Source organism: Telluribacter sp., from assembly GCF_035998675.1.
Taxonomy (GTDB): Bacteria; Bacteroidota; Bacteroidia; order Cytophagales; family Spirosomataceae; genus Telluribacter.
Genome location: NZ_DASYHI010000021.1, coordinates 1 through 115343, shown reverse-complemented (window position 1 = coordinate 115343; position 115343 = coordinate 1). Strand labels below are relative to the sequence as shown.

At 49.9% G+C, this 115343-nt stretch carries 101 protein-coding genes and 1 pseudogene (1 of these 102 running past the window's edge); 45 read left to right on the top strand and 57 right to left on the bottom strand.

Annotated features, from left to right (window positions below):
- The 3 genes from VGN67_RS19315 to VGN67_RS19305 all read left to right on the top strand — a co-directional run.
- Positions 1-1129: the end of a PAS domain-containing protein gene (locus VGN67_RS19315; protein WP_327488533.1), read on the top strand. Its footprint begins 1607 nt before the window's first position; the window shows 1129 of its 2736 coding nt (coding positions 1608-2736); its start codon lies beyond the left edge, outside the window; it ends in the stop codon at positions 1127-1129.
- Positions 1130-1226: 97 nt separating this feature from the next.
- Positions 1227-2501, top strand: coding sequence for a PQQ-dependent sugar dehydrogenase (locus VGN67_RS19310; RefSeq protein ID WP_327488532.1), 1275 nt, complete (start codon positions 1227-1229; stop codon positions 2499-2501).
- A gap of 266 nt (positions 2502-2767) precedes the next feature.
- A complete protein-coding gene (locus VGN67_RS19305) occupies positions 2768-3346 on the top strand; it encodes a YdeI/OmpD-associated family protein (protein ID WP_327488531.1) in 579 nt (192 codons plus the stop codon).
- Positions 3347-3414: 68 nt separating this feature from the next.
- Here VGN67_RS19305 and VGN67_RS19300 read toward each other — a convergent pair whose 3' ends face one another.
- Positions 3415-3987 carry a pentapeptide repeat-containing protein gene (locus tag VGN67_RS19300; protein WP_327488530.1) on the bottom strand — a complete coding sequence of 191 codons (573 nt, stop codon included), beginning with the start codon at positions 3985-3987 and terminating at the stop codon, positions 3415-3417.
- A 111-nt stretch (positions 3988-4098) separates the two neighbouring features.
- Positions 4099-5316 carry a saccharopine dehydrogenase family protein gene (locus VGN67_RS19295; protein WP_327488529.1) on the bottom strand — a complete coding sequence of 406 codons (1218 nt, stop codon included), beginning with the start codon at positions 5314-5316 and terminating at the stop codon, positions 4099-4101.
- A 141-nt stretch (positions 5317-5457) separates the two neighbouring features.
- On the opposite strand from VGN67_RS19295, the gene VGN67_RS19290 reads away from it, so the two are divergent.
- Positions 5458-5964 (top strand): DUF456 domain-containing protein, encoded by a 507-nt coding sequence (locus tag VGN67_RS19290; RefSeq protein WP_327488528.1) that lies wholly within the window; start codon positions 5458-5460, stop codon positions 5962-5964.
- On the opposite strand, the gene VGN67_RS19285 is transcribed toward VGN67_RS19290, so the two are convergent.
- The 8 genes from VGN67_RS19285 to VGN67_RS19250 form a co-directional block, all read right to left on the bottom strand.
- Positions 5958-7322, bottom strand: a complete 1365-nt coding sequence (locus VGN67_RS19285) for an alkaline phosphatase family protein (RefSeq protein ID WP_327488527.1) — start codon at positions 7320-7322, stop codon at positions 5958-5960. The two genes, VGN67_RS19290 and VGN67_RS19285, sit on opposite strands and share 7 nt — an antisense overlap.
- 6 nt (positions 7323-7328) lie before the next feature.
- On the bottom strand, positions 7329-8531 hold the full coding sequence (gene eboE, locus VGN67_RS19280) for a metabolite traffic protein EboE (protein ID WP_327488526.1): 1203 nt from the start codon (positions 8529-8531) through the stop codon (positions 7329-7331).
- Positions 8528-9688, bottom strand: a complete 1161-nt coding sequence (locus VGN67_RS19275) for a 3-dehydroquinate synthase (RefSeq protein ID WP_327488525.1) — start codon at positions 9686-9688, stop codon at positions 8528-8530. Before VGN67_RS19275 ends, eboE begins: the two co-directional genes overlap by 4 nt.
- A gap of 16 nt (positions 9689-9704) precedes the next feature.
- Positions 9705-10580 carry a UbiA-like protein EboC gene (eboC, locus tag VGN67_RS19270; RefSeq protein ID WP_327488524.1) on the bottom strand — a complete coding sequence of 292 codons (876 nt, stop codon included), beginning with the start codon at positions 10578-10580 and terminating at the stop codon, positions 9705-9707.
- A 1-nt stretch (position 10581) separates the two neighbouring features.
- On the bottom strand, positions 10582-11598 hold the full coding sequence (locus VGN67_RS19265; protein WP_327488523.1) for a TatD family hydrolase: 1017 nt from the start codon (positions 11596-11598) through the stop codon (positions 10582-10584).
- Positions 11591-12463 (bottom strand): EboA domain-containing protein, encoded by an 873-nt coding sequence (locus tag VGN67_RS19260; RefSeq protein ID WP_327488522.1) that lies wholly within the window; start codon positions 12461-12463, stop codon positions 11591-11593. The genes VGN67_RS19265 and VGN67_RS19260 overlap by 8 nt, the downstream gene beginning before the upstream one ends.
- A gap of 126 nt (positions 12464-12589) precedes the next feature.
- Positions 12590-13183: an MgtC/SapB family protein gene (locus VGN67_RS19255; protein WP_327488521.1), complete on the bottom strand. Its 594-nt coding sequence runs from the start codon at positions 13181-13183 to the stop codon at positions 12590-12592.
- 143 nt (positions 13184-13326) lie between these two features.
- Complete coding sequence (locus VGN67_RS19250; protein ID WP_327488520.1) at positions 13327-14616, bottom strand: aminopeptidase P family protein; 1290 nt, start codon at positions 14614-14616, stop codon at positions 13327-13329.
- Positions 14617-14799: 183 nt separating this feature from the next.
- On the opposite strand from VGN67_RS19250, the gene VGN67_RS19245 reads away from it, so the two are divergent.
- Both VGN67_RS19245 and VGN67_RS19240 read left to right on the top strand, forming a co-directional pair.
- On the top strand, positions 14800-16326 hold the full coding sequence (locus VGN67_RS19245) for a S8 family serine peptidase (RefSeq protein ID WP_327488519.1): 1527 nt from the start codon (positions 14800-14802) through the stop codon (positions 16324-16326).
- Positions 16327-16410: 84 nt separating this feature from the next.
- Entirely contained in the window at positions 16411-17067 is a 657-nt protein-coding gene (locus VGN67_RS19240; RefSeq protein ID WP_327488518.1) for an HAD family phosphatase, read from the top strand.
- A 167-nt stretch (positions 17068-17234) separates the two neighbouring features.
- On the opposite strand, the gene VGN67_RS19235 is transcribed toward VGN67_RS19240, so the two are convergent.
- The 10 genes from VGN67_RS19235 to VGN67_RS19190 all read right to left on the bottom strand — a co-directional run bounded on the left by VGN67_RS19235 (position 17235) and on the right by VGN67_RS19190 (position 24777).
- Positions 17235-17852, bottom strand: coding sequence for a cupin domain-containing protein (locus tag VGN67_RS19235; RefSeq protein ID WP_327488517.1), 618 nt, complete (start codon positions 17850-17852; stop codon positions 17235-17237).
- Between the two features lie 172 nt (positions 17853-18024).
- Positions 18025-19269 carry a hypothetical protein gene (locus tag VGN67_RS19230; RefSeq protein ID WP_327488516.1) on the bottom strand — a complete coding sequence of 415 codons (1245 nt, stop codon included), beginning with the start codon at positions 19267-19269 and terminating at the stop codon, positions 18025-18027.
- Positions 19270-19413: 144 nt separating this feature from the next.
- Positions 19414-21252: a serine hydrolase domain-containing protein gene (locus VGN67_RS19225; protein ID WP_327488515.1), complete on the bottom strand. Its 1839-nt coding sequence runs from the start codon at positions 21250-21252 to the stop codon at positions 19414-19416.
- A 231-nt stretch (positions 21253-21483) separates the two neighbouring features.
- A complete protein-coding gene (locus tag VGN67_RS19220; RefSeq protein ID WP_327488514.1) occupies positions 21484-21783 on the bottom strand; it encodes a hypothetical protein in 300 nt (99 codons plus the stop codon).
- A 161-nt stretch (positions 21784-21944) separates the two neighbouring features.
- Complete coding sequence (locus tag VGN67_RS19215) at positions 21945-22286, bottom strand: potassium transporter KefB (protein ID WP_327488513.1); 342 nt, start codon at positions 22284-22286, stop codon at positions 21945-21947.
- A gap of 58 nt (positions 22287-22344) precedes the next feature.
- Positions 22345-22659, bottom strand: a complete 315-nt coding sequence (locus tag VGN67_RS19210) for a transcriptional regulator (protein WP_327488512.1) — start codon at positions 22657-22659, stop codon at positions 22345-22347.
- Between the two features lie 63 nt (positions 22660-22722).
- The gene (locus VGN67_RS19205) at positions 22723-23349 is read right to left on the bottom strand and encodes a hypothetical protein (RefSeq protein ID WP_327488511.1); all 627 of its coding nucleotides are present in this window, start codon (positions 23347-23349) and stop codon (positions 22723-22725) included.
- A 99-nt stretch (positions 23350-23448) separates the two neighbouring features.
- On the bottom strand, positions 23449-23886 hold the full coding sequence (locus VGN67_RS19200) for a DUF1810 domain-containing protein (RefSeq protein WP_327488510.1): 438 nt from the start codon (positions 23884-23886) through the stop codon (positions 23449-23451).
- Positions 23887-23964: 78 nt separating this feature from the next.
- Entirely contained in the window at positions 23965-24336 is a 372-nt protein-coding gene (locus VGN67_RS19195; protein WP_327488509.1) for a DUF2809 domain-containing protein, read from the bottom strand.
- An 84-nt stretch (positions 24337-24420) separates the two neighbouring features.
- Entirely contained in the window at positions 24421-24777 is a 357-nt protein-coding gene (locus tag VGN67_RS19190; RefSeq protein ID WP_327488508.1) for a DUF3471 domain-containing protein, read from the bottom strand.
- A gap of 309 nt (positions 24778-25086) precedes the next feature.
- Between VGN67_RS19190 and VGN67_RS19185 the strand changes: the two genes are divergently transcribed.
- Positions 25087-25566 (top strand): hypothetical protein, encoded by a 480-nt coding sequence (locus VGN67_RS19185; protein ID WP_327488507.1) that lies wholly within the window; start codon positions 25087-25089, stop codon positions 25564-25566.
- Between the two features lie 262 nt (positions 25567-25828).
- Here VGN67_RS19185 and VGN67_RS19180 read toward each other — a convergent pair whose 3' ends face one another.
- The 5 genes from VGN67_RS19180 to VGN67_RS19160 form a co-directional block, all read right to left on the bottom strand.
- Positions 25829-26137, bottom strand: coding sequence for a DUF3471 domain-containing protein (locus VGN67_RS19180; RefSeq protein ID WP_327488505.1), 309 nt, complete (start codon positions 26135-26137; stop codon positions 25829-25831).
- 78 nt (positions 26138-26215) lie between these two features.
- A complete protein-coding gene (locus tag VGN67_RS19175) occupies positions 26216-27868 on the bottom strand; it encodes a hypothetical protein (RefSeq protein ID WP_327488504.1) in 1653 nt (550 codons plus the stop codon).
- Positions 27865-29088 carry a hypothetical protein gene (locus VGN67_RS19170; protein WP_327488503.1) on the bottom strand — a complete coding sequence of 408 codons (1224 nt, stop codon included), beginning with the start codon at positions 29086-29088 and terminating at the stop codon, positions 27865-27867. Before VGN67_RS19170 ends, VGN67_RS19175 begins: the two co-directional genes overlap by 4 nt.
- A 147-nt stretch (positions 29089-29235) precedes the next feature.
- Positions 29236-29817, bottom strand: coding sequence for a C40 family peptidase (locus VGN67_RS19165; protein ID WP_327488502.1), 582 nt, complete (start codon positions 29815-29817; stop codon positions 29236-29238).
- A gap of 129 nt (positions 29818-29946) precedes the next feature.
- Complete coding sequence (locus VGN67_RS19160; protein ID WP_327488501.1) at positions 29947-30774, bottom strand: M48 family metallopeptidase; 828 nt, start codon at positions 30772-30774, stop codon at positions 29947-29949.
- Between the two features lie 173 nt (positions 30775-30947).
- On the opposite strand from VGN67_RS19160, the gene VGN67_RS19155 reads away from it, so the two are divergent.
- The 10 genes from VGN67_RS19155 (at position 30948) to VGN67_RS19110 (ending at position 39184) form a co-directional block, all read left to right on the top strand.
- Complete coding sequence (locus VGN67_RS19155) at positions 30948-31559, top strand: fumarylacetoacetate hydrolase family protein (RefSeq protein ID WP_327488500.1); 612 nt, start codon at positions 30948-30950, stop codon at positions 31557-31559.
- A gap of 87 nt (positions 31560-31646) precedes the next feature.
- Positions 31647-33551 carry a M23 family metallopeptidase gene (locus tag VGN67_RS19150; RefSeq protein ID WP_327488499.1) on the top strand — a complete coding sequence of 635 codons (1905 nt, stop codon included), beginning with the start codon at positions 31647-31649 and terminating at the stop codon, positions 33549-33551.
- A 2-nt stretch (positions 33552-33553) separates the two neighbouring features.
- Positions 33554-34006 carry a thioredoxin-dependent thiol peroxidase gene (bcp, locus tag VGN67_RS19145; RefSeq protein WP_327488498.1) on the top strand — a complete coding sequence of 151 codons (453 nt, stop codon included), beginning with the start codon at positions 33554-33556 and terminating at the stop codon, positions 34004-34006.
- A gap of 66 nt (positions 34007-34072) precedes the next feature.
- The gene (locus VGN67_RS19140) at positions 34073-34930 is read left to right on the top strand and encodes a transketolase (protein WP_327488497.1); all 858 of its coding nucleotides are present in this window, start codon (positions 34073-34075) and stop codon (positions 34928-34930) included.
- 61 nt (positions 34931-34991) lie between these two features.
- Positions 34992-35975, top strand: a complete 984-nt coding sequence (locus tag VGN67_RS19135; protein ID WP_327488496.1) for an AAA family ATPase — start codon at positions 34992-34994, stop codon at positions 35973-35975.
- Positions 35969-36547, top strand: coding sequence for a hypothetical protein (locus tag VGN67_RS19130; protein WP_327488495.1), 579 nt, complete (start codon positions 35969-35971; stop codon positions 36545-36547). Before VGN67_RS19135 ends, VGN67_RS19130 begins: the two co-directional genes overlap by 7 nt.
- Positions 36548-36562: 15 nt before the next feature.
- Positions 36563-37516 (top strand): transketolase family protein, encoded by a 954-nt coding sequence (locus VGN67_RS19125; RefSeq protein ID WP_327488494.1) that lies wholly within the window; start codon positions 36563-36565, stop codon positions 37514-37516.
- Positions 37517-37639: 123 nt separating this feature from the next.
- Positions 37640-38182, top strand: coding sequence for an RNA polymerase sigma factor (locus tag VGN67_RS19120; protein WP_327488493.1), 543 nt, complete (start codon positions 37640-37642; stop codon positions 38180-38182).
- 56 nt (positions 38183-38238) lie between these two features.
- Positions 38239-38682 (top strand): hypothetical protein, encoded by a 444-nt coding sequence (locus VGN67_RS19115; protein WP_327488492.1) that lies wholly within the window; start codon positions 38239-38241, stop codon positions 38680-38682.
- Positions 38683-38707: 25 nt separating this feature from the next.
- A complete protein-coding gene (locus VGN67_RS19110) occupies positions 38708-39184 on the top strand; it encodes a hypothetical protein (protein ID WP_327488491.1) in 477 nt (158 codons plus the stop codon).
- A gap of 20 nt (positions 39185-39204) precedes the next feature.
- Here VGN67_RS19110 and VGN67_RS19105 read toward each other — a convergent pair whose 3' ends face one another.
- Positions 39205-39834 carry a hypothetical protein gene (locus tag VGN67_RS19105; RefSeq protein WP_327488490.1) on the bottom strand — a complete coding sequence of 210 codons (630 nt, stop codon included), beginning with the start codon at positions 39832-39834 and terminating at the stop codon, positions 39205-39207.
- Positions 39835-40027: 193 nt separating this feature from the next.
- On the opposite strand from VGN67_RS19105, the gene VGN67_RS19100 reads away from it, so the two are divergent.
- Entirely contained in the window at positions 40028-43429 is a 3402-nt protein-coding gene (locus VGN67_RS19100; protein ID WP_327488489.1) for a methylmalonyl-CoA mutase family protein, read from the top strand.
- Between the two features lie 85 nt (positions 43430-43514).
- Here VGN67_RS19100 and VGN67_RS19095 read toward each other — a convergent pair whose 3' ends face one another.
- The 5 genes from VGN67_RS19095 to VGN67_RS19075 form a co-directional block, all read right to left on the bottom strand.
- On the bottom strand, positions 43515-45092 hold the full coding sequence (locus VGN67_RS19095; protein ID WP_327488488.1) for a SulP family inorganic anion transporter: 1578 nt from the start codon (positions 45090-45092) through the stop codon (positions 43515-43517).
- Positions 45093-45129: 37 nt separating this feature from the next.
- Entirely contained in the window at positions 45130-45777 is a 648-nt protein-coding gene (can, locus tag VGN67_RS19090) for a carbonate dehydratase (RefSeq protein ID WP_327488487.1), read from the bottom strand.
- A 207-nt stretch (positions 45778-45984) separates the two neighbouring features.
- The gene (locus VGN67_RS19085) at positions 45985-46281 is read right to left on the bottom strand and encodes a hypothetical protein (protein WP_327488486.1); all 297 of its coding nucleotides are present in this window, start codon (positions 46279-46281) and stop codon (positions 45985-45987) included.
- Positions 46282-46765: 484 nt separating this feature from the next.
- Positions 46766-47890, bottom strand: a complete 1125-nt coding sequence (hisB, locus tag VGN67_RS19080) for a bifunctional histidinol-phosphatase/imidazoleglycerol-phosphate dehydratase HisB (protein WP_327488485.1) — start codon at positions 47888-47890, stop codon at positions 46766-46768.
- A gap of 346 nt (positions 47891-48236) precedes the next feature.
- Positions 48237-48587 (bottom strand): TfoX/Sxy family protein, encoded by a 351-nt coding sequence (locus VGN67_RS19075; protein ID WP_327488484.1) that lies wholly within the window; start codon positions 48585-48587, stop codon positions 48237-48239.
- A 687-nt stretch (positions 48588-49274) separates the two neighbouring features.
- Between VGN67_RS19075 and VGN67_RS19070 the strand changes: the two genes are divergently transcribed.
- Positions 49275-50666, top strand: a complete 1392-nt coding sequence (locus VGN67_RS19070) for an SBBP repeat-containing protein (protein ID WP_327488483.1) — start codon at positions 49275-49277, stop codon at positions 50664-50666.
- 73 nt (positions 50667-50739) lie between these two features.
- Here the strand turns inward: VGN67_RS19070 and VGN67_RS19065 are convergent, their stop codons facing one another.
- The 7 genes from VGN67_RS19065 to VGN67_RS19035 all read right to left on the bottom strand — a co-directional run bounded on the left by VGN67_RS19065 (position 50740) and on the right by VGN67_RS19035 (position 60371).
- Positions 50740-51216 carry a GyrI-like domain-containing protein gene (locus tag VGN67_RS19065; protein ID WP_327488482.1) on the bottom strand — a complete coding sequence of 159 codons (477 nt, stop codon included), beginning with the start codon at positions 51214-51216 and terminating at the stop codon, positions 50740-50742.
- Between the two features lie 355 nt (positions 51217-51571).
- Entirely contained in the window at positions 51572-54967 is a 3396-nt protein-coding gene (locus tag VGN67_RS19060; RefSeq protein WP_327488481.1) for an amidohydrolase family protein, read from the bottom strand.
- A gap of 151 nt (positions 54968-55118) precedes the next feature.
- Positions 55119-55616 carry a GNAT family N-acetyltransferase gene (locus tag VGN67_RS19055; protein ID WP_327488480.1) on the bottom strand — a complete coding sequence of 166 codons (498 nt, stop codon included), beginning with the start codon at positions 55614-55616 and terminating at the stop codon, positions 55119-55121.
- A 14-nt stretch (positions 55617-55630) separates the two neighbouring features.
- Complete coding sequence (locus tag VGN67_RS19050) at positions 55631-56845, bottom strand: bifunctional alpha/beta hydrolase/OsmC family protein (protein ID WP_327488479.1); 1215 nt, start codon at positions 56843-56845, stop codon at positions 55631-55633.
- Positions 56846-57113: 268 nt separating this feature from the next.
- Positions 57114-58031, bottom strand: a complete 918-nt coding sequence (locus tag VGN67_RS19045; RefSeq protein ID WP_327488478.1) for a mechanosensitive ion channel — start codon at positions 58029-58031, stop codon at positions 57114-57116.
- Positions 58032-58166: 135 nt separating this feature from the next.
- Positions 58167-59666: an Eco57I restriction-modification methylase domain-containing protein gene (locus VGN67_RS19040; protein WP_327488477.1), complete on the bottom strand. Its 1500-nt coding sequence runs from the start codon at positions 59664-59666 to the stop codon at positions 58167-58169.
- 48 nt (positions 59667-59714) lie between these two features.
- Positions 59715-60371: a hypothetical protein gene (locus tag VGN67_RS19035; protein ID WP_327488476.1), complete on the bottom strand. Its 657-nt coding sequence runs from the start codon at positions 60369-60371 to the stop codon at positions 59715-59717.
- Between the two features lie 212 nt (positions 60372-60583).
- Between VGN67_RS19035 and VGN67_RS19030 the strand changes: the two genes are divergently transcribed.
- Positions 60584-61504, top strand: a complete 921-nt coding sequence (locus VGN67_RS19030) for a sugar phosphate isomerase/epimerase family protein (RefSeq protein WP_327488475.1) — start codon at positions 60584-60586, stop codon at positions 61502-61504.
- Positions 61505-61565: 61 nt separating this feature from the next.
- On the opposite strand, the gene VGN67_RS19025 is transcribed toward VGN67_RS19030, so the two are convergent.
- The gene (locus tag VGN67_RS19025; RefSeq protein WP_327488474.1) at positions 61566-61994 is read right to left on the bottom strand and encodes a hypothetical protein; all 429 of its coding nucleotides are present in this window, start codon (positions 61992-61994) and stop codon (positions 61566-61568) included.
- Between the two features lie 272 nt (positions 61995-62266).
- Between VGN67_RS19025 and VGN67_RS19020 the strand changes: the two genes are divergently transcribed.
- Entirely contained in the window at positions 62267-63307 is a 1041-nt protein-coding gene (locus VGN67_RS19020; RefSeq protein ID WP_327488473.1) for a glycoside hydrolase family 113, read from the top strand.
- A 6-nt stretch (positions 63308-63313) separates the two neighbouring features.
- Here VGN67_RS19020 and VGN67_RS19015 read toward each other — a convergent pair whose 3' ends face one another.
- Entirely contained in the window at positions 63314-64219 is a 906-nt protein-coding gene (locus VGN67_RS19015) for a bestrophin family protein (RefSeq protein WP_327488472.1), read from the bottom strand.
- Positions 64216-64824: a 3'-5' exonuclease gene (locus VGN67_RS19010; RefSeq protein ID WP_327488471.1), complete on the bottom strand. Its 609-nt coding sequence runs from the start codon at positions 64822-64824 to the stop codon at positions 64216-64218. The genes VGN67_RS19015 and VGN67_RS19010 overlap by 4 nt, the downstream gene beginning before the upstream one ends.
- 86 nt (positions 64825-64910) lie before the next feature.
- Here VGN67_RS19010 and nspC point away from each other — a divergent pair, with 86 nt between their 5' ends.
- The 6 genes from nspC to VGN67_RS18980 all read left to right on the top strand — a co-directional run bounded on the left by nspC (position 64911) and on the right by VGN67_RS18980 (position 74066).
- Positions 64911-66068, top strand: a complete 1158-nt coding sequence (gene nspC / locus VGN67_RS19005; RefSeq protein WP_327488470.1) for a carboxynorspermidine decarboxylase — start codon at positions 64911-64913, stop codon at positions 66066-66068.
- A gap of 123 nt (positions 66069-66191) precedes the next feature.
- Entirely contained in the window at positions 66192-67838 is a 1647-nt protein-coding gene (locus VGN67_RS19000) for a CTP synthase (protein ID WP_327488469.1), read from the top strand.
- 112 nt (positions 67839-67950) lie between these two features.
- Positions 67951-69777: a membrane protein insertase YidC gene (gene yidC / locus VGN67_RS18995; RefSeq protein WP_327488468.1), complete on the top strand. Its 1827-nt coding sequence runs from the start codon at positions 67951-67953 to the stop codon at positions 69775-69777.
- 127 nt (positions 69778-69904) lie between these two features.
- Positions 69905-71611, top strand: coding sequence for an ABC transporter substrate-binding protein (locus VGN67_RS18990; RefSeq protein WP_327488467.1), 1707 nt, complete (start codon positions 69905-69907; stop codon positions 71609-71611).
- Between the two features lie 38 nt (positions 71612-71649).
- Positions 71650-72945, top strand: a complete 1296-nt coding sequence (hemL, locus tag VGN67_RS18985) for a glutamate-1-semialdehyde 2,1-aminomutase (RefSeq protein WP_327488466.1) — start codon at positions 71650-71652, stop codon at positions 72943-72945.
- Positions 72946-73091: 146 nt separating this feature from the next.
- Positions 73092-74066: a glycosyltransferase gene (locus VGN67_RS18980; RefSeq protein ID WP_327488465.1), complete on the top strand. Its 975-nt coding sequence runs from the start codon at positions 73092-73094 to the stop codon at positions 74064-74066.
- 121 nt (positions 74067-74187) lie between these two features.
- On the opposite strand, the gene VGN67_RS18975 is transcribed toward VGN67_RS18980, so the two are convergent.
- Positions 74188-74955 carry a class I SAM-dependent methyltransferase gene (locus VGN67_RS18975; protein WP_327488464.1) on the bottom strand — a complete coding sequence of 256 codons (768 nt, stop codon included), beginning with the start codon at positions 74953-74955 and terminating at the stop codon, positions 74188-74190.
- Between the two features lie 169 nt (positions 74956-75124).
- On the opposite strand from VGN67_RS18975, the gene VGN67_RS18970 reads away from it, so the two are divergent.
- Positions 75125-75490 carry a hypothetical protein gene (locus VGN67_RS18970; protein ID WP_327488463.1) on the top strand — a complete coding sequence of 122 codons (366 nt, stop codon included), beginning with the start codon at positions 75125-75127 and terminating at the stop codon, positions 75488-75490.
- 47 nt (positions 75491-75537) lie between these two features.
- Here VGN67_RS18970 and VGN67_RS18965 read toward each other — a convergent pair whose 3' ends face one another.
- Positions 75538-75690, bottom strand: coding sequence for a hypothetical protein (locus VGN67_RS18965; protein WP_327488462.1), 153 nt, complete (start codon positions 75688-75690; stop codon positions 75538-75540).
- 247 nt (positions 75691-75937) lie between these two features.
- Between VGN67_RS18965 and hisS the strand changes: the two genes are divergently transcribed.
- The 6 genes from hisS (at position 75938) to VGN67_RS18935 (ending at position 81636) form a co-directional block, all read left to right on the top strand.
- Complete coding sequence (hisS, locus tag VGN67_RS18960; protein ID WP_327488461.1) at positions 75938-77299, top strand: histidine--tRNA ligase; 1362 nt, start codon at positions 75938-75940, stop codon at positions 77297-77299.
- Between the two features lie 26 nt (positions 77300-77325).
- On the top strand, positions 77326-78186 hold the full coding sequence (gene hisG, locus VGN67_RS18955; protein WP_327488460.1) for an ATP phosphoribosyltransferase: 861 nt from the start codon (positions 77326-77328) through the stop codon (positions 78184-78186).
- A gap of 67 nt (positions 78187-78253) precedes the next feature.
- Positions 78254-79528 (top strand): histidinol dehydrogenase, encoded by a 1275-nt coding sequence (hisD, locus tag VGN67_RS18950; RefSeq protein ID WP_327488459.1) that lies wholly within the window; start codon positions 78254-78256, stop codon positions 79526-79528.
- Positions 79529-79552: 24 nt separating this feature from the next.
- Positions 79553-80005, top strand: coding sequence for an RES family NAD+ phosphorylase (locus VGN67_RS18945; RefSeq protein WP_327488458.1), 453 nt, complete (start codon positions 79553-79555; stop codon positions 80003-80005).
- Positions 79998-81071, top strand: a complete 1074-nt coding sequence (gene hisC, locus VGN67_RS18940) for a histidinol-phosphate transaminase (protein WP_327488457.1) — start codon at positions 79998-80000, stop codon at positions 81069-81071. The genes VGN67_RS18945 and hisC overlap by 8 nt, the downstream gene beginning before the upstream one ends.
- A 49-nt stretch (positions 81072-81120) precedes the next feature.
- Positions 81121-81636, top strand: coding sequence for a hypothetical protein (locus VGN67_RS18935; RefSeq protein ID WP_327488456.1), 516 nt, complete (start codon positions 81121-81123; stop codon positions 81634-81636).
- 203 nt (positions 81637-81839) lie between these two features.
- Here the strand turns inward: VGN67_RS18935 and VGN67_RS18930 are convergent, their stop codons facing one another.
- From VGN67_RS18930 to VGN67_RS18915, 4 genes are all read right to left on the bottom strand, one after another.
- On the bottom strand, positions 81840-82193 hold the full coding sequence (locus VGN67_RS18930) for a DUF202 domain-containing protein (RefSeq protein WP_327488455.1): 354 nt from the start codon (positions 82191-82193) through the stop codon (positions 81840-81842).
- 4 nt (positions 82194-82197) lie between these two features.
- Positions 82198-84006 (bottom strand): SLC13 family permease, encoded by a 1809-nt coding sequence (locus VGN67_RS18925; RefSeq protein ID WP_327488454.1) that lies wholly within the window; start codon positions 84004-84006, stop codon positions 82198-82200.
- Between the two features lie 113 nt (positions 84007-84119).
- Complete coding sequence (locus VGN67_RS18920; RefSeq protein WP_327488453.1) at positions 84120-84647, bottom strand: DUF4385 domain-containing protein; 528 nt, start codon at positions 84645-84647, stop codon at positions 84120-84122.
- Between the two features lie 232 nt (positions 84648-84879).
- Positions 84880-86370: a serine hydrolase gene (locus VGN67_RS18915; RefSeq protein WP_327488452.1), complete on the bottom strand. Its 1491-nt coding sequence runs from the start codon at positions 86368-86370 to the stop codon at positions 84880-84882.
- Positions 86371-86667: 297 nt separating this feature from the next.
- On the opposite strand from VGN67_RS18915, the gene VGN67_RS18910 reads away from it, so the two are divergent.
- Positions 86668-87453: a hypothetical protein gene (locus VGN67_RS18910; RefSeq protein WP_327488451.1), complete on the top strand. Its 786-nt coding sequence runs from the start codon at positions 86668-86670 to the stop codon at positions 87451-87453.
- Positions 87454-87526: 73 nt separating this feature from the next.
- Here VGN67_RS18910 and VGN67_RS18905 read toward each other — a convergent pair whose 3' ends face one another.
- Positions 87527-89146: a hypothetical protein gene (locus VGN67_RS18905; RefSeq protein WP_327488450.1), complete on the bottom strand. Its 1620-nt coding sequence runs from the start codon at positions 89144-89146 to the stop codon at positions 87527-87529.
- Between the two features lie 259 nt (positions 89147-89405).
- Here VGN67_RS18905 and VGN67_RS18900 point away from each other — a divergent pair, with 259 nt between their 5' ends.
- Positions 89406-90404, top strand: a complete 999-nt coding sequence (locus VGN67_RS18900) for an endonuclease/exonuclease/phosphatase family protein (RefSeq protein ID WP_327488449.1) — start codon at positions 89406-89408, stop codon at positions 90402-90404.
- An 88-nt stretch (positions 90405-90492) separates the two neighbouring features.
- On the opposite strand, the gene VGN67_RS18895 is transcribed toward VGN67_RS18900, so the two are convergent.
- The 6 genes from VGN67_RS18895 to VGN67_RS18870 form a co-directional block, all read right to left on the bottom strand.
- Positions 90493-90798: a hypothetical protein gene (locus VGN67_RS18895; RefSeq protein WP_327488448.1), complete on the bottom strand. Its 306-nt coding sequence runs from the start codon at positions 90796-90798 to the stop codon at positions 90493-90495.
- A 265-nt stretch (positions 90799-91063) separates the two neighbouring features.
- A complete protein-coding gene (locus VGN67_RS18890) occupies positions 91064-91249 on the bottom strand; it encodes a hypothetical protein (RefSeq protein WP_327488447.1) in 186 nt (61 codons plus the stop codon).
- A gap of 92 nt (positions 91250-91341) precedes the next feature.
- Positions 91342-92082 carry a subclass B1 metallo-beta-lactamase gene (bla, locus tag VGN67_RS18885; protein ID WP_327488446.1) on the bottom strand — a complete coding sequence of 247 codons (741 nt, stop codon included), beginning with the start codon at positions 92080-92082 and terminating at the stop codon, positions 91342-91344.
- 5 nt (positions 92083-92087) lie between these two features.
- Positions 92088-92627 (bottom strand): DUF4199 domain-containing protein, encoded by a 540-nt coding sequence (locus VGN67_RS18880; RefSeq protein ID WP_327488445.1) that lies wholly within the window; start codon positions 92625-92627, stop codon positions 92088-92090.
- 107 nt (positions 92628-92734) lie between these two features.
- Positions 92735-93214, bottom strand: a complete 480-nt coding sequence (locus tag VGN67_RS18875; RefSeq protein ID WP_327488444.1) for a response regulator transcription factor — start codon at positions 93212-93214, stop codon at positions 92735-92737.
- 270 nt (positions 93215-93484) lie between these two features.
- On the bottom strand, positions 93485-93922 hold the full coding sequence (locus tag VGN67_RS18870; RefSeq protein ID WP_327488443.1) for a hypothetical protein: 438 nt from the start codon (positions 93920-93922) through the stop codon (positions 93485-93487).
- A 751-nt stretch (positions 93923-94673) separates the two neighbouring features.
- Between VGN67_RS18870 and VGN67_RS18865 the strand changes: the two genes are divergently transcribed.
- The 3 genes from VGN67_RS18865 (at position 94674) to tesB (ending at position 99227) form a co-directional block, all read left to right on the top strand.
- Positions 94674-95087 (top strand): hypothetical protein, encoded by a 414-nt coding sequence (locus VGN67_RS18865; protein WP_327488442.1) that lies wholly within the window; start codon positions 94674-94676, stop codon positions 95085-95087.
- 181 nt (positions 95088-95268) lie between these two features.
- Entirely contained in the window at positions 95269-97911 is a 2643-nt protein-coding gene (locus VGN67_RS18860) for an outer membrane beta-barrel protein (protein ID WP_327488441.1), read from the top strand.
- 461 nt (positions 97912-98372) lie between these two features.
- Positions 98373-99227, top strand: coding sequence for an acyl-CoA thioesterase II (gene tesB, locus VGN67_RS18855; protein WP_349256113.1), 855 nt, complete (start codon positions 98373-98375; stop codon positions 99225-99227).
- 259 nt (positions 99228-99486) lie between these two features.
- On the opposite strand, the gene VGN67_RS18850 is transcribed toward tesB, so the two are convergent.
- The 3 genes and pseudogenes from VGN67_RS18850 to VGN67_RS18845 form a co-directional block, all read right to left on the bottom strand.
- Entirely contained in the window at positions 99487-100521 is a 1035-nt protein-coding gene (locus tag VGN67_RS18850) for a nitronate monooxygenase (RefSeq protein ID WP_327488439.1), read from the bottom strand.
- A 382-nt stretch (positions 100522-100903) separates the two neighbouring features.
- Positions 100904-101131, bottom strand: a pseudogene (locus VGN67_RS24585) (recombinase family protein); the annotation flags it as partial.
- A gap of 91 nt (positions 101132-101222) precedes the next feature.
- Positions 101223-103817 (bottom strand): PAS domain-containing protein, encoded by a 2595-nt coding sequence (locus VGN67_RS18845; RefSeq protein ID WP_327488438.1) that lies wholly within the window; start codon positions 103815-103817, stop codon positions 101223-101225.
- A 576-nt stretch (positions 103818-104393) separates the two neighbouring features.
- Here VGN67_RS18845 and VGN67_RS18840 point away from each other — a divergent pair.
- From VGN67_RS18840 to VGN67_RS18815, 6 genes are all read left to right on the top strand, one after another.
- On the top strand, positions 104394-107759 hold the full coding sequence (locus VGN67_RS18840) for a UvrD-helicase domain-containing protein (protein WP_327488437.1): 3366 nt from the start codon (positions 104394-104396) through the stop codon (positions 107757-107759).
- Positions 107760-107895: 136 nt separating this feature from the next.
- Positions 107896-111123 (top strand): SusC/RagA family TonB-linked outer membrane protein, encoded by a 3228-nt coding sequence (locus VGN67_RS18835; protein WP_327488436.1) that lies wholly within the window; start codon positions 107896-107898, stop codon positions 111121-111123.
- Positions 111124-111250: 127 nt separating this feature from the next.
- Complete coding sequence (locus tag VGN67_RS18830; RefSeq protein WP_327488435.1) at positions 111251-112699, top strand: SusD/RagB family nutrient-binding outer membrane lipoprotein; 1449 nt, start codon at positions 111251-111253, stop codon at positions 112697-112699.
- A gap of 10 nt (positions 112700-112709) precedes the next feature.
- The gene (locus VGN67_RS18825; RefSeq protein WP_327488434.1) at positions 112710-114062 is read left to right on the top strand and encodes a sodium:solute symporter family transporter; all 1353 of its coding nucleotides are present in this window, start codon (positions 112710-112712) and stop codon (positions 114060-114062) included.
- Positions 114055-114906, top strand: a complete 852-nt coding sequence (locus VGN67_RS18820) for a metallophosphoesterase family protein (protein ID WP_327488433.1) — start codon at positions 114055-114057, stop codon at positions 114904-114906. Before VGN67_RS18825 ends, VGN67_RS18820 begins: the two co-directional genes overlap by 8 nt.
- 91 nt (positions 114907-114997) lie before the next feature.
- Positions 114998-115228, top strand: a complete 231-nt coding sequence (locus VGN67_RS18815) for a type II toxin-antitoxin system HigB family toxin (protein WP_327488432.1) — start codon at positions 114998-115000, stop codon at positions 115226-115228.
- The last annotated feature ends 115 nt before the right edge of the window (positions 115229-115343 follow it).

The following is a 115343-nucleotide window of genomic DNA, read 5'->3' as shown; positions in this document are numbered from 1 at the left end:
CTCCGAGGAGCGTCTGCAGAAAATAATTGATACTGTCCAGATTTCCGTTGGTCTGCTGGGTCCGGTATATGACGAAGGCGAACAAATCATTGATTTCAGCTTTCATACCGCAAACCAGGCCTACGCCCAGGCCATTGGTCAACAAAGAAGCGAAATTATAGGGACCAGGTTAAGCCAATGGATTCCCGGGTACCAGACCAACGGCCTGTTTGACACCTATCGGAAGGTATTCGAATCGGGGGAAGGCTGCCAGTTTGATTTTCATTATAATAACGATGGCTTTGACGACTGGGTTGATGTTAAAGTGACCAAAATTAATGAGTTTCTGCTGATTACGGGCAGTAACTATACCCGCCTCAAGCAGGTACAGCTACAAGCTGAAGCCCTGGTGGAGGATCTGCGCAAATCCAATGCTAACCTGGAAAAGTTTGCCTATGTGGCTTCCCATGATCTCCAGGAGCCCTTACGCAAGATTCAGGCTTTTGGTGATATTTTGGTTAAAAAGCACGCTGCCCAACTCGATGAAAGTGGGGCCGATATTATTTTAAGAATGCAAAAGTCGGCCGGACGCATGCAGACGCTGATCCGCGATTTACTGGCTTATTCCAGAATCTCTTCCAAAAAACCCAAAAGTCAGGAAGTGGATCTGGCCCGTCTGCTTTCCGAGATTACAACCGACATGGAAACGGCAATTCAGGAGAAAAAGGCGCAGATCACTTTTGAAAATCTTCCGGTAATTACCGGTGAGCTCACCCAGTTGAGACAGCTTTTCCAGAATTTATTGAGTAACTCGCTTAAATTCTCGCATAAAACCCGACCGCTGCTAATCACAATTAACGGCCAGATTATGCAGGGAAACCAACTCAGAGAGCTGGTCGCTGTCAGCGATTACCACAAGCTATTTGCCTGCGTTGAGGTAAAGGATAATGGCATTGGTTTTGACCCCAGGTACACCGAGCGGATCTTCCAGGTTTTCCAGCGCCTGCACGGTCGGTCCGAGTACCAGGGTACCGGTGTCGGTCTGGCCATTGTACAGAAGGTGGTGGAAAACCACCAAGGTTACCTTGCGGCCGAAGGAAAGCCCAATGAGGGAGCCACCTTCCGGATCGTACTTCCCATAGAAAATTAAGGGAACAAGTACATTTTTGACCGGACCGATAAGTATACGAGCTGCCTGAGCGGCTTTAAAACTTAGTCTGTCACTACCTTATTTTTATTCCAACTCCATGCAAAATTTTTTTCGTCCTTTATGTATAACTGCCGCCCTGGCAGGGATCACCTCATTACTGGCTTTTACCGGCGAAGTACCTTCGTCGAAACCAAAAACCGATAATCCCAAATTGGCTGCCTCCATTAAGGTACCTGCTGGCTTTACGACTACTATTGTGGCCGAGGAATTGGTTGGAGCCCGGCACATGGTGGTTTCCAGGGGAGGAGATATCTACGTAAAACTATCCAAATTAAAAGACGGCAAGGGCCTTTACCGCCTCCGCGACGCCAATAAAGATGGAGTACCCGAAGAGGTGACCGGCTTTGGTGACTACAAGGGTACGGGTATTTTTATCAAAAACGGGTACCTGTATACATCCTCCAACAGCGCCATTTACCGCTACAAGCTCAATGAAAAAGAGGAAATCATCAATACCGACCAACCCGAAACCATTGTAACGGGTATGGTAGATACCGGCCGTGATAACTCCAAGTCTATTGCCCTGGATGACAAGGGGTATATTTACGTCAATATTGGTTCATCTAACGATGCCTGCCGTGAAACCGGTACCGGTAAGGGTATGATGCCCTGTACCCTGCTGGATACCGTAGGGGGCATCTGGCGTTTTCGGGCCGACCAACTGAATCAGACCCAGAAAGATGGCCAGCGCTACGCCACGGGTCTGAAAAATACTGTAGGCCTGGACTGGAACAGGAAGACCAACACCCTGTTTGTGATGCACCACGGCCGCGGGCAGTTCCACGATTTTTATCCGCAGCACTTCACCCCGCAGCAAAGCACCATCCTGCCATCCGAAGCCATGTACGAGCTGCGCCAGGGTGACGACGCCGGTTGGCCTTACATCTACTACGATCATATTCAGAAAAAGAAAATACTGGCGCCCGAGTACGGCGGCGACGGCAAGAAAACCGGGGGAGAAAAAGCAATCAATCCAGTAGTTGGTTTTCCGGCGCACCTGGGGCCCAATGGCCTGCTGTTTTATACCGGCAACCAGTTTCCGGCCCGCTACAAAGACGGCGCCTTTGTCGCCTTCCACGGCCAGAATGCCGAGCTGAAGCAGGGGTACTTTGTGGCTTTTGTGCCCTTCAAAAACGGAAAGCCTGCCGGCAAGTGGGAGATATTCGCGGACAATTTCGCGGGTATTGACCTGGCGAAGCCCAGCGGCCCGGTTCAGCACCGTCCGTGCGGTCTGGCCCAGGGACCCGACGGTTCGCTTTATGTCTCTGATGACATGAATGGTACCATCTACCGGATTGCCTTTAACAAGTAGATATAGCTATCCTAATGGCCGGAAGGACCCTTTATAAATCCAAATAGTATGACTTAATAGCAGTATTTTTAAAATCTTTCAGATTCCTGAAGTACTCCTGACATAAGGCTGTCAGTTGACTAATCCAGATTTGTAGTGTACATTTTAAGCAACTACAACATGATTAGTCAATTGGCAGCCTTTTACTGGTTTAGTCTTTTACCCGCATTTGCTGTGATCCCTTTGTTTTTGGAATATTATTATTACCAGGGATTTGTGAAGTAACTATGAAGAATACAGAAATAGACACTTTTTGCCCCACAAGCCGACAAGACTGGCGACAATGGCTGGAAGAAAATCATAGGGTAAAGCAGTCCGTCTGGCTGGTGTACTACAAAATGAAATCCGGCCTGCCAACTATCTCCTGGAGTGAAGCCGTAGACGAAGCACTATGCTTTGGCTGGATTGATAGTAAAGCTTTGCCCGTTGATGCAGAAAAATATAGGCAGTTTTTCTGCAAGCGGAAGCCCAATAGCGTCTGGTCGAAGATTAATAAGGAAAAAGTACAGCGATTCATAGACAATGGATTAATGACCCAGGCCGGTTTGGACTCTATTGCAACGGCAAAAGGCAATGGTTCATGGGCGATTCTGGACGAGGTAGAGGAGTTGATAATTCCCAAAGACCTGGCTGAGGCATTCAAAAGCAAACCAGGTTCAGAAGAGTACTTTCTGGGTTTAAGCAAGTCAGTCCGAAAAAATATCCTGCAATGGATTGTTCTTGCTAAACGACCAGAGACCAGACAGAAACGAATCAGTGAAGTAGCTGAGCTTGCAAGTCAGAAGCTGAGGCCAAAACAATTTTGATTATAAAGAATAATTTTCAAGAAACAGGAAGAAGCCCGGCCACCAGCCGGGCTCTTCTTTTATCCAGGTTACTCGATGCTAATGTTGTACTTATCCAAAAGCCCCGCCACGCTGTGCAGCGCAAATCTGGCTTTGCCGATCCGGTTGGCTTCGGGATCAATGGAGAAGTTATATGCAGAACGAAAGTCCGCTCCTTCCAGAATGGTACTCCTGAACACGGCCCGGTTGAGGTCACAATTAAGGAAGGCAGCCCCAGTCAGGTCAGCCTCTACAAAATCTACCTCTTCGAGTCGGCAGTCCGTGAAGCGAATTTTTTTCAGCTTTAAACTATAAAAAGATGAAAAATTGAGCAGACAGTTCTCAAACCGGAAGGAAAGCAGGAATCTGGTACAATCGTCGAAGCGAAGCCCGAATAGCTTACAGCCCCTGAATGTTACCTCTTTGAAAGCAGTACCTTTTAGCCGGGCCATACTAAGGTCACAATTCTCGAACTGGCAGGTCAGAAACTCAATACCGGAAAGGTCGGAATTTGAGAAGGTGCAGCCGGTAAAAGTGCAGTTTTCGTATTCTGCCCTCGGGAGGCGTTTTTCGGTGAAATTTTCGTTGGTATACTCTTGCCCTTCAATATAGTCCTTGCTCATTAGTTAATTTTTCGGGGAGGGTAATTAGTACTTCTAAAAATAAAACGCTGGATTCCCCAACAGGAAAGCCCCGGCATGTACCGGGGCTTTCCTGTTGAAGTACCTGATAGTTTAAGCCGGGTACTCGTGGGGGAGTGGCAGGTTGATGCGCTCATTCCAGGGTAGCCCGTGCAGAATAAGTTTTTCCATGAACGGGTCCGGATTCAGCTGCTCGCAGTTCCATACGCCCGGTTTCATCCAGTCGGGCTCGGTGAGCATGAGCATGGCGCCAATCATAGCTGGTACGCCGGTGGTGTAGCTCACGGCCTGCGACCGTACTTCGCGCCAGCATTCGGCATGGTCGCAGTTGTTCCAGACGTAGTAGGTCTTTTCTTCTCCGTCCTTGATTCCCCTGATCTGGCAACCAATGGAAGTCTGCCCCTTGTAGTTTTCACCCAGGGATTCGGGGGCCGGTAGTACCGCTTTCAGGAATTCAAGGGGTACTATATCTACGCCTTTAAAATTGATGGGCTGTATGCTGGTCATGCCTACGTTCTCCAGTACATTGAGGTGCGTAATATACTGTTGGCCGAAGGTCATCCAGAAGCGGGCCCGCTTGAGGGTAGGGAAGTGCTTTACCAGCGACTCCAGCTCCTCGTGATACAGGACATAACTTTCCTTTTCGCCGATGCTGGGGTAGTCAATAGGTTTATGAATGGACATGGCCGGAATCTCGACCCACTCACCGTTTTCCCAGTAGCGGCCGGGCTGGGTAATCTCGCGGATATTAATCTCAGGATTAAAGTTGGTGGCAAAGGCTTTACCGTGGTCGCCGGCGTTGCAGTCTACGATGTCGAGGTAGTGCATTTCGTCGAAGTGGTGCCTGGCGGCGTAGGCCGTAAAAACCTGCGTTACACCGGGGTCAAATCCGCACCCCAGCAGGGCCATTAATCCGGCTTCCTTAAATTTGTCCTGGTAGGCCCACTGCCAGCTGTACTCAAACTTGGCTACGTCCTTGGGCTCATAGTTGGCCGTATCGAGGTAGTGAACACCCGTAGCCAGACAGGCATCCATAATGGTCAGGTCCTGATAGGGCAGGGCCACGTTGATCACCATCACGGGCTGAAACTGCTTGATGAGCATGACCGTTTCGGCTACTATGTCGGCATCTACCTGAGCCGTTGAGATATCCACACCGTGCATTTCTTTGATTTCGGCGGCTATTTTATCACATTTGGCTTTGGTACGGCTGGCCAGTAAAATACTGGTGAATACGTGGCTGTTCATGGCACATTTGTGCGCGACCACACTCCCTACACCTCCGGCTCCTATAATGAGTACTTTAGACATGATATGTTAATTGAGTGAATTTAAATCCAAATAATACAGGTGGTCCATCTTCCCGATTAGCTTTTGAACCCTAACAGGTGGGCAAAGATAGAATGACGCATGGTTTTTTTAGTAAATCCAATTCAATAAATACCGTTAATCATGGATACTATATTACTCGTTCTGGGTCTGATTTGTTTATTCGGCGGACTGGCCGGGGCAGTTTTGCCTACCCCCGGCCCCTCGCTCAGTTTTGGGGGACTCTTGCTGCTTCATTTCAGTTCCTATACCGAATTCAGTACCGCTGTTCTGGTTGGACTGGGCCTCCTTACCGTTCTCATTGCGGCCCTGGATTATTTTATTCCTATCTGGGGGGCTAAAAAGTTTGGAGGTACCCGTTACGGCAGTATCGGGGCCGTGGTGGGGTTGGTGATTGGTTTTTTTGTGTTACCCGGTATTGGTATTTTTCTGGGTACTTTTCTGGGGGCGCTTTTTGGGGAATTAATTGGAGGCTCCACCCGGAAAGTGGCCTTCAAGGCCGCCCTAGGTTCTTTTCTGGGCTTTCTGACCGGCATGGTCATGGAAGTAATCCTGTGCCTGATTATGATCGGCTACGCCGTAGTAGAGCTGGCGGGGTACTTTGGCGACAGTGGTACTACCACCTACTGAAGGTGATTCCAGATTATATCATATACTTCGGTTGCTTCCAGTTCCGCCTGCGGTAGCGGGTCGCTGGTGATGCAGACCGGGTAGTACTCGCGCGGTACCAGCGGACTGCCGTGGGAGCCTTTTATTAAGGTGGCATCCAGCGGAATAACATCCATGAGGTACCTGAAACCCATTAATTTTCGGCCTAACTTGTACCCGGCCCGCAGCTTAATCAGGGGGTTTTTGGGGTCCATGAACATCTCGACGGGGTCATAACCGGGTTTCCGGTGAATATCCACCAGCTTGGCGTAGTCGGGAGCTTTTGCGTCATCGAGCCAGTAGTAGTAGGTAAACCAGCTATCCGGTTCGGCCACAACTACCAGGTCACCGGCTCTTTCGTGGTCGATATGGTAGATCTGTTTTCCTTCTTCATCCAGTACCAGGGCTATTCCCGGGGTTTGCTGTAGACGCTTTTTAACCTTTTCCTTCACCGTTGGGTCATTGATATAAACGTGCGCAACCTGGTGGTCGGCGGTGGCGAAGGCCGGTGAGGCACCGGCGTCGAGCAGTTCGTACCAGCGCTCGTTCCGGACCGCAATGGTACCTTCCTCCCGCAGAATGCGGTTAATATGGATGGGGCGGCTGACGGGGTTTATTCCGTATTCGGAAAGCAGAATTATACGGGTATTTCGGGCTTCGTAGTGCCGCACCAAGTCAGCAACCAGTCCATCAACTTCGCCTAATTCCTGGTGGATTTTAGAGAAATCGTCCCCGAACTTCTGAAGGCAATAGTCCAGGTGGGGCAGGTAGATGAGCGTAAGGGTAGGGTCGTATTTTTTATCCACCCAGATGGAAGCGTCCGCAATCCATTTGGATGATTTGATATTGGCAGTGGGCCCCCAGAAATTGAAAAGCGGAAACTGCCCCAGCTCACTCTGAAGTTCATCACGCAGGCTAGCGGGCTGGGCATAACAGTCCGGAGCCTTAACGCCATCGGCGTGGTACTGGGGACGGGGCGTAACGGAGTAGTCGGCGGTGGAGTACATATTGTACCACCAAAACATTTTGGAGCAGGTAAAGGAAGGGTCAAGTTTCCGGGCCGCCTCCCAGATTTTTTCACCCTGCACCAGTTTGTTAGACTGCTTCCAGAATTTTACCTCGGCATCTTCCCGGTCGTACCAGCCATTACCCACAATGCCATTTTCGGTCGGCCACCTACCCGTAACATAGCAGCTTTGGGCGGTGGTAGTTACCGCAGGAAGAACCGGCTTGATAGGGGTCAGGTACCGGCCCCGAAGGTACTCCTTCAGAAATGGAGTATATTCTCCAATCAGGTTGGCGCTGAGTCCCACTATATCAATAACAACCGTCTTCTGCATAGTACTTTACTCTTCGTTTAACCCATTTTTTACCCACTTCATCTCCCGAACAATGGATTCACCAATTGGTTTTTGAATTTCCTCCGGAAGTACCCCCCAGGTGTAGGTTTCTACTTCCAGGTGTTGGGTAAAGGGGCGTAGTTTATGAACAGCCAGAGTATTGATAATATCTTGCTGCGTTGATTCCAGTGAGCCGTAGGTATCTACAAACAGAGGTACATGGAAGTGTATCCGCCATTCATTATGTTGCTGCTTCCAGTCGGCCAGGGCTTCGGGTAAGTCGGGGTACTTCCGGAAGGTACCCTCCGGGGTTCGGGCCACTACCTGGTGCAGGTACACGGGTTCATCAAAGGCACGGATAGCCTCAATTTTTTCTTCGCTCGCGCTCTCCAGATCCATCTTCACCGCTGAGCTTATCTGTATTTTTCCCACCCGTATGCCCACGGTAGCCAGCCGGTCCAGGACGTCCTGCGGCTCTTCGTAACCCACGGCAAAGTGGCATATATCGTAGCACAGCTGGATGTGGGTAAGCAGGGCCTCCCGGGCTTCCTCCTCGTCGAAGTCAAACTTTTTTTGTAAATAAGGAATCCCCATTGGCAGCAAAAAGTCGCGGTACCAGGCCACAAACTCTTCCGAATTTTCGAGTAATCCGTCGGGTTCGGGCTCAATGTCCAGGTGCATGACCTTGCCTGTTTCCTGGCGTATTTCTACCAGGTTTTCCGCAATCAGGAGAATATTATTCGTTGCCGTTTCAATAGCATTGCGGGTCTCCGTCTCGTTTTTCCACCAGAAGCGGTAGGATAGGGGTGAGGTTGATACCCCGCCTTCCATACCGTCCGGCAGAAGCTGGGACAGGATTTTAAAGAGTCGTATTGTATACTGGGTACGCTCGGTGGTGGTCCAGTCGGGACTGTGGACGTTGTCCTTGACCCGGGTATCATGAAAGCCTCCGTAGGGGAAACCATTCATTGTAAACACGTATACCCATTGCTCCCGCAACCAGGTTTTAAACTCAGCCAGGCGTTCGGGATTTTCCAGCTCAAGGGAAGCCTCATTCGCCAGGCGTAAACCCAGCGCAAAAGGCTGATCGGGAGCCAGTTCCTGCCGGATATAAGGGATATTGTCCCGCAACGCCCGGAAATGGTCTTCCCAGTGTTCGCCGGGGTGAATATTGCTGCAGTAGGTCAGGTGTCCAAAAGGCGTTTTCATACCAGAGAAGAATTAAAGGTTTCGAGGTAGTCAACGGAATCAGCAATGAGTTCGGCATCCATCTGGTGTACCTCCACGCCTTGTCCAATAGCCTTCAGGAGCATAATGGTCAGGCGGCCGCCCAGGTGCTCCTGAAACTCGTGCAGCCCCGCCCGGAGCAACTCTTTGTCGTTCTCAGAAAGCGCGGGGTGGTATAGTTCAAATCCCAGCTGGTGTATCAGGTTCAGGATACGCTGCAGCGCCTCTTCGGAAAGTAACCCCACCTTAACGGAGTACACGCTATCCAGTGCAATCCCAATCGCTACTGCCTCGCCGTGGCGAATGGAAAAATTGGTGAGGTACTCCAGTTTATGCGCCGCCCAGTGACCAAAATCCAGCGGGCGCGACGAACCAAACTCAAACGGGTCGCCACTGCGAATGTGCTCAACGTGCATTTCAGCACAGCGGTGAATCAGGTACTCCATGGCCGCTTCGTCCCGCTGGGCCAGCGCCAGCGCGTTATTTTCCATCCATTCAAAGAAAGCCTGGTCTTTGATAAGAGCCACTTTAATGGCTTCGGACATACCGGCCCGCCAGTCGCGGTCTGCCAGGCTCTTCAGGAAATTGCTGTCATTAAAAACGGCCACCGGGGGGGCAAACGACCCCAGGAAGTTTTTTTTGCCCTGGTAGTTTATTCCATTTTTTACCCCCACGCCCGAGTCATTCTGCGAAAGTACTGTTGTAGGTATGCGGATATGCTTTACCCCCCGGTGCGACACCGCCGCGGCATAACCCACCAGGTCCAGCAAGGCCCCACCTCCTACGGCAATAATGAACGAATGACGGTCAATACCCGAAGTGTCAACGGCCTGCACCAGGCGTTCAAACAGGGAAGGATCATTTTTACAGGCTTCCCCACCGGGAAGAATCATGAGAGAAGGTACTAACTGTATCGTATCGGTGAGGTCGGCAAAGTAATTGGTAATATCGTCGATGAGGTTGGGGTAGGGTTCCATGAGGCCGTCGTCCAGTACTACCAGTGCCTTCCGTTTGAATCCGGCTTCGCCGTAGGCGCGCAGAAAGTCACTCAAAGCGGTATTCCGGGGGGAGAACAGCCCTTTTGTAAAAAATATGGAATAGGTGTATTCTACCTGAAATTGTTGTTTTAGGGTTTGCATAAGTGGGTTTCGGACGCTAAGTCACAGCAAAAATACGCGCTAATTTTAAAGATATTGGTAAAAGGAGTATGCCAATCAATGCCAGGTGCCAGTTGCCAAAGGCCATACACCAGGCGGCATTCATGATTATCAGGGAAATTACCCCTGCTTTTACAGCTTTCCCTATCAGGGGGCCAACGGGGTTTTTTATCGCAACCAGTAGCGGGCGTCCTATCATCCAGGCGTGCAGGGCCACCAGGGGGGCAGTCAGCAGGAGATTCCCTTTTGTAAAAGAAACAGCCAGCTGAACCAGGTGGACCAGCAGGTACAGGCTGGCGGCAATGTACAAGGTACGACGTTTTCCGCCGTGCACTTCGTCCTGACTAATGAGGGTAATGGCTCCGATATAAACCACCGGGACCAGGGCCAGAAAGCCCCAGTCGTAGAGAGCCTGGGGAACGGAGCTTATACCTAATAACAGGTTACCACCCCGGCATAGGCCCATGGTCAAAGGACCCAGCAGGGCGCTGTGCTTCGCCCATTTGTCATAAACCAAGGCTCCAACGGCCACCAGAGCGGCAATAGATGCACTAAGCGGACTGTACAAAGCGGCAAAGGCGATTCCCGCCAGCAGTAGCATTACTCCCAAAGTAGTAGCGGAACCCAGACTGACCCTGCCGCTGGGAATGGGGCGTTCGGGACGTTCAACGGCATCCAGTTCAGCATCAAACACGTCGTTCATCACTACGCCACCCCCGTACAAGCCAAGCGTGGCCAGCAGTAAGGAGCCGGGTACCAAATAGGGTGAATAGAACGTAAACTGGGCGATGGCTACTCCGGCCAGGATATCGGCCAGTGCCGTGACCAGATTGGCCGGACGTGTCAGCTGCAGGTATGCTTTCAGATTACCCACCTTACCGGATTACTAAGGAGTCTTTGGCTGTGCGGGGTTGCTGCCCACCCCGCAAAATGGTGTTCCCGTTGTACTTCTGGTTTTGGTCTACTTCCACTCCATTCTCAAAATCAGCGGTATCAATCTGACCACTCAGACCGAAGGCTTCGATGGCATTCTGGTAAGTCACCAGGCGAATGGCCTCGTCCGAAATCTGGTTCATTTTCATCAGAGCGGCGGTTTTGGGAATAGCCAGTGGATCAGAGATGCCCCAGTCGGCGGCTGAATTGACCATAATACGCTCCGGGCCGTACTGCTCCACTACCTTTACCATGCGTTCATTGCCCATTTTGGTAAATGGGTAAATAGTAAAGGCCGCCCAAAAGCCCTGGTCCAGTACGCTCTTTACAGTTTCTTCGTTGTTGTGGTCAATAATAACCCAGGAGGGGTCAAGGCCGTGTTCCAGCGCTATGGCCATGCTGCGCTCGGTACCCTGCTTTTTGTCGCGGTGGGGTGTATGTACCTGTACGGGAAGCCGGGCTGATTTGGCCAGCTCAAGCTGCGCACGGTAGTACTTTTCTTCCGCGGCGGTTTGGTCGTCAAAGCCAATTTCCCCTACCCCCACCACTCCTTCCTTGTAGAGGAATAGGGGCAGAATTTCCATGACCTGTTCGGCCAGGGGTTCGTTATTGGCTTCGCGGGAATTTAGTCCAATGGTACAGTAGTGTTTTATGCCAAACTGCGACGACCGGAATCGCTCCCAGCCCACCAGGCTGCTGTAATAATCCTTAAAAGTAGAAAGTCCCGTGCGCGGCTGCCCCAGCCAGAAAGCCGGTTCAATGAGCGCTACAATTCCCGCGTCGGCCATGGCCTGGTAGTCGTCGGTGGTACGGGAGGTCATGTGAATGTGCGGATCAAAAAACCGCATTCCCCGAATAAGTTCCTGGTAGTCGTTCCAGCCCAGGTCGCAGTGGGTAGCTACTCCTTCGGTTTCCTCAAAATGCGAGGGGTTTTGTTGTACTTCTTTATGATTACACATAGGTGTTTAGGTCGGTAAATTCAAGTTGGGCCCAGGTCAGGGTACCATGTTGTACTGATTTTTCCAGTTCGGGGTGGGAGGCAAGCAGCCGTCGGGCAGGTTCATAATCGGAATGGTGGCAGGCCAGCGCTGCCGCGGCCTGGTCGTAGGGCTGGCTGGACTTGAAAAGATGCTCCATATCCTTTAAAAGTGCCTCATCCATATATTTACTCACCAACCGCCACACCTGGGGCGCTACCTTACGACCGGCGGCCCAGCGTTCATGGGCGAAGTCGGAGAGGGTACGGGCCAGGGGCTCATTGGTTCGTTCGTCGAGTCCCACGATCTGGTGAATCGGCTTGTCGTTAAAAATAACCTTCAGCACGAGCTGGTTCCAGGCCGATTCGGTAAAGAAGCGGGCAGGGTAGGGGTTGTTCAGGGCTATGGAGTCCAATACAACACCCATGTTGGAGCGCACGGCATCGGTCGCCCGGAACAGCCACTGCTCGGGGTACTCCAGCAGGGGCAGAGCCGAGTAAAGCGCTACCAGTTCATTCATTTCGGCCGTATCAAATAAGGTTTCAATAGGCAGGATGTACGCCTCCCGCTCAGCCACGTCCAGGCAGGTAAGCAGCCACACCCGACTCAGACGTACCACATTCCAGCCTTCAATGGAAAAGCCGGGCAGGAGTTTACTGATTTCGAGGCTATGGTTGACATCAGTTTGAATTGTGCGCTTGGAAAGAAACCGCGGAGCGGCCACAAAGGCAGTCATCAGCTCCCGGGGCGGGGTGGCTCCTTTTTCCTTCAACCACTGCTGCTCGGAGAGAGTAAGGTGTACGGCAAGTACCTCCCAAAGTGTATCGTTAAGAATAAGACCAGACATAGTACTTAAAGCTATGGTTTAGGATTATACGCGGATAACGATTTCTGGCGGTGATGCGTTTCCTGGACTGCAATTTACACCCAAAACTACGTACAAAGGTAGCGGTGCCCCATGACTTTGCTCATTCTAAAAATCAAACTCTAGGACCTCCGAGTCATTGAGCAGGTACCTGGTCAGTTTTTCGTGCTGTTTTTCGGTACCTTGCAAGGTCCAGTTTCCTGAGATTCGGTCTCCTTTTCGGTTTTGTTTGCCGCGCATGACGTACATTTCGTATTCCCGGAAAAGATCTTCGTAGCGCTTGAGGGTCTTTTGCTGGTACCTGGTCACGATACGGTAGTTCCGGATCTGATTCCGGGTTTTCATGATGTTTTGCAGGGGAATCAGGGCAACCAGGGACAGGATAACCAGCCCAAAGGTAAGGATGGAAAGTTCGTAGTAGCCCGCCCCGATAGCCATTCCCATGGCGGCAGTTACCCATACCGCCGCCGCCGTTGTAAGGCCCACAACCTGGTTATGCTCCCGGAAGATGATACCTCCCCCTATAAAACCAATTCCCGTGATGACATTGGCCGCGATTCGGCCCGCGTCCAGACTTACTTTTATGGATAAAATGGTAAAAAGGGTTGATCCCAGGGCAATCAGGATCATGGTACGCAGTCCGGCCGATTTACTTCGGTACTCCCTTTCAAGCCCGACCACGGCTCCAATTAGTAGTGCCAATACTAATTTAATTAAATCTTCCGATGATAAATACATGTTTGATGTGTCGTAGTAGGTACCAAACGTACCGGCCTGGCTCCTGTAGGTACCTGGCCGACCATACCAATATATACATTATAAAAAATGTACCTGCTGCTGCTCCCTTAGCTGTTCATAATTTCTTCTATTTCCTCGGCCTCCATGGGGATATGGGCCATCAGGTCCTTGTTGCCGTCGGCCGTAATCAGAATATCATTCTCCAGCCGGATACCCAGACCTTCTTCGCGTATATAAATACCCGGCTCGCAGGTAAATACCATACCCGGCTCAAAGCGCCGGTACTTGTTGCCTACATCGTGAACGTCGAGGCCCAGGAAATGGGAGGTGCCGTGCGGGAAGTACTTCTTGTAGGCGGGAAGTTCGGGGTCCTGTTTTTCGATGGCTTCTTTGGTAAGCAGCCCCAGCCCGATGAGCTCGCTTTCCATAACCTTGCCTACTTCCTGGTGGTAGTCGTCCCAGATATTGCCGGGTACCAGCATGGACCTGGCCGCTTTAAACACCCGCAGTACCGCATCGTATACCGCCCGCTGCCGCTCGGTAAACCGCCCGTTGACCGGAATGGAGCGGGTCAGGTCGGCATTGTAGTTGGCATATTCAGCCGCTACGTCCAGCAGTAGTACATCCCCGTCCTTACAGGGTTGGTTGTTTTGGATATAATGGAGTACGCAGGCATTGGCACCCGAGGCGATAATCGGCGTGTAAGCGAAACCGCGGGAGCGGCTCCTTACAAATTCGTGCAGCAGTTCTGCTTCCAGTTCGTACTCCATCACCCCTGGTTTTACAAATTTTAAAAGCCGTATAAATCCGGCGCGGGTAATGTCGCAGGCTTCCTGCAGCAGGGCTATTTCCTGGGGTTGCTTGATGGCCCGCAGGTAGTGCATCAGAGGGGCCAGGCGCTCTAGCTGGTGCAGGGGGTACTTATCCCGGAATTCCCGGATGTAGCGGGTGTCACGGGTTTGCACCGGGGAATCGTTGCGGGTATGTTCGTTGGTATTGAGGTAAACATGCTCGGCCTCAAAAACAATGTTTCTGAAAACCGTTTCAAATTCTTGTGTCCAGAATACCGTTTGGATTCCAGATACCTCCCGGGCCTGCTCTTTGGTTAGCTTTTCACCTTCCCAGACGGCGATGTATTCATTGGTTTCACGCAGGAAAAGTACTTCCCGCATTTTCTCGTCGGGATGTTCGGGGAAAAGCAGCAGCCTGGTTTCTTCCTGGTCTATTCCGGACAAATAAAGCAGGTCCGTATTTTGTTTAAAACCCATGGTGCCGTCGGCATTGGTGGGCATTATATCGTTGGCATTAAGGATGACCAGTGACCTGGATTTCAGCAGACCGGCCAACCGACGGCGGTTTTCTATATAGAGGGCTTTGTCAATGGATTGATAGCGCATGGTATTTTATTTAAGTGGAATACTTTTGACGAAATAAATATTTAATTACGTTTAACAACTTTAATGAATGTCAGTAGTTGGTTTACTACCCGGGAGTAGTACCGCCCCTCCAGGATTCTGACTTAGATTAAAACTTTCGTTTGACCAAAATTATAAAACTTCCCCAACTAATTACCAGCCCGCATGAAAGCCAAGTGCATCGCCTTATTGTTATTTTTTCCATTTCTTGTTTCGGCTCAACCCAAGTACTGGATATACCTTAAAGATAAAAATCCAACGGATAAACCGGCCATTTCCGAAACTACCATCCAGAACCGCAAGCTGATGGGGCTGGCCCTTTCTGACGAAACCGACCTTCCGGTACAGCAAGCCTACGAAAGGGAGCTCGCCAACTCATCGGTAAAAGTCATTAACCGCTCCAAGTGGCTGAACGCCGTGTCGGCTACGCTGACGACCGAGCAGGCCTACCAGGTATCCCGGCTGCCCTTCGTCACCGACGTAGTACCTATGAATTCCGGTTTTTATATTGCCCGTACCCAACCGGTCGAAAAAGCGCAGTTGGCTCCGGTCATGGCCCAGGTACAGTCTGAGGCATTTCTCCAGTCCGGCTTTACGGGAAAAGACGTGACCGTTGGCATTATTGACGCTGGTTTTTACGGGGCTGATTCTTCCTTTGCCCTGCGGGATATCTTTTCGGATAAGCGGGTACTGGGAATCCGCGACTACGTAAAACCCGACCGTCCGGCCACCATGCTCTACAGTACCGCCGAATCTTTTTCCGACGTACACGGTACCGAGGTGATGGCGGCCATCGGGGGAATGGATAAAAACGATAATATCCAGTACGGAATGGCCATGGATTCAAAGTTTTACCTGGCCCGGACCGATTACTCCCTCCGCGAATGGCGGGGTGAGGAGGATAACTGGATTGCGGCCATGGAATGGATGGACAGCCTGGGTGTACGTTTGATTAATACCTCACTGGGCTATGCTCGTGGCTTTTCGGACCCCAAAGAAAATTACCAGCCCAGCCAGATGGACGGCAAGACCAGCGCCATCAGCCGGGCTGCGCAAATGGCCGCCGATAAAAAGGGGATTCTGGTGGTGGTGTCGGCCGGTAACGAAGGCGAAGACAAAAACTGGCGGATTATTTCTACGCCGGCTGATGCCAAAGGCATCCTTTCGATTGGCGCTACCAACCAGCGGCTCTGGAACAAGATTGGTTACAGCAGCATCGGGCCGGAGTTTTTGCCGTACCTGAAGCCCAACGTTTCCTGCTTTTCCCTGTACGGTACTTCGTTGTCGGCGCCGGTTATCACAGGCTTTGCCGCCTGCCTGATACAGGCCCATCCCGAGCTGACCAACAAGGAGTTAATGGAACTGATCGAAAAGTCGGCGCACCTGTATCCCTACGGCAACAACTATGTAGGCTACGGAGTACCTTTGGCTTCCCGGGCACTGGCACTGGCAAAAGCACCGTATCTGCCCGCTACTGGTACCAGCCTGAAAGCCGACGGCAAAGCCATTGATGTACCGGTTACGACTTCCGAGAGCCTGGTGGTGGTGTATCGGAAGAAAAATAAGAAAGATGTGATTTCGCAGCAGGTGGCCAGGGTACAGAATGGGGTAGTTTCGCTGAAGCGCCAGAATGGCGAGCAGTACACTACCATTGACCTGAAAGACCAGGCCATTGAGGTAGTTTGGGAGTAAAATTTACCGTACTTCTATAATCATTACAGGTTTCGTTCTACCTTAAGGCTGGGCGAAACCTTTTTTTTACCGTAATTTTGGGGCATGGAAAACACAATTGCAGTACTATTTGACATGGATGGCGTTATTTGCCATACCAATCCGTACCATTCCCAGGCGTTCAGACAATTTTTTTCGAAAAGAGACTTGTCACCCACCGACGAAGAGTTTGCCCAACATATGTTTGGCAAGAGCAACAGCTATATTCTCAGTCATTTTCTGCAAAGGGAGGTAGTGGGGGAAGAATTCAAACAGCTGGAAGACGAAAAGGAAAGCCTGTTCCGTACCATCTACGAGCCCTATATTGAACCCATTGGTGGACTGCTGGAATTTGTCAGTGAGCTGAAGGCCCACGGCGTAAAAACCGGAGTCGCTACCTCGGCCCCCTATGCCAATCTGGAATTGATTATTGACAAACTGGCCCTGCGCGAAAAGATGGAGTCCATCCTGGCTAGTGAAAACGTCAGCAAGCACAAACCTGATCCGGAAGTGTACCTGACCTCGGCGGCAAATCTGGGGGTAGCGCCGGAGCAATGCGTCGTGTTTGAAGATTCCTATTCGGGCGTGTCGGCGGCTATCAATGCGGGGATGAAGGTGGTAGGGGTACTTACCTCCCACCGCCGCGAAGAGCTACCTCCCTGCGACCTGTACATTGAAAATTACAAGGATTTATCTTTTGAAAAGGTGAGGGGTTTGTTTTGATTAGGACTGGTTATTTTGATTTTTCTGTCAGCCCCGATACTTCTTTTGCTCGCCCCGATTTCAATTCAGAGCTTATATCGAATAGCGTTTTCAACGCGGTATTGGTTTTAGACGCGTTAAAAACGCTATCGGAGTTAACGCCCGATTACAAATCGGGGTTAGCGGCGTTAGCGGCGTTCTCCGAACTGGTTGGAACCACAATCGGGAAAGTGGTACCTGTTCTTGCTTTTACTTCTCAATCCCTGAGTACTTTTTATAAATAGCCGGTAACCCACAAGCCGAGCCATTGGGGCCACTACGTTCATCAGGGTATTTTGAATACCAACCGGCAGGTCGGCCAGATAGGCTTTACTGTCGGTGTATTTTAGAGTAACCAGCTGCTGCACCAGCCCTATTTTTCCATTCTTCATTTTGCCGTCGCTGGCCAAACCTACCAGATTCTCAATAAAGTAATCAAAGTCCAGCGCCGGGGAGGTAGTATGAATGTAGATGACGGGTTCATCTTCACTGTTAAAATGGTTGTGGGCTTTGTTTTTGGGCAGGGTTACTTTTTCACCGGCCGAAAATACCCGTTCTCCGCCGTCCATCCGGACGGTTAGTTTTCCCGAAAGAATCTCAAAGCTTTCATCCTGCAGTACATGAAAATGATCGGGCACCAGAACGCCCTTTCCTTTCAGGCTGGATTTGATGGTAACTCTTTCGCCATTTGAGTCCTTCGCGGTTTCAATAAAATCGAATACATCACCCGTAGTCGGATTGGTAAGTACTTGTCCTTTGGTTGGCATAGTAATTTCTGGTTAGAAGTGGTTTACGAAATGAGATTACACGTGTCTTTCTAACTCACCTCCACCCCAGGTGTACTTCGGGATAAATGTAAAATTATTTACTTAGAAAACTGCGCATCAAAACTTCCCAATGTTCTGATGCGCAGTTTTTTCATCCCGGTTGGTAGGGATACTACCTGAAACCAAATAGCAGCGGAAACAGAAAAGTGACAAGGGCCGCCCACACCCAATAAACAGGCAGGTAGGCTGTAATTGCTTTACCTACATCCGATAGGCTGGCATTTCGGGTTAGTACCCGTACCAACGTCCCGGCTATGAGCAGCAGGTTGATCAGGATCAGGATATTACCACCCAGTACAGCCGCCCGGTTGGGAGTTAAGCCCCATTCCGTAATTCTGAATAGTATTGCCGACAGCGCAATGCCATTTACGATGATGGTAATCATGGAAAGAAGAAATAATACCACTATTTCGGCCCTGTTTCGCGATGCCCGGGCTCCTTCGGCTACCGAAAAGAAGATTAGTGCCATGACCCCCACCAGCAAAGCGTTAAAAATAAGTAAAAACTCCCGGTCATTGTACGGATCTTTTCCGGTATATAGGATTGCCGTCAGGTACACCAGCAGCATAACCAGTACCAGCGGACTGAACAACCGGGCTATCAGGGGCGAAATCCGGTTGACCAACTGAGGATTAGTCTGGGTGAGGTAGGTGCCAACGATGGGTAAAGCAGCCAGTCCGTAAATGGCAATGTTTTGAAAGTAGAATTCTTCAATTTTGAGGTTGATCAGCGAAAACAGCCCGATGGTGATGCCCGACATCAGTACTCCGGCTATTCCTAACAGGGCACACACCACAATCAGATCGCCATTATACCTAAGGAAATTGAGCCGGTTATCACTTGCACTGAATTGTCCTCCTACAAAGGATACCGCCAGTACCGACCATAGAAACAGGAGCAGATGCAGACAGGCCAATACCAGGGTATCACTCTTAGGATTATCGGGAAGCAGATTGATGTAGAGTACAGCGACCAGAAACAGGCCGCCCACTACTACCATTTTCCTGACGGACAAACTGTTTTTTCGGGCAAAGTAGACAGCCAGCCAAGGGAACACGATAAAGCCAATGTTTCTTGGGTAAAAAAAGTCTTCGCTGACCGGAGAAAATAGGGGTACCCTGGCCAGGGTACCTGCCAGCAAAACGGCCAAAATTACAAATAGCAGATCCCTGCCTGCTCCCCAGTTTATCTCCTTTTCCTGGAAGTTGAGCCGGGCGTTCCAGAAATGGGCGGTTGTGCTTTCGCTGAGCTGGGGATACAGGTTGTTAAACTCCTGCCGGAAGCCAGGTTTGTTCCCCCGGTACAACTTTTCCAATTCCTGGGGTTTGTCCAGATTATCTAGGATTTCGTTTTTCATAACATAAAAAGTGTTTTTTATTGGTTAATCAAATGTAAAAAGGGATATCCAAGGTACTTTATTAGATCTGGTGGGGCGAAGCCTCCGGTCTTCTGCGGCAGGAAGCCAGGCTCTTGGTAAACCTCAACTTCCCCTCGGGCGCACTTAGCGACTGGTAAGGCCGCCCAATCGGGTAAACTTGATGTTGCGGACCACCGGATTGCTGTAGTTAAGCGCTACTACCTTTCCCGCTTTGTCGCGCAGGAAGCGTACGGTTACTCCTCCTAGTTGATAGGTGTCACGATAAACGGGACTTAACAGGAACCCTTCACCCGGTGCATCGTTGGCACGGCCCATCAAACCGTCTTTTCCGGGGGCAATATCGAAGAATGCGCCGATTTCGTCGCTGGTGTATCGTCCCGCTAAAGACTGCAGATCGGCAGCGGTTGGCTTATAGGGCTGGGCCCGGTGGTACTGTGTCACCTTGCCCTCCATGGACTTCAATTCGAACCGATCAGGGGAGAGGAAGTGCAATTCGAATTCATCTTGTGACATGAACTGCGGGAATGCACCCCAGCGACGGAAGTGGTCTTTGGTCACCGGCACCAGACCGGGGCCGCCGGCAATGCGGAACCTGCCTCTATCCACAACCAGGCGCATCGTTTCGTTGGTTTGCTCGTTGATGAACAGTCCTGCCTTTTTGTTCACGTCAGGTAGTGCATCTTCGGTGATAGCAGGCGGCGGCCCCGCCAGGGGGTCTGGAGTACTTGTGGCAGGCAGAAACTGATCTGCTAGGCGGTGCGCGAGCGCCGTGGTGGGCATGGCGTCTGAATTGCACAGCACCGCGATGGAAACTCCCTGCTCCGGAAAGCGGCCCAGCCAGGAATGGTACCCGGCCGCGCCACCGGAATGCGCCACCTCTCTGGTTCCTTTATAGGTGTCCAGGAACAGGCCACGGGCGTAGTCGAGCTTCCTTCCGTTGTTAAGTTTTGATGGTTCCTGCAGCTTTTCGCTGACAGAAGTACCAAGCCGATTATTTGTCAGAGCTTCGTTCCAGATCAGGAGGTCTTCTGCCGTGCTGAGTATGGCACCGCCGCCGCGGTCGTTACCCAGGTACATGTCAAGCTTCCAGCCGTCTTTTTTCTTCTCGTAACCGAGGGCACGATCCTTAACTACATCCGTCATTTCGGTAACATAGGTGGTCGATTTCATCCCGAGCGGCTCGAACAGGTACTTACGGGCGAATTCAGCAAACGGTTTTCCGGTGGTACGTGCCACAATTTCTGTCAGCAACACGTAGCCGCTGTTCGAATACGACCATTCCTCGCCGGGGGCGAAATTGAGGACGCGCTGACGCAGGATAAGGGTCGAGGCGTCTGGTTTTCCGTTCGCAAGCGGCAACAATCCGGTCCAGTCGCGGAGGCCGCTGGTATGAGTGAGCAGGTGGTCTAACGTGATCTTTTGGCCATAGTCAGGCAATTCGGGAATATACTTGCGGATGTCTTCGGAAATTGAAAGCTGCTTCTCTTCGACGAGGAGGAGGACCGCCGCCGCGATAAACTGCTTACGCACCGATCCGATATCAAAGACCGAGTTTTGGGCCAATGGTACGTTTCGTTCCAGATCGGCAAGGCCGTACGCACGATTTACCACTATTTTGCCGTTCTGAGAAACTGCGCATACGCACCCGGGCGTGGCTGGCGTAGCCCAGCCAAATATTTTGTTAACCTCGTTGGTCTTGTCCTGCGCGTAAGTGGTTGAGCCGAAAAGAGAGATGATAACCGCCAAAGATACCAAAAGGGGAAAGCGTTTCGCCGTAGACTTCCCGCCGATAGATCTGAGCAGGCCATACCGGCCGTTTGGAGTGGTGAAGAATACCTTTTTTATTGCCTGAACTGCGCAAACTGGCTTGCCTAATCGGGGCCCTTTATTTTGATAGGTACTGGGTAAGCCACTCGTGGGTAACTTCCTGGCTTCTTTGCGGATTTTATGAATCTTCGCCATTTTAATTTGAGTTTTAGAGTAAATTAATTTGTTTGTTCCCGCCAATTAAGTCCTTATTGATTATAATAAAGTACTTTGAAATTCAAAGTAAATGGACAAAAAACAAGTTTTTTAGGTGGCTGGGCTGCCTTATGTTCTGTTTCGGATTTAGAAGCATAGGTGGCTGCATTTGCTGCTGTTTCCTGACCATTTTGTTGAACATATCTTCAAACCTGGCGGTAGGATGAAGAATTATAAATTTATCATCATGAGGTCTATCTTTTCGAACAATTCGCCCACACCCAAGGATGCCCAGATGATAAAAATGCCCAGGAGGACTTTTAGTATTCCAGGAATGGAAAAACCGGTCATTTCCTTGAGAATCGCATTGGCCGGAGGAAAGTAGACGAAAGCCAGGAGAAGTAGGAAAATTCCAAAACCCGGATCATTTCCCCAAAACGTATTTACTAGGCCGATGGCCAAAACAGCGAGGCCAAACAGCCAGCCTAGTAGATTCAAAACACTTGTCGGAACATTTGCGGTGTTATTCATAAATCTTTCTCGTTAAAAGTTGGATAGTTAATACCAGGATACAATTTGAAATACGGTTTGATTTTTCGGTTTTTACGTAGCTACTCAGCAGGTCGGGGGCAGGGCCTGAACCTGTCAATGGGCTGCCGGGGCGGATGCTTCCGTCGTTCGGTAGAGTACTTTTAATTTGGCCCGTTCATGCCCAGCACAAAAGTTACCATCACGAACAGAATGTACGCTAACAGGCTCAGTAGGTTCGCAAGGTACTTTTTACGACCACCCTGGTACCGCAGGGAGTCCAGTAGGTAGTAGATGATTCCACCAGCCGCGCCTCCGATAGTTACCGTGATGAGGGGCAGTAGTATCCATGCTTTACTACCCGGGTTAATATCGCCTCCAATCGTAAAAAAGAGGATGAGCAAGATAAAGGCTATTCCGGCGCCCTGCAGCGCGCGGGTTCCTAATGATTTGGGGTGAATTAGCCTGTTTCTGGGGTTATTTCCGTACGTTATTTCAGTTTCCATGTTTGTTTTTTTAATTATAAAGTACTTTGAAATTCAAAGTAAATGGTTAAAAAAATAGTTACTGTGCTCTATTATCCATAATCAGGCGTTCCAGGGCATCCAGGTGGTTCTTAAAGGCCTCTTTCCCTTCGGCGGTAGCGGAATAACGGGTATTGGGCTTACGGCCGATAAACTGCTTCTCCACCCGCAGGTAGGCGGCCTCTTCCAGCGCCCTTAAGTGGCTGGCCAGGTTGCCGTCGGTAAGCTGCAGGGTTTCTTTCAGAAAGTTAAAATCTACGCCTTCTTCTACCATCAACACCGACATTATACCAAGGCGGGCCCTGCTTTCAAAATCCTTGTTTATTTCTTTCAGGTACCCCTTCACATTATCCATTCCAAACTGGTTCGTGGGTTCTATTGCTTTTAAAGTACCAGCTACCTACAGGTAGCCGGTTGGTTATACCTTTTCGTATCTTGAATAAATTAGTGCCCCAAAGACTATATTAAGTATCCCGAAGCCCAGCGCCCAGGCAAGTAGACCATACTCAATAAAGAAACAGGCCACCAGCCCAAGTACGGTTTCACAAATACCCAGATAGCGAATTTCGAGGAAGGTGTACTTGCTGGCGTTGATCAGGGAAAGGCCGTAGAAAATGAGCATGGCAGGTGCCACCAGGTACAGGATACCGTGGTAAATCAGTACCAGACAAAAAAGACCACCCACCCCTAACGGAATAAAAAGATTACTCACCATTCGCTGCCCCTGACTGTGCGAGACTGATTGCTTCGTTTTTTGGGCTTTAAGATAGGAAAGGTAAACGACAGAGCTTATGGCCAGGATCAGTACCACCATTGCCGAAACAGTAACGAATTCGCCTACTCCGGCTACGGGTACAGCACTATACAGGTCGCGGTATACCAGATTGTGGCTGGCAAGGTACCACGCTACGACTCCGGCGCCTGCCAGGCCACTGATACCCGCCAAAATACCGGATAGCCCGCTCAGGGAGTTAAAGCGGGAGGAACGATCCATAATGTTACGGATCTCCTGAAGGGTGCTGAGTTGCTCGTGTTGATCTGTCATACCAAAGTACTTTGAGATTCAAAGTTAAGGATGTTTTCAGTAAGAGCAAGCGCAGAGAAGAAATTTTTTTTGAAGAGCTGGTAAAGAGTAGGGAAGGTACTAGTGATCTTTCATCCGATCCAGGATTTGTACGGTCTTTTGATCTTTTTCTCCCCCGAAGTACCGGTCAAGTACCCGCTCAAAAATGGAATGCCTATCGCTCACTATACTGAATAAAGTCATACTCGATTTTAATTTCAGATCGTCGGGATACCCCAGAACTTCCGTAGCAGTTTTATCTTTTATGGAAAGTAATGCTTCAGAAATTTCCAGTAATCGCTGGCCCAGTACCAGATGGTTCAGATAGGCCGTGGCCTCTTCCTCACTCCTGATGGCGTAGTACCTTGAAGTCTCGGTTTGGCCCAGTCCAAGTACCTGAGGAAATATAAACCACATCCAGTGGCTCCGCTTGCGGCCGTTTCTGATTTCCTGTAAAGCCGTGGAATACTCGTTTTTCTGGGCGGTCAGGAATCGATTCAGATTAAATGTATCGGGCATGAGTTGGCAGAATTTATGTATAAGTACCTGCTAATATTGTACCAGTTCAGTCAGCGACTTTTGGTTTACCGCTGACAATCACCTATTAATTGGTACTTTTTCCAGTACGAGTACGGTGGCAATTCCCAGGGTATATGCCAGCATGTCCATCCATTCAAATTGATGACCCAGTACTACCGCAGCGAGGCCGTGGTTCTGAAGTCCCAGCAGCGCCACAAAATTAACAGATTGTAAAAACTCGATCAGGTAAGCGAGCAGGAGGGCCAGCAGGGCTGCCCCACTCACCGACACCCTGAATAAAGCCCGTATAAAGCAATAAACCAGTATGACCACCAGGTAGTCGCCCCCGTACGGCCTGATGACTCTGTCATTGAGGTACAGGGCAATCAGGATTTCGGTAATAAAAAGCGCAATGGTGAAGGAAAGGTACTTCTTATCCAACGTAAACATAGGTAGGTAGCCGAGATAAGTTCCAGGAAAGAAAATGCAGGTACCTTTCGCAATTGAAATTTCCTGAATCGAAAAAACAAACCGTTATTCCTTTCTCTCCGCAACCATATCCGTATCCATAATGCGAAGTACCAGACCAGTGACTTTTTTGGAAGTGGGGTCGCGCCTGAAGGTAATGATCGAACCGTACTGACTGGTGGATTTAAAAACATCCGGCTGGTCCTGAGGCAGGAGTTTGTTGGCACCGTTGCCATCAGCTTCGCCGTACAATGCTCCGTCGGTCACTTTTACCACAAAATTTGTCAGGTACTCATTATCCTTAAACTGGTAAGTACCAGCGTAATCCTCCACTTTATGAGGAGCAGAGTTATTGTTGGTTGTTACGGACTGGCTTTGCGCGGCGGACCAGATCAGGAGCAGAAGTAGTGTTAATTTTTTCATAGGTACTTGGGGTAAATGTAGCGTATTGTGTAAAATGAATAATAGTAAAGGTAATCGACAGGCACGAAAATATCTATCTCCGGGAAAGTACCCAACGACCAAGCCAACGGCTGGCTATTTGTCGGCTTGGGATGCAATTGATTGCCTGGTGGCTGGTTAAGAATACTTTTAGTTGCAAAAGGTAGGTACCCGGGCGCTTGACTCCAAACCGAATGCTGCGCTACTCTTTAAACCATTTGGCCGTTTTTTTCTTTACTAGGTACTAGCCTCTGAGAACAGAAACAGTAAGGCTTATAACCACGAATCGGTATGCGAAAAAGAATAATAGTGCAGGAACAGGAAAACGTACTTTCTAATGAGGGGAAGTGGCTGGACGTACAGAGTCTGGCGCAGGTGGAAGTTACGTCTGAGGAGGAAGCCTTCCCCATTGAGGCAGCGTTTGAATTGACGGCTCCGTCGGCCGGATGGCGAGCCGCCAAAGCAGGTAAACAAACCATCCGGATCATTTTTGATGAGCCGCAGCGGGTCAACACAATTCATTTGCTCTTTAAGGAAGAGCAGCAGCAGGCACGAACGCAGGAATTTGTACTACGGTGGTCGCCGGAAGCAGGACCCGCCGAGCGCGAAATTGTACGACAGCAATATAACTTCAGCCCGGAATCTTCCATTGAGGAAAAGGAAACCTTTACAGTTTATCTGGATGGGGTAAGGGTAGTGGAGCTAGCGATAGTACCTGATGTGAGTGGGGGGAGCGCCCGTGCTTCAATTTCCAGGTTCTGGTTTGAGTAGGAGAGAGGATTAGCGTTTTTCTTGCTGATTTGAATTGCTCAGTATAGCAGCCTGTGAAGAATCTTTAGAAATGAAACTTATTATAGATAAGTGAATAGAGTTGTAAAGTATGCCATTAGGTTTGTCAGGCTGAGCGGAGTCGAAGCCCGGGCTTCGACTCCGCTCAGCCTGACAAAAGTTTACAAACTAATTCATCTATCAATAATCTAATAAAGGTACCACTACCCAAATCTTGGTAGTGGTACCTGAGCAACTACTCTTTTCACTCCGCTTCCATGTCGGTATCCATAATACGGAGTACCAGGCCCACTACCTTGCGGGTGGAGGGGTCGCGCCTGAAAGTAATAATCGAACCGTACTGACTGGTGGATTTGAAAACACCGGGCTGGTCCTGGGGAAGAAGCTTGTTGGAGCCATGGCCATCGGCCTCGCCGTACAAATCTCCTTCCGACACCTTTACCACAAAGTTGGTGAGGAACTCATTGTTTTTAAACTGATAGGTACCTGTGTATTCTTCCGGAGCACTAGTATCCAGGTACTTTGGAGCAGCGGTATAGGAGAAAGTACCCAAAACAGCGAGCAGAAACAGGCACGACAGTAGAATTTTTATGTTATTTTAACTAAGTAGTTGTTAATAAGTACAAGCAATCTACAACGTCGTCGTATCCTTCACCTTCGCATCAAATACCCCCGTTATAACCTGACCGCTGCGCTTGATCTGTAAGAAAATACGGTATTGGCCATCCTTTGGGAAGGAGTAAGGGAAAGAGATGCGGTTGGTGTGCTCTTCGCCGTTGTGGGTGCTGCCGGTCATCTCCATGCCCATTTCCTTCATCAGAAATGCTTCGCGCTCGGCCGAGGGCAGGGTTTTCAGGTGCGCCAGGTACCGGTTAATACTGTCGCGGAACACCTGCGGGTTAGGGCGTTTGTAGATACGGGTGGTGTCGGCGATGCGGCCCTTGAGCGTCTGCTCGGCGGCCATGGCGTAGGTGCCCACCGGGTGCAGGTGAATGTACACCGAGCCGTCGGAGCGAACAATGGCCGCGTGCCCCGGCATCCCCAGGTAGGGTTCCAGCGTAGCGGGGGTACCGTCAGGGTTGAACACCTCAAAGTTGAGCTGGTAGGGTTTTCCGGCTTTGTAGGTATTGCCAGCCTTGCCTTCCCATACTACATAGGAGCCGTCTTTGAGTTTGGTACGGGTACCCGGAGCGCCACATACCACTACGTTTTCGTCCAGCGGAACCTTTTTTGGATCATTCAGCGGATCGGTCACGACGTAGGTATCCTCCTCGTCGGTGCGTTTCAGGGCGGTGACAGCGGGAGAAAGATCGGGAATCTCAACGGTATCGACTATGGTTTCGGCAAAGCCCGAGAGCTGCACGATGTCGGCATACATGAGGTACTTACCCGCCGGGAGCCTGGGTACATAGGCCTGAAAAGTAGTGCTATCGCGGCGCTCGGGGTGGAGGTGGGCGAAAGCATCCAGGCCCGGTGTCCGTACCAGGAAGAGGTGCATCAGCTTGCCGTGGTCAGGCACGAGGGTACTTAGCATACTACCCCGTCGCATTTGGGCCCAGTTGGTGGTATCAATCTGTAGGTTGAACATCCGTTGTCCTTCCTCAGTACTTATTTTTGTGGTTGCCTGCAAGGGTTTGTACATATACTGACGGTAGTCGGCGGCCCAGCTATCCCACCAGCCGCTACCTCCGTACAGGATCAACGCACAAATCCCGGTAGCGATACCCATGTTCAACCAGCGTTTCCGTTTTTGCTGGGAAGAAAGTACCTTTCCAGGGGTAAGCAGGCCGTCGCTGACACTGGCACCAATGGCGGTTACCATCAGCAGCACCAGAAACAGCCCCAGGCCCGTCAGGAGCCAGCCCAGGCTGGAGGGCATGTCGCGCTGCGCGGTGGACACCGCCACAATAGGTACTACTAATTGTCCTTTGCCCAGACTGCCATTTAGTTCAATCTGCACACTGGATGAGCCCCGTTCCATGAGCCACACGATACCCTGAAACTGCCCGGCCTGTCCGGCTACTGCAGCAATGTCGTCGTAGGAGGGGGCCCCTTCGTCACCGGAACGGAAGTAAATAGGCCGCGCCTGTACGCCGGTGATATTGTTGCCTTCTGAAAAAACGGTAATCCTGGCCGTACCCGGTATAACATCGGGCGGCTCAACATTGACCATAACCCGATAGGGGCCTGCCTGTCCCTGAAAAAGTACACCTGCACTACCAACGTGGGCCTGCGCGGCTACCGCACAAAGGAGGAAGCCCACCAAAAAGAAGAGGTTTTTCATCGTTGTATTTTATTCATCCAGTTACCCCAGGCCAGTCCGATCCGGGAAGATACAATACCCAATCCCAACGCTATGGCCAGTCCGTTGAGCAAGGCCGGGGTTTCCTGCAAGGTCCAGGGCGCAAACTTATAGCGGTACTCCCAGTTGGGGTCATTGCCAAAGTACCAGAAATGACTACCAAAGATCCAGTTGCGTGAGTAGGGCGACTCCATCAGGAAAGCCCCAAAGTACCAGTGAACCACGAAAAAGATAGCAAAGAAGGCTACCCCCACGATCAGGGCCAGCAGCCAGTCGTTCAATTTGGCATAACGCATCAATAGCCAGTCCATCGCCAGCGCAGGTACGATCAGCAGCAGCGGAAACTCAAAACCCTGGTAGTGATCTATGCGGTGGAGGATGGGTCCCAGTTTGGGCTCGGCCGGAAAGAGGGGGATAATCCATAGCGTGAGACACAGCATGGCCGTATACACCGCCGTGGAGGTAGTGATGGTCCAGCGGTTGGGAATAGCCCGACCAAAGGCCAGCAGAAATAAAGGAAAGGCTCCGCATGCAAACTGGTAGTAGCTGGAGTTGTGGGAGCTCCACTTGCCCAACTCCTCGGAGATGAGCGTAAACCACATCGAGAGCAGAAAGCCGGCCGACAGGACAAACATCCAGTAAATGCGGGTATCGCGTTTGCGGCGTTCTTCGGGTGTAAAGTCGTTATAGAGTTTGGTTTGGTTGCGGAGCGCCAGTACCGTCACCATCGCCCCAAATTGTACACCAATAATTCCCAGCGCCAGCACGGTATGGGGTGGTGAAAGAATTGTAACGTCGAGGCCGTAGGTACTGTGCCACCAGTCGTCGAAGGGAGCGGAGGTAAGCATGGCAATGGCCCCCCAAATGCAGAATAAGGCGCCCAGCGAGCTGTAGAAAAAGCCCCAGACTTTAACACTCTGGGATTTTTGGGTGTCACTTCCCGCAAAAGTAGTTTTAAGTACCTGATAGCCTGAAAACAGGCCCGCAACAATGGCCCCTAAATAAACCAGCAGGTGGGGAGGTGAAAACAGGCCGTCGCGACCGATGCTCCGGTGCCAGCAGATATCCCAGATAATACCGGCGATAACGCAGAAGGAAGAAAAAACCACAGCATATACGTAGGCAGGTAGGCCAAGGCGGGTACTGGTGGCAACTTCTTTGGGCTGGGGAGGCACCCAGGTAGGGTTTAAAGATTGTTCCATGAAGGTAAGGTGACGTTTGATGGAAATGTAGTATTTATCCAGAAAGACAATTCAAAATGAAGTATCCCCCTATGGATTTTCGTAAATATACAAAACCACTCCTTAAAGTAGCCTTACCCAACTACCTGATTGTAAAGATAACTCAACTTAAAAAGGGCGTATCGCTTTCACGAATCGGTTTTTGAAGTAGTTGGAATAGAGGTTGTCTTCACGGACGCCACGGGAAGAGGAAGCGTGAATAAATAAAACCTCCTGTCGGCCCCGTACTTCTGTCACAATACCCGCGTGGGACACGTACCCTTCTTTTCCGGCGTCAGGTACAAAAAACAACCAGTCGCCCGGACGAATATCCGCTACCTGCTGTACTTCCCGTCCAAACTCTGACTGCTGCCACGAAATTCGGGGTACTTTAAAACCTACTTCGGTATAAACCGAACAAATCAGGCCTGAGCAGTCAATGCCGCCCTTGTCGTTGCCGCCGGAGCGGTAGGGAGTACCGGTGTAGGTTCGCGCCACCCGTACAATGTCCCTGACATTCTGGTCGTAGGGACCGGCTGGGCGCGGCCGGGTGGGGGCGGTTGTCGGTTTGGAGTAAGGCGGCTTCCGGGCCGATGTAGTGGTGGCTGGCCGTTTGGTACTACGGGAAGCAGGCGTTTTATGCAGGGTTTCGCAGGAAAAAAACAGAGCGGTAAGCAGCAGGCAATAGGGTAGCGTAACGGGTTGTTGCATGGATCAGCGGAGTGATTTGTTTCAAAAATAACGATCCTTATCCCAAAAATTGTAGCCTTTGGCGCAAAAAAATGACCACCCGAACGGGTGGTCATTGGTTACTTTTTCTCTCTGGTTGATTATCAGCGGCTACCGGCTGGCCTGAAATTCTTTCTGGGCCTTGGGCAGTAACCGGCGAATGTTGCTTACGCGGTTTTTGGGATCAGGGTGCGTGGACAGGAACTGCGGCGGACGCTGGCCTTTGTCGGCCTGATCCATGCGCTGCCAGAAGGCCACGGCGGCCTCGGGATTGTACCCGGCTCGGGCCATAAAAACAAGTCCGAGGTGATCAGCCTCCGACTCCTGATTCCGGCTATTGGGTAGCGTGTAACCAATGGCTGTTGCCGCTGGTGCCGCTACTCCATAAATGGTATTATAGATTTGCTGCGTTTGCTGGGGTTTGTTTGACATGGCCACGCCCAGGCCTACCTGTCCGGCCGTAAGTACCCCCTGTGACACCAGCCCCTGACTCATGCGCTCGGCCCCGTGGCTGGCAATGGCGTGGGCTATTTCGTGCCCCATTACCACGGCAATTCCATCATCATTCTGGCAAATCGGCAGGATTCCCGTATAGAATACTACCTTGCCGCCAGGCATACAAAAGGCATTTATGGCCGGGTTGTCTACTACATTGAATTCCCACTGAAACCCTTCAATGAGCTCCATATGATTGTTTTCCCGCATATAATCTTCTACTGCTCTCTGGATTCGCTGACCTACCTGCCGCACCTGCTGTACCTGATTGCCCGAGCGAACAACCTGGCTGGTGTCCAGAAACTCGCGGTAGCTCTGAAAGCTCATAGGAAGTAAATCTTTGCTGCTTACCAGCATAAGTTGATTACGACCCGATAAAGGTACCCGCTGGCAAGCTCCCACAAATAACAGAGAAGCAAAAGCGGCAATTAAGATTCTTTTCATAGAAATGAGTGATTAATGATCGAATAATCGAAAAAAATGCGGCCTGATTCTAAATAAATGCCCATTGGCTGTCAAGAAAAATAAAAATAATTATGCCACTATGGCTATTCATAAGTAGCTTTGCCCAGCTGTTTGATCCCTTTACTTCCACTACTTAAACCCAGAGTACTTTCATGAAAATTATATGTGTAGGACGTAATTATGCTGAGCATATACAGGAGCTGAACAACGAAAAGCCGGATGCCCCCGTTATATTTATGAAACCTGATACGGCACTGCTCCAACCAGGCGAGGCTTTTTACTACCCGGAGTTTTCGCAGGATGTTCATCACGAAGTAGAGGTGGTGGTGAAGATAAATAAAATGGGCAAGTTTGTCGAGGAAAAATTTGCCCATAAGTACTACGATGAAATTGGTATAGGTATTGATTTTACTGCTCGGGATTTGCAGTCGAAGTTGAAAAACAAAGGTTTACCCTGGGAGCTGGCCAAGGCGTTTAACGGTTCAGCGCCGGTATCGAACTTTGTTTCCAAAGCTGACTACGCTGACCTGCAGGACCTCAATTTCCGATTGGAGGTGAACGGTGAAACGCGCCAGGAAGGTAATACGTCCATGATGCTCTACCGCATCGACTACCTGATTTCGTTTGTTTCCCAGTACTTCACCCTGAAAACCGGAGACCTTATCTTTACCGGTACTCCCAAAGGGGTTGCTGCCGTTCAACCCGGCGACCGGCTGGTGGCCTCCATGGAAGGAAAAACCATGCTGGAACTGGATGTAAAATAAGAAAAGAGTCGTTTTGGTTTCAGAATTTAATTTTTAGGAAAATAATACGTCTGGTTCGTGAGGAGAATTGCATTTTTAGTAGCGTTAGTGTGTTTAGTACCTTTTACCTTAACCGCGCAGAAACAATCCTACGCCAAGGATTATTTCATGTTCCCGATCATGCCCGGTCAGCCCAACAGCCTGGCGGGAGTCCTGGGCGACCTGCGCACCAACCACTACCACGGTGGCCTGGATATCCGGACCCAGCAGCGGGAGGGGCTTTCGGTGCACGCTGCGGCCGAAGGGTATGTATACCGTGTAGCCGTGCAGGGTACCGGCTACGGCAACGTTATTTATCTCCGCCACCCCAACGGCCTCACGACCGTGTACGGTCACCTGCAGAAATTCGGCGAAAAACTGGCCGACTATGTACGCGAACAGCAGTACCAAAAGCAAAGCTTCACCATTGACCTGTATCCTGAACCCGGGCAGATTACCTTTAAAAAGGGGGAAGTGATGGCCCTGTCGGGAAACACGGGCGGGTCGGGTGGTCCGCACCTGCACTTCGAAATCAGGGACTCCCAGAACAACTACCTCAATCCGCTGTTTTTTGGCTTTAAGGAAATTCGCGATAACACTTCACCCGCCTTTTTGAACCTGGCCCTGCGTCCCATGAAGATTGACTCGCGGGTCAACGGCCGCTTTGACCGGCAAACCTACAAACCCATTCGGCAGAGCAATGGTACCTACCGCATTCCGCAGACGATCCGGGCTACGGGGGAAATCGGTCTTGAACTTCAGGCCTACGATTTTATGTCGGGTACCGGCTTTCGGTACGGGCTGCATTGCATTGAAGTAAAAGTAGACGGCAGGGAGATATTCGCCTACAACATGGAGAAGTTTCCGAGCCTTTCAACCCGCGACTACAACAACCTGATTGACTACCGAACCGAGCAGGAAACCGGCGCGCGTTTTTACAAGCTTTACCATCCGGACGGAAACCTGTTTGAAATCTTTAAAACCGATAGCTACCGGGGGAAGCTTCAGATTCGGGATACCCTGACGCACGAGGTAAGCATCAAGATATTTGACTCCTTCGAGAATTGGTCACAATTGAGCTTTACAATCAGGGGCGAGTCGGCGGCGGAAGAAACACCGGCGGCTACTACCGAAGCCGCTCCGGTAGCCATAGTGACCGATGCCCAGGAAAACATACTGAAAGTTACCGCCCAGGGGTACCGAAGCCCCGAACCCTTTGCCAACTTCTACTCCGACCGGCGCCGGGTACAGGAAGAGCCCGCCTACTATATAAACGGAGCGGCTGTTTTCCTGACCGATCTCCGCAAGTACCTGCCCGACTCAGTACAGGTAGGGGACAAGGAGGTACCTGTTTCTTACAAAGCGAGTATCCTGCCCGGTCAGCCGGTTACCTATACCTCCGACCGCTGGACCATAAAATTTGATACGACCAGTTTGTTTGATACGCTCCATCTGGCCATTCGTCAAAGCCATAATACCCTTACAATCAACGAGCCGGAGATTCCCCTGCGCTATTACATAGGGGTAACCTACCGGCCCGATGGACCCGAAACCAATCAGGAACGAACCCAGGTGTACCGGTACCACAAAGGCGGATATAGTTACGTGGGAGGTACCTGGCAGGGCGACCGGGTTACTTTTCAGACGCGTGAGCTGGGTACTTTTATTTTGCAGACCGACCTTACCCCTCCCAACGTACGGCTGGTAGAGCACAGTAAAAACCGCATCAGGGCCTTTATCGGTGATAGTATGTCGGGGATTGACTCGTTCCGGGCTCAGGTAAACGGTGAGTGGGTCCTAATGAACTATGAATACAAGAGCCGCTATATCTGGTCGGAGAAACTGGACGAAAGCAAGCCCTTTGAGGGGGAGTTGGTGCTGGAAGTAAAGGACAAAGCAGGAAATAGTACTATCTTGCGGACCAATATCGCAGAACCCGTTGTAAAAAAAGCTTCAACCCGAAAAAGAAGATAGCAATGACTCTACAGCAAGGTGAACCGGCTCCCCAGTTTGAAGCCAAAGACCAGCATGGTAACACCGTAAAACTTTCCGACTTTTCCGGCAAAAAAATTGTCCTGTATTTTTACCCCAAAGATGACACCCCCGGCTGTACCGCCCAGGCCTGTAGCCTCCGTGATAACTACCAGGCCATGCAGGCGCGGGGTTACGCGGTACTGGGAGTAAGTGTGGACGACGAAAAGTCGCACCTGAAGTTTGCCGAGAAGTTTGACCTGCCCTTTCCGCTGCTGGCTGATACCGGCCACCAGATGGTGGAAGCCTACGGGGTTTGGGGTGAAAAAAGCATGTACGGCCGTACCTTTATGGGAATAACCCGTACTACTTTTATCATTGATGAAAAGGGTGTCATTGAAGAAATTATTCAAAAGGTTGATACCAAAAACCACGCCGGTCAGATTCTGGGAGAATAAATCTAGAGGTACTTCTAACCAGGCGATCTAACTACATACAATTTTTTAACTTTCTTTTTTACCTAGATGGAAATCGAACAATTAGAAAAAATAGCCTCCCAGGTACGTCGGGACATCGTCAGGATGGTACACAGCTGCCAGTCGGGGCATCCGGGTGGCTCGCTGGGCTGTACTGATTTGCTGGTGGCCCTGTACTTTGAGCGGATGGAGCTTAAGGAAGCGGATGGCAAGGTAGTATTTGACATGGATGGTTCCGGCGAAGACCTTTTCTTCCTTTCTAATGGACATATATCGCCCGTATGGTACAGTGTGCTGGCGCGTAAAGGGTACTTCCCGGCGGAAGAGATGGCTACCTTCCGCAAGCTGGACTCCCGCCTGCAGGGACACCCCACTACGCACGAAGGTCTGCCCGGCATTCGCATTGCCTCCGGTTCGCTGGGGCAGGGTATGTCTGTCGCCATTGGCGCGGCTATGGCTAAAAAGCTAAACGGCGACGACCATTTGGTTTACTGCCTCATGGGCGACGGTGAGCAGCAGGAAGGCCAGGTTTGGGAAGCGGCTACTTTTGCCCCGCACCACATGGTTGACCACCTCATTGCCTTCATTGACCTGAACGGCCAGCAGATCGACGGCCCTACCGTGAAGGTCATGAATAACCGCGACCTGGGCGAGAAGTACAAAGCCTTTGGCTGGGAAGTAATGGAAATCGTGGAAGGAAATGATATGGCCGCGGTTCTGAAAGGATTAACCGAAGCCAAAAGCAAAGCCGGACACGGTAAGCCGGTGATGGTACTGTTGCATACGGGAATGGGCTACGGCGTGGACTTCATGATGGGAAGCCACAAGTGGCACGGCGTAGCGCCCAATGATGAGCAACTGGCGGCCGCCCTGGCGCAGCTGGACGAAAGTTTGGGCGATTACTAAAAGCTAAATAATCATGTACTGCAGGTCAAATATGTAAGTAAAGCATGAAAGGCCTACTTAAATGAAGTTGAAAAAGCTACATATCAAAAACTTCAAGTCACTCGTCAATCTGGAAATTGACGAGCCTAATACCTTTACGGTTTTTGTGGGAGCCAACGGAGTAGGAAAGTCAAATATCTTTGAGGCTTTAGAATTCAATGCAGCATCAATAGCTAGTCCAGGACTTTACCAAAGATTATTCGGCAGCAAAGAGGACTTACTTTCTAAGAATGCAAGTGATTCAACTATTGAGGTAGCGCTAACATTAGATACTATAGGTACCTATATTACATCATATGATTTTAGTGAGTCTCCAATCTGGGGGCGAGAGCTTGGGAGGGATCATGATTTCAACAATCCAGAGCATAATAATATTAATAACTTTTGGTTAAGGGCATTTTCAAGAATCTTTATAGGTAACAGAAAGGAAGTAAAATTCTTAATAAAAGATAATTTGAACCTGGCACTGGATGGGTCTAACCTTGAAAAGGTACTTAAACGTCTGTTGCAGGATGAGAGAAAGAGGGAAGAGATGGTGGAGTACCTACAACTATTTATTCCTGAATTTGAGAATATTGAAGTTTATACGGATAATGTTGGAGGTACAGACACTCTTCTCTTTTACGAAAAAGGTACTTCGAGGCCCTATGGGAAAAATCTGATTTCTAATGGTTCCTATAATATCCTTTGTTTGTTAACAGCGGTCTTACAGTCAGATAGTCCCCAGTTTTTGTGTATTGAAGAACCCGAAAATGGGCTTACTCCTTACGCCATTGAGGCGTTTGTTGAATTCTTTCGGAATAAATGCGAAGAGCGGGGGCATTATATCTGGCTAAATACGCATTCTCAAACGCTAGTTCGACAACTGCGGGAAGAGGAACTAATATTAGTAGATAAACAGGAGGGAGCAACACGTGTAAAGCAACTTAAGAAAGGAGATTTCTTTGGTTTAAAGGCCGATGAAGCCTGGCTCACCAATGCTCTTGATGCAGGACTTCCATGGTGAAAGTTGGCTTTATTTGCGAAGGCAAAACCGAAAGGAAGATTATTGAATCAGCTAACTTCCAGCAATTGCTTCTCCGCCTGAAAATCGAATGTATCAGACCTGTCATTGACAGTAAAGGCAGTGGGAATTTACTGCCGGAAAATTTAAGAGAATCGTTAGACTTATTAAAAGCTAATGGAGCGGAAAAGATAATAGTACTAACAGATTTGGATGAAGATGCCTGTATAACTATCACCAAAAACAGAATAACCACGGGTGTGGATAGAGTTATCATCGTTGCAGTTAGGAAAATTGAATCATGGTTTCTATCGGATATTGAAACGCTAAGCATTCTTCTAAAGGAGAATTTTTTGTTTGAAAAGCCAGAAGAAGAAAACTCGCCTTTTGATACCTTAAAAAATATATTTTTGCAAAAACAGAATAGAGGTATTGGCGTAAAAGACACATTCACTGCGCGTATGATAAAATATGGATTCTCAGTCGAAAATGCAGCGAGTCATCCCAACTGTCCTAGTGCGAAGTACTTAATTCAAAAATTAAAAATAATCGCCACAAATACTTATATAAATTGAAATACTATACTCCCAATGAAAAAATATACATTTACCGAGAAAAAAGACACCCGTTCGGGTTTTGGGGCCGGTATGCAGCAGCTGGGTCAGCAAAATCCTGATGTTGTGGCCCTGTGTGCTGACCTGGTTGGCTCACTGAAATTAGATGCCTTCATTAAGGAAAATCCGGAGCGGTTTATCCAGTGCGGTATCTCCGAGGCCAACATGATTGGCGTATCGGCCGGCCTTACTATCGGCGGAAAAATCCCCTATGCCACTACCTTTGCCAACTTCGCCACGGGCCGGGTTTACGACCAGATTCGTCAGAGCGTAGCCTACTCGAATAAAAACGTAAAGATTTGCGCTTCCCACGCCGGCCTTACGCTGGGTGAAGACGGAGCTACTCACCAGATACTGGAAGACCTGGGGATGATGAAAATGTTGCCGGGCATGACGGTCATAAATCCTTGTGATTTTAACCAGACCAAGGCAGCCACCATCGCTATCGCCGAACACGACGGACCGGTATACCTGCGGTTCGGCCGGCCGGTAGTACCTATCTTTACCGATCCCGACCAGAAGTTTGAAATTGGCAAGGCCTGGATGGTAAGTGAAGGTACCGACGTGAGCATATTCGCGACCGGGCACCTGGTATGGGAAGCCATACAGGCGGGTGAACAACTGGAAGCCGAGGGCATCAGCGCCGAAATCATTAATATTCATACAATTAAACCTTTGGACGAAGAGGCTATTATACAATCAGTTGGCAAGACCGGCTGCGCCGTTTCGGCCGAGGAGCATAACCGCCTTGGGGGCCTGGGCGACAGTATAGCGCAGGTACTGATTAAGAATAAACTGGTACCCCAGGAATACGTAGCCGTTGACGACAGCTTTGGCGAAAGTGGTTCCCCGGCTCAGCTGATGGAAAAATACGGCTTGACTGCCGAAGATATCGTAGCTGCCGCCAAAAGGGCTATCTCAAGAAAGTAAAAGCACAGGTAAGTGGTGAAGGCGATAGGGGCAGGCGCAGTTTTTGTATTGGGTCCAAATTAGCGAATACCGTTTTCACCACTTATTTTTACTTTCAACTGAATAGTTCAGCTTGCCGATTGCATGTCCGACGAAGAGTTATTAGAATTATATAGAAATCCGGAGACACGCCGAAACGCGTTTAATATGTTGGTGCGCAAGTACCAGCAAAAAGTGTATTGGCTGGTCAGGAAAATGGTGGTGGACCACGACGACGCCAATGATATTACGCAGGAAGTATTCATAAAAGCCTGGACCGCCCTCGAAAATTTTCGGGGTGATGCCAAACTCTACACCTGGCTGTACCGTATTGCCAGCAACGAATCCATTAATTTTCTCAATAAAAAGCGCCGTCGCTTCTTTGTACCTATTAATGACGTCGAAGGCGAGCTGAGCGACAAGCTGGAAGCCGACCCGGGCATAAGTGGCGATGAGGTACAGTTAAAATTGCAGAAAGCCCTCCTTAAGTTACCCGAGAAGCAGCGACTGGTGTTTAACCTGAAGTACTACGAAGACCTGCCTTACGAAGAAATTTCCCTGATAACAGGTACCTCGGTGGGGGCCTTGAAAGCTTCCTACCACTGGGCAGTTAAAAAAATAGAAGACTTTTTAAACGACACCGATTAAACCTTTGGGGAACTTATTATGTCTTACCTGCAAAGGATTGAAACTATAATAAAGTCATGAAAGACAAACGCATACGACTCGATGATCTGGAACGGAATGTGCCATTCACTGTACCGGAAGGGTACTTTGAACGACTACCTTCGGATATCCAGGCCCGTATACCGGTACAGCCGGAGCGTGCCCGTCCGCTTATCAGCTGGTCGTGGCAGCGTTCGGTGGTGCTGGCCGGGGCGCTCAGCCTGATCATGGTTCTGGTGTGGGTGACTTACCCCGAAACCCAGGGCCCATTGGGGCAGGAGCCGCTCAGTCAGATAAGCGACGAAGCCATAATCGAGTACCTCGGGCAGCAGGATATCAGCTACTATGACCTGAGCGAGCACCAGGTAGTACAGGGGGCCTTTGCTACCGACTCCACTATTCTGAATTACCTCGACGGGCTGGATGAAGAAGTTATTCGTCAGCAGTTGATTGATACGGCTCCGGTTCTAGATGCAATTTAAAATACTACCTTATAAACGATAAAAAATGAAACCATTTCGCCTAAATACGCGCTGCGGCCGACTCATCCTGATTGGGTTGGTATCGCTACTTTCGGCTACGGCTTCCTGGGCCCAGCGCCCTCCGCGGGAGGAGATGCAACGTATTCAGGATGCCAAAACCGCCATTATCACCAACCGGCTGAACCTGACTTCGGAGCAGTCTACGGAGTTTTGGCCGGTTTATAATGAATACTCACAGAGACGCCGGGATATACACCGTCAGCAGCGTAAAATTATTGTGGAAAAAAGGCAGGCCGGTACTACCAATGACGAAGTACTGGCCAACCTGAAAGAGGTACAGGAACTCAAACAGAAAGAACTGGATCTGGAAAAAGAGTACCAGTCGCGGTTCCTGAAAGTCCTGTCGGCTAATCAGCTGGCGGAACTCTACAAAGCCGAACGTACCTTTAACGACATGCTCTTACAGCGACTGAAAAAGCATGACGACGGCCGGTCCAATTAGTAAAGTACCTACCCGGGTCTCTACCAGTCTACCTTGGTAGGTACCGAAACGGTTCTTTGCTGCAGGCTCCGCATCAACTCCGGTAACCGGTAGTTTAATTTATAAAAATCTAGGGAATCAACGACAATACGCTGCGGCAGTGTTGTCGTTTCCTGCTTTAGAATGGGTATCAATAACTCGTGCTGGACCGCCGCCTGGTTGTCAGCATTGGTAGTCAGGCACAAGGCGTGCATACATTGTATATCCTCCTTGTCATTGCGCCCCACAAACATAAGCATATTCATAGCAATGGGAGTTACCTCGTTCTGCATGTTTATGCTAATGTGCAGGGTAGCGTTCAGCAGGTAGTTGGCAACCCCGGAATAAATATTTTTCAGGGACCTGATTATGACCTTACCGTCGGGCTGAATAGTCAGAATATCTTTGTAAACCACGTTTTTGGTGGCATCGAGGCGGTACCGTTCATACTTTCCTTTGAGATGCCTGATGTCCTTTTTTTCTTCAATGGAGTAGTCAAACGATTCACTGTCAATCAGGTCGTGAATGTCTCCGTAGGACGATACATCTGTCTCAAGGTTTTCCAGCAGGCTTCTTTGCCGGGCATTTTTCTTAAGAAGCTTAATTTTCGGATTGTCTCCAATCTTGCTCATAATTTTTCTTACTTTCAGGTAGAGGGAATTTTTTCAGTGGGTTCTTGTACAAATAGCAAAAAACGTGCATAAAACGTTTTTAGACAAAACTTTACTAAACCTAAGTATTCAGGTTCAGGTTCTTACCAATAAATGTAAAAATAAATTTTCGGGTTAGCCAGTACCTCACCCTATTCAACGTAATTTTAAAAGTATGAACCCTTCCCCAGCTATAACCTATACCCCCACCCACCCTATACGCATTGTAACGGCGGGAAGTCTCTTTGACGGGCACGATGCCGCCATTAACATCATGCGGCGCCTCATGCAGTCCTCCGGAGCCGAGGTAATTCACCTGGGCCACAACCGCTCGGTGCTCGAAATTGTTGAAACCGCTATTCAGGAAGATGTACAGGGTATTGCGGTCACCAGCTACCAGGGAGGGCACGTGGAGTTTTTTAAGTACATGTATGACCTGCTACAGGAGCGGGGGGCCGGATACATCCGGTTGTTTGGCGGCGGCGGCGGTACCATTCTGCCCTTCGAAATCGAAGAACTCCACGCCTACGGTATCACCCGCATTTATTCACCCGACGATGGCCGCCGGATGGGGCTACAGGGTATGATCAATGACCTCATTCAGCAATGTGATTTCCCGACGCGCCTCTGGGAACTGAACGGACAGCTTAAAAAACTACCCCAAACCCGGGATGCCAAACTCATAGCCCGCCTTATTTCCGAAGCCGAAAACGAGTCCCAACGGTTCCACCAGATTACCTCCGGGCTGCTGGCCGAAGCGCAGGTACCCGTAATTGGGATTACGGGTACGGGTGGTGCCGGTAAGTCATCCCTGGTTGATGAGCTCATCCGCCGTTTCCTCATGGATTTTCAGGATAAAACCGTAGCCATTATCTCGGTGGACCCCACCAAACGCCGGTCCGGAGGGGCCTTACTGGGCGATAGAATCCGGATGAACTCGCTCAACCCCGAGCTGCACGGGGGGCGGGTGTACATGCGGTCCCTGGCTACCCGGGGTGGCAACCGGAGTCTCAGCCGCCACGTCCGTGACGCCATTGACGTGTGTCGGCTGGCGCATTTTGATTTAATTCTGCTGGAATCGTCGGGGATCGGGCAGTCAGATACCGAAATAACCGACTATGCCGACCTGTGCCTTTATGTAATGACGGCCGAGTACGGGGCTGCTACCCAGCTGGAAAAGATAGATATGCTGGATTTTGCCGATTTGATTGCCATCAACAAATTTGATAAACGGGGCTCACTGGATGCCCTGCGTGATGTCCGCAAACAATACCGGCGCAACCATAATCTTTGGGAGGCGGAGGAGGAATCCTTACCTGTGTATGGTACCATTGCCGCCCAATTTAACGACAGCGGCATGCATGCCCTGTACGTAAAACTAATGGAGCTGATTGCCCAAAAAACCGAGCAGGAAAGCTGGCAGCAGGGTACAGTGTTTGGAAAGAATAGCAGCTCTCTGATTACCTCTGCCCAGGCTTCAATCATAGCGCCGGAGCGCGTAAGGTACCTGGCCGAAATTGTTGAAAATGCCCGTACCTACCAGCAATTCGTAGAAGAACAGGTTACCCTGGCCCGTCAGTTGTATCAGCTGGATGGCGTTTTGAAATTGGTGGAAGGAACCGGGGAGTCAGGTACTATTGACGAACTTAAAGGGATTCAGACGGAGCTGGAAAGTCGGTTGCACCACGAAACCAAGAAATTACTGCACGACTGGCCCGACATAGTGAACACATATAAGCAGGACAAGTACCAGTACCAGGTCAGGGGCAAAATTTTTGAGCAGGATTTGTACGTGGAGACCTTGTCAAAGTTGAAAGTACCCAAGGTGGCTTTGCCGCGCTACCAGGACTGGGGTGACCTGCTGCGTTGGCTGCTGACCGAAAACCTGCCGGGCGAGTTTCCGTACACTGCGGGGGTATTCCCCCTAAAGCGGGCCTCCGAAGACCCAACCCGGATGTTTGCCGGCGAAGGTGGCGCCGAACGTACCAACCGGCGTTTCCATTATGTATCGCAGGGGATGCCCGCCAAGCGCCTTTCCACGGCTTTCGATTCGGTGACGCTATACGGTGAAGACCCCGACCCGCGGCCGGATATTTACGGGAAAGTGGGCAACTCCGGCGTGAGTATCTGCACCCTCGACGACGCCAAGAAACTTTATAGTGGCTTCAACCTCTGTGACCCTGGTACCTCGGTGTCCATGACTATAAACGGTCCCGCGCCCATGTTGCTGGGTTTCTTTCTGAATGCCGCCATTGACCAGCAGTGTGAGTTGTACATCAACGAACGGGGCGGCAGGGAGCAGGGAATAAAAGAAGGTTGGTTACAACCATTTGAAACCCCCGAATCAGCTAGGTACCGGGGTACCATACCCGAAGGTAACAACAGCCTGGGGCTGCTGCTGCTGGGCACCACCGGCGACAAGGTACTTTCCGCCGAGGTGTACGAAAAAATAAAGGCTGATACGTTGCGGCAGGTGCGGGGTACGGTGCAGGCCGACATTTTAAAGGAAGATCAGGCCCAGAATACCTGTATATTCTCTACGGAGTTTGCCCTCCGGATGATGGGTGACATTCAGGAGTACTTTATCCGGAATTCGGTCCGAAACTTCTATTCGGTGTCCATTTCGGGTTACCACATCGCCGAGGCGGGGGCTAATCCTATCTCCCAGCTGGCCTTTACGCTGTCCAATGGGTTTACCTTTGTGGAGTACTACCTGTCGAGGGGGATGCCTATCGACGATTTTGCCCCCAATCTTTCCTTCTTTTTCTCCAACGGAATGGACCCGGAATATACCGTCCTCGGGCGGGTAGCGCGGCGGATCTGGGCCAAAGCCATGAAGCATAAGTACAAGGGCAATGACCGCAGTCAGAAACTCAAATACCATATCCAGACGTCCGGCCGCAGCCTGCACGCGCAGGAAATCGCTTTTAACGATATTCGTACTACCCTACAGGCCCTCCTGGCTGTTTATGATAACTGTAATTCGCTCCATACCAATGCCTACGACGAAGCCATTACCACTCCAACCGAAGAAAGCGTAAGGCGGGCCATGGCCATTCAGTTGATTATTAATAAAGAGTTTGGTTTGACTAAAAATGAAAATCCGTTGCAGGGCTCATTCGTAGTGGAGGAACTAACCGACCTGGTGGAGGAGGCTGTTTACCAGGAGTTCCTGAGTCTAAATGAACGGGGTGGGGTACTTGGAGCGATGGAGCGGATGTACCAGCGCGGCAAGATTCAGGATGAGTCAATGTACTACGAAATGCAGAAGCACATCGGTACTTTGCCTCTGATAGGTGTTAATACGTTTCTGGACCCGGAAGGCTCTCCCACGATTACACCCCGGGAAGTAATTCGGGCATCGGAGGAAGAAAAGCAGTATGCGGTAGCCTCACGAAAAGCTTTTCAGGAAAAAAACCGGGAGGAGGCCCAGCGTAAGCTGAAAGAGTTGCAGCAGGCCGCCCTTTCCAATGGGAACCTGTTTGAAAGCCTGATGCAGGCAACCAGGGTATGTTCTCTGGGGCAGTTATCAGCGGCGCTATACCAGGTCGGCGGACAATACCGCCGGAATATGTAGAGCAGCGTAACTAATGGCAAAGAAGAAGCCCCGGCTAAGTACTACTACTTTTGCCGGGGCTTTTTCAAATAGATTGAAATTATTCTTAATGGGCACCTACACTGTTTACGTCCGGAATGCCCCGGGTTTCTACCGTGATATTCTTCATCGGGGCCGTATGCTCCTTGAAGTTCTGAATTATTTCCAGAACATCGTAATCAATGTGGACCGATTTTGTACCATCAATGATAATGGAAGCTCCATCAGGAAGCCGCTCCAGAGTATGGTTGATACTACCTTTGTTAAGGAAAGTTACTTCTTCCGACAGCAGCAAATGAATCACCTCGGCACCATTCTTGGACTCTTTGTTGTAATGGTACGAGTGCTCGTAATTCTTTCTAAGAATAAAGTAAATAGCCACTACCATCCCGATTGCGATACCCCGCAGCAGGTCGGTCATCAGAATAGCCACCACTGTCACCACAAAAGGAATGAATTGATTCCAGCCCAGCCTGTACATACCCTGGTAAAGCGAAAACTTGGAAAGCTTATAACCTACCACAAGTAATATCGCTGCCAGGGAAGCAAGGGGAATGTAATTAAGGAGATTTGGAATAAAAATAGCTGAAAGTAGCAGAATAGTACCATGTATGATGGTAGCTGCCTTGGTCTTACCACCCGAACCAATATTGGCCGAGCTTCGTACAATCACCTGAGTAATAGGTAAACCTCCGATCAGACCGGATACAATGTTGCCAACACCTTGTGCTTTCAGCTCCCGGTTGGTTGGTGTAGTTCTTTTGTAAGGATCCAGCTTGTCGGTAGCTTCCACGCACAGCAGAGTTTCAATGCTTGCCACTATAGCAAGTGTGAAAGCCACTATATATACTTCCGGATTAGACAGTGCGGAAAAATTGGGAAACTTGAAAAAGCTAAAAAACTCACTAGGACCACCCGCTACCGGTAGCTGAACCATATGTTCTCCTGTAAGGGCCAGGTCCGGAAAGTTATTTATAAACAGCAATTCAATTAGAATTCCCAGTAATACAACAAACAGAGCTCCGGGTACAAACCTAAATAGCTGAATTCGTTTCATGAACGGCTGTTCGAACACGATCAGAAGTGCCAGCGATATGGCTGAAATAATGATAGCTCCTGTGCTGCTAAACCGGAAGGCATAGTAGATCTCCGTAAATGTATTATGACCATCGAGCTGTTTAAAGTTCTCGTCCCCAACGAAATCTTTGTCATAGCCAAGAGCATGGGGTATTTCTTTTAGAATCAGTGTGATACCTATTGCTGCAAGCATACCCTTGATTACAGATGACGGGAAATAGTAGCCAAAGACACCAGCCTTTAAGAAACCGGCAACCAATTGGATGATTCCAGCAAGAAAAACCGCCGCAAGAAAAGACTCGAAACTTCCCAGCGATTCGATTGCGTTAACTACAATTACTACCAGTCCGGCTGCCGGACCAGATACTCCCAGGGGTGAGCCACTTAAAAAACCTACTACTATACCACCTATTACTCCGGCAATAATTCCGGAAAACAACAAATCAGGGCGCCCGGTTGAAGCAAGGGCAATGCCCAAACACAGCGGCAAAGCAACCAGGTAGACCACCAGACCGGCGGGTAAATCTGATTTGATATTTGAAAAGAAGCCTTTATTACTTTCTAACATAATGCTAGTTTTTTTACAATTATTTATTTTAAGGTACTTATTCAAGGACCCCGGTGTCGAATTTATACACGTTGTCTAATTCATTATTATCGCCTACGGTTACGCTCAGGTCTTTCAGGTACCCATTGGCGATGTCATACACCAAACCGTGCAATTGCAGGAACTGGCCCCTGGCCCAGGCATTCTGAACGATTGAGGTTTTGGAAAGGTCATATACCTGCTCATGTACGTTCAGCTCAACCAGTCTGTTCGTTTTTTCTTTCGTATCCCCGATAGTATCCAGTTCTTCCTTGTGCAGGCGGTACACATCCTTGATGTGGCGCAGCCAGTTATCAATCAGGCCTACCTGTTTGTTGCCGAGCGCGGCGGCTACACCACCGCATCCGTAGTGGCCGCAAACTATGATATGTCTTACCCCCAGTACATTGACCGAGTAGTCAAGTACACTGAGCATGTTCATATCGGTATGTACCACCATATTCGCGATGTTACGGTGTACAAATATGTCACCGGGTAGGGTGCCGGTAATTTCATTGGCGGGTACCCGGCTATCCGAACAGCCAATCCACAGGAACTGAGGACTTTGTCCTTTGGCCAGGGTAGCGAAGAATTCAGGGTTTTGGCGATTCATTTCCTCTACCCACTTCTTATTTTGCTCAAAAAGGTTTGCGTAGGCTAAAGCCATTGCTAAATAAGGTTACTTGTGAAGTTTTTTTATCAAAAAGTAAACGGAAGTGCTGGTTACGGACAACCTGTGTAATTGTTAGGTATGGGTGGAATAACCGGGAAATCAGTGAGAAGTACCTGCCCACTATTTTCTGCCTGTTCACTACTTTACAAGAATCCCACAGAGGTACTTCTTGTTTATCAGCACATAAAAATGAAAGAGAGACTAAACCTGTTCCGGGGGAGGAGAGAACTGGTTGGCATGCAAAGAGGTAATTAATTTTGAATTAAAATAGTAGGCAATAGGAATGGGAGCAGACGTATAGTTTTTTTGGAGGAGTATATCATAATTAAAAAAATGCTTGTCAAAATAGCTTCCTTCCTTTACTTCCTCTTTCTCATTTTCGCATTCGCCCGAACACTCAATAACCGTTTCTTCACCGACAAAAAAAGTATCCACCACACCAGTTGTTTTACCGATGAAATAGATAGTCGCCAAAAGGAAGAAAAGTTTTTTAAACAAGGCTAAAAGCGGTTAAACGACGTATTCAAATATACGTAATTAGTTTTGTAATGTACTATTCAGTCCCGGTGACTTCCAATAAAAACCCCTAAAACAGAAGTAAAGTTTGCTCTTCCGTCGACCGGATTGATAAAAACCTCCCGCGGGCTAAGGAAATAGTAGAACTCAGAAAGGTTTCTTTCCAGACCTGCCTTAGAACTGACTCCCGCTACCAAAAGAGCCAAAGTACCAGGAACTAACTCTTTTTCGTCGGGGAAAAATAAAAAAAGGGCCAGGAAAGTGGCCCTTTATCGAAAAATTTTTACCGCTTGTAGCCTCTTTCGTGGTTTTCGAGCCAACGGCCTACAACAAAGGCCGATCCCAGCAGGGTAATAAAGAACACCAAAGCAATTATCGTCATCAACATAACAAATTCGTTTTCCGGTAAAGAACTTCTGCAAAAATAAGAGGGAAATGCTTCTTTACGCAACTTCTTACCAAATTTTTATAATACACCTTTGGTTGAAGGAAGTACATCCAGGGCCTTAAGGTCACGCTGTACCGCCATTTTTATTGCTTTGGCAAACGCTTTAAATATGGACTCAATCTTATGGTGCTCGTTCTGCCCCTCTACTTTGATATTCAGATTGGATAACGAAGTGTCCGAAAAAGATTTAAAAAAGTGATGAAACATCTCCGTAGGCATTTCACCAATTCTTTCCCGGCGAAACTCCGCGTCCCACACCAGCCAGGGGCGACCCGAAAAATCGATGGCTACCTGAGCCAGGGCTTCATCCATGGGCAGCAGGAAACCATACCGGCTGATGCCCCGCTTGTCACCCAACGCCTGACGGTAGGCTTCACCCAGGGCCAGGGCGGTGTCTTCAATGGTATGGTGTTCATCAATGTGCAGGTCGCCTTCTACCCGGATGGTCAGGTCCGCGCCCGAATGGCGGGCCAGTTGGTCGAGCATATGGTCAAAAAATCCCAGACCGGTATGGATGTCGGACCGGCCGCTTCCGTCCAGGTTCAGGCTGATTTTTATTTGGGTTTCTTTGGTGTTCCGCTCCACCGAGGCCGTCCGTGAGGGTAGTTTCAGGTGTTCATAAATCAGGTCCCAGTCGTCGGTAACCAGGGTAGTCGCCTTATGCTGCGCTTCGTTCAGCCCCTCGGTAGGTACTTTGGGGGCAATAAGAATGGCCTTCGCCCCCAGATTCACCGCCAGTTGTACATCCGTATAGCGGTCGCCAATTACATAGCTGTTGGACAGGTCGTATTCGTCGCCAAAGTACTTTGCCAGCAAGGCAGTACCGGGCTTGCGGGTAGGGGCGTTTTCGTGGGGAAAAGAGCGGTCGATAAGTACCTCCGAAAACTGGATATTTTCTCCTGCCAGGGTCCGCATCATCTTGTTATGGGCGGGCCAGAAGGTATCTTCCGGAAAGGAGCCGGTACCCAGACCATCCTGGTTAGTGACCATCACCAGCTCGTAATCGGTTTCTTCGGCAATCTGCCGGAGGTTGGAAATAGCTTTGGGCAAAAATTCCAGTTTCTCGAGGGAGTCAACCTGAAAATCGGTAGGAGGTTCGACGATGATAGTACCGTCGCGGTCAATAAATAATACTTTTTTCATGAATGGTAAGCCGGTCAATGGGAGACGCCTTTGCATCTGTACCGCAAAGTTGGGGAATGATTGGTGAAAAGTGAAAAGTAAGTGCGCTTTATTGATAAATGGTAGGGAAAATTGGAGTGTGGGGATGCGTATAAATTATTCGTCTGGGTTTTCAAAGTACCTTCCAGAGATTGATTCCTTAGGTATTCCTATCGGCTCCCCCACGCTATCACCCTCCCTATGACCCATGTGGCCCTAAAGGGAGAGAAGGTGCAGTGGGCGGAGGAATAGAAGAAGGTAGTGGACTATTTTTAGTCCACTACCAAGGCTCCTAACCTTTGACCGGTGGGGACACTGGCTGGGGCGCTTAGGTGTTGTCCTTTTTTACTTTTGAACTCCTGGCTTTACTGTTGTAGTCAAGGGCCATTTTTATCCAATATTCTAATTCCGTTCTGGATCGTATAGCTTCCGGGTCAACAAAGACCCATCCCTTCATGGGTCGACCCGTGAAATCCATAGGTCGGCAGCCATTCTTTTCCAATACCTCTTTGTACAAGTCAGGATCAATCCGGCACAATAGGTCATCTTTTATTACTCCCACACACATTTTATCCTTGTACATAAAGGCAAGCCCACCCATCATTTCTTTTTCTTCAACATCAGTCAGTGGGACTAATTGCTCACGTACTCTTTCTGCAAGGGTCTGGTTGTAAGGCATAGGTATCTGTTGGTAATTATTCTGAATTTAAGAATTAATAATTTAATTTCAAGTACTGCATTGGCAAATGCCAATTGATCGGCAGAAGGTTTTCTTGTTCGGACAATTTCTGTTTTTGATTTTTAATTCTGGTAAAGAAGTCTACTACTGCCATACTTGCTCTTTGATAAGTAATTCACTGAATGTAAAAGTATCATACTGTTCTTAGGCCAGCGTCCGCACCGGCACGTATAAACTAGAGAGTTACTACCAGCACATTTTTTAGTATGACAATTCACCCATCAGTTCCACTAACTAGTAGCTCAGGCTTTGTCCAATAGAGCAACATTATTAGCTAAGTCTACCACTTCTGCTATAACAATGACTACCAGCTAAAAGAAGAACACGTATAATAAAGTACCGTTAAATAAATTTATTATATAAGTATTGATTGCCAAAGTAATATTCACCTTATTTACAACTTCTTAGCTAAGCACCCCCTCTTATAAGTTTGGTAAGCAGTTTGCCTACCCAATGCCCTCGCCCTCCCTTAATTCTCTGGCCCAGTTCGGCAGAGAACTGATTTGGTGTATAGGTTATCTGGCTGAAAATGTGCCCAGCTATTCTTATTCTGAATTTCCATTTTGAATAATGAATTACCCGAATATCGACCGGAACACTCAACTTTTCACTTAAATATACTGTATCATGAAAAACGCGGCTATTCTACTATCCGCATTACTCGTGGCCCTACTGTCGGGCTGTCGAGATCATAGTCTGGAACCTCATAATGAGGATATCATGGCCTGGCAGGCAGGAGGCCAGGGATTTGATCAGGGCGAATTTGTGGGTACTGATCAGCACGGCAACGTTTACGTTGCCGGGTACTTCACTCAGTCCGCCACCTTTAGCTCTAAATCCCTCACCTCCCCAGCTGGAGGTGTTACTATTTTCATTGCCAAGTACAATCCTGCCGGCGAAATCCAGTGGGTCCAGCGGCCCACTGCCACCAATTCATCCAGTATTGGAGGTATGGCGGTTGACGCCAACGGTAACGTGTACATCACCGGGAGTTTCCGGGGCAGAATCACCTTTGGTACTGTAATTCTTAATTCAAGGGGAGGGGCCGATTTGTACATACTCAAACTTAACAGCAATGGTGAAGCGCAGTGGGGCCGAAACGAAGGAGGTAGTACAGATTCCCCTGATATAAGTGAAAATGGTACTGGCATTGCGGTGGATGAGGCCGGAAATATATACGTGACGGGGTACTATTTTGGCTCTACTACGCTTGGGCCCACTACTCTTATTTCCAGTGGTGGCAGTGACGTTTTTGTAATGAAGTGCAACAGCAATGGCGATGTGCAGTGGGCTCAGAAAGCAGGGGGTATAGGTGGTGACGAGGGTGGCGACATAGCCGTAGATAAAAATGGTACTATTTATATAACGGGGTTCTATAGTTTTACTGCTTCCTTCGGCAGTATTACACTTCCCGAAATAGGAGTAAGTGGTGACCCTACTATTTTTATTGCTAAGTACAGCAGCACCGGTGAGATTCTGTGGGCTCAGCGTGGCGAATATGGATCTGGTGTTGGTATCGCAGTTGATGCGAATGGAAATGCCTATGTTACTGGTTCACTCAAGATAGGTCGTTTCGATAGTTATATATATTTTGCCAAGTACAATACGAATGGAGAAAACCAGTGGTCCAAGATAATAGGAAGTATTGGTATAAATAATGGTGGAAAAGATATAGCCCTAGATAAAGCTGGAAATGTATATCTGACAGGTTTTAGTTCAGCTTCCCAACTGGCTTTCTCTCACTATCCTTTTCCGCCATCAGGAGAACCTGGTACTGCTATTAGAGTGGTTCACTATGGTTCAGATGATGTTTTTGTAGGAAAATTTGATAGTAATGGAAATCTAATCTGGGCCCGATCTGGCGGAGGGACCGGTACAGATGTAGGCAATGGTATTGCAGTAGACGAATCGGGAAACCTATATGTTACCGGAAGTTTTAATGGTACAGCTACCTTTGGAACTACTACCCTTACAACCATGGGTGGCAGAGATATTTTTGTAGCCCGATATAGGCAGTAATATGATCCCGGCAGCTATTTGAACCATAGCTGCTGGGTTATTTTTATCGGGGCGAGCGGGCTAGCTGAGGCTACTACCCCAGTTTTATAGGTACCCAAATATCCTCTTCCGAGTCAGGATCTCCGTTCTTGTACTTCTGCCCCAGTACTTCAAAATGGGGCCGGTTGTCTAACAGGTACTCAGAGGCTGGCAGCCAGGTAGTGTAGATGTACTGGTAAATGCTGGTGTCGATGCTTAGGCCTTTGTAGTGAAAAATGGCATACAGACCTGGCGGGAGTGTAAAAGTTTCCATCTCCACAGGGACAACTTTGAAGTCAGTTACCTCTACGGCAGCCCATTTTTCAAATTCCTTGGCCGGATTAAATTCCCGGAAGTACCCTGGCTCATATACCTGCATAGAATACAGTTCTGAACCTACGCTGTTTTGAATTTCCTTTCGCCGGGGCAGGAAGCTCTTCCAAAGTTCACCGGTACGGTTTCCCGTCAGAGACATTCGTACTCTTTTGCCTACCAGTTTCTTTTCGGCTAAGGTTTCAATGCTGGGTTCCATGCTTAATGTTGTCTTTTTGGAAGTACCTATCAAATAAAAAATATTTTGGTTAAGTAGTCGCGTCGCAGACGCTATGAGATTACGCCCCGATTATAAATCAGGGCGAGCGGGAGGGAAAGGCATAGTAGGCAGAAAAAACTAACTGCAAAAATTCGGCTCATGGTAGGTGGTTGAGGAGGGTAGCTTTTATTTTGGCTAAAATAAGAATCAATATCCAATTTGGATATTGTACTTTTCAAAAATCATCTAGGCAGGTTTGACTAACCGTTTTTTGAAGAATGCTAAAAATTGTTTGATAATGAAAGAAGGGCCAGCCTCACAGCCAGCCCTTCTTTCAAAACAATAAAAAACTTATTTAACGCAGCCCCGGCAAGGTACCAGGCTGCTTGGCTTTCCACTCGGTGTTGTCGAGGGGCTGCTTGCGTGGGTACACCTCATCAAGCGACTCTCCTTCGTAGAGGCGGCCGTTCTTCATCACAAATTTGATACTGTTGGTATTCCGGATGTTTTCCAGCGGATTTTTATCCATAATAACCAGGTCGGCCAGTTTACCACTTTCAATGGAACCCAGGTCCTTGTCCAGGCCAAGGGCCGTAGCTCCGGTGATGGTAGCCACCTTGAGGGCGTCGTGGTTCTTCATACCACCTGATTGTATTGACCACAATTCCCAGTGGTACCCCAGGCCCTGTAGCTGACCATGGCTACCAACGCCTGAGAGTCCGCCGGCTTCCACCAGTTTCTTCATGGATTCGGCGTGCTTGCTGAATACGTGCTCTTCGTCCATAAACCAGGCCGACCGCCGCCGCGATTTCTCCGCCAGTTCTTCGTAGGGCGTAAAACGCTTCAGTTTGGCATCGTTGTACGGCTTTTCGGTAGCGTAGTAGTAGTTTTCGGCCCACGGGCCACCGTACGACACCAGCAGGGTAGGCGTTACGGCCATTTTAGCGTCGGCGATGGTCTTGATTACGTCGTTGTAGAGCGGATAAATAGGAATAGCATGTTCGTGGCCGGGGTACCCGTCCAGCAACTGCGTCATGTTCAGTTTAAAGTCCAGACCGCCCTCGGTCGTTGGCATCAGCTTTTGCTCCTTCGCCGCCATAATCACCCACTGACGGTGCTGACGGTTACCCACCAGGTACATCTTTATAGTCTTGGTATTATAGTACTTGCTGTACTGCTGAAGCACTTTTTTGGTATGGTCGAGGTCTTTGAGATTGTACATCCAGAAACCTACCCCCGGGCCAGTCGAGTACACGCGGGGACCCACAATACGGCCGGATTCTACCAGGTCGCTGTAGGTAAGTACATCGGTGGTGGCAGTTTGGGGGTCGCGGGTAGTGGTTACGCCGTAGGCCAGATTCGCCGCGTAAATCCACACCTGATTTTTGTGTAGTCCCCAGTTAGGCCACATGTGGGCGTGGGTATCGACCAGCCCCGGCACAATGGTTTTACCGGCCACGTCAATGACCGTGGCTCCCTGCGGTACTGACAAACTACCACTGGTACCAACGGCTTTGATACGATTGTCCTGAATCAGTATATCACCGTTTTCAATGACCTCATCGCCTTTCATAGTAATAATCCGGGCTCCTTTCAGCAGGGCGGTGCCGGTCGGCTGGTCTTTCGGGAATTTGACCGCAACTTCGTATTCCTGCGCTATGTAATGCGGGTCCTTTTCTTCTTCCTTTACCTTTTCGGCTTTGGCGGCGGTATCTTTGGGGGCCCTGGCTTTCTCGCGCAGCGCAATTTTCAGGCTATCATCGTAGGCACCGGCTTTGTTCAGGTCATACACGAAGAAGTTACGGCCCAGGGAATAAAACACCTGTTTTCCGTTAGCGGTCCAGGCCGGAAACTCGCCCCCCAGTTCAGTGATTTTCCGGGCCGGGAAAGCTGAATTTTTGGGGTCTGACACGGAGATCGTTGGCGTTTTACCGGCTTTGGGTACATTCACCACGTACAACTCGTTGGTGATTTTGGCCAGAACATTATTGCCTTCCGGCGCCATCAGAATAACCGAGGGGGTACTTGGTTTGGTCGTTTCAGCAGCATCGTTCAGGTGGTCGGGCAGCATGCAGTGGGTACCTTCCTGAAATGAAGTACCAAAGGTAGTAACCCCCGTCAATTTCAGGTGCGTCTTCTCGTCGGTACCATCCCAGCGGATAGATACCAGTCCTTCGTCACTGTTCAGGTAGATGCGGTCTTCGTGGCGGGTAAAATGCGGATTGCTCCGGCCAAAGGCTTTTTCAATAATGGTAACATCCCCTCCGTTAGCGGGTATCCAGGCCAGATCTTCCGTGTCGCCGGCGGCAGCGGGGGAAACCGAGTTCTTATAGTTTTCGGAGCTGCCCCGCATGAAAACAATTCGGTCCTGCTTGTAAGCCCAGGCCGGATTGGTATAAACCGCAGGTACTTTGGTCAGTCGCTGGGGCGCGGTGGCTTTACCCGTTACAATCACTTTATACAAATGGCCACCGGCCTCACTACTCCAGGTAGTAAATACCACCGCGTTGCCATCGGGTGACCACACGGGCTGGGCTTCCGTAAAATCAAAACCGGTCAATCGCCGGGGTGTACCTTTGGGCAGGTCCATCACGTATAGACGGTTCAGAGCGGTGAAGGCCAGTTTCTTTCCATCGGGTGAAGGTACCCCGTCCCGGATTTGGGTAGCTACCAGCTCTTTTACGTCTTCAATGGGGTACTTAAACGATAACTGGGGTCCCAGTTCCAGCTTGACATCTGCCTGAAAGGGAATCTCGGTGGCGGTGCCTCCCGCAACGGGGATGCGGTAAATCTTGCCGCCGTACGAGGCCAGAACAGCCTGGTTGTCGGGAGTAAAACTCATGGCGGGCAGTACGCCCATGGTGGCAATGGATTCCTGTTCGTCGCGCTGAACGGGATAGGCCAGCCAGCGTTCGTCGCCGGTATGGAGGTCACGGATCATGAGGCCCGTTTTGTCTTCAAAGCGGGTACCATACACCAGCCATTTGCCATCACGGGACAGGGTAGGGGTAAAGGCCGAGCCGTAGCGCGAGGTAATGGTCCGCATTTTACCGTTTTCGCGGTCATACACGCCAATCTGGTACTGAGGGAGCTGGGCGTTGTAATTCCAGCCACCGGTGCGCTCGGAGTAGTAGATGTACCGACCGTCCGGACTCACCACCGGGTCAATTGTCTTAAGTTTTTCGGGCTTTTCAATCATTTCTATTCCGGAGCCACCGTTGCGGTGAAAGAGGTAGAGCTTGATATTGCGCCGACCCCGCGCCCCTACAATATATTCCCCGTCGGGCGTCCAGGCGGCGGCAAAAAAGCTTTGGTCTTTGTCTTTGGTAACCTGCACCGTGTCCTGCTTTACCAGGTCAATCCACCACAGGTTTTCGGCTCCGCTCTTGTCCGACGTAAACAGGATTTTCTTCCCGTCGGGACTGAAGCGGGGGTGGGTATCGAAGGACATCCCGGAGGTGACCCGGGTTGCTTTTCCACCTCCAATCGGTAGGGTATAAATGTCACCTAACAGGTCAAAGGCAATGGTTTTTCCGTCCGGACTCACATCCAGCGACATCCAGGTACCTTCGCGGGAGGTGAATTCAAGGGTACGTTCGGCTTTGAGGGGAAGCGGGGCTTCTTTGGCTTTGGGTTTGGCCACCGAATCGGCTTTGGTCGAGTCGGTCCGGGCGGGACCGGGCAACAACGGGGCCGCATGGCTAAGTGCCGGGCTTACCGCCAGAAAGCCAGCCAGTAATAGTCTGTACATGGTAGTTTGTTAAATGAATAAGAGAGGGAATTGAGTCCGGAAACGTGTGGACAAAAGGTTTATCCACTGAGGAGCAAATATACTCTTTGCCTGACGAACAAAGCAATAGGGCAGATTTGCATCTGAAAATCAAATTTGAAAAAAGTAAAAACTACTTCACCAGGAACCGGCAAACCGTGGTGCGGCGGGTACCGGTGGGGCGAATAAGCGGGTCATAAAAGGTAGCAATTTCCTGAAAGCCGGTTTTTTCCAGGAGCCGTCGCGAGTAGGGGTTTTCCTCGTGTCTTTTCGCGTAGATATGCTTTACAGGTACTTGTGCCAGGGCATTAAGTACTTCCTGCATCAGCTGTACCCCAATACCCTTTCCTACGTAAGTACTATGCACCACTCCTTCGGCTACGTACCCATGTACCTCCGCCGGGTTTGTTTCGTACTCAGGGTAAAAAATTCCGGTTTGAAAGGTCATTAGGCCAACTATTTCTCCGTCGGACAGGGCCACAAAGCCCCGAACCGAGCCGTCGGTTAGGGCGGTCAGATGCGCTTTTACCCCATCCTCCGGCAGGTAGTTCCACTCGTTGGTACCGTGGTTGAATACAAGGCTTTCCAGGGCAGGAATATCGGCGGCAGAGGCGGGCCTCAATTGAATCATGGAAGGCAATGTAGTTACTCTTTTAGGCTAGATTTTATGACAATTTTGTTGTGCAGGGTTTTGTGTACGGGGCATTTATTGGCTATTTCCAGCAGGCGGGCCCTTTGCTTTTCGTCCAGGTTCCCCACCAGCTCTATCTCCCGCGTAAACTGGTCAATCTTCTGCGTTTTATTAACTTCCGTATGGGCTGAGTCCTTGGCGTGTACTTTGTCGTAGTCCAAATGTACGAATACTTCCTGAAGGTCCCATTTCTGGCGGGCCGCGTACATTTTCAGGGTTATGGCGGTACAAGCCCCCAAACCGGCCGACAGCAATTCGTAAGGGGTTGGTCCCAGGTCATTACCCCCCAGACTTTCGGGTTCGTCGGCCAGTAGCGTATGCTGCCGCGCCTGGATTTGGGTCGTATAGTTATCCTCGGCAATATGGGCCACTACCTCGGCATCGGAGGTGGTACGCTCCCTGGGGAGCTGGTCAACGTACCGGCGGGCCCAGCTGCTCAGTACATCTCCCATATAGTGTGAGTCCTCCTCGTTGGTGAGGAGGTGGTCGGCCTTGTCCAGCGACAGGAAGCTTTTGGGGTGGCGGGCGGCTTTATAGATTTGGGCGGCGTTTCGGATGTTCACGATTTTGTCCTGCGGAGAGTGGGCAATCAGCAACGGTTTCCGCATTTCCCTGACAATAGTGGACAAGTCTTTCTGTTCGAGCGCATCAATGAAATGCTTTTTGATGGTAAAAGGCCGCCCCCCAATGGACACATCCGCGTAGCCTTCGGCTTCAATGGTACGTAGGTCATTCCGGAAAAGGTGGGTAATATGGGATATACTGGAAGGTGCCCCAATGGTAGCAATGGCCCGAATGGATTTCATCTGGGCACCGGCCACCATAGCGGCGGCACCCCCCAGCGAATGGCCTACCAGGAGTGAAGGGGCCTGGTAGTTCTTTTCCAGGTACTCGCCCACCACCAGCAGGTCCTCAATGTTGTGGGAGAAATTGGTGTCTGAAAAGTCTCCTCCGCTTTCGCCCAGCCCCGTAAAGTCAAACCTCACCACGGCAAAGTCACGGTTGGTCAGGGCCAGGCTAATATTCCGGACCGCGTGCAGGTCTTTGCTACAGGTAAAGCAGTGGGCAAATATGGCGAAGTTATGGGGTTGACGCCCGGCCGGAAGCTCAAGACGGGCCGACAGGGGTTCACCATCTTTATTCTTAATGGAAAGTTTTATAGACTTCATACGATACCCGGAAGGTTGGTTCAGTTCATACTATCAACCTCACCGGTACGGCATTGGTTATTTATTTTAAAAAATCCTAAGCTGTTCAATCAAAACAGGGCCGTGAATCTTAAATGGAAAGGTCTATTATTGATAGATGAATTAGTTTGTAAACTTTTGTCAGGCTGAGCGGAGTCGAAGCCCGGGCTTCGACTCCGCTCAGCCTGACAAACCTAATGGCATACTTTACAACTCTATTCACTTATCTATAAGTACTACCACGATTGGTTTATAAATCCTTGGTCTGTCCATCTTTATTGAATAAAGATACCGGGAAATCTTTTTCTTTACCATACAGCTTCAGTTCGCGGATATCGGCCGGCAGGCTGTAACCATTCTGTTCCAAACTTACTTTTACATTTCTGATTACTTCCCCCTTGGTGATGAGGGCCGCACGTCGGAAGTCCAGGGTTTCTACCCAAAAATAAACTTTCAGATTAACGGTGCTGGCAGCCAGTTCGTCCTCCGCCACAAAGTTTTCGTGTACATCATCATGGACAATATTCTGATGGGTATCCAGGATACGCTGAATGATTTCCTTAGCACCGCTGATATCATCTTCGTAGGCGATACCAACTACAAAGTCCCAGCGAAAAAAGCCATCTTCGGTGTAGTTGGTCACCGGGTCAGTGAGTACATCTGAATTGGGAATATACACATCCTGTCCGTTGAAGGTTTTTATGTGGGTGTATCTGAACTGCAAGGTCTTGACCTTTCCCATTATGTCCCCCACCTTAATGGTATCGTTAACATTGAATGGACGGTTAAATGCCAGAATGATACCGGCTATGAAATTCTCGCCAATATCCTTAAAGGCAAAACCAAGTACTACGGCAGAGGCTCCGGCAGTAGCCAGTATTCCACCGGCTATGCCACTCAGGCCGGCTGTGTGAAGGGCCAGCATACATACAATTACGACAAGGATAGCTTTGACGGCATTGCCCGTGAAGGTACTCATCAGAGGGTCTTCGGTTCGGGCCTGCATCCGGCGGCGGGTGAAGCGCCCAATGACTCCGGCAATCAATATACCCAGCGCCACAATCAGAACGGCCAGGCCGATGCGGGGAATAGCGGCTATGAGTGCATCCCAGTACTCATCCAGGGCAGCGTAGAATTTATCCCAGTTAGTTTCAATAGCTTCTTCCATCGTCAAATACTGCTAAGTGTGGTTATACCCTTTTTAAAGCAGCTGTAGTGGCAAAAGGTTTAACTTTTATCCCTGCAACGGCTATCCGGATATTGTTTTTGACGGATAGGAAAGAGTTTCTGATTTACGGATAGATTAGGGTAGGTGCAGTCGGGCCAGTTCGCGGTCGGGCACGATGAAGTTCTCCACAATTTTCTTGCTGTACCCTTTCCAGCCCCCCCGGAAATCGCGACCGGCCGTGGCAATATAGTCAGCCATGAGGGCTGAATTAAGTACCTGCGCCAATGCCGCGCCATCGCCCTCAAACTTGATAAAGTACCCCGAGTACACCGTACTGTCGGGCTGAGGGTACCAGATAAAGTTGGGCTCCCGGTTCATGGGGGAGAAAATAATCTTGGGCCCAAAGGCGGTTTCCAGGCTCTGTGAACGCCCAAAGGCATACCAGGCCACCGTGTTGGGCTTTCCGTTGTCGCGCCGGTCCAGGGTGTCGCGGTTGTCGAGCAGGTACTGGTAGGCCTGGGGATAGTATTGCCTAAGGTCAGCTTCCGGAATTATTTCCTGCTTTCCGCTGCCATCAGAATGGTACGGAAACAGGATGTACTCCCGAATTGGCTCCTCACTGTTTTTCAGCCTCGACGCTTTTACTATTGGTTTAAGAATCTTTTTTTCAATGGTAAATCTATCCCCTTTTTTATTGACTGCCGTGACCAGTTTACCATCGGGATTCTCCACCTTGAGCAGGTACACGCTGTCGCTCAGTGTGGTCAATCCGACCGAAATCCGGCACAGATCGCCCAGCCGGGTACCTTTAATTTTTTCCCTGGGTACTACGGAAAGCTGCCATAAATCGTGCTGCTTCAGCTCTTCAAAGGGGAGTACCCGACTCTGGTATTCAAAGGCTGACGTACTGCATTCGTACCGAAAATGGGGCTGACTTGACCTACCAAAAATGGTGATGGCCGCGTAGGTACCTGCATTTTCAAATACCCTCACCGAGCCGAAATTGGTAATCAGGCTCAGGTTTTGCTCCTGCTGAAAGTACTGACGCAACGAACGTGCGGTTTCGGAGGTGAAGTAGGAGTTTGGCGTAATAAAACCACAGGTACCCTGTTCCGACAGCAGCCGCGACGCCAGTTCAAAAAAGGCGACGTAGGCATCGGTGGAACCCGACCGGCAAAAGGTGTAGTGCGTCTGGAGGTAGGTACGCTGCGCGGCGGGTAAGTGCTGAATACGGATGTAGGGAGGATTCCCCACGATGATGTCAAACCGCTGGCTCCGGTAAAGTTGTTCAAAAGCGTTGAGTTGGTACAACTTCCAGTCCACGGTCAGTCCCAGGGGGACCACCAGTTTATCAAGGGCCTCCCGACATTGGGCCAGTGCTACCGCGTCAATATCCCAGCCATGAACCTGGTGCAGGTTTTCGGAAAGACAATCGGTTGGAGAGTACTTAATAATTCGTTCTACAACGGCCACCAGAAAACGTCCGTCGCCGCAGGCGGGGTCCAGAATTGTTTTTCCGGAAGCCGATGTATGGACGAATCCTGCTTCATCAAGTATTTTTTCGACTATGTGCGCGGGGGTATAAACCTGACCTAAAAGCTTTTTTTGTTTATAAGTGCGCACTAGGGAGGCCATAAGGTCAATAATTGGTCGGTAACTTGGTGTAAATAATCAATAAAAAACTTATTTGGCCTTCAATAGGTAGCAGCGGCGGTAGCCCGGCCACTGTTGAATAGAGCCGGTAAGGAGAGGTGAACTTATATCTCCAAACAGGATTTCGTAGGTGTCTTCCACGAAGCGAAACGTGCTTCCGTCAATGCGACGACGTTCGGTACCAGCCGGATACAGCGTACCTGCCTGCTGTTTTTCTACCTCCATTTTATCAATAAAACCCAGCAGCGACGCCACGGTACCCCGTTGCTCCGACTGATGGAATGAGATACAAAAGTAATGAGTTGTTCGTGATCCTGGCTTATGTAACTGCGAAGAAGGAATATTCAGGACGTAGTCGGCCCCCAAACGGCCCGTGCGCCGCTTCATCGATTTTATATCCAGACTCAAGGTACCACTTTCGGTGCGAAGTAGGAAATCCTGCCCCCAGTCCTGCCCGTTGACCGCCCCGAACGAACGCTGGGGGCGCGGCAGCTGGTACAAATCAGCGAACACCACCTCGCCCAGGCTACCCGTGTAGCGGAGCAGGCGGGTATGTACCTGTTTATCGGTTTGGGTATCCCAGATATTCGCCGTTCGGTGGTGGCGCAACGAATGCTCAACCAGTAGGCGGGCGCAGGCTTTTTGCTCTTCGGTTACCTGTACCTGTATATAAAATAAGTTCTTCACTACCCACAAAGTAAACGCACGGGGCCAATATTACAAGGACGGGAGTGATTTAGCAAGTCTGGTTTTTCCTGAACGGAAACCTTTGCGCAGGTACCCCAACACGGGCCTAACCGGAAACGATTGGAAAAAGCAATGATAAACGGTGAGAGATTCTCTTTTACTAAAAGAATGTTTATTTTGAATTCTAGATCTGGAAATAAAAGTTTTTCTCTATGCTCAAATTAGGATTTGTAAGTGCCATCCTTCCTGACTTTGGTTTTGAACACGTCGTCAGCTTTGCGGCCAACCACGGTTTTTCGTGCGTGGAAGTCATGTGCTGGCCCAAAGGCAACGCCGACAACCGCCGCTACGCCGGAGTTACCCATATTGATGTAGACGATTTGACCGACAAAAAAATCGCGGACATTCGCTATACCCTGCGTGAATCCAAAGTGACAATTTCGGGCTTAGGATACTATCCCAATCCACTCGACCCCGACCAGGCCAAAGCCGAATTTTATGTTGAGCACATCAAGCACGTAATCCGGGGGGCAGCGAAACTGGGGGTACCGGTGGTCAATACCTTTGTGGGGCGCGACCCGGCCAGAAGTATTCAGGACAACCTGAAACAGTTTGCTGATGTATGGCCGGGTATCGTAAAGGTAGCGGAGGAAAACAATATTAAAATCGGGATTGAAAACTGTCCCATGTTCTTTACCAACGACGAGTGGCCGGGCGGAAAAAATCTGGCCATTAGTCCGGCCGTGTGGGATCGTATGTTTGAAATAATACCCAGCCGGGCGCTTGGCCTCAACTACGATCCCTCGCACATGATCTGGCAGATGATGGATGAGATTAAGCCTATTTACCAGTACAAAGACCGCCTGCACCATATTCACCTGAAAGATGTCAAACTGTACCGCGACAAACTGGATCGGGTGGGAATTATGGCCAATCCGCTGGAGTACCACTCGCCCAAGCTACCCGGCCTGGGCGACGTAAACTGGCGTGCCTTCTTTGCAGCCCTCACGGATGTACGCTACCGCGGGCCGGTGGTCATTGAGGTAGAGGACAAAGCCTACGAAGGTAGTCTGGAAGATGTCCAGAGCGCTATCCTGACCAGCCGCAATTTTCTGCGGCAGTTTCTGGGGTAACAAAAATGGGGAAGCCACTGGCTTCCCCATTTTTGTTATTGTTTGTATGTATTTCAGCAGCTTAGTTACCTGATTGAGCCTGTTTGGTAGCTTTGGGTAAGTTCGCTACACTGGGAGTGACCACAGCGGGCCGTGAGGCTGGATTGGTTTTATAGTTTTGGGGCGATGTAAGCGGATTGGTACGCACTCCCTCCTTCGGTCCGTAAACGGGTACCGCTAGGGCCGCCGGACGATTGGCGTACTTGGGCGTGTGACGTACCTGACCCCGCTCGCGGGCGGTGGTGACACGCTCTACCAGCCCCAGGCTGGGTACTTGTACCGAGGTACCGGTTGCTTCTCCCTGTTGTTTTGCTTTTTGCGCCTTATTGGGGTGCTTGTAGTTATGTACTGAGACTCCCGGATCTACCTGGTTAGCACGCTGAGCGTAGCTACTGGTAGCGGCAAATACAAAAACGGCGGCTATAATTACTATGAGTGATGTATTTTTCATATACTTTTATAATTTAATTTGCAAGAAATAGACTTATTTTTAGCCTTTTGTTCTTTGCACATAAAGATAAAAAATCTGTTCCAAATGGTATTTCTACAATAATTTGCTGGGTATATCCATTTTTAAGCCTGTTTTTTCATTTTAGAGTAGATTTTGTTGCCAAGGCAATTGATTTTTAAACCCTTTTTGAGAAAAAACAGCCGTATAGTTATAATTGACTATAAAATTTATCCGCGAAGGGCTTTTAAACTTTTTTTAACATTTTTTTCAACATGAAAAGTAGTGCTTTTCTACTACTGCTGCTGCTCCTGGGATTTGGAGTTTTCTGTGCCTGTAGTACCCTCTCCGGTACAAGTACCTATGTATACCGGGGCGAAAAAATCAAGGGTGTGTCTCTGGTTGCCCCCCGCGACTCCGTCACCGACTCCGTGTACGCTCCGGTCCGGGAAGTAAGCGCCGAATGGGTGTCGGTTATGCCGTATGGTTTTGTGGAAGAGGGCAAACCGAATTTTCATTATGCCGGGAAAGGCGGCGAGTGGAAGTGGTGGGGAGAAACCCCCACGGGTACTATTCAAACCATACGGATGGCGCACAGCCGGGGCCTGAAAGTGATGCTTAAGCCGCACGTCTGGATGGGGAGAGGCGGCTTCACGGGCCACTTTGACCTTAAATCGGACGCTGACTGGCTGATTTTTGAGAAAGAGTATGGCGAGTACCTGCTGGAATTTGCCCGGGTAGCCCAAACCACCGAGGCGGATATGTACTGCATAGCCACCGAGATGCAAACCTTCGTGGCCCGGCGGCCCGAGTTCTGGTTCCGGATTATTAAAGAGATTAAGCAGATATACAAAGGAAAGCTAACCTACGCCGAAAACTGGGATACCTACCAGGATGTACCCTTCTGGGACCAGCTGGATTACATTGGGGTGGATGCTTACTTTCCGCTGTCAGACAAGCAGTCCCCCACCGTAACCGACTTGAAAAAAGGCTGGCAGAAACACCTGAAGGAACTGGCAACGTACGCGGGGAAACATCAAAAACCCATTCTGTTTACCGAATACGGCTACCGCTCTGCCGACTTTGCCGCCCGCAAACCCTGGGAAACCGACCAGACCCAGCCGGAGAATGAACAGGTACAGGTAGATGCCTACCGGGCGCTTTTTGAGGAGGTGTGGAACCAGGAGTGGATGGCCGGAGGTTTTGTCTGGAAGTGGTTTCCGGGACTGGAACCGGGCCGAAAAGCCCGGGATTGGTACTCCCCGCAGCACAAGCCAGCCGAGCGGACGCTGGCAGAATTCTACAAAAAGAAATAGAGCAGCTCAGACAGGCAGGGAAACCGTTTCGGTGCTAAAAATATCCTGGACCGCCTTGCGTATATTGGTACACAGGGTATCCATGGGAAGGTCGTTGGCGTCTTCTCCGAACGGCTCCTCAATTTCTTCGGCAATTACCTCCAGGCTACCCAGTATATAGGTAATAAAAATCACAAAAGGTACCACCAGGTAATCCAGGTTAAAGACGTATCCCAGGGGTAGGGTCACACAGTAGGTAAAAATGAATTTTTTTAGAAAAGAGCTGTAAGAGAAAGGAATAGGCGTGTTTTTGATCCGTTCGCAGGCCCCACTGATGTTTGTCAGCGACTGTAGCTCGTCATTGAGCAGGAGCAGGTGTTCCGGTAACAGCACTCCCTGCCTTTGCAATTGAAGTACCCGGGCAATCAGCAGGCCGGCTAACTGGTTAGGTACGTGCTGGTCCGGGTGCAGTTGGTCAAGGGTATAGGTAGGGGCAGGTTCCAGCTCATGTTCCAGGTACCTGGCCCGCAGGTGGTTTTTGAGGGAAAAGGCGAAATTAGGAATCATGACCCTGAAAAACTCCCGCGCCTCAACTTGCTCAGGACCCAGCATCCCGTTAATTTTCAGAGCCAGGTTCCGGCTGCTGTTTACCAATCCTCCCCACTGCTTGCGGCCTTCCCACCAGCGGTCGTAGGCGGTATTGGTCCTGAATACCAGCAGCATGGAAATTACAAAGCCCAGCAGCGAGTGCATCAGGGAAATATTCTTCAGGTCAGAATTGACCCCCAACTCCCAGACATCCCGTATCAGGTAGGCAATAAGGGTAGAGTACACCCCAATGGCCAGCAAGAGCGGAGCCAGCTTCCGGACGGTGTCTGCCTTGTGAAAATGAAAAATGAAACGGTACCACTCCTTTGGGTTGTAGTGAATCATAGAAGCTTGACTTTTTCAACCAGTTTAAAAAACTCTTTAAAACAGCGGGCCGTCAACTGGGCATCTTCCAGGGCGTTATGGGTTTCTTCTTCCCGCTCAAAGCCAAAGTACCTGGCTACTGCCCCCAGGCTCAGGGCTCGCGGTACCGACTGCCCGTTCTTTTCCAGAATCATGAAGAACAAATAGGAAACCGTATGCAGGTCAATGAGCTTATTGGAAAAAGGCCATTTTAATTTTTCCTGCCGGTAGGCGAAGCGCAGGAAGTTAATATCATAAATAACACTTTGTCCGCAGATGACGACGTCGGTCAGGTTGGCACTGCTGTGGCCGGGTGAGGCCTTCCGGCCCAGTCGGGTTTGAATCCAGGTTTCAAACTCGGGAAGAACATCGTAAATCATCGGAGCCTCCTCCAGGTCATCCATAGACAGGCCGTGTACTTCTTCGGACTTGGCCGTGAAAGCTTCTTCGTTTTCCGGGTACACATTCTGCAGGTAGGTACCCAGCGACTTCCAGTGGTCATCGAAGAGTTCAGCGCCAATTTGAATGATTTCATTCCAGCCCGGTTCGGGTCCGGTCATTTCAATATCAAGTACCAGGAAAGGCATGAGGGGTGAATTTGTTGGGTGACAATTGCGTTATTTGCAGACAAAACTACGGTTTCTCACTACACATTTCTATAAACAGGATAAAAATGCCCATTGATTATACCCAGGTACCTTCTCCCTGCTTTGTACTGGAAGAAGCGCTCCTGCGCAAAAATCTCCAACTAATTGACAGCGTACAAAAGGCCGCCGGATGTAAAATAATCCTGGCGCTAAAGGGTTTCTCCATGTACAGTGCTTTTCCCATTGTGAAGGAATACCTGAGCGGCGCTACGGCCAGTTCACTGAACGAAATAAAGCTTATTAACGACTATTTCGGCTACCGCTCGCATACCTACGCCCCGGCCTACCTCGACCAGGAGTTTGGGGAAGTTTTGGAACGCAGCAGCCATATTACCTTCAACTCCCTGGGTCAGTGGGAACGGTTCCGGGAAAGGGTGGAGCAGTTTAACAAGCAACATCCTGACCGCCGGATTTCCTGCGGGATGCGGGTTAACCCACAGTACTCGGAAGTAGCCACTGATATGTACAATCCCTGCGTACCCGGTTCCCGCCTGGGCGTTACCCGAGACCAGTTGCCCGACCAGATGCCGGAGGGTTTGGAAGGGATTCATTTTCATACGCTTTGCGAGAATGACTCAACTACCTTAGAGCGCACGCTGGAAGCCCTGGAAGCTCGCTTTGGCGACTTGCTTCACCAGGCCAGGTGGCTCAACATGGGTGGCGGGCACCTCATGACCCGCCAAGGGTACGATATTGACTTACTGATTAAGCTGGTAAAGCAAATCCGGGAAAAGTATAATCTTGAGGTTATTCTGGAACCCGGCTCGGCCATCGCCTGGCGTACCGGCGTACTGGTCAGTACCGTACTGGATGTGCTTGACAGCCAGGGGATTCAGGTGGCTATACTGGATACATCCTTTGCGGCCCACATGCCGGACACCCTCGAAATGCCTTATAAACCCTATATATCGGGTGCCTACCACGAGCCGCAGGCCGGTAAGCCTACCTACCGCCTCGGCGGCATGACCTGCCTGGCCGGCGACTTCATGGGAGACTACTCCTTCGACCAGCCCCTTCGGGTAGGCGACCGGCTGGTGTTTGAGGATATGATACATTATACCATGGTCAAAACTACCACCTTCAACGGGGTAAACCTGCCTTCGATTGGTATCTGGAAACCTGATGGTATCTTCCATCTGGTGCGCTCCTACGGCTACGAGAGCTTTAAAGACCGTTTGTCCTGACAAGAGGAAAAGTTCCGGGTCCGGGCCGTTTTTAGAATAATATATTTTTACAGGAAAGGCAGGAACTATCCTGCCTTTCCTGTACCTTTGTATCCCGTAATCATAGTAAAATAGCATAGTCTTATGGCTTCGACAGGGCAAAAGACCGCTAAGTACATTTTTGTTACGGGCGGCGTTACTTCATCACTTGGTAAAGGCATCATTGCCTCTTCACTGGCCAAGCTTTTACAATCCAGAGGACTATCAGTCACCATTCAGAAGTTTGATCCCTACATCAATGTGGATCCAGGTACCCTTAATCCGTATGAGCACGGCGAGTGTTACGTAACGGACGACGGTGCCGAAACCGATCTTGATCTGGGACACTATGAGCGTTACCTCAACGTACGTACCTCTCAGGCCAATAATATCACGACCGGCCGTATTTACTATAATGTAATCATGCGGGAGCGGAAGGGTGATTTCCTGGGAAAAACCGTACAGGTGATTCCTCACATTACCGATGAGATCAAGAACAATATGCTGCTGCTGGGGCAGACGGGCGACTACGACGTGGTAATCACCGAGATCGGTGGGTGTGTGGGTGATATTGAATCGCTTCCCTTTATTGAAGCAGTACGTCAGATCAAATTTGAACTCGGCGAAAACGATACCCTGGTCATACATCTTACCCTGATTCCTTACCTGAGCTCCGCCGGTGAGCTAAAGACTAAACCTACCCAGCACTCGGTAAAGGAGCTGCAGGAGTCGGGCGTGCAGCCGGATATATTGGTTTGCCGGACCGAGCACCCGCTTCCCAACGAACTTCGTAAAAAAATAGCCCTGTTCTGCAACGTACAAACCAGCTCGGTCATCGAAGCGATGGATGCGGAAACGATCTACGATGTACCCATCCTGATGCGGAAAGAAAGACTGGATCAGCGGGCGTTGTACATGCTGGATATTTATAATGATCAGGATGCCGACCTGGACGCCTGGAAATCATTTCTGGCCAAGTTAAAAAACCCGTCGGATTCCATTCGGGTTGGACTGGTCGGTAAGTACGTAGAGTTGCACGACGCCTATAAGTCTATTGTGGAGTCATTTATTCACGCGGGTGCCGAAAACGAATGCAAGGTCAATATAGAGTGGATTCACTCCGAAAGCCTGGCTCCGGAAAACGTGGAGGAAAAACTCAGGGACCTGGATGGGGTACTGGTGGCTCCGGGTTTTGGAGAGCGGGGTATTGAAGGGAAGATTGCCGCTATTCGTTACGTTCGTGAAAACGGTATTCCGTTCTTCGGAATTTGCCTGGGTATGCAGATGGCCGTGATCGAGTACGGCCGGCACGTACTGGGACTGGAAGGCGCGCATTCAGTAGAAATGAATCCTAACACGCCCCATCCGGTCATAAACCTCATGGCCGAGCAGAAAGATATTACCAATAAGGGAGGTACCATGCGGCTGGGGGCTTACGCCTGTCGAATCAAAAAGGACAGTCTGGCGCACAGGATTTACGGTCGGCTGAATATAAGCGAACGCCACCGCCACCGCTACGAATTCAACAACGAGTACCTTAAGCAATACGAACAGGCCGGTATGCTGGGAACGGGAATTAACCCCGAAAACAACCTGGTTGAAATGGTGGAAATTCCGGAGCATCCCTTCTTTGTGGGGGTACAGTTTCACCCCGAACTGAAGAGTACCGTCATGAACCCGCATCCGCTTTTTGTCCATTTTGTAAAATCAGCGTTGACCTATTCCCTGCAAAAGCGGGCGGTCATGCATTGATTTTACCATTCATCCGCGGAAGGACCTCAATCCCAAAAATCTTCCGTACCTTTGCAGTCCCGTACTTTTATAGGGTACGGGACTTACTTTTTAATATTGATATTGTTTACGAATGGAAAGAAATCAGGTAATTGGCTTAGTACTTATCTTACTAATGCTGGTAGGCTACCAACTGCTGGTTCCCAAGCCCGTAGAACCAGAACCGGTAGCTCAACAACAACCAACCACCCCCTCTGCAACGGCTCCGGTAGCCCCAACTCCCCAACCCGACTCTAATCAGGTAAAAGCTCAATACGGTGAATTTGCGGCAGCTGCTCAGGGCGAGGCCCAGGATGTAGTTATTGAGACCAACGATATCCGCGTAACCTTCTCCAGCCAGGGGGGAGTAATGAAAGAGGTATTGTTGAAAAAATACAAAACGTACGACGAGAAACCGCTGTACCTAATCTCCGAAAATCATAATAATTTCAGCCTGCAGCTACCCACCCAGCGGGGCGATATTGACCTGACCAACCTGTACTTTACAACCAGCGCTGCCAACCGCAGCCTGGCCGAAAACGATTCCGCGGTAATTACTTACCGGCTGGCCCTGGCGGGCAACCAGTTCGTGGAGCAGACTTACGTAGTACACGGCAGCGGTTACGTCATCGACTACGGTATCCGGAGCAACGGACTGGCCGTGCCCGGCAAAACGCTTCGGCTGGGCTGGCAGAACGAAATGCTCCAGCTTGAAAATGACCTGACCGAAAACCGGAAAGCCGTCACCATCAACTATTATACCGATGAGTTGAACAGCCTGAGCCAGAATCCGGATAGTAATGACGAGCAGGTTGCCGAACAGCCGGTACAATGGTTCACTCTGAAGCACAAGTATTTCCTGACCGGCCTCATTGCCGGGCAGCAGCCTTTTCAGAGTGTTTCCATGAAAGCCCTGGTGAATCCGGCCGATAGCAACATTGTAAAAACCATGGAAGTAGAGGCCGGTATACCCGTTGCTGCCCTGCAGGCTGGGGCCCGCTTCAAGTACTTCATTGGCCCCAACGACTACCACCTGGTCAGTGAGGTAGCCGCCGAAAATTTTGATGAGAACGTATACCTTGGCTACGCCTTCCTGAAGCCAATTAACAAGTACTTTCTGGTACCCCTGTTCAATTTCCTGGAAGGGTTTTTCTCCAACTACGGTATCCTCATTATCTGCCTGGTACTTATCGTAAAACTTATCCTGACGCCACTTACGTACAAGTCGTACGTGAGTATGGCCAAAATGCGGGTACTGGCGCCGGATCTGGAAGAAATCCGGAAGCAGAACCCCGACGATATGGCCAAGCAGCAGCAGGAGCAAATGAAACTCTACCAGCAGGTAGGGGTGAGCCCGCTGAGCGGTTGTGTACCCGTACTGGCTACCATGCCCATCCTGTTCTCGCTGTTCTTCCTGTTTCCAAACCTCATCGAACTGCGGCAGGAGTCCTTCCTGTGGGCGAATGATTTATCGACCTATGATTCCTTCCTCAATCTGCCTTTTTCAATTCCCTTTTACGGCAGCCACGTGAGTTTGTTTACCATCCTGATGACGATTTCCAGTATAGGATATGCCTACTATAACAACCAGATGACCCCCGCCCAGCCGGGACCCGTCAACATGAAGTTCCTGAGTTATCTCATGCCGGTCATGTTTATGTTTGTGCTGAATTCTTTCCCCGCTGGTCTTACTTTTTACTACTTCGTGTCCAACGTAGTAACCATCGGTCAGCAGCTGGTAATCCGGAAGTTTGTGAATGAAGACAGGATTAAAAAGATTCTGGATGAAAACCGCAAGAAGAACGCGGACAAGCCCAAACAGTCTAAGTTCCAGAAGTACCTGGAAAAATCCCTACAGGCGGCAGAGGAGTCCAAGAAGAAGCAGGCTGAAGTGGAAAAACGTCCGGGGAAGAAGAAATAAAATGTTACAACTTCTAAAATGAAATGTAAAGAGGGTAGCGTTTCAAGTCCTGAAATGTTACCCTCTTTTTCCAAGCATGATTTTTTTATTTTGCTCCTATTGAACCTAATCTGAGTCCACCAACACTATGAAAAGAATACTCTTGCTACTGATCCTTTGGGGTGTATTCGGGTCGAGTATTTCCAATGCACAGCTTTTTGATAAGAGTGGAAAGAATTACAGGGAAGCGATTGACTTTTACAAACAGGGGAAATACCTGGTGGCTATGAACAGACTGGCCCCCCTCACCCGAACCACCTCCAGTTTCGCACCTTACAGCCATTACTACTACGCCCTGGCTGCCTACCAGCTCAAAAAGTATAATGATAGCTACCTGATGCTGCGGCAACTGGTCAGCCGGTATCCCAACTGGGAAAGAATGAATGACGCGCATTACCTGATGGGAGCTACCCAGCTGGCTTTGGGTAATTACCAGCAAGCCCTGCAAAGCCTGCAGCTGATTGATGAAGCCGGTTTGAAAAAGGATGTGCAGGGATTGAAGCAACACTACCTTTCGCAGATTACGGACCTGAACGCCCTGAAAAACCTACAGAAGCAAAACGCGGGTGATAAGGAAGTAGCCGTAGCCCTGGTGAGTCTAATTCAGAAAAAATCGACCGATAAAGCCGACCTTGAATTGTCGGACCGGCTAACCAACCGGTTTGGGATTGAGAGTACCGAAACGGTCAGTGTCAAGAACCCGACACCGGGCCAGAAAAGCCCCCCCCGAACCGCCCGAAACTGGGAAAAAGGGTACTATAACGTGGCGGTTATGCTGCCGTTCCGGTTAGGCGAAGTACCTGCTTCCCGGCGCTCCCGCCCCAACCAGTATGCCTACGATTACTACCAGGGTATGTTGCTGGCCAAACAACAGCTTAAGGACGAGGGAATCCTGGTCAATCTGCAGACCTACGATATTGGCAGCGAGGAAGCCCTGATGCGGGATTTGGTCAATAATAACCAGTTCCGGCAGTCCGACTTACTGATTGGCCCCTTGTATACAAATACTTACGAGATTGCCTCTAAGTTTGCATCGGAGAATGATGTACTGATTGTCAATCCACTTTCAACGGACGGAAGCTTACTGGCCAGCAGTAACAATGCTTACCTGGCTCGTCCCTCCATTGAGTACCAGATGGCCCAGGCTGCCCAATTGGCCGCCAGGCTGAGTGCCGGACTGACGGCGGCTGTGTACTACGGAACTACTTCCAAGGATTCGGCCATGGCAGCTGCCTATACTGAAGAAATCAAGAAGAAAGGAGGCAAGGTACTTGAAATGGTCAGGATTACCGATCAGAAAGAGACCATTGACGCCCGGATGTCCCGGTTTGAAAGGGAAAAGCCAACGCATATAGTACTGGCCTCCACGGATCCGCAAAGCGGACCAGCCTTGTTTTCAGTACTTAATGGAAGAGACCTTTCTAATGTACCCGTAATCGCGACCGCCACCAGTTTTGACTTTCAGCGGTCGCGGCCGCACAGCTACGGTGGAAGGCTGTACTTGCTCGAGACCGATTATATTGACCTGACCAAAGATAACATCAAAGCCTTCCGACGCGCCTACTACGAGCAATCCGAAACCCTGCCGTCCGTGTATTCTTATCAGGGTTATGATCAGCTCCTGTTTCTGGGCCGTATGATAGCCAAGTACAAAGACCGGCTCTCTCAGGGGCTGAAAGCCCGGCAGTTTGATGAGGATTACCTCTTATCAGGTTTCGATTTTACCAAGTCCCGCGAAAATCAGGTATCGCCTTTACTCCGGGCCGAAGGCTCACGTTGGGTACCGGTAAGGTAACCGTCCGGGATCTATAGTTATGATTTAATCCCTCAAAAATGGATAATACTGAAAGTTTAAAATTATTTAAGAAAGCCCAGCAGTACATTCCCGGTGGAGTGAACTCGCCCGTTCGGGCTTTTAGAGCAGTGGGTGGTTCGCCGGTTTTTATTAAGTCAGCCAAGGGAGCCTATATTTACGATGAAGACGGCAACCGTTACCTGGAATTAATTAATTCGTGGGGGCCCATGATTCTGGGGCACGCGCATGAGGTTATTGAAAAGGCAGTTTTCGATGCCGTCAGGCACTCTTTCTCTTTTGGGGCACCTACCCGTAAGGAAGTGGAAATGGCTGAATTAATAGTAAGCATGGTACCATCGGTGGAGAAGGTACGTATGGTTAACTCGGGTACCGAGGCTACCATGTCGGCCATTCGGGTGGCGCGGGGTTATACCGGGCGGGACAAAATCATAAAATTTGAAGGTTGCTACCACGGCCACGGCGACAGCTTTCTTATAGCCGCCGGTAGCGGTGCCATAACCTTAGGTACTCCCGATAGTCCCGGGGTGACCAAAGGTGTCGCCAACGATACGCTGACCGCCCCCTTCAACGATCTGGCGGCTGTACAACAACTCGTAGATGCCAATAAGGGAAATATTGCCGCGCTGATCCTGGAACCCGTCGTGGGGAACATGGGCTGCGTATTACCCGCCGATGGCTTTCTCAAAGGCTTGCGTACCCTCTGCGACCGGGAAGGTATAGTCCTAATATTTGATGAGGTAATGACGGGCTTTCGCCTGGCCAAAGGCGGAGCGCAGGAGCGGTTTGGGGTTATTCCTGACATGACTACCCTGGGAAAAATTATTGGCGGAGGTATGCCCGTTGGAGCCTACGGGGGCCGCAAAGAAATCATGGACTGCGTGTCTCCCGCCGGGCCGGTGTACCAGGCCGGTACCTTATCTGGTAACCCCATTGCTATGTCGGCCGGGCTGGCCATGCTGCACTACCTCAACGAAACACCGGATGTGTACAATCGTCTGGAAACAATCGGGAATAAAATTGTGGATGGCTTCCAGGCTTCCCTCAACCGCCTGGGCCTCGACTATACCATCAATCACATCGGGTCCATGTTTACTTTATTTTTTACCAACCAGCCGGTCGTAGATTTTCCTTCGGCCAAAGGATCCGACCTGCCCCTTTTTGGAAAGTACTTTCATGCCATGCTGGACCGGGGCGTGTATATAGCCCCATCCCAGTTTGAAAGCCTGTTCCTGTCAACGGCTCTTGAGCCCCATCTGGACAAAATCATAAAGGCCAACGAGGAAGCTCTTAAGGAAGTAATGGCACAGGGTTAAAAATAAATACGATATAGAAAAAAGGGACATTACCGCCCTCCGCTTTTGTCGGAGGGCGTTTTTTTATACCTTGCTCTTTCCTGAATTTATATAGTACCAGCTACCTCAGGTGCAGCTCATTCGACCGATTAGTACATCTAACGTATATGCGTAAGTATTCCATAATAATTCCGGTATATAACCGTCCTGATGAACTGACGGAACTGCTGGAAAGCCTGACCCGACAGACGTACACCAATTTTGAAGTGATAGTCATTGAGGATGGCTCAGCGTTAAAGTCGGAGCCTGTCGTAGAGGCTTTCGGGGACCGCCTGTCGCTCCAGTACTTTTATATTCAGAACTGCGGACAGGGCTTTGCCCGGAATGTTGGTTTTGAAAGGGCAAGCGGAGATTACTTCATAGTCTTTGATTCTGACACCCTGATCCCTCCCCACTACCTGGAGGCGGTAAATGCTCAACTCACAAACGATTTCCTGGATGCTTTCGGAGGTCCTGATGCGGCTGATGAAAATTTCTCTGATCTGCAGAAAGCCATTAGTTATTCCATGACTTCGGTATTCACCACGGGGGGGATCAGAGGAAAGAAAAATAACGCCGGAGGTTCCTTTCAGCCGCGAAGCTTTAATATGGGTATTTCGCGGCGGGTCTATCGCGAAACGGGGGGCTTTGCCAAACGCGACATGGGCGAAGATATCGAATTGGGCATCCGGTTAAAGAAGCACAACTACCGAATGGGTCTCATTCCCGAAGCCTACGTGTACCACAAGCGCCGGGGCAACTTTCGGGATTTCTTCCGTCAGGTATATTCCTTTGGCCGCACCCGGTTCATCCTGGATAAACTGCACCCCGGCCTTGACCTGATAAAGCCGGTACATGCTTTCCCGTCGGCCTTTGTTCTTTTTTGTCTGTTTATCCCGTTGTGGTACTTTATCTTTCAGCCGTTTTTCTGGCTGTCGCTGGGTGGTCTCGGCTTGTTTATAATCCTGGTTTTTCTTGATGCTACCACCAAAACCAAAAGCCCGAAGGTAGGGGCGCTGAGTGTGGTAGCAGCCTTCGTGCAGCTGTTTGGTTACGGACTGGGCTTTATTCGGGAAGGCTTTCTACGGCTCATTCGAAGGTAGGTATCAACAATAAAAAAGGGTATTCTGAAGAAAATAGAAGAAAGCAGAAACAGAAGGCCGGGGTAATTCAAAAACTACCCCGGCCTTCTGTCTTATTTAAAAGTACCTGTTTTCCGACTACCTATTTCTTTTCGCAGAAGTAAATAATTTCACCGGCCGGCAGGGCAAAACGCTTCACCTCCTCCGGGGAGAGTTCATCCATCACAAATCGGTCCTCAGTTACGGCAAAACCACCTTTTTTCAGTTCGTAGGCGTAGTCCCGGCCAAACAGGCGCAGGTGGTCGTTCTGCCAAAAATGCTTTTCCCGTTCGCGCGGGTCGGTAATAGTGGCGTCCTCGTAGGTGGTAGCCCGGGCCATGTCCTGGGGCGACTGTATAATGGCCCAGCCGCCGGGCCGCAGTACCCGGTACAACTCACTCATGGCTTTTACATAATCATCTACGTGCTCCATAACGTGATTACAGATGGCCACATCAAAGGTATTGGCCTCAAAAGGGATAGAATGAATATCCATTTTTACCTTCGCCAGCGGCGATTCAATGTCAGCGGTTATGTAATCCAGGTTTTTCATGGACTCAAACCGGTTAATGAAGCAATATTCTGGGGCTACATGAAGTACCTTTAGATTTTCGGTAAATAAATTGGTTTTGCGCTTGAGGTAAAGGTACATCAGGCGGTGGCGCTCCAGGGCCAGGCAGTTGGGGCAAAGCGCGTTATCACGCCCCGCCCGCCCATACGGCAGAAACTCGCGGTAGCGGTGGTCACAAACCGGACACTGTACCTGCTGGCCCGAATAAAACACGCCCAGTACCCGGGCCGCCCAGTGGCCAACCAACTGAAGATAGGGACGGGGAACGTGCCGAAGCACCAGACTAAATAGGGATTTCATGGGGAATTTCGGGGATGGAGCCTTAAATCAGGTCTCAAAGTAAAGTTTTAGGTACAAATGTACGTCAAGACCCGCAAATAGTACTTTTATGGCCCATAAAAGACGCTGGTTTATTTAAATAAAAGAATAAATATGATTATTTTTGAAAAGGAAATAATTGCCGCATACCATGATAGTACCCAAATCCGAAGCCAGGCCCCCCGGCAAAAAGCTTCTGAAAAAAATGACAACCCGCACCAAATGGCTCCTGCTGGCTCCGGTCAGCCTGATGCTGATTGGGTACGGCCTGTGTGTATTTAGTGAAGCGAGTAATCTCAAGCATACCGGTGCTCCAACAATCAACTGGGTACTGCTGGGTACCTACAGTCTGGTACTTATCAATGCGGGCATATCCTTGTTCGGGCAAGCCGTGCGCTATCGGGTACAGATGGACTTCCGGCGGGAGTTGCGTCGAAGCTCCCGCAAAATGCTGAAGGAGCTGGAAGCGAGAAAGAAACCCGGCAAAAAAGCGAAAAGCCCTACCAAAACTAATTGACAGGGCCTTGACTCCGTGTATCGCCTGGGGATTTTTCCCGTTCGTGCTTACTTCTTATTAGCTTCGAACTCGGCTTTGATAGCCTCTACGTCCACGTTCCTGATTTCAGGACGGCGAAGCAGATCCTTTATCCGGGCCACCCGATTTTTTGCAGTTTCTTTATTTCTACGGCTTTTACGTTTTAATTCCGTTACTCCCATTGTCTTATAAAGTTTTGTTAAAGAGGCGCAAAAATAGCGTTTATTTAGGAAAAAAGTAAAAAATAGACCTAAAAATTGCACTGCCTCTCCTACCTTTGTGCCCGGGAGGCGTATCTTTTGGACGCTACGCACCTGCTTTTGCCTAATTGTCTGACTTAGTGATTCTTATACCGATAGTACTAACAGCTGGTCAGGATCAGTGATCTGCCGGGTTGGGTAGTTGTCGGGCTACAGTGAAAATTCCCCTATGAGTAAACCATCCCTTGCCCGCGGAACGCGCGACTTTGGCCCCGACCAGATGGTAAAGCGCACCTTTATCTTCGATACCATCCGGCGCACCTTCCAGCGGTATGGCTTCCAGCCTCTTGAAACCCCCGCCATTGAGAACCTGTCGGTGCTGATGGGAAAGTACGGGGAAGAAGGCGATCAGCTGCTTTTTAAAATACTTAATTCCGGAAATTATAACGAAAAGCTCAGCGAGCAGGACTGGCAACAGGATACCAAACAGCTAACCGGCAAAATTTCTGAAAAAGGCCTGCGCTATGACCTGACCGTACCCTTTGCGCGGTACGTGGTCATGAACCGGGGTACCCTGACCATGCCTTTTAAACGGTACCAGTTGCAGCCTGTCTGGCGCGCCGACCGTCCGCAAAAGGGCAGGTACCGTGAATTTTACCAGTGCGATGCCGACGTGGTAGGTACTGATTCCCTGCTCTGTGAAGCCGAAATCGTGATGATGCTGCACGAAATCCTGCCCGGATTGGGGATTACTGATTTTACCGTAAAAATTAATAACCGCAAAATTCTGACCGGAATCGCCGAGGCCATTGGAGCGGCGGGGCAGGAGGGTCCCCTTTGCGTAGCCGTAGACAAACTCGACAAAATAGGTAAGGAAAAGGTACTGGCCGAACTCCGGGAGCGGGGATTCAGTGACGAGAGTATTAATAAGCTGGAACCCATGTTTTCCCTGGCCACCGAAAACGCTCCTTTTGCTCAGCTTCGGGTGTGGTTGTCGGCGTCGGAAACGGCGCTGAAAGGAATTGAGGAGCTGGAACAAGTCTGGCAGATGACAGAAGGATTTGGTCTAACAACCCCCCGTACCCAGCTGGACGTAACCCTGGCGCGGGGGCTTTCGTACTATACCGGGGCCATATTTGAAGTAAAAGTCAATAATGTACAGATCGGCAGCATCAGTGGGGGCGGGCGCTACGACAACCTGACGGGTACCTTTGGGGTACCCGGCCTCTCGGGCGTAGGAATATCGTTGGGGGTGGATCGTATTTACGACGTGATGGATGAACTGGACCTGTTTCCCAAAGACCAGACCATTACTACCCGCGTTATGCTGACCAATTTCGATGCTCAGGCCGCCCACTATGGTTTAGGGGTACTGCATGAGCTCCGGCAGGCCGGACTCAACGCCGAAATGTACCCGGATTCTGTAAAGTTAAAAAAGCAACTCGATTACGCCGACCGGAAGCAGATACCCTTTGTGGTGCTGATTGGGTCAGAGGAAATGGGTTCGGGGAAATTAACCCTGAAAAATATGCGGACGGGTGAACAGCAGTCGGGTACGGTAACCGAATTAATTGATAGGATACAAGCATAGAGATAGTACTTATTATAGATTAATCCATGAATGAAATACTACGCATAGCGGTACAAAAGTCCGGGCGGCTCAGTGAGGATTCTCTTAAATTGATAAAGGAATGCGGTATCCGGTTTGACAACGGAGCCGGTAAGTTGAAAACTGCCGCGACCAATTTTCCGGCGGAGATCCTTTTTCTCCGCGACGACGATATACCCGGCTACGTAGAAGACGGCGTGGCTCATTTGGGTATTGTGGGGGAAAATGTAGCCGGCGAAACAGACCGCAGTGTAAATACGGTACATAAGCTTGGTTTTTCCAAATGCCGGTTGTCCATTGGTATTCCAAGAGGAGTAGAGTATAATAGTATTCAAGACCTGGACGGCAAAAGTATTGCTACGTCTTACCCGCGCCTGCTGGGCAAGTACCTGGCCGAAAACGGCGTAAATTCCCAGATTCACGAAATCAGCGGCTCGGTGGAAATAGCCCCCAGTATTGGCCTGGCCGACGCGGTTTGTGATATCGTTAGCTCCGGCAGTACCCTGTTGAGCAATGGTTTGCAGGAAGTAGAGGTTATATTTCGTTCGGAAGCTGTCATGATTGCCAGTCGGCAGCTGACAGCGGGTCAGCAGGATTTGCTTGACCAGCTGCTGTTCCGGATCAAGTCGGTTCAGAAGGCCAAGAACAATAAGTACATCCTGCTCAATTGCCCTACCTCGGCCGTGGACGAAATTACCAAGTACCTGCCCGGTATGAAGGCTCCTTCGGTGCTTCCGTTGGCAACGGAAGGCTGGGTATCGTTGCACTCGGTCATAAATGAGAATGATTTTTGGGAAAATATCGAAAAAATTCGTCAGGCGGGTGCCGAAGGTATCCTGGTAATTCCGATTGAAAAAATGATCCAATAATCATTGATTCGGAATGGAGTAACGCATTGATAGAGCTCACGATTCCTAACCAGTTGTATTCCAGAGTATGAAAATAGTAAGCTTTCCTGATCGAAGCCAGTGGCCGGAGCTCTTGGCCCGTCCGGAGCACGAATCGGGTAATATTGAACAGGTAGTTCAGCCAATCCTGCAACAGGTAAAAGAAAAAGGCGACGCTGCCCTGCGCGACCTTGCCCTGAAATTTGATAAACGGGAGTTAACAGAGCTGTCCTTTTCGGCAGAAGCGTTTGAACAGGCCGAATCCCGCCTGGATGAAACCCTGAAAGAAGCCATCCGGCAGGCCTATAAGAATATCCGTCGTTTTCATGAGGCGCAGTACCAGCCCGTTGAAAAAATCGAAACTATGCCAGGGGTAACCTGCTGGCGAAGAAGCATCGGCATTGAAAAAGTAGGCATATATATACCGGGTGGTACCGCGCCCTTATTCAGCACCGTACTCATGCTGGGCGTTCCGGCCCAACTGGCCGGTTGCCGCGAAATTATCCTGTGTACCCCCAGCGACCACCCGGCTATCCTGTACGCGGCCGGGCTGGTAGGCGTAACCAAAGCTTTCCAGATTGGCGGGGCGCAGGCTATTGCCGCCCTGGCCTACGGTACCGAGTCAGTGCCCAAAGTTTACAAGATTTTTGGTCCGGGTAATCCCTACGTGGTGGCCGCCAAAATGCTGGTCAGTAAGGAAGGGGTATCCATTGATATGCCGGCCGGTCCGTCGGAGGTAGCCGTTTACGCCGACGATTCCGCCCAGCCCGCTTTTGTGGCGGCGGATCTGCTTTCGCAGGCCGAGCATGGGGTAGACAGTCAGGTTTTGCTGGTTACGACCAGTAAAAAACTGGTGACCCGCGTCAACATGGCGCTCACTACCCAACTTGAGGAGTTGCCCCGGCGTGACATAGCCCGAAAAGCCATCGAAAACAGCAAGGCCATCCTGGTTGAAAACGAAGATGACGCCATAGATTTGTTGAATGAGTACGCCGCCGAGCACCTGATTCTGAGCGTAGAGAACGCCGAGGAAGTGTCAGAACGAATCATCAATGCGGGTTCGATTTTTTTAGGTCACTTTACACCCGAGTCCTGCGGGGACTATGCCTCCGGTACAAACCACACCCTGCCGACCAACGGGTACGCCAGGGCGTATAGTGGGGTATCGCTGGACAGTTTTGTAAAGAAAGTAACCGTACAACAAATAACAAAAGAAGGAATCCGGGCCATTGGACCTACCGTAGAAGCCATGGCTGAGGCCGAGTCGCTGCACGCGCACAAGCGGGCGGTAAGTATCCGGCTGAGGTCTCTGGAAGAAATGTAGTGCCATCCGGCCGCATTTTGACCTATGGAATTATTCAGAATTACGCGATATCCTCATCGGAACGATTTGGAGGGAACCGAGGCATTTAAGAATGGAGGGCGCTGGAACAGTGCGGGACGGTATGCCTTGTACACCGCGTCATGCCGTTCGCTGGCCTTGCTGGAGAAACTGGTACATCTGGAAGAAACCCCACCCCCAGATGATTATGTGATGGTGGTCATTCACCTGCCCGATGAAGTACTTTGCCGGCAACTGGAAGAATTTCCGGATGACTGGCCAAGCCAGCGGACCTGGACCGAGGAGGCAGGGAACCGCTGGCTGGATGAAAATAAAACCCTGCTCCTGAAGGTACCCTCAGTTGTTGTACCTTTGGAATATAACTATATCATTAACCCTGCGCACGGGGCCATGAAATCAGTAAAAATAGTCCATATTGAGCCCTTCACTATTGACGAACGATTATGTACCTATGGATAAGAATTTCAGTTTAAGCAGTATCATCCGGCCGCACATCCTGACCCTGACGCCCTATTCTTCGGCCAGGGATGAATATACGGGTACTGAGGGCATTTTTCTGGATGCCAACGAAAACCCCATTGGCTCGGTAGTGGCCGAATCCTATAACCGGTATCCCGATCCTTACCAGGCCGACATAAAACATAAACTGGCACCCCTCAAAGGAGTACGTCCCGCGCAGCTGTTTTTGGGCAACGGCAGCGACGAGCCCATTGATTTGCTGGTTCGGGCCAGCTGTACACCGGGTCAGGACCGTATCCTGATCATGCCTCCTACCTACGGGATGTACGAAGTAAGCGCTTCGATCAATGATGTACCTATCACCAAAGTACCTCTCACTCCCGATTTTATGGTGGATACGGAGGCAGTACTCGCAGCTATTACCCCCGAAACGAAAATAGTCTGGGTATGTTCACCCAATAACCCGACCGCTAATCTGGTACAGGCTGACGCCGTTTTTACTTTATTGAAAGAGTTTAACGGCCTGGTGGTAGTGGACGAAGCTTACATTGATTTTGCTTCTACTGAATCCTGGACCCGGCACCTCGACGAGTACCCTAACCTGGTGGTACTGCAGACATTTTCCAAAGCCTGGGGCCTGGCCTCCCTCCGGTTGGGTATGTGTTTTGCCTCCGAAGAACTCATCCGGATTCTGAACAAAATAAAGCCCCCCTACAACATCAGCGGACCTACTCAGCAGCTGCTCCTGAACGCACTTGACGAAGTAGAAAACAAAAACCAAATGGTACGGGAAGTACTGCACGAACGCGATTTGCTGCGAACAATGCTGACCGGGCTGCCGTTAGTAAAGAAGGTACACCCTTCCGACGCCAATTTCCTGCTGGTCCAGTTTGACGAAGCCAAAGAGGTCATGAATTACCTGCTCAGCGAAAAAATCATTGTCCGGGACCGTTCCCGTGTTATCTTGTGCGAAGGTTGTCTGCGAATAACGGTAGGTACCCGCCAGGAAAATGAAACGCTGGTTGAAACCCTCAAAAAATACCAGCAAAAGACCGTAGCAGCGTAGTGGTTAAAGCGTGATTGGATGTCATAGTCAAAACAGAAACAGCTTTATTATGAAAAAAGTACTCTTTACCCTAATTTGTCTGTTTAGTATTCAGCTGGCGCACGCTCAGTACGACAACTGGGCCGTTGGCTTCAAGCTGGGAGAACCAACCGGCTTCAACGTCCGTAAGTACTTCAACAATATCAATGCTTTTGACGTGACCGTAGGTACCTACGGGGGTATAGTGGGCAACAACCGCGACTACCGGCAGGGACAGTACCGCAACGCGGGGCTATCGGTACAGGCCCACTACCTGTGGCACTACCCTCTGTTTAACTCCGAACTGGTACACTTTTACTACGGTTTGGGCGGGCAGGTCAACAGCCGGAGGTACTACCCCAACCGCCTGAGTGGTGGCTATGAGCAAAGCATTTCCCTGGGTGGATCGGGTGTTGGTGGGCTAGAGTACTACCTGCCCGACGGTCGCCTGTCGGTTTTTCTGGAAGGTGGTGCTTTCGTCGAGGTTATTCCACGGCCGCTGTATATAAGTCCTAATATTTCGGGCGGAATCCGGTTAAATCTATAATCCTTTTTCCCGTTGTGAAAATAGTGGAGCAGGCCCCGGGGCTTGCTCTTTTTTATTGGGAACCGGGTGAATTCTGGTAGAAAAACTTAGAAAAATAAACGGCTTTACATACAGGTAAGCCGACATGGAAGACTTGAACCTGAAAAATTAAGTACCTAATTTTTAAAAGCTAATTCAGCGGTATTGAATAAACGCAACTCCATTTAGGTTGAGCTGGCGTTAGTTTCCTGGGATTCCGGAGCGGGTTCTTCCAATTTATGATAAAATCGCTTGAGCTGTCTTTTCAACTGATAAAAACGCACCAGACCTATTACTACCATAACAATACTCAGAATGAGGGATATGTACCCAATGTATTTCAGGTCTTCGAAATCTTTAAGGCCCAGCAGGGCGGTACCCCCCAGCAGCAGGTAGAGCGAGGTGCGTACGTAGGCGAGCAAGGTTCTTTCGTTGGCCAGTTTGGTGCGCTCCATAGCCAGGTGGTCACGCAGGATTATGGCTTCCTTGTTTTTATAGTCATACGTGAACCGAATCAGTTGTCTTATATTTCTTCTCATGGTTTTAAAATGGAAAAAATAATGGAATAATAAAAGTTGCCGCCAGCCAGATTATGATGTTCAGGGGGGTACCTACCTTAAGATAATCATTAAACCGGTAATTTCCGGGAGCGTATACCATCGTATTGGTAGGGTTAGCCAGGGGTGTCATGAAAGTAAACGCGCAGGCAAACATAACGGCGACCAAAAAAGGGCGCTCGCTCACCTGAAGAGCCCCGGCCAGACTGATAACGATAGGAGTCATGAGGGCCGCCGTTGCCTTTCCGGACAAAATATTGGTGGAGAGGAAGGTAATCAGAAAGATGAGGCTCAGGGTTATCCGGGGGTCCCGTCCCCCCATGGTTTCAAATATATAGCCCGATATTAGTTTAGATCCACCCGTTTTTTCAAGGGCGAATCCCATTGAAAGTACCCCGGCTATCATAAATATGACCCTCCAGTTTATGGCCTCGTAGGCTTCATTGGGTTTTAGAATGGCCGTGGTAACCAGCAGCAGGCAACCAATCATGGCACTCATCAGAAGAGTGGTCAGATTTAGCGCCGCTGACGTTACTACCCCCACCGCAATGAGCAGGGCCGGAATTGCTTTTCGGTAGTCGACGGTTTTCTTCTCATAATTAGAAAAAATATATACCAGCCGCTGGGAGGTTAGCCGGGCCAGTTCTTTCTCCGAAGCAAATATCAGGAGCATATCTCCCTCCTTTATTTTTATCTCGTTGAGGTTTTGGTACACGGTTTCGTTGCGGTGGCGTAAGGCCAGTACCGAGGCTTGGTATACATCCCGGAAGTTCAGCTCCTGCACCGACTTGCCAGCCAGCTCAGACCCCACCGGGATAAGTACCTCGTACATCTTTTTCTCATTGGACATATCCTTTATTTCCCCGGAACCGGGCTCCTCCGTATTGGCCATGTTTCCTACAAACTTGTCCCCTTTTACGGTATAGCCTTTGGTGTCCTTGAGGCTAATGAGGTCATCCGGACTGATGTGTACTTTCAAAATATCGTCCGCCAGCAACAGCATATCCGGCGATATATACCGAATGTTCCGGCTGCCCCGAATTATGGCAAGTACGTGTCCTTTGAATTGCGTGGTGAGCTTGGTCTCGCTTATTTTTTTATTGATATCGGTACTTTCCTCCGAAAGAATAATTTCAGTTGTATATTTTTCGGCTTCCTGCACCAGGGTTTGCTCTTTATAATTTCCGGTTCTTCGGGGCAGCAGGTATGGCGCCACAAAATAAATATAAGCAAACCCAATACCGGCCAGAAACACGGCCGCTTTAGTCAGGTCAAACATGCCAAAGTTCTCCAGCCCGCTTTTTGCCGCATAGCTGCTGACCAGGATATTGGTGCCGGTACCCACCAGGGTGCAGGCACCGCCCAGGCAGGCCGCAAAGGAAATAGGAATCAACAGCTTGGAGGGATTAATACCGGTTTCTTTACAAACCAGCATGGCCATCGGAATCATTACTGCCACCACCGCCGAATCATTGATAAAGGCGGACAGCAGGGAGGTAACCAAACAAAAAACCAGCAAGGCTACGGAATAATGGATTTTGGCCAGTTGAATAATCCGGTGACTAAGCCCATCAATGATCCCGGATTTAAATATGGCCGAACTGATGACGAACATACAGCCCAGCGTAATGGTAGCCGGGTGAATAAAGCCCGAAAAGCCTTCCTCCGGACTGAGTATGCCCGTCACAATGAATAAGGCCATAATGAGGAGGGAAGTAGTATCAATGGTAAAGTACTCCTTAACAAACAAAAAGATACCAATGATAATAATACCAAGTGTGATGTAAAGCTCCATCCGGAATGTATTTTCTCAGGACACTTAAAATCCCATACCCACCCGGCTGCTGTCACTGCTGAAGCAGCCTTTCGGGCAAAAAGGTACCCAAGTACCCGGTTACCAGCCTGGCTTTAGTGGTAGTATTTTTTTCGGAACGCTGCTTTCTGGTTGAGGTAGTCCGGATGGTTTTTTGCCTGAAACCAGTAGGTTTTGAATACGGCCGCAGCCCGGGCCTTCTCGTTGGTCAGGGCATCTTCTTCGGGGGCAAGTACCTCATTTCCTTTGTTCTTACTCCCCGACGAATACGGATAGGTCAGTCCCTGAGTTTTATCTGCTTCGCCTATAGAATACTTCCTTCCACTTTTATGATTTGCGTAGCGACGGGCGCGGGTAAAGCCCATCTGCAGGTACTTCCGGGCCATATCCGCTCCCACAAAATCTTCGTCTTTCAGGTACTGCTCAAATAGTTCATAGATTTTCCGGGCCGACTCGCTGGCAACGGCCTCGGTTTTGAATTTCCAGTGGGGGAGCAACTCCGACTTGTAGGGTTGTACCAGCAGTACCCCCTGCTCGCCCACGCCGATCCGGTACAGTTCCGGCTGCTTTCGGAAGTCAGTTGTATCAAAGTCCAGGGAGTAATTAAAGGCGTTTTTAGACATAGGGCAGGAGTGTTGTTCCAGACTGATTGGATACAATAATTAATCCCGCAAGCCAATTGTTTGCTTGCGGACGGAGTTAGGTACTTTAATTGGGTAAATAGAAACATAGAATAAAGCACAAAGGAAAACCTCTGTGCTTTATTGGGGATGAAGGGGGAGAAATCAAATTGGTTGAAAGGCCGGTTTATCGCATCTTGCTGCGTTCTCCCGCTATACCCCATTTCCCGACTACTTACTTCACCCGTTGCGCCGGCCGGGCCTGACCGTTTTGGTGCATGAGTATCGAGCTGATTTTATTGGAATCATCCTTCACGAATTCAATCTGCGCATCAAAGGCCTTAAGGAAAAACTTGTTGGGTGCTTCGGCGAACAGATCAAATACCGGTTGGTTGGTGGCCTGGACTTTCAACCCATGCCCTTCCCGAACGATTTTTACTCTAAACTGCGGATTCAGTTCATACTCGCCCACGTAGGTATCCAGTACCTCGTCCGGGACTGTTACTACCCGCCGGACCACGGGGTTGTAAAAGTCCTTCCAATTGTAAACCGTCGCCACGCTGTTGATGATTTCGTCGATAATGGCACCGTTGTCTGAATTGACCATTACAACTACGCCGTTGCCACCTTCCAGGCTCCCCAGGTAGGCGCAGCGGAAGCCCTCGTTTGCTCCGCTATGCCCAAAGTACCTGTCGTTGCCTGCCTTTCTGATAAATACCCCCAGGGCGGCTTCATTCATAATGGGGGTAAGCATGGTGGTGGTCAGTTCGCGGTTTAGTACTTTGGCGGAGGTACCGGCGCTGGCCAGCTGCATTTCGATAATGTACTGGCTTAGGTCGGTCGGGCTGGTCCAGAGGGCGGCGGCTCCCTGCTCGGGATACTGGTGGTACTTACCCACCACCGGATTGCCGTCACCCCGGTAGCCGGTCGAAAGCAGCGGTACTTTGTTGGCGGGGGGCGGTATGGTATAAAAGCTGCTGGTCATACCCAGCGGATCAAGTACCTGTTGCTGCGCGTAGCGGTCGTAGGGAAGACCGGTCTTGTCCATGACCACCAGTTGGGAAATAGTGGTACCTCCACCCGAGTACTGCGTTTTGGTGCCTGCGTCAAAAAGGGACCGTACGGGTTGGCTGTTGGCCGGGGATTCGCCGTTTAAGACCTGTATGACGGTGGGTACCTTTTCACCGGCGGCATAGCCCCGGAAACCGTGCACCGACGTACCAGCGGTATGGCTGAGCAAGTGCCGGAGCGTAATGGGTTTTTTGCCTTTGCTGCTGTCGTACGGGAATTTCCAGCTGCTGAGGTAGGTATTTATATCTGTATCCAGATCCACTTTTTTGTCCTGCACCAGTTTCAGTACCCCCACCGCATTGAGCGATTTACTGATGGAAGCCGCCTGAAAAAGGGTTTGTGGGGTGACGGGAGTAGTTTGTTCCTTATCGGCAAAGCCGTAGCCCCGCGCCCAGTCCAGTTTGTGGTCTTTGATAACGGCAATACTCACCCCCGGTACTTTGTATTTCTGCATCCGCTCCTGTAGTACCACCGGAGCATCATCTATTTTGATGGCTTCGCCCAGGCTTTGCTCTACGCGCCGGATGCGCTCTTCTACCTCCGGAGAATATACGGGATTTGGCTGGGTGTTGTTCGGCTGGGCGAGCAGCGTGGGGGCAGTAGTTAGTACTGCAAAGAGCAGCAACAGGAGCGAAGGTAATCGGGTAGGTTGCATAGAATGGCTAACAGGTTAAATGTACTCTTCAAAAGTAGACAGAAAAGCGAAAAAATAACAGGCTAATTCTCTGTTAGTTGCCATCGATTTTTATGAAAAAATAGGTCTGTCAGTTACTAATGAGCCGGGGAATCGGACTTTTGGTTGTATCCTGTCGGGAGAGCTACGGTAGTTTCGCTTTTTTGGAAACGACGCCAGCGGGGCAACAACTCTGATGTGGGAGAACCAGTAAATTTATTATGTTGGTCAATAACAGTCGATTTTACGGATCCCTACCTCTCCACAAAAAAGAGTATTATGATAGATCATCTGGTAAGTACCGATCAGGAGCTTGTATGTAAGAACTGTGGTGAAACTTTTACCACAGCGTTTTGTAATAATTGTGGTCATAAAGCAGCTCATCGCATTACGGTACACTATGTAGTGCACGATATTGTCCATGTTTTTCTGCATGCCGATAAGGGCATTTTTTCCTTTCGGACCCGGGTAATTCTTGCGCCGGGTATCATGGCTTATGAATTTATCAACGGAAAAAGGAAAATCTTCAACCCCTACCAGTACCTGATCTTCAGTGTAGGTATAGTTATCTTTTTGATGAGCCGGTCCCATTTCTTCGAGAACCTGAATAGTTACAGCTCAGGTACTTCAACCAGAATGCCCGAATTCATGCAAAAAGGGATGGCCGACTTTAACCTGTTTTTAAGGAATTACATGAATATTATTACGTTTATGGCCTTGCCTATTTACGCTTTTTCCGGATGGTTGTTTAACAGGAAACGCAAAGAAAACTACGCGGAACACTTTACGATACTGGTATTTTCCATGTCACAGATCAACACCATCAATGCACTGGTACTCCTGTTGCTTATCATCTTTAAGGTGTCTGCCTTAGGTACCGATTCAATTTCCATTGTACTTGCCATCGCCAGCTTTTGTCGTACCTATAAGCAGTTCTATAACTTAATGTGGTTATCCGGCCTCTGGAAAGGAATTCTGATATATACCTTTTCCTATTTTGGGCAGTTTTTGATCATGGGCCTGGTTATCTATATATTACTGCTTAAAAATCAGTACCTGCACTGAGAAGTACTTACTAAAAAGGAACTACTGTTTTGGAGTAGCCAGGCGCACCGTACGCAGAAGAGATACCAAAAAATCAGGGTTTATTTTCAAACAGGGCCAGGTGCCGGATCAGGGTTCGGTTTTCAAGGCCACCGGCCAGCGCTCCGGTCGTAACACCAAAGGTACTGATGAAGGCGGCCAGTTTGATTTTAGCAGCCGTGTCAATATTGGGTTGGTCCAGTAGGGTAGGCCAGGTTTTCATCAGACTTTCGGGAAAAATGTACAGCACAATGAGCAGCATCAGTCCGGTCACCAGCAGGAACAAACCAATACAAGCCAGCAGCACGCTCAGGTAAATAACAGTATTAGCTACGGCCAGATGTTCCGTCAGGAGCTTTTTTTCTTTTCGGGGCAGAAACAGCGACTGCACCCGTATCAGGTAGTAGCTGGCCACCAGGATACTGATCAGCGCGTACAGCGCGACAGTGGCCATATCCATGTTCAGCCCGGCATCCCAGATTTCGGCGGTAAAGATCAGCACAAAGGAAGGGGCAACGGCGGCGGTCGCCAGTCCCGGCAGGGACAGGGGTAAAAAAATCGCCCAGTTCCGCAACAGGGGACGCACAATATCCATGGGGTGCCGGAAGGCCGCAAGTACATGGAAAATAAGACTGTCCAGCCAGTTGCCTCCCCGGAGTTCGCGTTCCGGAAATCGGCCTGCCCGTTTGTGCAGTTTGTTTCGTTCGCTCTTCGTAAAGGCCGGAATTGTGCCCAGATCTTCCCGAAATATAAAAGGTGCCATGAGCGGACTCTTTCGCCTCGGCTTATGATCCAGCCCATTCAGATGCCCCAATACATGCAGCAACAGCAGGGCCGCATTCCAGCGTACCGATTCGGATGCCAGCTTTCGTACCGGTTTTCCCCGGGGTGAGGAAATAAGTTTGCGGGTAGAAATCACAGAAACGCGGCTCACCAGGGAGGTAAGAGCCGGCTCTACGTGCTTTTTTCGTGAAATCAGGGCCACATCTGTTACCACTATAATCAGGTCGTAGGGCCCCTCAGCCATGTGAAGGCTGGCCTCATCCAGAAAGTCGGAGGGTTGGCGGGTATCACTTCCGCTCATGGGCGCCGGATCGGTGAAGTGGAAAAACCACTTAATGCCGGTGGCAGCGGTTATTTCTGGCTGTACATCCTGCGCCAGCTGCTCGGTAAAGGCCAGCAGATCGTCCCGGTTGGCGGAGGCCCGGTGCATAACCAGAAGTCCCACGTGCACTTCGGGTATGGGGGTCGGCCCCTGTACCTCTTCCAGGTCCGTCAGGAAGCGCTTGGTTGAGGTCAGCGCCCGCACAAAACGCGTGGTGGTGGCCACCCGGCTAACCCGCAGTACCCGGATAGCGTTCACCAGCCGGAAAGCCCGGAAAGCCGGAATCACCAGGGCTAGCAGTGTGAGCCAGTTCTGCCGGATGTACTTTCCTTTTCGGGGAGCCAGAAATACCTTCAAAAGAAACTCCACAATGAACAAGATCCAGATAGCTACTCCCAGTTTTTCTTCCAAAGGAGACAGACTGCCAAGCAACTCCTTTCCGAAAAGCCAGAGCCAGACCAGTGCCAGGATAAACATGGGACCTTCCAGCCAGGACTCCAGCTGGTACAGGATGCGGTATCGGCTGCGCTGCTTTGGATTACTCGGAACAGGGGCGTCGGGTAGATTCATACGAGCTACAACGGCTTCTTACACTGCGGGTGCAGGCCGGGTGGTTAGGTAATGAACTCCCTTGGGGTGGTTTTGTTAGGAGCTGCGGCAGGGGTACTTATCCTTTCCAATGGTACCAGGTCAGGGAAGCGGGAGTCGCCCGGGACAGAATCTCTTCCGTTGGCTTCCCCTCTAAACAATGCTACACGGAGCAGGTGTTATTATAGCAGCAGGTAGTTTAATAAGGGTGCCTGAAAAGAGGAAAAGCAATATAATACCCATGAAACAACTCCGACATATTGTCCAGTATCTGCTGATCTGTATAAGTTCGCTGGTTATTCTTATGAGTATACTGTCCCTGTCTGGCAGCCTTACCCGATGGTACTTTCAGGTACTTGACTTTCCCCGATTACAGTACCTGGTGCTGGCTGTGGTCTGTCTACTGGCTTTTTGTCTGTTAAAGAAGGATTGGCAGCTGTCGGCCTGGTTGCTGGTCGCCGGCCTGGTGGGAACCATTGTGATTCAGTCTACCTACCTGATGCCCTACTGGCTGGGCCAAGAGGTAGTCCCCGACGCTACCACAGACAGTACATCCAAGCCCCATGAGGTGGGGATAGTTGTAGCTAATGTACTCATGACTAACCGCCAGCCCCAGAATTTTTTAAGGGTAGTCCGGGAGGTGAACCCGGATATGGTGCTGACCATGGAAGTAGACGAATGGTGGGTTGACCAGCTGAAAGTCCTGAAAGACGACTACCCGTACGTCATGGAATATCCCCTCGACAATGCCTACGGAATAGCGCTTTACTCACGCTTACCGCTGGAAGAGAAAGAGATCCGGTTTTTGGAAAAGGACAAAGTACCTTCTTTTCACGCCAGGGTAACGCTACCCGGCCACCGGAGCTTTCGGTTTCACGGAATGCACCCGGTTGCTCCCGTTCCCAGCGAGAAATACCCGGATGGGCTGGGAGAAAAAGGAGCGGCCCTGCGGCAGGTGGGTGACATGGTAGCAAAAGGTACCCTACCATCAGTAGTAGCCGGCGACTTTAATGATGTCTCCTGGTCACAGACTACCCGTATGTTTGAAGCCAGCGGAAAGCTCGGGAATGTTCGGCTCGGAAGGGGGTTGTACAACTCGTTCAAGGCCAGGTCGTACCTTCAGAGATGGCCCCTGGACCATTTCTTCGTAACCAAAGAATTTGCCCTGCTCGAACTGAAAAAGCTACCTTATATCCATTCAGATCACTATCCTATCTATGCCCGGCTGGTACTACGCTAATATCCCCCGTGGCCTGCTTGCCAAAGAACAGCCGGGGACATAACGAAAAGTTAGTAGAGGTTTTTGGTAAGGTTAGAAAGACCTGCCACTAGGAAGTGGAAGTTTCCTTTCTTGCCGTATTTCGCCTGTACATAACAAAGGTATAACCTATCAGGAATAATGAAAACAAAGCAAGTACTATAAGGAGGGGATAGGGACCGGTCACATCTATTTCAGGAAGTACCGCTATATTCTGTTCCGGATCAAAATGAACTTCTATGCTGTCCGCCCGTTTGGTTTGCCGGAAATGCCGGTTCGGGCTGATGAGGGTATACTCGTTTCCCTGGTGCCGGACATAAATCTTGTTAGGGCTTCGCAGAGTACCCAGACCGTTAAACCTACCAGTGATGGGCATCTTAATCAACGGGTTGTTTCGTTGGACTACGGCCTGCTTCTCACCAGATTCGTGTATTTTTTACGTAATAAAAATGAATACCAGGCCTATGGTGGCTAGTACGACGAATTGGCTCAGCGAAACAATTTTCATAAAAAACACCAGTAGTGTAGCGACTCTATTGAGCAGCTAAAAATCAAAATTTCCCAGGAGATACAGGTACCCTCAACGGGCATCAGCAGTCACCGCACCTATTGGCGTAAACATAAGTTTATGGAAAGGTTATTTACTCGGATCTTCTCCCCAGCATTACTAACCGATACACAAAAAGCCCGATGGCAAACACCAGTACCCCTACCTGTAAGTACAGCTTGCTGGTATCGCCATCGGGGTGCTTACTATCCAGCCGAAGCTCATTAGCGATATAAACAATAAATAAAAAAGGGACTATCAGACCAAAGTATTTTCTCATCGGTAGCGTATCAGGGTGGATTAACCGGGACAATTTAGAAAATTGCCCTGATATTCCCAATTGCCCGGTTCCTGTCGCTTCGCTGTGGTGGTTTATTCGGCTTTGAATAAACCAATGGTGTAGTCCAGCAGTTCAGTACTGCCAGGTTTGCCGTGGCCGGGAATGACTAACTTGATTTCAGAGTACTTTTGTTTCAGCCTGGTTACCGTCGCCGACCATTCATTTGTATTAGCGTCTCCGAGGTACCCTTTGGTAGCCCCGGTTTCCTTAATCAGGCAGCCTCCAAAGAGTACCTTCTCCGCCGGAAAGTACGCCACTACATTGTCGCGGGTGTGTCCTTCGCCAAAGTACTCTACTACCACTTTCTTCGAACCTACTTTGAGTTCCTGTTTGGTGTCAAAGCCATGCTGAGGTACGGGTAGGTTATTGGCTTTAGCCTGTTCGATGGTACGCTGGCTGGCGTAAGAAGGTACCTGCTGTTTATGAAACTCGTCCAGACCGCCGAGGCAGTCGTCGTGGAAATGGGTAGGTACTATGGCCCTGATCCGGCAGTGAAGCTGGTCCTGCACCCATTTGATTAGTTCCTGGGTTGCCTTACTATTGCTGGGCGTATCAAATACCAGCGCTTCCTTTTTGTTTACGACAACCATGCCGTTGCACTCTACTTTTCCAAAGCTCTGGGTCTGGAGGTACGAGATATGCTGGTACACATGGTCGGCTACTTTCTGCACGACCAGGTTTTCGGAGGTGTACACCGGAGCGACCTGACCAGCGGATGGGTAAATAGAGCCAATAAACAGGAAGGGCAGGAGCAGGTAAATAATACGTGGCATTGTTACTAATTAAGGGGAGTAGTTTGAAGGTTTGGTTTTTTCTTCAAAAATAATGCACTAATTAAGGCCACCACCAGGCCTACGGGAAGTACTTCCGCATACGTCATCAGGATTACCATTAGCGGGCTTTTGTATAGTTCCTTATACTGGTCCATTTCGCTTTGTTTGGCCGCCAGCTCGGCCGCGGTGGCTCCCTCTTCGGTGGCGGTAGTCAGGACGTGCAGCGTGTATTTGTCCATAAAATCCGGGACGAACAGGTAGTAGTAAAACAGCCAGGTCACCACGTACATAGTAGAACCTATCAGTGCAATCAGAGCGCCCATTTTAAAAGCTCTTCCAAACGATATGGTACCGCCGGGTTGCTTGTCGCGGTAGTTTCTGATGCCGAAGAAGGACAGGGAAAACACGATGATCATGGCGGCATAGCCTACCAGGTCGTTGCCCACAAAATCAGGATTGGAATACACCAGGCTTACCATGTAGACCATCTGGGCGGCCAGGATGGTACCCAGCACTAATCCGTAAGTTGATACAGTACGTTGCATAGAGTTTAGTTTTTTTGACAATCTTAGTTTCGAGGGGGCTTTTCGCCTTCATACTAAAGTACCAATTGTGCCTATCCTGTACAATTCATCCTAAAGTAGGGGGTGGCTCAGGGTGTTATCTTCAGGCGTTTGGCTTTTTCCAGCGCCTGCGTCCGGTTTTTTACCTCCATTTTTACAAACAGGTTAGACAGGTGCGTTTTCACGGTACTTAAAGACAGAAATAGATTCTCGGCAATTTCAGCGTTGCTGTGTCCCTGCGCCAGTTGCTGCAAAACCTCGTACTCCCGGTTGGTCAGCTCCAGTTTTTTGAGTTCGGCTTCGTTGATGATAAATTCCTCCGGCGCGTTAAGAAATACTTCCTTCTCCACTACTACGGTCTTGATGTGGCTCCTGGTCAGTTGAGAGGCTACGGCAATTCCCACCAGAGTAAAGAAAACGGCAATAAGGCCGGTGTACATTTCGGTGGAGGTATCCTCAATCAGGAATTTCCACTGGAGCCATTTCAGGGCAAAGATCAGCCCGCCCATCAGTAGGCCGTAGCCGACTATGGACCGGTACTTGCTGTATAGCTGTTCTAAACCAGACATTGCTTATCGCTTGCTCCTGTTGTTTTGTCGGCTTCTGGTCAGGGTTTAGGTACCCGCAGGCGGGGTTTCTGACCGTTGAAGTACCTTTTTCGAGCACCTTTACAAATGTATTATTTTCTTGATAGTGATGCCTGAATTTTGTTGTAAAGAGCACTTTTTAAGGAACGGTCTGCTGCCGTAGGGACTGAGGGAGGTGTAAACTAAGGGTGCGGACACCGCAGAGGGTGTAAAATTTTACCTGTCCGGATAAACCCACAAATAAAAGTTTTTCTAATCTTTATACTTGAAGTCTTTGTCTACAATACTATCATTGCTATAGAGTATCATGTTAATCGATTGGCCCTTTTCATCATAAAATTGCCAGATACCCTCCTTTTTGCCGTTTTCCCAGCCTCCAGAATATTTTACTCCTCCATTAGGATATAGTTTATTCCAAACCAAAAAAGTTTGGCCGGTCATTACAGAGTCTATTTTAATTGCTATTAACTTTTCTTCATTAAGCCATTGTAACAGCATGTTTTTTTGAGTTGTAGAGTCAGAAAGAATAATTGTATTATCTTCTAAGTTGAAAGTTCCCTCAGAAAAAATATTCATATCAACAACGTCTCCATGGGAGTCTTGCTTACCTAGAAGGAATTTATTTGGAGGAGTAAGGTCTAATGAGATTTCATTACCCGGATAATAATATTCTCCATATACTTTTTCCATTGATAGTTTGGATTTGGAATCTTTCTGTTCTGTAAGCTTATCGCTTGAATTGCAACTATATAGTATAAATGGTATAAATAGATATGTAATTTTAATTAGCATGGTTAATAGTTATAGAGGATAAGGTTTGCCATTGTCAACATTGCTGCCTACAATATAAATAAAAGATGCCGCCCATCAAGCACGAAAAAAAATAACTGATCTCTTACTTTTCTAACTTCCTTTTAGCACATGCTGGAGGGAGCCGCGAGTACCTCGCAGGAAAAACCAGCCAACAGCGGCACCTGGCACCAAGGTTGATTACTTCCAGAAATGTAATGGGTAGTACCTGTAAGGAAAAATAATGAGCAACCACTGGTGGCCTTTGCAAGAAGATAGTGAACGATTACTGAATAGCCAGAAGCCAGGACTTCAATATGGTTATTTGTAAGTATTTAAGGAAAGATTCCCTACGCGACTTTCAGCAATTTTAAACAGGGATTTAAAGTACTTCAAGTCGTTATATTTCAATTGCTTATGGAAAGGCAAGCATTGTTAACTGTTTACAAGTCAGGCGATTAGGCTAAGTACTTGGCGTTGACTTTTTAATTAAGTAGTACTACGGGCTGGTGATTAAGTATAACTACCTGATTATACTTTTTTTTAGAACCTTTAACCTAGGCTGCTGTTAGTGTCTGTGTATTCCAAGTAGTAATGTACTAATGGATACATTTAATTTTTTTAATTTTTTACAAACAAAATGGTAGAGGTTATGAAAAAAGTGAGAATGATTTTCGCATCGTTAATGATTGCACTGTTCCTCGCGGTAGGAACTAGCAATGTAGCTCAAGCTCAGAAGAAAACCACTACGGCTGAACAAGTCGCAGGTAATTTAACTACGCTTCAGAACGCTCTTATTGCTGCCAACATTCAGCTAACGAATGTTACGATTCAGGATGTTATTACAATTGGCGATATTACGGTTACTGATGTGGTAGATGTTCAGAATGTTCTTAATAACGCTAACATCGAGATCTTGAATGGTTTGATTGTTGATATTCAGATTGATAATGTGCTGAACAACTTGTTGCGGGAAGCAGATATCATCAATGATAATCAGATCGTTGTTGGTATTTTAAGTGGTCAAGTTCTTGTTCAGAACGTGAATTTCCGACGCGGCAGATAATCATAAGCTATAAACAATTTGCCCTTTAATCAGGGGAATTGTTAATACTAAGCGTTAATAAATCAGAGCAACGCCACGGGTTGCTGTTTAAAACAAGACAATGCCCTGCGGTACTTTTATCGCAGGGCATTGTTATTTTAGGAACAGTACTTCTAACTATTGGGCAAGAAAGGGGGGTGCAATGAAAATTCTGTTGTTATTCTTACTGTTGGTAATAGAGCAGATAGCTTTTGCTCAAAGCCCTGTTGTTCAGGGTAGAATAACAGATGAGCAAAGCAGTGGGCTACCCGCTGCTACGGTACTATTATTGCAAATCTCCGATTCCTCCCTGGTTACCAGCACACTTACCGATACTTCCGGACAGTTTAGCCTGATTACTAGTGAGAAAAGAGACTATCTGTTGAAAGTCTCTTTTGTGGGGTACACCACTTATTTCAAAAATTTATCCATCTCTTCCACATCTGATACACTCCATGTAGGCACCATAGTGCTCCAGCCGGATGCTATTCAATTGGCAGAAGTAGCGGTAAAGGGCCAGCTGGAAGCAATCGTTGTAAAAAAAGATACCGTTGAATATAATGCCGGTTCATACGGCACGCGCGCCAATGCTAATGTGGAACAGCTTCTGAAAAAGCTACCCGGGGTAGAAGTAGAGCGCGATGGAAGCATACGGGTGCAGGGTGAGGAAGTAACCCGCATATTTGTTGACGGAAAGGAGTTCTTTGGGGGGGATCTGGAAATGGCCACCAGGAATCTACCCGCCGACGCCATTGACAAGGTACAGGTCATAGATGGCAAGTCTGAGGAAGCGCAGTTTTCGGGTATTGAAGATGGACAGCGGGAGAAAGTAATTAATCTGCAGCTGAAAAAAGACCGGCGCAACATGGGCTTTGGAAAGGCCATGGCAGGGGTAGGTACCTCTGGCCGGTATATGGCCCAGGGCAATTACAACCGTTTTGGGAATGGCAACCAGTTAGCTATAGTAGCCAGGAGCAACAACGTAAACAATCAGGGACTTTCAGCTGACGGTATGGGTGGGGGTGGAACCGGAGGAATATCAACCACCCACTCCGGAGGTGCTACCTTCTCCAGACAACTTTCCCGAATAACCCGTATTCACGGCAGCTACAGACTCAACTATACCAATGCTACTATGCTGACGGACCTGACCCGGCAAAACTTCCTGCCCGGAGGAACGGCTGATTACTTCGAGAATAGTCGGCAACAACACACCACAGGCAGGCATAATGCCACTGCCGGGTTAGAACATAAAGGTGCCAGGAATAATGTCAGGCTAAACACTACATTAAGTTTATCAAATTCAGACCACTACAACCGCAGCAGCCGACAGTCCTTTTCTGTGGCTGATACCCTGGTGAACGCAGGGGAGCGAACCGCCAACACCCGTAATCAGAACCTTAACTTCAATGCTAACTTATTTTATGGCCATCGTTTCCGCAAAACCGGCAGGCTCTTTACGGTTTCGAATCAGGTATCAGCGTATCAGGCAGCTGCTCTGGGACGCTCAGAGTCATTTACCCGATTTAATGATGGGGACGAAGAGCTAGTCCATCAGCGAAATGAGCAGGAAAATAGTAATCTGAATTTTTCATCGCGCTTTGCCTATACGGAGCCTATCAGCAAGAAGCAATACCTGCAAGCCAGTTATAATATAACAAACCGGGCCTCCGAATCAGACCTGGCTGTTTATGATATTCAGAATGAAACTCTTCTGTTCAATACCGAACAAAGCAACCGGTTTAGCACAGGTTTTCTGTACCAGCAGCTAGGGCTGTCTTACCGTCTTGCCGGAGAAAAATTTACCTTCTCAATGGGTACTACTATGCAACAATCGGTACTAACCCGCAGGATTCTATCGGAAGGTGACCTGGTAAAACGAAGCTTTCAAAACATCCTACCCGAAGCCCGCGTAAATGTTCGTTTAAATAAGACCAGCCGGATAAGTCTTAATTATACGACTTCCGTCAGAGAGCCAACAATCAACCAGCTCCAGCCCGTAGTATCGCGATACGATCCGCTTAACCTGTACATCGGCAACCCAGAGCTTCGACCTGAATATTCACATCGTGGAAGACTGGCCTACAATACATTTATTAGGAAAAGTGGCTTGTTTTTATCAGGTCTTGTTAACTATACTTATACAACTAACCCAATTGTAGCAGCTGTAACTATTGACGATAGACAGGTACGAACTACTCAGTACATAAATGTACCTCAGAGCTATCAGGGTGGGGTCAGTCTGACTCTGGGGGTGCCGGTAAAAAAATATCACAGCCGGTTGAACCTGGGACCTTACTTTCGTCAGGGCAAAAGCCTCAACTTGTTGAATGGAGTTATGGGAGCAATAAATCAGCAATCTTTCGGAGGGAATATGGGCTATAGCTTCACCTATGACGATTATATTGATCTGAGTCTGCGAGCTCGTCTATCAGCCACCAGCTCAGAATATGAGCTAAACAGTAATCAGGGTCAGTATTTTGTGAATACTGCTTATATGTCAGATGTTACGCTGCATTTTTTAAACTATTTCGATTTTACAGCTGAGTTTGATTATAGCAAGTTCAGAAATGCCAATACTGGTTTTGACCGGGCCGTACCTATCCTAAATTTTGGCCTTTCCAGATCTATATTAAAGGATAGTAAAGGGGAATTGAGGTTATCAGCCATTAATGCGCTGAACCGGGATACAGGAGTCACCCAGACGGCTACTCTGAATTATGTCGAGCAGGTGTCCAGGAATACGCTGGGGAATTATTATATGCTCAGTTTTATCTACAATTTCAAAAAGCGACCCTCAGAATAGTACTTAATACACCCCCTGGATAAGTTATACCACTATTCTGTTATTACCAAAAAGCGCCAATAGCATCTCCACATCTGGCACTATACAAATAACCTATCTCGTCCCTAACTTTCCTGACTTTCTCGTAGCTCATGTAGGAAGAGAGAGCTGCGGGTACCGCACAGGAACAGCATTATTAACCTTCCTTTCCACCCAATCATTGAGTACCTGTGTTCAAGATATATAGTTCATCCGCTAAATCGAAGATTCAGGACTCTGAACCTTTTACCCATTTCAGTTTTTAACGACTGTCCAGGTACTTAAAGAGTGCCAAGCAGGTACCTGGGCCATAGGTACCGGATCTCTATTTTCGGCATTGACTCCGGTCTATACGATTGGCGAAAACCAGAGAAGGTTCTTATCTTGACGACCAATTAAAAGCTGGTACCATCATCAACCTTACCCAAAAAAAGATAAACCGCATGGATAATGTCCGGGAACTGACCGATTTGCTCACCCTCGAAAAAATTGAGGAGAATATATTCCGGGGCGAGAACTATAAAGCGCCCTGGAAGCGGGTTTTCGGTGGACAGGTACTGGCGCAGGCCCTGCAGGCCTGCTACCAGACCGTACCCGAAGGCCGCCTGGTCCACTCCATGCACGCCTACTTTATTCTGGCCGGAGATATCAATCAGCCCATTATTTACGATGTCGACCGCATACGCGATGGGGGTAGTTTTACCACCCGACGCGTAATTGCTATTCAGAAAGGTGCCGCCATTTTCAGTATGGGCGCTTCGTTTCAATCGGTGCAGGAAGGCCTGGAGCACCAAATCAGTATGCCCAACGTACCTATGCCGGATACGCTGGAGTCGGACGAAAAATTGGCTGAAGTATTCAAAGACGCCGCCCCCGAAATATACCGCAGTCTGACCTTTCCCCGTCCGCTGGAATTTCGCCCCGTCGAAAAACTAAATCCGTTATCCGGTAAAGGGTACCCTCCCTTCCGTCACGTCTGGATAAAATCCAAAGGTACCCTGCCCGACGACATCCGGCTGCACCAGGCTATCCTGGCCTATGCCTCCGACTATAACCTGCTGACCACCGCAACGCTCCCGCACTGGGAACAGGTCAAACCCAACGAACTATTCCTGGCCAGCCTCGACCACGCCATGTGGTTTCACCGGACGTTCCGCATAGACGAGTGGCTGCTCTATGCCCTCGATAGCCCCAGCGCCTCCAATGCCCGGGGTTTTACGCGGGGCAATGTCTTCACGCAGGACGGCCAACTCGTGGCCTCCGTAGTGCAGGAAGGGCTTATCCGGAAGCGGGATTGATAGTTAAAAAAAACTAATTTTAATAAGGACTTATGGGGAACTGGAAAGTGCTCCAAAGAGGTAAATGCTAAAAGTGTTGTTAGTAAAACACCAATAATGGCGAAACGATCTATCAGGCCGGGTAGGCAGACGCTAATATCATAAGCCGTACATCTGTTTTTCTATTAAAAAAGGACTCCAAAGAGTCCCTTTTTAATATACTTACCGATTGCTATCTGTTAGTAGTACTAGCACGAAAGTCGAATTAATGAATAATTCATTAGAAGCTACCGCCTTGCTTTACCGTGATCGAGGAGATAGTTTGGGCGGCTACCTCCATCATGGTCGTAATGATGGTTTCTATCGATTGGATATCCTGTACCAGCCCTACACCCTGCCCAGCCAGGAGGGCCATCTCTTCCAGGTTGCCTTCGGTGGTCGGCATAGGGACAAAGCTGGAAAAGCGTTTCAGCGCCTGTTCCTGTCCGAACAGGGACGTTTTACCAATTACGGGTTCGTTCTCGGTAGTAGCAGGTACCAGATGTTCCTTGCCCTGGAACTCCCTGATTACTCCGTTTTTCAGGACACGCATTGGATTGAAGTCAACCATTTCCGGTCCGAAGATGGAAGTCAGACAGGTATCGGTTCCGGTGGCTTGAGTCAGGCGACTTTTGTAATCAGGATGAATAAATGCCTCGTGGCTGGCCAGCAGGCGGGTACCCACCCATACGCCAACGGCACCCAGGCAAAGAGCGGCTGCTACCTGTTGGCCCGTGCTGATACCACCCGCCGCCAGTACAGGCGTGGGCTTTACAGCTTCCACCACCTCAGGTACCAATACGAAGGTGGGCAGGGTACCGTAGTTGTGACCTCCGGCTTCGGCTCCCTGCGCAATAATCAGGTCAATGCCTTCCTCGACCGCTTTACGGGCATCGGCTACCGAGCCTACCTGTTCCCATACTTTTATGCCTGCTTGGTGTAGCCTATCAATGTACGCTTTGGGAGGATGTCCCCAGTGAAAAGACACAATGGGTACCTGCTCCTCTACGCACACCCTGATCTTTTCCTCATCGGTCAGGAACGTGATGAAGTTGACGTGGAAGGGGCGATCCGTGGCTTTTTTTACCTCACGAATTAGAAATCGGACGGCCTCCGCGGGGAGTGGTCCCATAGCAATAGCGCCTATCCCACCGGCTTTGCATACGGCAATAGCCAGGTCGGGTGTGGTACCGGCAAAGGCCATTCCGGCCGATGCAAAGGGGTAAAAAACGTTGTAGGTTTCGGTAAGGCGGGTAGTAATAGTAGGTTTATACATGACGGTTTAAGTTAATTTAGCCGACAAGTATACCACTACCATTTTATCTAACTCTAGTCTGCCTTAATGGATAGTCTAAAATGGTCAATGAAATGTCATTATCACGCTTTGGAATGGATTTGACGGGTACACCACTAGTCGCGGGTGGATTAGCTGTATGGTCAGAATTTGCCAATATCCGCCTGCAGTAATGGAGCAGCGTAAGTCCGGTATAATGCCTTAGCCGAAACCAACTCAAACTCCTGCTCGGGCCGATTGTGCCTGAATTGCCGCGTTCCACAGCCGCCCAGCGTTGACTATTCGGTTATGCCCATCGATAAGTTTACACAGCGACAGCTAAGCAGTTTACCCAGAGGTATTCCGTTTGGCTTCGAAACCCAGGTCAACAGCGACCACTTTCAGCCATGGACCGGCTGCTGACGGGTATTGGGCAGATGCCAATCCGGCAGCCGGTCCGGTCCCTAATGATGTTGCATTCCTGCTCTGCCAGGATAAACCTGAACTGGAAGACCAGACTACCGGTAGCTATACAAGTATCGGTAAACTCTGCAAGAGATTTCAAGTTTACCCCTTTCTTTTTTAACTCTTCGACCAGCTTTATAAGTTGAGGAGTATTTCTTCCTGGCTAACGGGGGGGGCGGTGCCACCCAGCTTGTCAGACTGTAAAGCACCTGACAAAATCTTCCATTATGTAGGTATCGTCACATTGGGAGGTAAATAGAGAAGGTGGCTCCTTTTCCGGGTTCGCTACTGGCCGTAATACTGCCCCCATGGTTCTCTACTACCCGCTGACAAATGGCCAGCCCCACACCCGTTCCTGGAAACTCATTTTTGCCGTGTAGCCGTTGGAAAACCTGAAAAATGCGGTCCAGGTACTTAGTATCAAACCCTATGCCCTGATCCCGAATGCTGATGTGCCGGAAGTGGGTTGCCGTACTATTTTTTACCATTTCCATAGGCAATTCACGCCGTTCATGGTCGGTACAGGATAGCACTATTTGAGGAGCTTCCCCCTGCCGGGTAAACTTAATGGCATTGGAAAGCAAATTCTGGAAGAGTTGGACTAGCTGGGACTCATTGCCATGAATGGCAGGTAAATCTGGCACTTCAATGTGGGCCTTTCGTTCTTCAATCTGCCAATCCAGGGTATGTAACGCCTTAGTAATAACCTTGTTCAACGACACCAGACCCAATGCCTGCTGACGGGTCTCTATACGGGAGTAAATCAGCAGGTCCTCAATCAGGATAGACATTCGCTCACCAGCTTGCACGATACGCCCTAACATATCTATTCCCTGAGCCCCCAACTCAGTTCTATGTTTCTTTTGTAAAAGGGTACTAAACGATTGAATCTTGCGCAGAGGTTCCTGTAAATCATGGCTGGCTACGTAAGCGAATTGCTGTAGATTAGCATTTGAACGTTTTAGATCCAGGTTGGCAATTTGTAGTTCATTTGTACGGGCCTGCACTCTATTTTCCAGCTCTTTGGACAGCTGGCGATAGCGTTCTTCGCTCTGGCGCAAAGCTTCTTCGGCTTGCCGTTGCCTGGATACGTCGCTGTTGATGGCCACTGCTGCCACCACCTTACCCTCCACTACCACGGGTGAAGCGGCGCAACGAACCACCCGTTCTTCTCCACTGAGGCGGTGCCGGACCCGTACATCCTGCACAACGTGTTCGCCGCCCAGAGCAAGGGCAAAAGCCTGACGTTCGACCGGAATAAACTCGCCGGTTTGCCAGTCGCGGGTCTGAATCTCTTCGGCCAGTGTACCAATGTGCCGGTTGAGCTCCTCAGGAGTGGTGAAGCCAAGCTGGTCAAGGGCCGCCTGATTGACGAGCGTAATGCCTTCCAACCCACCAATGTACAGGGCATCGGAAATGCTTTCCAGTACGGCCCGTAGCCGTCCTTCGCTCAGGCGAAGGGCCTCTTCGGTCTGCTTGCGCTCAGTAATATCAACAAAGGCAGAAACCCCATACAGTATTTGCCCCTGTTCGTCATAAATGGGTACGGTATTGACACTGGCGTAGCCCCAGCTGCCATCCCCTCGCATGAGTTTCATCTCCACCCCGACTACGGTTTCCCCATGGAACAGGGTCCGAACCATCGGCATGGCTTCCAATGGAAACGGTTCGCCGGTCTGGGGGTCATACAAAGCCCAATTTTTATAGGCTTCAATATCTTTACTGACCCGAAAAGGATGACGGAAGATCTGCTCCACCTGTGGATTCCCGTAGATCAGCTCGCCATTCGGATTGGCAATCAGAATACCAACCGGTATTTCCCGTAAGATCGTGTTGAGCCGGGTTTGCTCGGCGTTCAGTGCCTGACGAGACTGCACTTGCTGGGTCACTTCAGTGGCCACTACCAGGATACCCTTGACGGGACCATGGGCCGTTTCCCGCCGTGGCTGATAGGTCAAATCAACATAGATAGTTTCAGGCTGGTTGTTCCGGATGAGTTCTACCTCAACCTCGTTGACCATATAGGGAACACCAGTCGCTAGTATATTCAGGAGCAGGGCTTCAAAACCCTGTGCGGCCAGTTCGGGCAGGGCCTCCTGCAGGGGCTTGCCCAGGAGTTGCTCCGGAGACCGGTCCACCAGCTGGCCATAGAACAGATTGGCCATTTGGAAGACAAGATCATCTCCCTCCAGGAAGGCAATACCTACCAGCGACTGCTCAAAAAGGTATAGTAGCTGTTGCTGACTTTCTTCAAGATCCCGACGAGCCCTTACGGTCTCGGTCGTTTCCAGACAAGAGACCAGTACCCCTCCAGGTGTACCTTCGTCGTTCAGCACCTGACTGTACGAAAAAGTCCAGTAGGCCTCTTCGATCTGGCCGTGGCGGTGGAAGGTCACGGGGGCATCCTGATTGGATACTGGTTCCCCTGTTAGTAGCACCTTTTCCAGCAGGGGCCCCACAAAGTCCCAGCCTTTCCCCCATACTTCCCGGGCTGGTTTGCCCAGTGCAGGGTGATTTTCCGGCCCCAGACTGGGAATGACAGCATCGTTGTAAAAGCAGAGGTGATCCTCTCCCCACAATACCAGCATAGGCATGCTGGCACGGAGCAAATTGCTAACCGAAACGCGCAGGCTGTAAGGCCACTGGTCCGGTGTGCCTAAGGAAGTGTTAGCCCAGTCGTGCTGACGAGTCAGGGTGCCCATTTCACCCCCACCGGCTAAAAAAGAGTATTGATTCTGGCCCGATACGGATTCAGGCACTGATACTGGCCGGAGGGCACTACGCTGGGTATTGGATCGCATATCGCCCTCGGGCTGGTAGTCAGGATTAGTCATTGGTAGTGGTCAGACAATTTATATGGATGGCCTTTTGACTGTTTTGGTCGGATGGAATTTACCACCTTCTCCGCTTCTGAAAAAGGATTGTCCTGGTTTGATTGAATGATAGTAGGAAAAAATTATGCCTTTGATTTATAACTAACACTTCTTGTTTTTACTATTCCCTTATTTTTTACGATAAAGATGCACCCCTTATCGGAGAGGGAACAACCGGCTACTATTTTTTGCTGGCTTTTTTCAACCTTTTGCAGTACCAGTAGTCGTTCCATGTGTTCTTCTACCGAACAGTCTTCGGGTTCATCCTGAATAGTTTCCAGAACCTACGTCCTTTTCATAATCTACAAATATTTGTTATTGGTACGCTAACCAGTTGGAGCTGTATGTGTCAGGATTTCTTCAAATGGGAGTAAGCCCCTTGTAAAATTCGTAAAGGACCTGAAATGACCGTTATTTATCAATGATATAGAAAGGTACCATTGTGTTATTGCCTGCCTTTTCTACCTCACCCCCCTTCCAAATCCTCCCAAATAGGCTTACCTTTAACCATTCGTACCACCCAACCATAGATTCTCCGTGTTCAAGATTTATAGTTCATCCGCCGGGTCGGGCAAAACCTACACCCTCACGAAGGAGTACCTCAAGCTGGCCCTGCACAGCAACAGTGAAACCTATTTCCGTCATATACTGGCCGTTACCTTTACCAACGCCGCCGCCAACGAAATGAAGGACCGGATCCTGAGCATGCTGCGGCTTTTCGGGACGGAGGAAGGACGCCAGCACCCGATGATGCGGGATATTGTGACGGAACTGTACGGGGACACCATACAAAGTGGTGAAGGTACCTTTGAGGGGGCTTGTGAGTTGATATCGCTGCGGGCGCAGAAGGTATTTGTAAAGCTGCTGCACCGCTACTCCGACTTCTCGGTTATGACCATCGACAAGTTTACGCAGCGGCTGGTAAGCAGCTTTACCGACGAGCTGGGGATCCCGTTTGGCTTTGAAACCCAGGTCGACAGCGACCATCTGGCGTCGGCGGTGGACCGGCTACTGGCGCGCATCGGGCAGGAAGGGGAGGAGACGCTGACGAAGATTGTCGAAACCTACTACCGCGAAAGCGCCGAAGACGGCAAAAGCTGGGGTAGTCTGCCCGCCCAGATACGGGAAGCCGCCGGTGACCTGCTAAACGAAAAGAGCTACCTGGCCATGCAGAAGGTTACCAATTTGTCTATGAAAGACTGGGTAGCCATCCGGAAACAGCTGAAAAACTCCATGGATGCGATCGTGGCGGATGGCTATTGTAAAACCATGGCGCGCGAAGCCATCCACCTGGTCCAGAAATACGGGCTGGAGGCCGGTGATTTTGCCGGAGGTACCCGCGGACTGATCGGGCATTTCAATAAATTTAATCCGGACGAAGAAGAAAATATTGATTGGTGGGACCCCAAAAAAGCCGACGCTTCGGCTACGGTCATTAAGAATCTGGACGATAACAAATGGTACGGTAGCAAGGCATCCAAAGGTACCCAGGCCAAAATTGACGAAATAAAAGGGAAGCTGGAAGAGCTGTTTTTGTGCATTCAGAAGTACCAGCTGCAACACCGTGAGCAGTACTTCCTGTTTAAGCAGCTCGAAAAGCACCTCTACAACCTGTCGCTGCTGGGCGAGATCCGGAAGGAGTTTGACTCGCTGCTCCGGCAGAACAACCAGGTACATATCTCGGAATTTAACCGGCGCGTGATGGAAATCGTGGCGCGCGAGCCGGTACCTTTCATTTTTGAACGGTTGGGCGAGAAGTACAACCATATTCTGGTGGATGAGTTTCAGGATACTTCCAAGCTCCAGTTCGCCAACCTGCTGCCCCTCATCGACAACGCCCTGGCTTCCGGGTACATGAACCTGATCGTGGGCGATGCAAAGCAGTCCATCTACCGATTTCGGGGTGGCGATATGGACCTGATCCTGCACCTGTCGCAGAACCAGGCGATGGAGCTGGCCTCCCTGCTGGGCGATAATCCGTTCAACGAGGAGCGGCTCATCGGCCTGGACCACTACCTCAGTAAGTCAACGCTGCGCGAAAATCGCCGGAGCTACCGCGAAGTCACGGAGTTTAACAACGGTTTCTTTGGCTTTCTGGCGCAGCTGGTAGGGGAGGAGGAGCCGATGGTCCATGCGGTATTTGATGAGGAATTTAAACAAAAAATATTATCCGAAGTAAAAACGGGCGGACACGTGCAGCTGGAGTTTGTAGACATGCAGGACGAAGAGGACAGCGCGACCGATAGTACCCGGGAGCAGGACGCCATGACCCGCCGTACCCTGGAACAGGTAGAAGAGCTGCGCCGTACCGGCTACCATTGGCGCGATATTGCCATTCTGTGCCGGAAAAAAAAGGAAGCGGCCAACCTGGCCAACGCCCTCAGGGAGCAGGGGTACCCGCTTATTTCAGAAGACTCGCTGTCGCTGGCGTACGCCCGTCCGGTCAATCTGCTGGTGGCCTTCATGCAGGTACTTCATACGTCTGATAATAAACTGGCCCGCTACGAAGCGGCCTACCTGTTTCACCGGGTCCTGGACCGCAGGTCGCCCTCGGCTAGTCAGCAGGAACAGATCCGGGCGATGTGCCCGGAAAAAGGTCTGGTTTCTTTTCTGGACTATTTCAGGGAGCAGGGCGTGGAGCTGAGCGCTTTTCGCCTGCGGCAGCTGAGTGTGTATGAATTGTGCGAACAACTGATCACGGCCTTCAGCCTTTTTGATTCGGGCCTGGATGCCGAGTACCTGTTCCGTTTTCTGGACGTGGTACTCGAGTTTGGTACCCGCCGCAGCAACCACCTCGGCGATTTCCTTGCCTACTGGGATGGGGCCAAAAACAAGCTGTCCATTACCATTCCGGCCAACGCCGACGCCCTGCGGATCACGACCATCCACCGCTCCAAGGGGCTGGAGTACCCGGTGGTGATCATTCCCTACGCCAACTGGGGCTTTAAGCCCAACCCGCTCCTTGACAGGTTGTGGGTGGATCTGGAACGGCTGGAACATGAAGAATTGGCGTTGGTACTGGAGGGAGAAGCCGAAGAAAACCTCCCGAAGCGATTGCTAAGCTCGGTGGTGTCGGTGGTCAGAGAACTGGATCATACCCCGTTGGCCGGACAAAGTCAGGAGGAAAGTACCCGCACGCTGCTGGAAAACCTGAATTTGTTGTACGTGGCCTTTACCCGTCCGGTGCAGCGGATGTACATACTGGCCCAACGCGAAAAAGACTGGAACAGCAGCCGGGCCAAAAGCCGGGTAAGCTACTGGCTGTACAGCTACCTCAACCGCCCCGACGCCGAACCGGGCTGGCGGGAGGAACAGTCGGTGTACGTACTGTCGGAGGGGAACGGCGAGTGCCGCCACGCCCACAACAGTAACGGAGCGGTAACCCACCGCCTCGGCCGGATCATCAGTACCGACCGCACCAAGTCACTACGCCTGCGGCGTCTGGCCGACCGGATCTTTGATACCGAAACTTTCGAAAAAAAGAACGACTGGCTGCAGAAAATGAGGCACGCGCTCTCGTACCTGCAGACAACGGAGGAACTACCCGCGGTACTTCGCAAGCTTTCTAGCGAGGGAATCATTGAGTCGGTTGATGCCGAGTACCTGCGCCGCTCGCTCGAAGAAGTACTTGGTTTGCAGTCCCTGCAGCCTTGTTTTGACCCCGGTGCCACGGTGCTGCTTCGGCGTGAACTACTGCTGCCGGGCGGCCGCATGCTCTGCGCTGACCGAGCCGTAACCCTGGCCGATGGTACCTGCGTATTGGCCAACTTTGTGGCCGGAGCCGGGAACGAGAGCGCCAGCCGACAAATGCGCCGGTTGGTGAAAGCCTACCAGGACATGGGGCAGCCAAACGTAAAAGGAGTGGTGGTAACGCTGGAGAATAAAGAAGTAGAGTGGGTGTAATTGTAGAAGTTTAAAACCAAAAGCCTCTACAAATGGTAGTATCTCGGATTGAGTCGGTAATCCAGGCCGGAAAATCTGTCGTATATCCCCTTAAATCACATTTTAGGCTACCTTTCACTTTATAAAACTCATCTGCATGCGGCTAAAATTACTATCTGTTATCCTTGCTTTTGTTCAATTTCACGTCTACGCGCAGTCCTTAACCGGTCTGGTCAAAGACAAATCATCCGAACAACCCATCGAGGGGGTCAGTGTTCAGGTCAGGAGTACCCAGACGGGTACGCTCACTGATGCGGACGGAAGATTTTCTCTTTCCAATCTCAGTAAAAACGATGTAGTGGTCTTCTCCTACATTGGCTACCGCACGCAGGAAGTACCCTACACCGGACAGGACGAACTGACGGTACTGCTGGTGGAAGGGATCTCACTCAATGAGGTGGTTGTGACGGCGCTGGGATTGGAGCGAAACTCCAAAAACCTGGGCTACGCTATCCAAAAGGTGGAAGGTCGGCAAATCAGCGAAGTAAAGGCGCCCAATTTTCTGGATAATCTGGCCGGAAAAGTTGCGGGCGTCACAATAACCGGCGGCTCGACGGGCGTAGGGTCATCTTCCAGAATTACCATTCGGGGCGAGTCGTCCTTCACCAATAATAATCCTCTTTTTGTCGTAGACGGCATTCCCATCAACAACTCCACGCTGGTCAATGTCGTGAACGACGACGCCAACGGCTTTCAGGAGATTGATTTTGGAAACGGAGCCATGGAAATTAATCCCGACGATATCGCCTCGGTCTCTGTTCTGAAAGGTCCGGGGGCGGCGGCGCTGTACGGTACCCGTGCTTCCAACGGGGTTATCCTCATCAATACCAAAGACGGCTCCCAGCGGGCCGGGGCCAGGAGTGAAGGCCTGGGCATCAGTTTTAACAGTACCTTTTTCGCCGAAAGGCCTTTTCAGCTACCCCGCTTTCAGAATATTTACGGGCAGGGGAATAGCGGGGCATTTAAGTACGTTAACGGCCTCGGGGCGGGTATCAACGACAATATTTCGTACAGTTACGGCCCGCGCATGGACGCGGGGCTGCTGATTCAGCAGTACGACAGTCCGGTACAGCTACCCGACGGCCGCACCGTCCGCGGGGGCGATATTTATGTACACGGCGGGCTTCCCATTACGCCAACACCATTTGTGTCTTACCCCGACAACCTGAAAAACTTTTACGAAACCGGGCGGACGGCTATTAACAACCTGGCTATTTCGGGGGGCTACGCCAGGGGCAGCTACCGCCTTTCCTACACCGACTTGAACAGCGAGTCGACCATACCGGGCGTGAATCTGAAGCGCAAGACCCTGGCGGCGCGGCTGTTGTTTGAACCGGTGAAGTGGCTGAAGGTAAGTTCGTCCATCAACTACATCAACTCCAACAGCGACAACCGGCCCGCTACCAAGTACGGCTCTGAGAATATCAACTACGCCCTGAGTGCCTGGCTGGGCCGTCAGACCGACGTAAACCCCATGAAGCAGTACTGGCAGCCGGGGCTGGAAGGTGTACAGCATTATTCCTACAACTATACCTATTTCGACAATCCCTACTTTACCCTGTACGAAAACCGTAACTCCTTTAACCGCGACCGTCTCATCGGGAACCTGGCCGTGACCGCCGACCTGACGGACCACCTGCAGCTGATGGTGCGCAGCGGGATGGACTACTCCACCGAGGCGCGGGAGTTCCGGCGGGCGTACAGCAGCAACCGATTTCGCAACGGAGCCTACGCCGAGAATGAGATCCTCTTCCGGGAAGTCAATACCGATTTCCTGCTGAACTACAACCAAAGCTTCGGGAATTTCTCCCTTGACTTGTCGGCCGGGGGCAACCGCATGGACCAGCAGGCCTCCTTTGATCAGTACCAGGCGCTGTCGCTGGCGCAGCCGGGAGTATTTAAACTCACCAACGCCGCCTCGCCGGTGGAGGTATACCAGCAGGAGGCCAGCAAGCGTATCAACAGCCTGTACGCCATAGCCAAGCTGGGTTTCAAAGACATCCTGTTTGTAGACATCACCGGTCGCAACGACTGGTCCAGCGCGCTGGCTACCCCTACTTCTACGGCCAATACTTCATTCTTTTATCCCTCGGTTTCGGCCAGTTGGGTTATTTCCAACCAGTTTGACCTTCCCTACGCCATCTCCTTTGCCAAGCTGAGAAGTAGTATTGCCAATGTGGGCAACGATACCAGTCCTTACCAGACCTCCGGCGTATTCAACGCCAAAACGCCCGTTTTTTCACAACCTACCTTTAGTGATCAAAACACCATTGCCAACGCCAACCTGAAACCCGAGTCGACTACCTCGGTGGAGGTAGGGGCGGACCTTCGCTTTTTTGACGACCGGCTGGGATTTGATTTTACCTACTTCGACGCCCTCACCAGCAACCAGATCCTGTCCCTGCCCATTGCCATTTCGACGGGCTACGGCGAGCGGGTCATTAACGGTGGGGCGGTGCGGTCAAGAGGTCAGGAAGCCGTGGTGAATTATGCGGCCATCCGGACCCGGGATGTAAAATGGAACCTCAGCCTGAATTTCAGTCGTTACCGCAACACGGTCGTATCGCTGCCCGACGAGGCCGGTACCCTGACCCTAGGGTACAACCGGGTCTACGACAACGTAAACCAGACGGTATGGTACCAGGTACGCGAAGGCGATCGCCTGGGTGACATGTGGGGAACCGGGTACCTGCGCAACGCGCAGGGCGAATTTGTGGTAGGTACCAACGGACAGTACGTGGTGGATAATACGCTTAAAAAGCTGGGTAACTACAATCCTGACTTTATGGTGGGGCTGTACAACCAGTTGAGCGTGAAGAACTGGAACCTGGGCTTCCTGCTCGACTGGCGGCAGGGGGGGGTCCTGGTGTCGCGCACGCTGTCACTGGCGGCCGTGGCGGGTCAGTTGATCGAAACGGCCGACCGGCCCGAAGCGGGTATCGTTGCCAAAGGGGTAGTAAATACAGGGACCAAAGAAAATCCCAGTTACCAGCCCAACACCCGGGCCATACCGGCCGAGACCTACTACCGCATGTACTACGACCGAAACCACGAAGAAAACAATGTGTATGGGGCTTCGTACGTAAAGCTGCGGGAAATGAGCCTTGGCTATACCGTGCCGGAAACGGTGGGATTTCTTCAGAAGCTGCGTATGCAGCGACTCACCATCGCGCTGGTGGGCCGGAACCTGCTGGCCATCTCGGAGATTCCCCACTTCGACCCGGAGCAGACTTCCTTTCAGGGGCAGCAGCTTCAGAGCGGGGTAGAGGATATGACCTACCCGACCAGTCGGAATATAGGGGTGAAGCTGAGTGTTAATTTTTAATCTGGACTATTATAATTTAAACCACAGATTTGAAAAGAGGTAAAGCACAGAGTACATAGAGGTAAGCTTTACGCTATGAAACTCAGAGAAAAAACTCCTTTAACGCTGTGGTAAACAAATATTAAAAATGAAAAAGATATATAAAAAGGCGCTTCTGATAATACTGATTGGCCTGTTTCAAAGTTGTACCGAAGGCTTTAAGGAAATTAATACCAATCCCAACGCACCGGTAGATGTACAGCCGTCGCTGTTGTTTAGGAAGGTCTTATTTGACTACGGAGAGCAGATGTCGTACGAGGCGTTTGTGGCGGGCAACCTGCTGGGGCAGTACTTTACCGCCATTGACTTCAACCTCTTCGACCGCCACAGCCTTACCGAGCCGCAGTACGGTGGCAACCCCTGGCCCTTTATTTACGCCAATCTGCGCGACAATGAGATACTCCTGCAGAAGTCCCGGGCCAATCCGGCTTTTGCGGTGTACGAAGGGCCGGCGCTGATCATGAAAGCCTACATGGCCGCCGCGCTAACAGATATTTACGGCAATGTACCTTACAGCGAAGCCCTGCAGGGAAAAGGCGGTGTGATCTCTCCCGTCTATGATGCACAGGAAGCCATTTATACCGCTGCCGGTGGGATACTGGATAACCTGGATAAAGGCATTGCTTCTATTGCCAATTACAAAGGCGCTACTCCGCTGGAAGGAGATATCCTGTACAACGGCAACCGGAACAAGTGGGTACTTTTTGCCAATTCGCTGAAAATTAAGTACCTGATGCGGATTTCGGGGAAAGTAGATGTAAAGAGCCGACTGCAAAAGGTACTGGATGAGGGGAATTTTATAAAGACCAATGCAGACAATGCCGTTTTTAAATTTACGGCTACCCAGCCCAATAACTTCCGGATGGCTACTGCCCGGGTGGGTGACTATAATCTGTTCATCATGTCCAAGACCATCGAGGAGGTACTTGCCGGGCTGAACGACCCGCGGGTAAAAACCTATTTCCGCCCTACCTCCGCCCAACCGGGTACTTACAAAGGACTGCTGAACGGGCCGGATGCCTCCAAACTCTCTATTTCCGTAGCGGACTATTCGCTGACGGGGACCGTGTTCAGAGAAGAATCGGACAAACTGTACGCCAACTATATGACCGCCTGGGAAACCGGCTTCTGGCTGGCCGAAGCCGCTGAGCGGGGTTTGGTGACCGCCTCGGCAAAAGAGTGGTACGAGAAAGGCATCTCCCAGGCCTACGACTACTGGCGCACCCCACTACCGGCCAACTACCTGACCAGCGAGAAAGTAGCCTACGGCAAGAACGGACAAAACCCGGTGGAGCAGATCCTGACACAGAAGTGGCTGGCCAACCTGAACAACGGTTACGAAGGCTGGATTGAGTACCGTAGGACCGGCTTTCCCCGCCTGAAAACCATTTCGGCCAGCCTGAACAACGGCCTTATTCCCATCAGGATGCCGTACCCCAACAGCGAAAGCGCCCTCAACGGGGAGCAGTTCAAAAAAGCGGCCGATCAAACCCAGAACAACAGCGTGAATGTACCCGTATGGTGGGATGTAAACTGACGGGCCTCGCATGACGATTACCGTAATTCAGTGGGTACTGGTCGTGGCATCCAGCCTGGGGTTGTACCTGCTGTCACCGCTGGCCCGAACCGCCTCCGAGTTCTTTAAAGGCGACCGCAGGGAGCGCTCCCCCAATACTTTGTTCCTGACGAGCAGTCTGGTGATCTCCTGGCTCTTTGCCAAATCCATCACCAATGCCGCCAACCTGGGGCAAAGCTTCGGGTTGGTGGGGGGCGTGGCCTATGCGGGCTACTATCTGTCCTTTGTGGTAGCGGGCTTTGTCCTGGTTCAGCTGCGGAACAAGGGCGGCTACCGCAGTATCCACCATTTTCTGGAGTCTAAATTTGGGCGGAGCGCCGTCGTGGTATTCACCTTCCTGATCATCATCCGGCTTTACAACGAGGTCTGGTCCAATACCATCGTCATTGGTACCTACTTTGGCGCTACGGGTACTGTAAACTACTACGCCGCCATCGTAGTTTTTACCTTGCTGACGCTGGCCTATACCCTCAAAGGCGGCATGAGTAGTTCCATTATGACCGATGTGATTCAGATGGTTCTGTTTGTGGTACTGCTTACGGTCATTCTGGGTTTTATGCTGCCCGAATCGGGAGGTAGTTTTAAGCCTTTCCTGACCAGCGGGAGCTGGGAACTGGGGCAGGGCCTGGACCTGCTACTGGTGGCGGTTATCCAGTGTTTCAGCTATCCTTTTCACGACCCGGTCCTGACCGACCGGGGGTTTATTTCCGATACCGGTACTACCCTAAAGTCGTACCTATGGGCCGGAGCGGTTGGGGCGTTGTGTATCATTTTTTTTAGTTTTGTCGGCATTTTTGCCCGGTTGCAGGGACTGGAAGGGGAGGCGCCGGTAGCGGCCGCCCGGTACTTCGGCGCGCCCATGCTGCTGCTCATGAACCTGATTATGGTCACGTCAGCCTCCTCTACGTTGGATTCTTCCCTGGCTTCTTTTTCTAAGCTAGTCAGTGTTGATTTAAGTAAAGCGGAAGTACCCAAGGTGTCAATGGGGCGATGGGCTATGGTCGTGTTGACGGTATTGGGTACTATTCCCGTTTTTTTTGATCCGGCTATCCTTTCGGCCACGACCATTAGCGGAACGCTGGTGCTGGGGTTGGCGCCAGTATTCTTATTCTGGAAAAAAGAAGTACCCCGCCTGGCCTTTCATTTGTCCGTACTGGGCGGACTGGTGCTGGGTGGGCTGTTAACTTTTCTACCCCTACCCGGCTACCTGCTATTTACCGAAGGCAAGTACAGTTCTTTGCTCAGCGTGAACCTGATTACTACCGGCTTCTGTTTTATGGTTTACTTTGCAAGTACTCTATTTAGAAAAAATTCTCATGGATAATCCCTCAGCCACCACCAGGTACCTGGGCAATCTCAGCGGTAAACTCCTGGTTTTTGGCGGTCCTTACTCCAACCTACAGGCGCTGGAAGAACTGAAACAGATAGCGGAGCTTCACCAAATTCCTCCCCAGCAGATTATCTGTACGGGTGATATAGTCGGGTATTGCGCCCAGCCGGAGGCGTGCGTTCAGCTTGTAAAGGAGTGGGGGATACACTGCATTCAGGGCAATGTAGAGCAGAATATCATCGCGGGCCAGGACGACTGTGGCTGTAACTTCACCGAAGGTGGTCGCTGCGACCTGTTTTCCCGTACCTGGTTCCCTTACGCGGTCAACTCGCTGTCTGATGAGTCAAGGCAGTGGTTTAGTACCTTGCCGCTCCACCTTACTTTTCAGTATGCGGGAGAAACCGTGGCGGTGGTCCATGGTTCAGCCGACCACATTTCTGAGTTTATTTTCAAATCAACCCCCTGGTCGGTAAAGCAGCAGACCTTTCGGGCGACGGGTGCCACGGTAGTTTTAGCGGGCCACGCCGGTATTCCTTTTGCCGATGTAAAGGAAGGCAGATATTGGCTCAACGCCGGAGTGATTGGCATGCCCGCCAACGACGGTACCCCCCGCGTTTGGTACCTGCTACTTAATGACACCGAAGACCACTTTACCTACACTTTTCAAGCCTTCACCTACGACAATCACACGGCCCACCAACTCATGCTGGATAATCAGCTACCCAACTCCTACGCGCAGACCCTCCTGACCGGAATCTGGGACAACTGTGAAATCCTGCCGGAAGCCGAAAAGTACTTGCAGGGTAAAGCGATTGGGCTGGAGAGTCAGGTGGAGTGACTATTTGATATTCTTCATAATAAAATACTTTTACCTTGGTTACCATAATGGTAACTTTTTTAATTAGATTTGAGTTGATTATCAGCAAAGGGTGAGAATAATAGCAAAGCGCACGTTACGGGAATTTTGGGAAAAGCACGCTGATAGTGAACAGCAACTCAAAGCCTGGTACCATGAAGCCGAACAGGCTGACTGGAAATCCCCTAATCAGATAAAGGAGCAATTTCCATCTGCCAGTATTTTAGAAGGAAGCCGTTTAGTTTTCAATATTAAAGGAAATCATTACCGGTTAATTGTTAAGAACCTGTTTAAAAATGCTTAATCATTCGGTTGATGCTTGACAAATAGACGAATGCTTCGTGTGATTTAACGCCACATTCATAGTCTTTACTGAGGCGTCTCGACCAGTTCATCCAAGCGAAAGTTCGTTCTACTTT

Excerpts from the sequence above, each read along its gene's own strand:
- VGN67_RS19310 (WP_327488532.1), top strand. The coding sequence starts at position 1,227 with ATGCAAAATTTTTTTCGTCCTTTATGTATAACTGCCGCCCTGGCAGGG.
- VGN67_RS19305 (WP_327488531.1), top strand. The coding sequence starts at position 2,768 with ATGAAGAATACAGAAATAGACACTTTTTGCCCCACAAGCCGACAAGAC.
- VGN67_RS19300 (WP_327488530.1), bottom strand. The coding sequence starts at position 3,987 with ATGAGCAAGGACTATATTGAAGGGCAAGAGTATACCAACGAAAATTTC.
- VGN67_RS19295 (WP_327488529.1), bottom strand. The coding sequence starts at position 5,316 with ATGTCTAAAGTACTCATTATAGGAGCCGGAGGTGTAGGGAGTGTGGTC.
- VGN67_RS19290 (WP_327488528.1), top strand. The coding sequence starts at position 5,458 with ATGGATACTATATTACTCGTTCTGGGTCTGATTTGTTTATTCGGCGGA.
- VGN67_RS19285 (WP_327488527.1), bottom strand. The coding sequence starts at position 7,322 with ATGCAGAAGACGGTTGTTATTGATATAGTGGGACTCAGCGCCAACCTG.
- eboE (WP_327488526.1), bottom strand. The coding sequence starts at position 8,531 with ATGAAAACGCCTTTTGGACACCTGACCTACTGCAGCAATATTCACCCC.
- VGN67_RS19275 (WP_327488525.1), bottom strand. The coding sequence starts at position 9,688 with ATGCAAACCCTAAAACAACAATTTCAGGTAGAATACACCTATTCCATA.
- VGN67_RS19265 (WP_327488523.1), bottom strand. The coding sequence starts at position 11,598 with ATGTGTAATCATAAAGAAGTACAACAAAACCCCTCGCATTTTGAGGAA.
- VGN67_RS19260 (WP_327488522.1), bottom strand. The coding sequence starts at position 12,463 with ATGTCTGGTCTTATTCTTAACGATACACTTTGGGAGGTACTTGCCGTA.
- VGN67_RS19250 (WP_327488520.1), bottom strand. The coding sequence starts at position 14,616 with ATGCGCTATCAATCCATTGACAAAGCCCTCTATATAGAAAACCGCCGT.
- VGN67_RS19245 (WP_327488519.1), top strand. The coding sequence starts at position 14,800 with ATGAAAGCCAAGTGCATCGCCTTATTGTTATTTTTTCCATTTCTTGTT.
- VGN67_RS19240 (WP_327488518.1), top strand. The coding sequence starts at position 16,411 with ATGGAAAACACAATTGCAGTACTATTTGACATGGATGGCGTTATTTGC.
- VGN67_RS19235 (WP_327488517.1), bottom strand. The coding sequence starts at position 17,852 with ATGCCAACCAAAGGACAAGTACTTACCAATCCGACTACGGGTGATGTA.
- VGN67_RS19230 (WP_327488516.1), bottom strand. The coding sequence starts at position 19,269 with ATGAAAAACGAAATCCTAGATAATCTGGACAAACCCCAGGAATTGGAA.
- VGN67_RS19225 (WP_327488515.1), bottom strand. The coding sequence starts at position 21,252 with ATGGCGAAGATTCATAAAATCCGCAAAGAAGCCAGGAAGTTACCCACG.
- VGN67_RS19220 (WP_327488514.1), bottom strand. The coding sequence starts at position 21,783 with ATGAATAACACCGCAAATGTTCCGACAAGTGTTTTGAATCTACTAGGC.
- VGN67_RS19215 (WP_327488513.1), bottom strand. The coding sequence starts at position 22,286 with ATGGAAACTGAAATAACGTACGGAAATAACCCCAGAAACAGGCTAATT.
- VGN67_RS19210 (WP_327488512.1), bottom strand. The coding sequence starts at position 22,659 with ATGGATAATGTGAAGGGGTACCTGAAAGAAATAAACAAGGATTTTGAA.
- VGN67_RS19205 (WP_327488511.1), bottom strand. The coding sequence starts at position 23,349 with ATGACAGATCAACACGAGCAACTCAGCACCCTTCAGGAGATCCGTAAC.
- VGN67_RS19200 (WP_327488510.1), bottom strand. The coding sequence starts at position 23,886 with ATGCCCGATACATTTAATCTGAATCGATTCCTGACCGCCCAGAAAAAC.
- VGN67_RS19195 (WP_327488509.1), bottom strand. The coding sequence starts at position 24,336 with ATGTTTACGTTGGATAAGAAGTACCTTTCCTTCACCATTGCGCTTTTT.
- VGN67_RS19190 (WP_327488508.1), bottom strand. The coding sequence starts at position 24,777 with ATGAAAAAATTAACACTACTTCTGCTCCTGATCTGGTCCGCCGCGCAA.
- VGN67_RS19185 (WP_327488507.1), top strand. The coding sequence starts at position 25,087 with ATGCGAAAAAGAATAATAGTGCAGGAACAGGAAAACGTACTTTCTAAT.
- VGN67_RS19175 (WP_327488504.1), bottom strand. The coding sequence starts at position 27,868 with ATGAAAAACCTCTTCTTTTTGGTGGGCTTCCTCCTTTGTGCGGTAGCC.
- VGN67_RS19170 (WP_327488503.1), bottom strand. The coding sequence starts at position 29,088 with ATGGAACAATCTTTAAACCCTACCTGGGTGCCTCCCCAGCCCAAAGAA.
- VGN67_RS19165 (WP_327488502.1), bottom strand. The coding sequence starts at position 29,817 with ATGCAACAACCCGTTACGCTACCCTATTGCCTGCTGCTTACCGCTCTG.
- VGN67_RS19160 (WP_327488501.1), bottom strand. The coding sequence starts at position 30,774 with ATGAAAAGAATCTTAATTGCCGCTTTTGCTTCTCTGTTATTTGTGGGA.
- VGN67_RS19155 (WP_327488500.1), top strand. The coding sequence starts at position 30,948 with ATGAAAATTATATGTGTAGGACGTAATTATGCTGAGCATATACAGGAG.
- bcp (WP_327488498.1), top strand. The coding sequence starts at position 33,554 with ATGACTCTACAGCAAGGTGAACCGGCTCCCCAGTTTGAAGCCAAAGAC.
- VGN67_RS19140 (WP_327488497.1), top strand. The coding sequence starts at position 34,073 with ATGGAAATCGAACAATTAGAAAAAATAGCCTCCCAGGTACGTCGGGAC.
- VGN67_RS19135 (WP_327488496.1), top strand. The coding sequence starts at position 34,992 with ATGAAGTTGAAAAAGCTACATATCAAAAACTTCAAGTCACTCGTCAAT.
- VGN67_RS19130 (WP_327488495.1), top strand. The coding sequence starts at position 35,969 with ATGGTGAAAGTTGGCTTTATTTGCGAAGGCAAAACCGAAAGGAAGATT.
- VGN67_RS19125 (WP_327488494.1), top strand. The coding sequence starts at position 36,563 with ATGAAAAAATATACATTTACCGAGAAAAAAGACACCCGTTCGGGTTTT.
- VGN67_RS19120 (WP_327488493.1), top strand. The coding sequence starts at position 37,640 with ATGTCCGACGAAGAGTTATTAGAATTATATAGAAATCCGGAGACACGC.
- VGN67_RS19115 (WP_327488492.1), top strand. The coding sequence starts at position 38,239 with ATGAAAGACAAACGCATACGACTCGATGATCTGGAACGGAATGTGCCA.
- VGN67_RS19110 (WP_327488491.1), top strand. The coding sequence starts at position 38,708 with ATGAAACCATTTCGCCTAAATACGCGCTGCGGCCGACTCATCCTGATT.
- VGN67_RS19105 (WP_327488490.1), bottom strand. The coding sequence starts at position 39,834 with ATGAGCAAGATTGGAGACAATCCGAAAATTAAGCTTCTTAAGAAAAAT.
- VGN67_RS19100 (WP_327488489.1), top strand. The coding sequence starts at position 40,028 with ATGAACCCTTCCCCAGCTATAACCTATACCCCCACCCACCCTATACGC.
- VGN67_RS19095 (WP_327488488.1), bottom strand. The coding sequence starts at position 45,092 with ATGTTAGAAAGTAATAAAGGCTTCTTTTCAAATATCAAATCAGATTTA.
- can (WP_327488487.1), bottom strand. The coding sequence starts at position 45,777 with ATGGCTTTAGCCTACGCAAACCTTTTTGAGCAAAATAAGAAGTGGGTA.
- hisB (WP_327488485.1), bottom strand. The coding sequence starts at position 47,890 with ATGAAAAAAGTATTATTTATTGACCGCGACGGTACTATCATCGTCGAA.
- VGN67_RS19075 (WP_327488484.1), bottom strand. The coding sequence starts at position 48,587 with ATGCCTTACAACCAGACCCTTGCAGAAAGAGTACGTGAGCAATTAGTC.
- VGN67_RS19070 (WP_327488483.1), top strand. The coding sequence starts at position 49,275 with ATGAAAAACGCGGCTATTCTACTATCCGCATTACTCGTGGCCCTACTG.
- VGN67_RS19065 (WP_327488482.1), bottom strand. The coding sequence starts at position 51,216 with ATGGAACCCAGCATTGAAACCTTAGCCGAAAAGAAACTGGTAGGCAAA.
- VGN67_RS19060 (WP_327488481.1), bottom strand. The coding sequence starts at position 54,967 with ATGTACAGACTATTACTGGCTGGCTTTCTGGCGGTAAGCCCGGCACTT.
- VGN67_RS19055 (WP_327488480.1), bottom strand. The coding sequence starts at position 55,616 with ATGATTCAATTGAGGCCCGCCTCTGCCGCCGATATTCCTGCCCTGGAA.
- VGN67_RS19050 (WP_327488479.1), bottom strand. The coding sequence starts at position 56,845 with ATGAAGTCTATAAAACTTTCCATTAAGAATAAAGATGGTGAACCCCTG.
- VGN67_RS19045 (WP_327488478.1), bottom strand. The coding sequence starts at position 58,031 with ATGGAAGAAGCTATTGAAACTAACTGGGATAAATTCTACGCTGCCCTG.
- VGN67_RS19040 (WP_327488477.1), bottom strand. The coding sequence starts at position 59,666 with ATGGCCTCCCTAGTGCGCACTTATAAACAAAAAAAGCTTTTAGGTCAG.
- VGN67_RS19030 (WP_327488475.1), top strand. The coding sequence starts at position 60,584 with ATGCTCAAATTAGGATTTGTAAGTGCCATCCTTCCTGACTTTGGTTTT.
- VGN67_RS19025 (WP_327488474.1), bottom strand. The coding sequence starts at position 61,994 with ATGAAAAATACATCACTCATAGTAATTATAGCCGCCGTTTTTGTATTT.
- VGN67_RS19020 (WP_327488473.1), top strand. The coding sequence starts at position 62,267 with ATGAAAAGTAGTGCTTTTCTACTACTGCTGCTGCTCCTGGGATTTGGA.
- VGN67_RS19015 (WP_327488472.1), bottom strand. The coding sequence starts at position 64,219 with ATGATTCACTACAACCCAAAGGAGTGGTACCGTTTCATTTTTCATTTT.
- VGN67_RS19010 (WP_327488471.1), bottom strand. The coding sequence starts at position 64,824 with ATGCCTTTCCTGGTACTTGATATTGAAATGACCGGACCCGAACCGGGC.
- nspC (WP_327488470.1), top strand. The coding sequence starts at position 64,911 with ATGCCCATTGATTATACCCAGGTACCTTCTCCCTGCTTTGTACTGGAA.
- VGN67_RS19000 (WP_327488469.1), top strand. The coding sequence starts at position 66,192 with ATGGCTTCGACAGGGCAAAAGACCGCTAAGTACATTTTTGTTACGGGC.
- yidC (WP_327488468.1), top strand. The coding sequence starts at position 67,951 with ATGGAAAGAAATCAGGTAATTGGCTTAGTACTTATCTTACTAATGCTG.
- VGN67_RS18990 (WP_327488467.1), top strand. The coding sequence starts at position 69,905 with ATGAAAAGAATACTCTTGCTACTGATCCTTTGGGGTGTATTCGGGTCG.
- hemL (WP_327488466.1), top strand. The coding sequence starts at position 71,650 with ATGGATAATACTGAAAGTTTAAAATTATTTAAGAAAGCCCAGCAGTAC.
- VGN67_RS18980 (WP_327488465.1), top strand. The coding sequence starts at position 73,092 with ATGCGTAAGTATTCCATAATAATTCCGGTATATAACCGTCCTGATGAA.
- VGN67_RS18975 (WP_327488464.1), bottom strand. The coding sequence starts at position 74,955 with ATGAAATCCCTATTTAGTCTGGTGCTTCGGCACGTTCCCCGTCCCTAT.
- VGN67_RS18970 (WP_327488463.1), top strand. The coding sequence starts at position 75,125 with ATGATAGTACCCAAATCCGAAGCCAGGCCCCCCGGCAAAAAGCTTCTG.
- VGN67_RS18965 (WP_327488462.1), bottom strand. The coding sequence starts at position 75,690 with ATGGGAGTAACGGAATTAAAACGTAAAAGCCGTAGAAATAAAGAAACT.
- hisS (WP_327488461.1), top strand. The coding sequence starts at position 75,938 with ATGAGTAAACCATCCCTTGCCCGCGGAACGCGCGACTTTGGCCCCGAC.
- hisG (WP_327488460.1), top strand. The coding sequence starts at position 77,326 with ATGAATGAAATACTACGCATAGCGGTACAAAAGTCCGGGCGGCTCAGT.
- hisD (WP_327488459.1), top strand. The coding sequence starts at position 78,254 with ATGAAAATAGTAAGCTTTCCTGATCGAAGCCAGTGGCCGGAGCTCTTG.
- VGN67_RS18945 (WP_327488458.1), top strand. The coding sequence starts at position 79,553 with ATGGAATTATTCAGAATTACGCGATATCCTCATCGGAACGATTTGGAG.
- hisC (WP_327488457.1), top strand. The coding sequence starts at position 79,998 with ATGGATAAGAATTTCAGTTTAAGCAGTATCATCCGGCCGCACATCCTG.
- VGN67_RS18935 (WP_327488456.1), top strand. The coding sequence starts at position 81,121 with ATGAAAAAAGTACTCTTTACCCTAATTTGTCTGTTTAGTATTCAGCTG.
- VGN67_RS18930 (WP_327488455.1), bottom strand. The coding sequence starts at position 82,193 with ATGAGAAGAAATATAAGACAACTGATTCGGTTCACGTATGACTATAAA.
- VGN67_RS18925 (WP_327488454.1), bottom strand. The coding sequence starts at position 84,006 with ATGGAGCTTTACATCACACTTGGTATTATTATCATTGGTATCTTTTTG.
- VGN67_RS18920 (WP_327488453.1), bottom strand. The coding sequence starts at position 84,647 with ATGTCTAAAAACGCCTTTAATTACTCCCTGGACTTTGATACAACTGAC.
- VGN67_RS18915 (WP_327488452.1), bottom strand. The coding sequence starts at position 86,370 with ATGCAACCTACCCGATTACCTTCGCTCCTGTTGCTGCTCTTTGCAGTA.
- VGN67_RS18910 (WP_327488451.1), top strand. The coding sequence starts at position 86,668 with ATGATAGATCATCTGGTAAGTACCGATCAGGAGCTTGTATGTAAGAAC.
- VGN67_RS18905 (WP_327488450.1), bottom strand. The coding sequence starts at position 89,146 with ATGAATCTACCCGACGCCCCTGTTCCGAGTAATCCAAAGCAGCGCAGC.
- VGN67_RS18900 (WP_327488449.1), top strand. The coding sequence starts at position 89,406 with ATGAAACAACTCCGACATATTGTCCAGTATCTGCTGATCTGTATAAGT.
- VGN67_RS18895 (WP_327488448.1), bottom strand. The coding sequence starts at position 90,798 with ATGCCCATCACTGGTAGGTTTAACGGTCTGGGTACTCTGCGAAGCCCT.
- VGN67_RS18890 (WP_327488447.1), bottom strand. The coding sequence starts at position 91,249 with ATGAGAAAATACTTTGGTCTGATAGTCCCTTTTTTATTTATTGTTTAT.
- bla (WP_327488446.1), bottom strand. The coding sequence starts at position 92,082 with ATGCCACGTATTATTTACCTGCTCCTGCCCTTCCTGTTTATTGGCTCT.
- VGN67_RS18880 (WP_327488445.1), bottom strand. The coding sequence starts at position 92,627 with ATGCAACGTACTGTATCAACTTACGGATTAGTGCTGGGTACCATCCTG.
- VGN67_RS18875 (WP_327488444.1), bottom strand. The coding sequence starts at position 93,214 with ATGTCTGGTTTAGAACAGCTATACAGCAAGTACCGGTCCATAGTCGGC.
- VGN67_RS18870 (WP_327488443.1), bottom strand. The coding sequence starts at position 93,922 with ATGGAAAAAGTATATGGAGAATATTATTATCCGGGTAATGAAATCTCA.
- VGN67_RS18865 (WP_327488442.1), top strand. The coding sequence starts at position 94,674 with ATGAAAAAAGTGAGAATGATTTTCGCATCGTTAATGATTGCACTGTTC.
- VGN67_RS18860 (WP_327488441.1), top strand. The coding sequence starts at position 95,269 with ATGAAAATTCTGTTGTTATTCTTACTGTTGGTAATAGAGCAGATAGCT.
- tesB (WP_349256113.1), top strand. The coding sequence starts at position 98,373 with ATGGATAATGTCCGGGAACTGACCGATTTGCTCACCCTCGAAAAAATT.
- VGN67_RS18850 (WP_327488439.1), bottom strand. The coding sequence starts at position 100,521 with ATGTATAAACCTACTATTACTACCCGCCTTACCGAAACCTACAACGTT.
- VGN67_RS18845 (WP_327488438.1), bottom strand. The coding sequence starts at position 103,817 with ATGACTAATCCTGACTACCAGCCCGAGGGCGATATGCGATCCAATACC.
- VGN67_RS18835 (WP_327488436.1), top strand. The coding sequence starts at position 107,896 with ATGCGGCTAAAATTACTATCTGTTATCCTTGCTTTTGTTCAATTTCAC.
- VGN67_RS18830 (WP_327488435.1), top strand. The coding sequence starts at position 111,251 with ATGAAAAAGATATATAAAAAGGCGCTTCTGATAATACTGATTGGCCTG.
- VGN67_RS18825 (WP_327488434.1), top strand. The coding sequence starts at position 112,710 with ATGACGATTACCGTAATTCAGTGGGTACTGGTCGTGGCATCCAGCCTG.
- VGN67_RS18820 (WP_327488433.1), top strand. The coding sequence starts at position 114,055 with ATGGATAATCCCTCAGCCACCACCAGGTACCTGGGCAATCTCAGCGGT.